This window comes from Pseudomonas sp. ZL2 (genome assembly GCF_054788455.1).
The window spans coordinates 1-81,261 of record NZ_JBGOGX010000058.1 but is presented as its reverse complement, the minus strand read 5'-3'; the positions used below and the strand labels follow the sequence as shown (position 1 = coordinate 81,261).

Below are 81,261 nucleotides of genomic sequence, written 5' to 3'. Positions count from 1 at the left end.
ACAATACCCCTTGGCGAGAGCAAACAGCCTGATCAAGACAGTTGCTCCCACAAGGTCCAGCGTATGCAGCACCTGTGGGAGCTGGCCTTGCCAGCGATGGGCTGCAAAGCAGCCCCTGGAATCGTCAGACACAAAAAAGCCCCGCCAGCGTGAGCCAGCGGGGCAAAGGGCCGGTCAGAAACCAACCAAAGGAGCCGTTGAATCAGTTCGCCGCGGCCACGCTCTCGGCCTGCCAGCCGCCACCGAGGGCCTTGTAGATGGCGACAATGCCGCGGTACAGGTCGACTTCACCCTGGGCCTGGGCGTCTTCGGCGCTCAGGCGTTCGCGTTCGGCGTCGAGCAGCACCAGGTAATCGACGGTGCCTTCGCGGTAGCGAATCGAGGCCAGGTCCGCCGCCTTGCGGCTGGCTTCGCTCTGGCGCAGCAGGGCCAGCAGGCGTTCCTGGCGTTTGCTGTAGTCGCTGAAGGCGTTTTCCGACTCTTCCAGGGCCAGCAGCACCTGCTGTTCATAGTTGGCCAGCGCACCCTCGGCATCGGCATTGGCACCGCGCAGGCGGGCGCGCACGCTGCCCAGGTCGAAGGCCGCCCAGGTGATGCTCGGGCCCAGGGCCCAGGCCTTGGCGGCCGAGGAGCCCAGTTGCGAGCCGCGCCCGGCGGTAAAGCCAAGGAAGCCGCTGAGGCTGACCCGTGGGAACAGGTCGGCCGTGGCCACGCCGATGTTGGCCGTGGCGGCTGCCAACTGGCGCTCGGCGCTGCGGATATCCGGGCGGCGCTTGAGCAGCTCGCCGGGGTCACCCACCGGCAAGGCCTTGGCGATGGCCGGCAACTGCGCCGGCGAGAGGTCGATGGCCAAGGCGTCCGGGCGCTGGCCAAGCAGGGTGGCGATGCGATTACGCGCCCGCACCTGTTCGGCCTGCAGTTGCGGCACGCTGGCCTCGACCGCCGCCAGGCGGGCATCGGCACGCACCACGTCAAGGTCGTTGCCGACCCCGGCGTCACGCAGGGTTACGGTGATGCCACGCGAATCCTGCTGGGTCTTGAGGTTGGCCAGGGCGATCTTCTCGCGCAACTGTGCACCGCGCAGCTGGCCATAGGCATCGACCAGTTCGGCGATCAGGCTGACCTGCAGCTGCTGCAGGTCAGCCTGCGCGGCGTCCTGCTCGGCATCGCTAGCTTCCAGTTGGCGCTGGATGCGGCCGAACAGGTCCAGTTCCCAGGCCATGTCCAGGCCCAGGTCATAGCGTTCGCTGTTGACCCGGTCCTCGGTCTGGCCAGGGACTTGGCCCTTGCCCAGGTCGGCGCTGGCACGGCTGGTCACGGTTGGCAGGGCGTCGTTGCTGACGTCGTCACGGATCGCCCGCGCCGCTTTCAGGCGGGCGAAGGCCACGCGCAGTTCACGGTTGCCGTCCAGCGACTGGCTGACCAGCTTGTTGAGTACCGGGTCGTCGAACTGCTTCCACCAGATGCTTTCGAAGCGGCTGCGGTCGAACGACGCCTTGGCGCTCGGTTCATTGGCCGCGCTCAACTGCGCCGCCGCGGTGTCCGGCGCCTGGTAGTCCGGGCCTACCGCACAGGCGGCCAGGGCCAGGACCAACAGGCTCGGCATAAAGAGTTTCAGATTGCGGTTCATGCATGACTCTCCAGCTTCAGCGCACGCGCCGCTTTGCGGGCCTCGCTGCGTTCCACGTAACGGCGGATCAGGACAAAGAACACCGGCGTCAGCAGCAGACCGAAGAAGGTCACCCCGATCATCCCGGAGAACACCGCTACACCCATGGCATGACGCATTTCAGCACCGGCACCGGAAGAGAACACCAGCGGCACCACCCCCATGATGAAGGCGATCGACGTCATCAGGATCGGTCGCAGACGCAGGCGGCAGGCTTCCAGTACCGCAGCCAGCGGGTCGAGGCCTTCGGCCTGTTTATCCTTGGCAAACTCGACGATCAGGATGGCGTTCTTGCATGCCAGCCCCACCAGTACGATCAAGCCGATCTGGGTAAAGATGTTGTTGTCGCCACCGGACAGGATCACCCCGGTAATCGCCGACAGCAGGGTCATCGGTACGATCAGGATCACCGCCAGCGGCAGGCTCCAGCTTTCGTACTGGGCGGCCAGCACCAGGAAGGCCAGCAGTACGCAGAGCGGGAAGACGAACAGCGCGGTGTTGCCGGAAAGGATCTGCTGGTAGGTCAGCTCGGTCCATTCGAAGGTCATGCCGTTGGGCAGTTCATCCTTGAGCAGCTTCTCGATGGCCTTTTCCGCTTGCCCGGAGCTGTAGCCCGGGGCGGCGGCGCCATTGATCTCGGCGGTGATGAAACCGTTGTAGTGCATGACTCGGTCCGGCCCCGAGGTATCGCTGACCTTGATGAAGGTCGCCAGCGGGATCATCTCGCCCTGGTTGTTGCGCACCTTCAACTGGCCGATCTGCTCGGCTTCGAGACGGAACTGCTGCTCGGCCTGGACGTTGACCTGGTAGGTGCGGCCAAAGCGGTTGAAGTCGTTGGCGTACAACGAACCCAGGTAGATCTGCAGGGTGTCGAAGATATCGCTGATGGCGACACCGTGGGTCTTGGCTTTCTCGCGGTCGATGGCGGCATCGACCTGCGGCACGTTGACCTGGTAACTGGTGAACAGCCCAGCCAGTTCCGGCACGTTGTGGCTCTTGGCGATGATGTTCTGGGTTTCCTTGTATAGCGCTTCATAACCCAGGTTGCCACGGTCTTCGATCTGCAGGCGGAAACCACCGATGGTGCCCAGCCCTTGTACCGGCGGCGGTGGGAAGATGGCGATGTAAGCGTCTTCGATACCGGCGAACTGCGCGTTCAGCGCGGCGGCAATCGCCGCGGCCGACTGGCTCGGGTCTTTACGCTCATTGAACGGCTTGAGCGGGGTAAACACGATGCCGCTGTTCGGGCTGTTGGTGAAGCCGTTGATCGACAGGCCCGGGAAGGCCACCGAGTCGGCCACGCCAGGTTGCTTGAGGGCGATCTCGCTCATCTTCTTGATCACCGCTTCCGTGCGGTCGAGGCTGGCGGCATCCGGCAGTTGCGCGAAGGCGACCAGGTACTGCTTGTCTTGCGCCGGCACGAAACCGGTCGGCGTCGAAGAAAAGCCCAGCCAGGTCATGATGATCAGGCCACCGTAGACGAACAGGGCGATGCCGCTGCTGCGGATGACCCGGCCGACCGCGCCGACGTAGCCATGGCTGGCCCGGTCGAAGAAGCGGTTGAACGGGCCGAACAGCCAGCCACCGAGCAGGCGCTCAAGCACTTTCGAGAAGCGGTCTTTCGGGGCGTGGTGCTCTTTGAGCAGTACCGCGGCCAGGGCCGGCGACAGGGTCAGGGAGTTGAACGCCGAGATCACCGTCGAGATGGCAATGGTCAGGGCGAACTGCTTGTAGAACTGCCCGGTAAGGCCGGAAATGAACGCGGCTGGCACGAACACTGCGCACAGTACCAGCGCCGTGGCGATGATCGGCCCGGTCACTTCGCCCATGGCCTTTTGCGTGGCTTCCAGCGGCTTGAGGCCCAGGCCGATATTACGCTCGACGTTCTCCACCACGACGATGGCGTCGTCCACCACGATCCCGATGGCCAGTACCAGGCCGAACAGCGACAGGGCGTTGAGCGAGAAGCCGAACAGGTGCATCACCGCAAAGGTGCCGATCAGCGACACTGGTACGGCCACCAGCGGAATGATCGAGGCGCGCCAGGTCTGCAGGAACAGGATAACGACCAGTACCACCAGGATCAGTGCTTCGAACAGGGTATGTACCACGGCTTCGATCGAACCGCGGACGAACACCGTCGGGTCATAGACGATGCTGTAGTCCATGCCTTCGGGGAAGTCCTTCTTCAGCTCGGCCATTTTCCCACGGACCTCATCGGAGATCTCGATGGCGTTGGAACCTGGGCGCTGGAAGATCGGGATGGCCACGGCCGGCTGGTTGTTGAGCAGCGAACGCAGGGCGTACTGGCTGGAGCCGAGCTCGACCCGGGCAATGTCCTTCAGGCGAGTGATTTCGCCATCGGCGCCTGAGCGGATGATGATGTTCTCGAACTCTTCTTCACTGACCAGGCGGCCCTGGGTGTTCACCGACAACTGGAAGCTGGTGGTCCCCGGTGCGGGTGGGGCACCGAGTTGACCGGCAGCCACCTGACGGTTCTGCTCGCGAATGGCCGCAACCACGTCGCTGGCCGTCAGGTTGCGCGATGCGGTCTTGTTTGGATCAAGCCAGACCCGCAGCGAATAGTCGCCCATGCCGAACAGCTGCACGTCACCGACGCCGCCCAGGCGGGCCAGTTCGTCCTTGATGTTAAGGATGGCGTAGTTGGACAGGTAGAGCATGTCGTAGCGGTTGTCCGGCGAGGTCAGGTGCACGACCATGGTCAGGTCGGGCGAAGCCTTGTCGACGGTGATGCCGATCCGCGTCACTTCCTCGGGCAGCTTGGGCTGGGTCCGGGTCACACGGTTCTGCACCTGCACCTGAGCGTTGTCCAGGTCGGTGCCCAGGGCAAAGGTGATGGTCAGGGTCAGCTTGCCGTCGGCGGTGGACTGGGAGGACATGTAAAGCATGTTCTCCACCCCGGTAATCGCTTGCTCAAGCGGTGCGGCGACGGTTTCGCCGATCACTTTCGGGTTGGCACCGGGGAAGTTGGCGCGCACCACCACGGTGGGCGGTACCACTTCCGGGTATTCGCTGATCGGCAGCTGGAACAGCGAGATGCTGCCGGCGATCAGGATCAACAGCGACAGCACCGCGGCGAAGATCGGCCGGGTAATAAAAAACTTGGAAAAATTCATCGGACTGATCCCTTAACCGCGCGGTGCCGAGGCACTGGCGAGTTTTACGCTGGGGGTGGCCACGGCTTTGCCCTGGACACTGGCCTCGAGCACCTGGCGTTGTTGGGCGAGGGCGGCGATGGTCGCTTCACTGGCCATCGGTGTGTCCTGCGGGTCGACCGGCGAGCCCGGGCGCACCCGTTGCAGGCCCTTGACGACGATGCGGTCATCCTTGCTCAGGCCATTGCGCACGATGCGCAGGCCTTCGAGTTTCGGCCCCAGTTCAACGGCGCGATACGCGGCCTTGTTGTCCTTGTCCATGACCAGCACGAACTTCTTGCCAAGGTCGGTGCCCACCGCTTCGTCGTTGATCAGCACCGCCGAGTAGGTGGCGCTGCCGACCAGTTTCAGGCGTGCATACAGGCCCGGGGTGAACTGGCCGTCGGTGTTGTCGAACACTGCGCGGCCACGGATGGTGCCGGTCTTGGGGTTGACCTGGTTGTCGACGAAGTTCATCTGGCCCAGGTGCGGGTTGCCGCTTTCGTTCGACAGGCCCAGGTACACCGGGGTGCTCTGGCCGCGCTGGCCGTCGCGCGCCAGCTGGGTGTACTTGAGGTACACGCGCTCGTCGGCGTCGAAGTAGGCGTAGACCTTGTCGGTGGAGACCACGCTGGTCAGCGGCGTCACATCGGCGGTGACGATGTTGCCGGCGGTGAACTGGGCGCGGCTGACCCGGCCGCTGATCGGTGCGGTAACGCGGGTGAAGCTCAGGTTCAGGCGTGCCAGATCAAGTTGGGCCTGGATCGCGGCGACACCGGCACGCGCTTCGGCGGCGGCGCTGGTGCGCGATTCGGCCAGCTCGGCGGAAATCGCGTTGCTGCTGCGCAGGCGCTCGCCACGCTGGGCTTCGTTTTCGCTGCGGATGGCGGTGGCGCGGGCTTGTTGCAGCTGGGCTTCGAGGCGGCGGACCTCTGCCTGGAACGGACGTGGGTCGATCTGGAACAGCAGATCGCCTTTTTTCACCTGGGCGCCTTCGGTGAAGGCCACCTGGTCGATCTGCCCGGAGACGCGCGGGCGCACCTCGACGGTTTCCGGTGCCTCCAGGCGGCCGGTGAACTCGTCCCATTCGTTGATCGGTTGTTCCAGTACCTTGGCCACGCTGACCTTGGTCGCCGCCGGCGCCTGCACGGCCTCCGGGGTGCGACCGCAGGCACTCATCACCAATACAGCCAATAGAGCAAGGGGGTAACGCAAAGGTTTGAGTGACTGTTCCATGGGGAGTCCGCCAATTTATTGATAGTGGGCGGATTCTGCGATTTGTAACTATTAACAACGAATCGAATGGGGCGAAGGTTATTATCATCGGGAATGATATGAGGGAATCGGCGGTGGCCTCATCGCTGGCAAGCCAGCTCCCACAGGGTCGGCATACACAGGTCCAATGTGGGAGCTGGCTTGCCAGCGATGGGCTGCACAGCAGCCCCGAAGATCCAGAAATTACAGCGACTGCAAAAACGCCCGCAGCGCCCGGCGATCATCGGCCACCAGTGCCTTGAAGCGCTCGCGCGCCACTTGCGCTTCACCGCCATGCCACAACACCGCCTCCTCAAGCGTACGCGCCCGGCCGTCATGCAGGTACCCGGCGCCGGGGTTGATCCGCTCGATCAGCCCCAGCCCCCACAGCGGCGCGGTACGCCACTCGCGGCCGCTGGCCAGGTAGTCGTCGCGCCCATCGGCCAGGCCCGGCCCCATGTCATGCAGCAACAGGTCGCTGTAAGGTTCGATCTGCCGCGCTGACAATAGCGGGTACAGCGGATGCTGGCCCGTGGTCAGGCGCGGGCGATGGCACTGGGCGCATCCCGCTTCATTGAACAGCCGCTCGCCACGCTGCACCTCGGGATTGTCCAGGCCTCGCCGCGGCGGTGGCGCCAGATGCGCCAGGTAGAAGTGCAGGTCACCCAGTTGCAGGGCATCGAGCTCCGGCGCACCGCCACTGACCGCCTGGCGACAGTCCTGTTGCATCGACGTGCAGTTCTGTTCAGGGTACAGCGGCGAAGTAATCCCCAGGTCGCCGTGCAGGGCGCTGGCAATCTGCTGACGCAGGTCCGGCTGGTTCGATTTGAGGCCGAAGCGCCCGGCCTCAAGGCGCTGGCGCTCGACGCTCCACACCTGGTTGACGCGGCCTTTCACGCCATCAGGTTTAGGCGCGTCGGCCAGCGCTTGCAGGGTGCTGGCCTCGATGGCTTCGAGCAGGCCCAGGCCGAACACCGGTGAGCCAACCCGCATCGAGGTGTGCACGTTATCCAATGGACCATAGTTCAGCTCGCTGAAGCTCAGCCGTGGCGAACGCAGGCCGATGCGCTCACCATCCGTCAGGGTCACAAACTGCTCTTGCCAGCGGACATGCGCCCGGCCTTCACCGGCCACGCCGGGAATGGCCGATTCGTTGAGCTGATCACCATAGGCCGGATGCGGCAGTGGCCCGCCATGGGCATCGCGTCCGGGCCGCGACAGCCGCACCAGCAGCGTGCGCAGGGGCTCGTGGTCGCTGGCCGGGGCCTGGCCACGGCCATTTTTCGGGTGGCAGGCAATGCAACTGATGCGGTTGTACAGCGGCCCCAGGCCATCGACTGCTTCGTCCCGCGAGGGCGCGACCACCCAGGCCTGGCGGAACAGGCTGCGGCCGTGGAAGAAGCGCTCCCGTTGCAGGTCGTCATCCAGCCCCGGCAAGGGCTGGGCGAAGGCTTCACGGTTGACGGCGGCGTGCTCGGCGCTGGCGGGCAGGCTCACCAGCATGCCGAGCAACAGCCAAAGGCCATAGCGCTTCACAGGCCCATGGCCGCAAGCAGGCGCTCGGCTTGCGCCTGTTGCCTGGCGCTATGGAACTGCCAGGCGATCTCCTCGCGGCCCAGGGCGTCCTGGTCGCTGGCCGGCTGACGCTGCATGCCCTGGTCCTGACGTTGAGCAAACAGCGCCAGCAACGGCGCCGACATGGCTTGCTCCTCGTCGATGGGCGGCACGCTGAGGAACTCGCGCACGGCGGTCAGGTCCCGGCCCTGTGCTTCACCGGCATGCACCCGCGCCCACAACGCGCCGAGGCGCTCATGGGGTTGGCCAAGCCATTGCTCGAACAATGAGGTGATCAGCGCCAGGCGCTCGCGCGAACTGTCGTCGGTGTAGGCATAGGCACCCTGGCGGGCGGCGGCAAAGGGGTCGTGATAGCCCGCTGGCAGATCGGCATAAACGCTGGGGCGCACCGGCAGTTTGCGGATGTCCGGATCGGCCAGCAGGCGTTGCCCTGCAGGTGACAGCACGAAGCGCACAAAGGCCCGCGCGCCCTCGACCTGCCTGGCCTGGCGGGGGATGGCAATATGCGCCGGGTTGAGCCCGCCATGGGCGGGATAGATGAACTCGACCGCTTCGCCATTGCTCACCGCCGAGGCAACGAAGAAGTCGATCGATACGCCCACCGCCGAGCGCCCGCTGGCCACCTCGTCACTGACCAGGGTGCCGCCACGGCTGACCAGCCGCGATTGCCCGGCAAGCTCGCTCCACAGGGCCCAGCCCTTGTCCCAGCCGTAGGCCTGCAGGACGATATCCAGCAGTACCGGGGCAAAGCCGACCCGCGCCGGGTCGGGCAGGGCGATGCGCCCGCGCAGGCGGGCATCGAGCAGGTCCGGCCAGTCTCGCGGGGCGGGCATGTTCAGCTTGGCCAGTTCGACCGGATTGATGGCAAAGCCGTAACCGGCAAGCTCGGTGGCCTGATAGCGAGCCGCGCGATCGCGCAGGGCGATGGCGCCAATGCGCGGCGGCAAACCGTCCAGGTCGACACCCAGCGGCTGCCAGCCGGCGTCCCGGGCCAAACGCTTGAAGTTGCCCGGTGACGGCGCCCAGTAGACATCGACCCCGCCCTGATCGGCCTGACGCAAATAGGGCAGGGCATCGAAGCCCTGGCGCCAGAGGATCTGCAGGCGATAGCCGGGGTTGGCGCGCTCGAAGGCTTCTTCGAAGCGCGTCATCATCTCCTCGGGGTAGCTGGTCAACACCACCACCGGCTGCGGCGCTGCCGCCTGGACGCTGGCCGCGCCCAGCAGCAGGGCCAGCAGCCAGGCCTTAGAGCGGCACATTGAACTGTACGAAGTAGCTGCGGCCACTTTCCGGGTACCCCTCGCTGTATGCATAAAGGCGATCGAACAGGTTGCGGATGCCCGCTTCGATGCGTACGTCGTTGCTGAAGCGGTAGCCGCTCTTGAGGTTGTATACCGCGTAGCCGCCGCTCATCTGGCTGCCATCGGACATGTTGTAGCGCCGCGACGCGGCTTCGACGCCGGCGGTGTGGCGCCAGGCATCGAGGTTCAAGCTGGCCGAGGCAAACAGGTTGTGGCGCGGTGTGTCGATCGGGTGCAGCTCGGGGTTGCTGCGGTTTTTCCGCTCTAGGTAGGTGTAGCTGGTGTTGAATTCCCAGTTGCCCAGGTCACCGCGCAGGCCCAGTTCAACGCCCTGGTTACGTGCCTTGGCGATGTTCTGGTACTGGCCGCACGGCGCCGCGCAACCGGCTACCGGGGCGACGGTGACCTGCTGGATGGAGTCTTCGATATTGCTGACGAACAGCGCCGTGTCCAGGGTCCATTGCTGGTTGACCGCGCCGCTGTACCCCAGCTCGTAGTGGGTGGCACGTTCGGATTTCAGGTCGGGGCTGGGGATCACCGTGCCAAAGCGGGTCGAGTAGCGGTCCTTGATGGTCGCAAAGCGGCTCTTGCGTGCCACCGTCAGGCGCATCTGGCCGTTGTGATCGATGTTCAGCAGCGGCCCGGTGTTCATGAACAGGCCCAACTGGCTGTTGAGCGCATCATCGCTGCCGGTGGGCTCGTCATACAGGGTCTTGACCCTCGTCGAGGCGGCGTTGGTGCCGAAGTTCTCGGCCTCAAGGCTCTTGCGGTAGTTGTACGACACGCCGCCGACCACGCTGAAAATCTCGTTCAGGCGCAGGGTGTCTTCCACGGCGATGGACTGGGTCTGATCGCGAAAGTGGGTTTGCGGGTCGCTGCCATCGCGCGAGCGGTGCACGTCTTCCTTGAAATGGTAGGCGATGCCCAGGCGGTTGCCCTCGCTCAGGGCCAGGTCGCCTTCGACCGAGAAACCCGTGGACTCATCATCGTACTTGCTTGGGAAACCAGGCTGCATCGCGCCGGGGATGCCATTGTTGTAGACGAAGCTTTCCAGCGAGTTCTTGAAGGTATCGCGGTACACCCGGGTCTTCAGGCCGTGCTCGCCGAAGCGGGTATTGGTAGCCAGGAACAGGCTGGTCTTGTCCCATTGCGGCCATTGCCACCAGCGCTTGCGCTGGCCGGTGGCGGGCAGGTCGCCGGCGTAGGGCGGCTGGCCCTTGCGGCCTTGCTGCTGGACATAGCCGAGTACGTACTCGTCGGTGTCGTTGGGGGTAAAGCCGAGCTTGAAGCTGAACTTGCCGTCACGCTTGTTGCTGTTTTCCCGGCGACCCTCGCCTTGCTGGTTGTTGGTCGGCTCGAAGTCGTCCGGCAGCATCGTGTAGTCATAGTCGACATAGGACATGCCGCCCTGCATCCACCAATTGCCCTGGTTGGAGCCGAGGTTGGCATAGCTGCGATAAGCGTTGACGTTGCCGTGGTCGGTCAGCTCCAGGCCGCCGCCCACTTCACCTTCGAAAGCCTCGGTGGGCCGTCGGGTGATCAGGTTGATCGCCCCGCCCAGGGTGTTGGGGCCGTACAGCAACGAGGCGAAGCCCTTGGCCACTTCAATGCGCGACAGGTCGTAGGTGGTGAAGCGTCCCAGGTCGATATTGCCGTCGTAGGGTACGTAGGTGGGAATGCCATCGATATAGACCGGCACCTGCAGACGGTCGAAGCCACGCACGTACACCACCTGTTCGGCACGTGCGCCCATGTAGGCGAGATTCACCCCGGGGGCCAGGGCCAGGGCGCGGTCGACGGTCTCGCGGTCGTGCAGGCTCATGTCATCCAGCTCGACGACGCTGCTGCCGGTTGCCAGGGCATCATCCTGCGGTGCGGAAATCTGGATTTCACCCAGGCTGAAGGTTTTTTTCTGCTCGGCCACGGCGGCCTCGGCACTGATCGCAGCCAGGGCGAGCAGCAGGGTACGGGGGGCGAACGGCGTCATGACGCTCCTTTGTTGGTATCGTTATATATTTTATTATATAGCGCGTGACGCAAAACGGCCGACAGCACCCTCCCCAGGGGCTATCAGGTCGAATCGATCAGGCGAACACGCGCACCGGCAGAACGCCGCAGATACTAGAGCCAGGCGCGGAAATTGACAACGCTATATATAAATTTATATAGCGAATGGATTACAGAATGGCTAGCGCTTGCACTCGGCCAGCACCACTTTGCAGGTGTTGGGCAGGCCGCCGGAACGCCCGGCATAGCGGATGCAGTTGTTCATGGATTTTTGCCGGGCGATCTGCAGGGTCGCGCCCCAGGCCAGGCCGCCTTCGCCGGCAGTGGGGACGGCTTTGGCGTGGCAGTTGGAACCGGCGTTGGCCGCCAGGTAACGTGCTTTGGGTTTGCTCGAACAACCGGCTGTCAGCGCCAGGCAGAGGGCGAGCAGGCAGGTGGTTATGGCGGTGCTGTTCATATCAAAGGCTGTCCGGATCGCCGAAGAGGGCTGTACCCGGGTTGGCCCCCGGTCCACCCAATTATAGGCAGTGGGCAACAATCCCTGTCGGCTATTTTGGCCTGGCAGGGATTGTTGCCACGCTCACGCCTGCAAGGCCAACTGCATGCCGGCCAGCTTGATGCAGGTTTCCTCGTATTCGCTGGCAGGCTCCGAGCAGTGCACGATGCCGCAACCGGCGAACAAACGGGCGTGCTTGCCATTCACCAGTGCCGAGCGCAGGCCGACGATGAATTCGCCGTTGCCCCGGGCATCCAGCCAGCCCAGCGGCGCGGCGTACCAGCCACGGTCGAAACCCTCGAAGCGGCGAATATGCTCCATGGCCTGGCGACGTTCGTGGCCGCCGACGGCGGGTGTCGGGTGCAGCGTCGCGACCACTTGCAGCAGGCCTGCTTGCGGGCGCAGGCGGCCTTCAATCAGCGTGCTCAGGTGCTGGACCCGGCTCAGGCGCTGTATAGCGGGCGTCGACGGTACCTGTAACTGGCTTGCCCACGGGGCCAGGCCACTCTGGATGATCTGCACCACCAGCGCATGCTCGTGGCGGTTCTTCTCGCAGTCCATCAGCGCTTGCGCCAGCTGGGCGTCTTGCTGCGGGTCCGGGTCGCGGCGGATGGTACCGGCCAGTGCCTGGGTTTGCAGGCGGCCGTCGTGTAGTTTTACCAGGCGCTCCGGCGAAGCACCGAGGAAGCAGCTCTGCTGCCGGCGAAAGGCGAACAGGTACGCCGAGGGATCGCTGCTGGCCAGGCGTACCAGGGTTCGGCCAGGGCTGATGGCATGGGAGTACTCGCTGATTACTTCACGCGCCAGCACCACCTTTTTCATCGGGCTGTCGCGCAGTACGTCCAGGGCATGGGCGATTTTGCTTTCCCAGCATGCCCGCGGCAGGCACTGGTCACGGGTATGCTGCGGCGGCGCCAAGGTGACCGGCGGCGACAGATAGCGATCCATCAGGCCGTTCCATTCATTGAGCACATGCTCGCAGCGGCTGTCGGCATTGTCCGAGGGGCCGATCCGCTGCTGGCACACCAGCCAGCATTGATCGCCGTCGCGTATCAGCAGCAAGGTCATCAGCAGCATCGATGCATCGCCGAAACCTTGCCAGGCGCTGCTGGCCTCGACCTGATGATCGAATCGAAAGCCGCCGCAGAGCGCCGGAGGCTGTGGGCCATGGATCACCGCGCTGTGCAGCCATTGCTGCCATTGCTGCTCCACCATGGCGAAGCGCTGCCCGCCAGCGCCGCTCAGTTCTGCCGCCACGCCCCAGCCGAACAGGCTCTTGCCGCCATCGGCCGCGCGCCAGAACAGGCTCTCGGCGTCGGGCTGGTCGACGCGGCAAAACAGCTCCAGCAGGTCCAGCTCGACGATCGCCAGGGCGTAGCTGGCCAGCACCGGCGCGCCTTGTACGGCGGCGCGCTGGCGAGCCTGTTCGAACACCTGGGTCAGCCCCGCGGTGTGTTCTTCCAGCCGGGTAAAGGCCCTCATGCCGGGACTCTCATGGTGCGCCAGTGCCGTACTTGCTGGGCGATGTACCAGTGGATGATCTGGGCGAACAGGGTTTCGACAAAATGCGCATCCAGCCCGGCTTCTTCGGCCCACTGGCGCCGTTGCGGGAGCATCTGGGCGACGCGCTCGGGTGCGGCGATGCTGCTTTCGGTCGGCTTGAACCGGGCAGCGGCTTTGACGTAAGCCATGCGTTGGCGCATGAGTTCGATGATCTGGTGGTCCAGTGAATCGATGGCGATCCGGATGTCCGGGAGGCCTTCGCAAGCGTCAGGGGATTTCATCAGAGGGATTCCTCAAGGGCGGGCGATGTGAGCGGGCGACGGCCAAGCAGCGTGGCCGCCAGGGCATCGAGCAACGCCTGGCGCTGCTCGATCAGGTAGAAGTGTTCGCCTTGCCAGCGCTGCAGGTGCAGTGGCTGGAGGCTCGCGGCTTGCCAGGCCAAGGCTTCGTCGAGGTCGATCTCCGGATCCTGCTCGGGGTAGAACACCGCGATCCGGCTGCTCAGCGGTTGCGGCGCAGCGCAGCCGTAGGTTTCGACAATGCGGTAGTCATTGCGCAGGCTGGGCATGAACATCTCGCGCAGGGCCGGGTCTTCCAGCAGCGGGTTGGGCCGGCTGGACAGGCGCTGTACATCGTCCAGCAGCGCTTGGTCCGGCCCGCTGTGCAACTGCCCGCCACGCTGGCGCTGCGGAGCCGGGTGGGCGGAAACGAACAGGTGGCCGACGGCGATTGCCTGTTGCTCCAAGCGCGTCGCCACCTCATACGCCACCACGGCACCGAGGCTATGGCCGAACAGGGCCAGGGGGCGATCGGCGTAACCGCGCAACGCTTGGCTGGCGGCCTCGGCGAGGCTGTGCATGTCGGTCAGGCAGGGCTCGCTGAAGCGGTCTTCGCGCCCCGGGTACTGGATCGCCAACAGGTCGATATCGGCGGGCAGGGTGCAGGCCCAGTCGCGGAAAAAACTCGCACTGCCGCCGGCATGGGCGAAGCACACCAGGCGCCAGCGCGGCATCGGCGACAATCGATAGGGGCGCACCCAGCGCTCGGTTTGGGTCAGCAGGTCAGCGATCACGAGGCGCTGCTCCCGCGGTTGGCGTCGAGCCAGGCCAGGCGCAGGCTTTCGCGCAGGTCCTTGCGGCTGACCTTGCCGACCCCGGTCTGCGGGAACTGCGGCACAAACTCGATGCGGTCCGGCACCTTGAATGCGGCCAGGCCCTGGCTGCGCAGATGCTGCTTGAGAGCAAACGTCGACGGCGCCGGATTGCGGGCGACGATGAAGGCACAGGTGGATTCGCCCAACAGCGCATCGGGCATCGCCACCAGGGCCGCGTCATGCACCTGGGGATGATTGATCAGCAGGTTTTCCACTTCTTCGGCGGCGACTTTCTCGCCGCCGCGGTTGATCTGGTCCTTGTCCCGCCCCTCGACCACCAGGTAACCCTCGGCGGTACGCCGCACCCGGTCGCCGCTGCAATAGAAACCGTCGTCGGTGAAGGCCTTGGCATTGTGTGCCGGCAGGCGGTAATAGCCGCGAATGGTGTAAGGCCCACGCACTTGCAGTTCGCCGACTTCACCGTCGGGCACCGCTTGCCCCTGTTCGTCGACGATGCGCACTTCGTCATCGGCGCTCAGCGGCCGGCCCTGGGTGTGCAGGATCAGCTCCTGGCGGTCATCCAGGCGCGTGTAGCAGAGCAGCCCCTCAGCCATGCCCAGCACTTGTTGCAAGGTGCAGCCGAGTATCGGCGTGACCCGCGCCGCCGCGGTGCTCAGCAGCTTCGCCCCGCCGACCTGGAGCACACGCAGGCTCGACAGATCGGCCTGGCGCTGGGCCTGGGCGTCGAGCCAGAGCATTGCCAGCGGTGGCACCAACGCGGTGACGGTCACCCGCTCTGCGCTGATCAGGGCGAAGCAGGTGTCCGGGTCGGGGCGCCGGCTGCACACCACCCGGCCACCCGCCAGCAAGGTACCGATCACGCCGGGGCAGCACAGGGTGAAGTTGTGCGCCATGGGCAGTGCGGCAAGGTACACGGTGTGCTGGTCCAGGCCGCAGACGGCGCTGCTGGCGCGCACGTTGTAGAGGTATTCAGCGTGCCGGCGCGGAATCAGCTTGGGGGTGCCGGTGGTGCCGCCCGACAGCTGGAAGCAGGCCACTGCCTCGGCCTGACCGGCGTCATGCTCCAGTGCTTCGCTGCGGTACAGCTCGTCTAGGGCGGTGAATTCCTCGGCGACACCCTCGATCACCACGTGTTGCAGGTAGGGGTTGGCGGCGCGCAGCTGGCGCGCCATCTGCCGACAGTCGAAGCCTTCCAGCTGATCGCAGCCGATGTAGGCCGTGGCCTGGGCAAAGCTGCAGAAGCCGCCGATCTCATGCTGGCGGTGGGCGGGCAGGGCGAGGATCGGCCGCGCGCCCAGGCGAAACAGGGCAAAACACACTTCGACAAAGGCGCTGCCGTTGGGCAGGTGCACGACCACATTGTCACCGGCCTGCAGGCCAAGGGCACGCAAGCCACCGGCCAGGCGCCGGCAGCGGTCCGCCAGGCTGGCATAACTCAGGTGCAAGGGGCCGTCGGTAATTGCGATTGCTGCAGGGTTTCGGGCAGCGGCAGCGTCGAGGGCCTGGGCGAACGTCTGCTCTTGCCAGTAGCCGGCCTGGCGGTAGCGTTCGGCAAATGCGGCCGGCCAGTCGGGGGCGTCGTCGGAGGCATCTGGCACAGGGATGGAGGTACTCAATGACATGGAATCTCCTATTTGCAGAAATAATTGGCTACAAATGGCTAAATGAGATCTATTATCATTGTCTTTTGCCGAGGGCATCTCAACGCCAAGGCTTTCGGTACCGCGACTTTTTCATTAGATGAAATGCGCAGTGGCTTCAAACAGGGAGGCTCAAGGCTTACAAGCCTCCCGTTACTTCAGGTCAGGCCCCACGTAATGGCCTCAGGAAAAGGGAAAACCCAATGACTATTACGATCATCGCCCCAACTCACCCAGAGAAGCAGGCCGCCCCCAAGGGCAACCAACCCGGAACGGTCTACCTGGAACCGCACATGACCCTGGTCACCGGCACCCTGTGGTCGGAGAGCGAGGCCTGGGTCGAAGACCCGCTGGAGCGTGGTCTCAAGCTGATCCTGGTGCAGAGTGGCGAGTTGTCCTGCCGGATCCCCGGGCACGCCGAGCAATCGATCCGCGGCCCGAGCCTGTGCACCATCGTCAATGACGGCGAGTTCACCTCTTCGCAGATCTACGGCACCTCGACGCCGCTGCGCTACACCATCGTGCAGCTGGACCTGGAGTCTCTCGACCGGCACCTGGGCATGGCCCCGCGCAAGCTGCTGGCCGCCAGGGGGGGCGATCCCTACATGATGGTGCGCCCGGCGCCCCGGGCGATGCAGGCGCTGGCGACGCAGATTGCCACCTGTCCGATGCAGGGCCCCAGCCGCTCGCTGTACCTGGGCGGCAAGGCCCTGGAATTGACCGCCCTGAGTGCGCAGTTCCTGCTGGACGAACGCGCGCAGCCGGAACAGAAGCTGCGCATCACCTCATCGGATGTCGAGCGCGTGCACGCGGCGCGCGATCGGCTGGTGCGCTCGCTGCTGGAGCCGCCAAGCCTGAATGCCCTGGCCGCCCATGTCGGCATGAGCCCACGCAAACTCACCGCAGGGTTTCGCAAGGTGTTTGGCACCAGCGTGTTTGGCTACCTGCACGAACATCGCCTGAGTGAAGCGCACCGCATGCTCAGCGATGAAGAGAGCAACGTCTCGACCGTCGCCTATGGCGTGGGTTACAGCCCGGCGCATTTTTCCATTGCCTTTCGCAAACGCTACGGCGTATCGCCCAGCGAGATCCGCTGACGGCTCGCTGACTCTGAATCGAATGAAAAGGCCTGTGCATCTAAAGCCTTGAGCGCTTCCTGAAAACCTGCTTGCGATAAAGTCTCATTTGATAATGGCTTGCATCTTTGTGAGCCGCGCAGATTTTATTTTCAAGGGTCACAGGAAGCTTTTCATGAGCGAGCTGACAACAGCAGACACCCCCCCGGCCAACCCGCTGCGCCCCTGGCTGATCGAACACCTCGCCCAGTTGCTGGGTGCCACCGTGGATGAAATCGACAGCCTGGGCGACGAGGAAAACCTGCTCGGCTGCGGGCTGGATTCGATTCGCCTGATGTATCTGCAAGAGCGCCTGCGCAGCCACGGGCTACAGGTCGATTTTGCCCAGTTGAGTGCCGAGCCGAGCGTGGCTGCCTGGCTGGCGCTGTTGCGCGGGCAAACCTTGCAACCTACGCTGGCGCCTGCCGTTGCACCTGCATCAGCAGGCGAGGAGAGCTTCGAACTCAGTGCCGTGCAACAGGCCTACTGGCTGGGCCGTGGCGCCGCTGAAGTGCTGGGCAATATCAGTTGTCACGCTTGGCTCGAGTTCGACTGCCAGGGCATCGAACCGCGACGCCTTGAAGCCGCTGTGAGCCTGGTGCAGGCCCGGCACCCGATGCTGCGGGCCAGTTTCAACGAGGGCCGCCAACGCATCCTGGCGTCGCCGACACAGCCAGTGTTTGACCATCAGGACTGGCGCCAACATTCACCACAAGCGGCGCAACCAGCCTGGGCCGAACTGCGCCGCTGGCGCTCGCACCAATGCCTGGCGGTGGAGGCTGGGCAAGTGATGCTGGTGGGCCTGGTGCAGATGCCCGACGGCCGTGACCGGGTCTGGCTGAGTGTCGACCTGCTGGCGGTCGACGTGGAAAGCCTGCGCCTGTTGATGGCGGACCTGGGCCAGGCCTACCTGGCGCCAGCGTTGTTGCCGGCGCCGCCGGCCCTGCACTTTGCCGACTATCTGAAGCGCCGTCAGCTACGCCGCGCCGAAGCTTATGCCCGTGACCGCGAGTACTGGTGCCAACGCCTGGCGCAGTTGCCCGATGGCCCGGCGCTGCCGCTGGCCTGCGCGCCCGAGTCGATCCGCGAACCGCGCTTCAGCCGCCAGGCGTTTGTCCTCAGCGGCGCGGAAGCCGAGCGCTTGCAGCGCCAGGCTACCGGCCACGGCCTGACCTTGTCCTGCGTGTTCGCCACCGCCTTCAATGCGGTGTTGGCGCGCTGGAGCGGGCAGTCGAACTTCCTGCTCAACGTGCCGTTGTTCGACCGTCACGATGATCAGCCCGGCATCGATCAGGTAATAGCCGACTTCACCACTTTGCTGCTGGTGGAGTGTCAGGACGCACCGCAATTGCCCTTCGCCGAAGCGGTGCGGCAGTTCCAGCGCAGCCTCCATGGCACCATCGACCGCTCGGCGTTTCCCGCACTGGAAGTGCTGCGCGAAGGCCGGCGCCAGGGCCATCCGCGTTCGGCGCCGGTGGTGTTTTCCAGCAACCTGAGCGAGTCGGGGTTTGTCCCGGCGAGCTTTCGCGAAGTGTTTGGCGACCTGCACGATATGCTCTCGCAAACCCCGCAGGTGTGGCTCGACCACCAGCTGTACCGGGTCGAAGACGGCCTGTTGCTGGCCTGGGACAGCATCAGTGAACTGTTCGCCGACGGCGTGCTCGAGGCGATGTTCCAGGCCAACATCGAGCTGCTGCAGCGCCTTGCCGACAGCGACTGGAGCCTGCCGCAACCGGTACTCCTGCCGCTGGCGCAACAGGCCCGGCGCGCGCGCCAGAACAGCGTCCCGGCGCTCGCCCCGGGGCGTGGCTTGCTGGAAGATTTCTTCCGCCACAGCGGGCAGCGGCCGGAAGATCTGGCGCTGATCTGTGGCGCCCAACGCTGCACCTACGGTGAACTGGCCACGCGTTCGCTACGGGTGGCCGCCGGCTTGCTGGAAGCCGGCATGCGCCAGGGCGAGGCGGTGGAAGTCTGCCTGCCGCGCGGGCTCGGGCAGATCGTCGCGGTGTTCGGCGTGCTGGCGGCCGGTGGCTGCTACGTCCCCGTCGATACTGCGCAACCGCCAGCGCGCCGTAGCCTGATCGAGTCGGCAGCGGGCATAAGCCTGGTGATTGCCGAGGCGCCGCCGACGCTTACGCCTGATAGCCCGTCGTTGCGCTGGCTGGACCTGGCGCGCCTGGAGCAGTCCGCGCCCCTGGCTGCGCCACGCGTGCAGGCGCCGCAGGCCAGCGCCTATGTGATCTACACCTCCGGCTCCACCGGCGTGCCCAAGGGGGTCGAGGTGAGTCATGGCGCGGCAATGAATACCATCGACGCATTGCAGGCCGAGCTCGGGATCGACCGCGATGACTGCTTGCTGGCGGTGTCGGCGCTGGATTTCGACCTGTCGGTGTTCGACCTGTTCGGCGTGCTGGGGCAGGGCGCCCGCCTGGTGCTGCTGCAACCCGAGGAAACCCGCGACGCGGCGCGCTGGGCGCAATTGATTGCCGAGCACCGGGTGAGCCTGTGGAACTCGGCGCCGGCGCTGCTGGAAATGGCCCTGGGCATTGCCGCGGGCGACTGTCACTACCAGAGCCTGCGGGCGGTGTTGCTGTCGGGCGACTGGATTGCCCTGGACCTCGCCGCACGCTTGCGCCGACAGGCCACGGCGCAGTGCCGGGTGTATGGCCTGGGCGGCGCCACCGAGGCCGGGATCTGGTCGAACCTGCACTGCATCGACGAAGTGCCGGGCCACTGGACCTCGATCCCCTATGGCAAGCCCCTGGCCGGCCAGGCCTATCGGGTGGTCGATGACAGCGGTCGGGATGTGCCCGACCAGGTGGTGGGACAATTGCTGATTGGCGGTGGCAGCCTGGCGCGAGGCTACCGCAACGATCCGCAACTGACCGCGCAACGTTTTCGCAGCGACGAGCGCGGGCGCTGGTACCACACCGGGGATCGCGGGCGCTTCTGGGGCGACGGCACTATCGAGTTTCTCGGCCGTATCGACCAGCAGGTGAAGGTTCGCGGGCAACGTATCGAACTGGGCGAAATCGAGGCAGCGCTGAGCGCCCATCCGCTGATCGACAGCGCCTGCGCGGCGGTATTGCCGGGGACGGTGGCCAGCCTCGGCGCGGTGCTGGTGCTGAACGCAGCGCCGGTCAAGGTCGCCGCGGATGCATGGCAAGGCCGGTCATTGCTGGACGACACGCCGCAAGCTGAAGCCCGGGTTACCGCTGAACTGCTGCAACGTCTGCTGCACGGGCAAGCGTTGCCGGCGCTGCCACTGCTGGACACCTGGCGCCAGTGGTTGCGCGGGCAACCCGCCGAGTCGCTGAGCCTCGGTGATGCATTGGCACAACTGGGCTGGCGGGAGGCCGACCTGCAGGCCATGGTCGGCGCGCTGCAGTCGCTGTTGTGCAGCGAAGGCGGCGCCACGCAGGTGCTGTTCGATCCGTTGTTGGCCCCCCAGGCCATGACCCTCAACCTGCCGGCCGGGCGCCAGTTGCTGGATGCCATGAGCCAGGCTGTGCAGCAGCAGTGCAGTGCCCAGGCCGGGCCGCTGAGGGTCGCGGTGCTGGATGTGCGCGGCGGGCAGTTGCTCGAGCAATGGCTCGATCACCTGAGCCACTGCGACCTGCAAGTGACCCTGTTCGAAACCAGCCCCGGCCTGCTGGCTGCCACCGCCGGCAAGCGCCAGGGTGCTGCCAGCCAACTGCTGCTGGACAGCCTGTTGCCCGTTGAGCATTGCTGCCAATACGACCTGGTGATCAGCTTCGCCGCCTTGCACGGCTATGCCCAGCCCGCCGACTGCCTGAACCTGGCCCAGGCGCTGCTCAAGCCAGGCGGCCGTCTGCTGCTGGCCGAGCTGTTGCGCGATTCGCCGCTGCGCCTGGTCAGCGCGGCACTGCTCGACAGCCGCACACCGGTGTTGGCCGACGCCGTGCAGATCGCGCGCATGCTCGGGCACAGCGGCTTTGCCGACCTGCACTGCCTGTGGCAGAACCCGGCGATGCTGCTGGTCAGCGCCACGGCCGCGGCCGACGCCTTGACCGGCGACAGCCTGCAGCACTGGCTGCAACAGCGCTTGCCGCAAGCGATGCGCCCCGAACACCTCTGGTGCCTGCCGCGTCTGGCGCTCAATGCCAACGCCAAGATCGACCGCAGCCGCCTGCAGGCCTGCATGACTCAGGCGTTGCAACGCCGCCAGCCGGCCAGCAGCGAAGAGGGCGAGCTGAGCCCGGCATTGCAACCTTTGGCCGTGTGCTGGGAGGCGGTGCTGGGACGCCCGGTGCGCAATGCCCAAGGCAGCTTTTTCAGCCTGGGTGGCGACAGCCTGCTGGCTACCCGTCTGTTGGCCAGCGTGCGCGAGCAGATGGGTGTCAGCCTGCGCATGAGTGATTTCTACCTGCAGCCGACATTGGCGGGCATGGCCGCGCTGCTGGCGAGCAGTGCTGCCATTGAGGAGGGCGTGCTATGAGCCTGGATGACCTGTTGCACATCTGTCGTGAACGCCAGATCGAACTCTGGGCCACTGAAGGCCAGCTGCGTTTTCGCGCGCCGCAAGGGGCGCTGGACCCGGCCCTGGCCGAGCGCATCCGCGCCCAGCGTGAAGCACTGATGGTCCATCTGTCGCCACGCGCGCAGTGGCGCTCGCAACCCGGGCAGGCGCTGCAACCTTTTGCCCTGAGCGCGGTGCAGGGCGCCTATGTGCTGGGGCGCAACCCGGCGTTCGACTATGGCGGCAACGCCTGCCACCTGTACGTCGAGTACCCCTGGCCGGCCAATGTCGACATCGAGCAACTGAACCAGGCCTGGAACGCCCTGGTACAGCGCCACCCGATGTTGCGCGCGGTGGTGCACGACAACAGCCGCCAGTGCGTGCAGGCCCAGGTGCCCTGGCAACGCTTGCCGCTGCATGACCTGCGCCAGGCCTCGCCGCTGGCGTTCGAAGCGCATCTGCAGCAGGTGCGCGAGCGCCTGGATCATGCCTGCCATGCCCTCGACCAATGGCCGATCCTGTTGCCGGAAGTGAGCCTGGGCGCGGAACGGGCGATCCTGCATTGTTCGGTGGATTTCACCTTGCTCGATTACGCCAGCCTGCAACTGTTGCTGGTGGAACTGACCCAGCGCTACCTGGAGCCGACGCGGCATTGGCCGGTGCTGGAGGCGACCTATCGCGACTACCTGCAGCATGAACATGAGGTGCGTGAAAGCGCCGCCTGGCAACGGGACAAGGCCTGGTGGCTGGCGCGCCTCGATAGCCTACCCGGGCGTCCGGACCTGCCCCTGAGCGATGACGCCGGGATCGCCTCGCGCCGCTTCGAGCACCACCATGGCGCATTGAGCGCGGCCCAGTGGAACGCCCTCTGTGCCCTGGCCAGCGCCCAGGGCTTAAGCGCTGCGGGCGTCACCCTGGCGGCGTTCGCCGAGGTAATCGGGCGCTGGAGCCAGAGCGCCGATTTCTGCCTGAACCTCACCGTACTCAACCGGCCGGACCTGCACCCGCAACTGGGCCAGGTGCTGGGCGACTTCACCGCCCTGAGCCTGCTGGCGGTGCACGGCGCCAGCGGCGCGAACTTTGTCCAGCGGGCGCGGCGTATCGGCGCGCAGTTGTTCGATGACCTGGATCACAGCCGCTTTACAGGGGTCGAGGTATTGCGCGAGCTGGCACGGGTCCAGGGGCGTGGCGCCGACCTGATGCCGGTGGTGTTCACCAGCGGCATTGGCAGCGTCGAGCGCCTGCTGGGGGATTGCGGACGCTTGTTGCAGCCGCCGAGCTACATGATCAGCCAGACGCCCCAGGTGTGGATCGATTGCCAGGTAAGCGACCAGTACGGTGGTTTGCAGATCGGCTGGGACGTGCGCGTCGGCGTGCTGCCGCAAGGCATGGCCGCGCAGATGTTCGACGCTTATGTCGACCTGCTGCAGCGCCTGTCCGCAGATGCGCAGCTGTGGCAAGTGCGCGGCAACATCGTGTTGACCCAACAACGGCCGCCGCGGCTCTCGGCGCACAAGGCCCTGGACCGCAACATCGCCAGCGGCTTTGCCCGCCAGGCGCTGCGCACCCCGGACGCGCCGGTGATCAGCGACCGCGCCGGGCGCTACAGCTACCGTCAGGTTGCCCAGCACGCCGACGCCGTACGCGCGGCGCTGGAGGCGCTTGAGGTAGCGCCCGGCGCGCGGGTGGCGGTGATGCTGCCCAAGAGCGCCTGGCAACTGATGGCGGTGCTGGGTATCAACCAGATGGGCGCCGCCTATGTGCCCATTGATATCCGGCAACCGGCCCTGCGCCGCGAAGCCATTTTGCGTGACGCCGGGATTGCCGCCGTCATCAGCCTGGAGGCCGAGGCCTTGCCGGCGGGCCTTGAGCTGCCGCGTATCGCCATCGACAGCCTCGCCGCCGCCAGCCACTGGCCGCCGCGCGAACCGCTGGCGGTGCAAGCCGGTGACCTGGCCTACATCATCTACACCTCCGGCTCCACCGGTACGCCCAAGGGCGTGATGCTCAGCCATGGCGCGGTGGTCAACACCCTCGACGACATCAACCAGCGCTACGGCGTCAACGCCCAGGACCGGGTGCTGGGGCTGGCGGAGCTGAGTTTCGACCTGTCGGTGTATGACTTCTTCGGGGCTACGGCGGTCGGCGCGCAGGTGGTGCTGCCAGACCCCGAACGCGGCGCCGATCCCTCCCACTGGGCGCAACTGATGCGTGAGCACGGCGTGACCTTGTGGAACTCGGTGCCGGCCCAGGGCCAGATGCTGATCGATTACCTGGAGACCGAGCCGGCTGTGATTCCCGGGCCGCGTTGCGTGATGTGGTCCGGCGACTGGATCCCCACCACCTTGCCGACCCGCTGGTGGCAGCGCTGGCCCGACAGCCAGCTGTTCAGCCTGGGTGGCGCGACCGAGGCGGCCATCTGGTCGGTAGAGCATCCCATCCGTCCCGCCGACACGGCCTTGCCGAGCATCCCTTATGGCCGCGCCCTCAACGGCCAGACCCTGGAAGTGCTCGACAGCCTCGGCAGGCAATGCCCGCCGGGGGTACGCGGCGAGATTCATATCGGTGGCCTTGGCCTGGCCCTCGGCTACGCCGAAGACCCGCAGCGTACCGCCGAACGCTTCATCATCCATGCCAGCGGACGGCGCCTGTATCGTACCGGGGACCTGGGACGTTACCTGGATGAGGACGGCCTGATCGAGTTTCTCGGACGCCAGGACGATCAGGTGAAGATCCGTGGCCATCGCATCGAACTGGCGGAAATCGACGCCGGCTGGCTGGCCCATCCACAGATTGCAGCCAGCACCACGGTACTGCTGGGCGAGCGCCACGAGCGTTCGTTGTGCAGCTTTGTCACCTTGCAGGCTTCGGCCAGCGATACCCAGCGGGTGGGCGAGGAACTGGCCCGGGTTGTGGCCAAGGCGCGCGACACCCTGGAGCAGGCCGATTTCGGCCCCCGTGAGGAAATTCAGGCCGCCCTGGCGGCGCTGGACCGGGCGGCAGATGTATCGCTGCTGCACTGGCTGGCCGGCAGTGGTTTGCTGGCGTTGGCGCAGGACGTAGAGTTTGCCCCGCTGTGTCAGGCCCTGAAACTGGAGCCAGGCCAGCAACGCCTGTTGCGCCATTGGCTGACCCTGTTGACCGACAGCGGCTTTCTGCAACGCCAGGGCACGGGCTGGCGCTGCGCCGTGGACCCGGGCGAGGTCGACCAAGCAGCAGCCTGGGCGCACTTCGCTGAACGGGCGCCGGCGGGGCTTTGGCCGGTGGAACTGGTGGATTACCTGCGGGGCAGCGCCATGCGCCTGGCCGAGCAACTGGACGGCCGGCTGAGCCCGGCGAGCCTGATGTTCCCGCAAGGTTCGGCGCATATTGCCGAAGCCATGTACAGCCGCGGCCTGCATGCACAGGTGCTGCACCAGGCCATGGCCGAGGCGGTGAGCGCGATTGTTGCCCGTGAAGGGCAGCGTAGCTGGCGCATTCTTGAAGTCGGTGCTGGCACTGGCGCGGCCAGTGCCTCGGTCATTCCGGCGCTGGCACCGTTGGTGGCAGCCGGTGTGCAGATCGACTACCTGTTCTCCGATGTTTCCAGCTACTTCCTCAATGCAGCACGGGAACGCTTTGCCGAGTACCCATGGGTGCGCTTCATGCACTTTGACATGAACAAGCCCGCCTGCGAGCAGGGCCTGCATGCAGGCTCGCTGGATCTTGTGCTCAGTTCCGGGGCCTTGAACAATGCCCTCGATACCCCACGCCTGCTGGCCGGCCTGCGCCAGTTGTTGCAAGCCGATGCCTGGCTGGTGATCCAGGAGCTGACCCGCGAGCACCGGGAAATCAGTATCAGCCAAAGCCTGATGATGGAGACGCCCGAGGACTTGCGCGTGGCCAACGGGCAGTTGTTCGTGCACCGGCAACAGTGGCTGGATTGGCTCAACGGTGAAGCAGGGGACCATGCCCAGGCCCTGGCTTCACCGGCCAGTGTGCTGGCGGTGCTGGGCTATGACCTGTTGGTGGCGCGGATGAAAACCGACCGGCCACTGTTGCCTGCCCAGACCTTGCTGACGTTTATTGCCGAGCGGGTGCCGCGTTACATGGTGCCGGCCCAGGTGCGAGTGCTGGACCGCCTGCCGGTGACCGCCAACGGCAAGATCGACCGCCGCGCCCTGACCACGCAGGCGCAGCAGCGCCAATTGGAACCGGTGCGCCAGGTACGGGCCGAGGTGGGTGATGAGCTGGTGCAGCGCCTGATCGGTCACTGGCAGCGAGTGCTCGACTGCAGCGACCTGTCGGCCGAGCAGGATTTCTTCGCCGCCGGAGGTGACTCGCTGCTGATCGCCCAATTGATCGCCGGCGTGCGCGAACAGGAACCCCTGGCCCGTGCGCACCCCTTCGACCGCCTGCTGCGCTGGGCCCTCAGCCAGCCGACCCCGGCCGGCCTGGCGCAGCGCCTGCGCAGCGAATCGTGCACTGAGGCGCCGGCCCCGGAACAACCGGCAACGCCCGCCCTGGATACGACCCGAGCGCCGTTGACCGGGCGCGTGCGGCTGGATGCCCTGCGCGAACTGGCCGCTGGCGAGGGCGTTGCCCGGGTGCTGGTGCATGAGGGCCTCGGCACGTTGCTGCCTTATCGCGGGTTGATCGCGGAACTGGCGGGCAGCGGCCCGCTGCTGGGGCTCGCGGTGCACGACAGCGAGGGCTACCTGCGCCTGCCTGCGCAACACGTGAATGCGACCCTCGGCAAACGCTATGCCCAGGCCTTGTGGGACAGCGGCCGGCGCAGCTTCGACCTGCTGGGCTACTGCTCCGGCGGGCTGGTGACCCTGGAACTGGCCAAGGCATTGCTGCAACTGGGGGCCGAGGTGCGCCAGGTGGACATTGTCTCCAGCTACCGCATTCCCTATCGGGTGGACGATGAGCTGCTGATTCTCTACAGCTTCGCCGCCACCCTTGGCCTGGATGCGCAGGCGCTGGGCTTGCCGTCTGCCGAACAACTGCACGCCGCACTGGCCCAGGGGCTTAAGGATTCGCCGCAGCACCTGGCCGCGGGCAGCCTGAGTGGAGTCTTGCCACATTTCGACGCAGCGCAGCTCAAGTCCCGGGTGCTGGCCGCCGCCCGTGGCATCGCCGATGAGCAGCTGTACCGGGTGTTCGCCCATTCGGTGCGGGCCAGTCACTACAGCGACAGCGCGCCTTATGTCGGCGCCGTGCGCCTGTTCGTGCCGAGCGTCAGCAACCCCTTGATCGCCAATCACCAGGCCAGCCTGCAGGCCTGGTGGCAGGCGGCATCGCTGGCGCCGCTCACCGTGCAGACCCTGCGCGGCAATCACTTCGATTGCCTGAGCGCCGGGCTCAGTCGTCACTTGCTGGAGGAACACCGTCCATGAACAACCCCGTCAAAACCCTGGTGGTGGGCTCGCGCTTCGGCCAGTTCTATGCCGCCGGTGTCGCTGCCGCCGACAACCTCGAACTGATGGGGGTGCTGGGGCAGGGCAGTCGCCGCTCACAGGCCCTGGCCCGGCACCTGCAGGTGCCGTGTTTCGACGCCCTCGAACAGGTGCCCGACGACACCCGCCTGGCCTGCGTGGCGGTGGGCGGCGCGGCACGCGGCGAGCAGGGCCCGGCCCTGGCGCAAGCGTTGATGGCGCGTGGCATGGATGTGCTGATCGAACACCCGCTGTTGCCCCAGGAGTTGCACGAGCTGTTGCGTACTGCGGCGCGCTTGCAGCGGCGTTGCCTGCTCAACAGCTTCTATCCGCAATTGCCGTGGGTGGCGCGCTTTATCGAGCTCGGCCGGCAGTTGCATCGCCAGCAGGGGATTCGCCACATCGAGGCCAACTGCGCGGTGCAGGTCAGCTACGCGACCCTGGATTTGCTGGCGGCGCTACTGGAGTCGGTGGGGCCGTGGTCGCTGGACAATCTGGCGCCGGCGCTGTCGCCGTGGCGCGATATCAGCCTGGTCATGGCTGAGGTGCCGGTGTCGTTACGCGTGCTCAACGAACTGGCGGCGGCCGATGACGGGCGCATGCAGATGCTCCAGCGCATCAGCCTCGCCACCGACAGCGGCACTCTGCTGCTGGCCTCGCCCCATGGGCCGCTGCTGTGGATGCCGGCGGTACGTGCGCCGAGCGAGGATGTGCACGGGTTGTTCGATCTGACTGGCGCCGCCTTGCCGTGTGTCGAAGTGCTGCAGGACGCCGCCACCGATTGGGGGCAGGTCTATCGCCAGGTCTGGCCACAGGCGGCGGCCAGTGCCCTGCAACCGTTGCTCGACGGCGTCGGCCTGGTGCGTCGGCAACAGCGCAGCCTGGAAGTGGTCGGGCTCTGGCAGCAGGTGACAGCGGCCATCGGCTTTCCCGAAACGCCACCCCAGGCGCTGCCGGCGGCAAGCCTGGCGCAGGCCCTGGAGGGTTGCCGATGAACTTTCTGGGGCCCGAATTGCGGGCATTGTTGCAGCCTTTTCGCGCGCGCTTGTGGCTAGCGGTGGCAGTGCAGGCCATCGCCGGGATCAGTTCGCTGGTGCCGTTGATAGCCCTGGTGCATCTGACCGACGGCCTGCACCAGGCGCCGCCGTTGGCGCCTGGGGTGATGGGCTGGGTGCTGCTGGCGGTGTTCGGCTCGGCCCTGTGGCTGTGTGGTCAGACCCTGGCACTGCACCTCACCCACAGCGTGGATGCCGACCTGTGCAACCGCTTGCGGGTGCGCCTGGCCGAGCATCTGCAACGCTTGCCCCTGGGCTGGTTCGCGCGGCTGGGGGCCGACGGCGTCACCCGTTATGCCGAACAGGATGTGCGGGCGCTGCACCAACTGGTCGGCCATGCCCCGACCGATCTGGTCAACCTGCTGCTGATTCCTCTGGCCACCCTGAGCTACCTGCTGTGGAGCGACAGCGGTTTGGCGCTCTGGTGCCTGCTACCACTGGGGTTGGGAGTGCTGGGTTACTGGCGGCTGGGCTCGGCGCATTACCGCGAAGATGTCGAACGGCGTAATGCTGCGATCCAGCAGTTGTTCAGCGCCTACAGCCAGTTTGCCGCGAACCTGGGACTGGTGCGCCAGTTTCCGGGCGCTGGCATCCACCGCAGCCTGCAACAGGCGGTGCACCAATTCGACCAACGCTTCAGCCACTGGGTGAGCCGCGCCGGTCATCTCGCTGCGCTGATCCAGGTGCTGCTCGGCGCACCCTGGCTGCTGGCCTGGGTGGTGCTCGGGGCTTTGCTGGCGGGACTGGCCGAGGTGGGCGCGGCGCAGTTGTGCGCCTTCCTGTTGCTGGTACGGGCCATGGCCGCGCCAGTGTTGGCGATGGGGCATGGCCTCGATGCCCTCAACAGTGCGCGGGTTAGCGCGCAGCGACTGCAGGCGGTGTTGAGTACGCCGCCGTTGGCCGAACCCGACGCGCCGCAAGTGCCCAGGGACGCCAGCGTGGAAATGCGTGAGGTGTACTTCGCCCATGGCTCGGTCCCGGTGCTGGCGGCGATCAACCTGCGCCTGGAACCGGGCACCACCACGGCGCTGGTGGGGCCGTCGGGCGCGGGCAAAAGCACCCTGGCCGGGTTGATTGCACGGTTCATGGACGTCGACAGCGGGCAGGTGCTGGTGGGCGGGGTGGATGTTCGCCAGGTCGCCAGCCAGCAACTGCAACGTCATCTGGCCCTGGTGTTCCAGCACGCCGGCGCGCTGCGTTTGTCCCTGGCGCAGAACATCGCCCTGTACCAGCCCGACGCGAGCCTGGCGCAGATTCGCCAGGCCGCGCGGGCGGCGTGCCTGGACAGCCGGATCATGGCCTTGCCCAAGGGCTACGCGAGCATCGCTGGTGACGACGTAAGGCTCTCTGGCGGCGAGCTGCAACGCCTGGCCATCGCCCGCGCGCTGCTCTCGAGCGCGCCGATCATGCTCTTGGACGAGCCGACCTCGGCGACCGATCCGCAAACCGAGCGGGCCTTGCGCACTGCCTTGCATGAGGGGGCGGCCGGGCGTACCCGGCTGATCGTTGCCCACCGGTTGCAGAGCATCTGCCATGCCGAGCAGATCCTGGTGCTGAACGAAGGCCGGATTGTGCAGCGCGGCTGTCACCAGCAGTTGCTGGCCACGGACGGCCTTTACCGTCAGTTGTGGCGTGAACAAATGTCGAGCGCCGATCAAATGGAGCCTGTGTCATGAGCGTTTTTTCGTCCCTGCGCCAACTGCCACTGCGCACCTGGCAAACCCTGCGCGGGGCCTTGATCTGGATGGTGCTGGCCGCCGTGCTCGATGGCCTGGCCGGGCTGGCACTGGTGCCGCTGATGCTGGCCTGGTTCGACCCTGCGGCTCCTGATGTGCTGCAGCCTGTGTGGCTATTGCTCGGCCTGACGCTGCTGCACGCCCTGGTCAGCTACATCGCCCAGCGTCGCGGTTACCTGGCCGGGGCGGGGCTGGCGGCGGGGCTGGTGTCGCGTCTGCTGGCGCATTTGCCACGGCTGCCGCTGGGCCGGCAACGTCATCTTGAGGACCTGGTTCGCGGGCCGGTGTTCAATAGCATGAGTATCCCGGCGCACCTGTTGGCGCCCTTGATAACCGCGTTGGTCACGCCGACGGTGGTGGTCCTCGGCCTGTTCGCCATCGCGCCTCGGCTGGCGCTGCTGCTGGCGCTGGCCTACCTGCCGTTGTTCGGCCTGCTGCGCTGGGCCGGGCGGCGCAGCCTGGAGCTGGAGCAACAGCGCCAGGCGGTGGATCGTCACGCCGGGCAACTGCTGCAAGCCTTCGCCGAGCAGCAGCCGCTGATGCGCAGCAGTGCTGATGCCAGTCAGGGCCAGGTAGCCCTGCGCGAGTCCCTGCAGCAACAACATCAGGCGACCCGTTCGCTCAATCGCCGGGCACTGCCCGCCAGCCTGGGCTTTGCCAGCGCAGTGCAACTGGTGTTTTCGGCGGTGCTCGCCGGCGGGGTGCTGGCGGTGGCTGCCGGGCACTTGCCGGGGGCGCTGCTGGTGGCAGTGCTGGTCTTGCTGGTGCGCTTTGTCGAGCCGCTGTCGCAGCTGGCGCAACTGGACCAGGCCTTGCGCATGGCCTGGCAGGCCTTGGCGCAGGTGCTGGGGGTGCTGGGCGAACCAACACTGTTCAGCCCGCAACCCGGCCTGCAACCACGGGATGCCAGCCTTCAGGGCCAGGGTCTGAACAGCTACGGCGAACACGGCGAGCACCTGCTCAAGGACCTCGACCTGCACTGCGCGCCCGGCACTTTCACGGCTATTGTCGGGCCTTCGGGGGCCGGTAAAAGCACGCTGCTGGCCTTGCTTGGCCGCGGGATGGATGCCCAGGCCGGCGAAGTGCGCCTGGGCCAGGTGGACATCCGCCAGTTGAGCGAGCAGACCCTCGCCGCGCAGCTGACCCAGGTGTTCCAGGACAGCGGCCTGTTCGCCGGCAGCCTGCTGTGGAATGTCAGCATGGCGCGGCCACAGGCGACACCGGCGCAACTGCAGCAGGCCGCCGAAGCGGCTGCGCTGGATGAGGTGCTCGCCAGCCTGGCGGATGGCTGGCACAGCGAAGTCGGCCCGGGCGGTGCCTTGCTGTCGGGTGGTCAGCGCCAGCGAGTGGGCCTGGCGCGGGCGCTGCTGTCCGAAGCGCCGATCGTGTTGCTCGACGAACCCACCGCCAGCCTCGATGCGCGCAGCGAGGCGCGGGTCAATCGCAGCCTGCGGGCGTTGCGTGGCCGGCGCACACTGGTGCTGGTGTCGCACAACCCGGCGCTGGTGCGTGACGCCGATCAGATCCTGGTGCTTGAGGCCGGACGCTTGAGCGGCTGCGGCAGCCACGAACAGTTGCTCGCCACCCACCCTTGGTATGCGCAGTTCGTCGAGCAGCAGCGTGTCGACGGCTAAGGGCATTGGTGCCGGGCATCAATTGAAAAAGTCACTAAATCGAAAAGTTCGCCCACTCGTTTGAAGGATACTAATGAGAATTATTATCGAAATGGGGCGGGGCAATGTTACATCTGGGAGTCGCAAAGGCAGGACGGGGTGGCCAGCATCGCCGGGCGCATCTGGGGATGGTGCTGGTGCTGGGCTTGAATCCCCTGGCGCTGGCCATTGCTGCAGAGAGTGGCAGCGGGGCGCTGCAGCTGGGCAACATCGAGATCACCGGCAAGGACAGCGCAAGTAGCGTGACCGCACCCGGCGTCACCACCATTGGCAAGATGCCGCTCAAGTTGCGCGAGACCCCGCAATCGGTGAGCGTGATCGACCACGAGCGTATCGAGCAACAGAACCTGTTCAGCCTCGATGAAGTGATGCAGCAGGCCACCGGGGTCACTGTGCAGCCGTTCCAGTTGCTGACCACCGCCTATTACGTGCGCGGCTTCAAGATCAACTCCTTCGAGCTCGATGGGGTGCCGGCCTTGCTCGGCGACACCGCCAGTTCACCGCAAGACATGGCGGTGTATGAACGGGTCGAGATCCTGCGCGGCTCCAACGGCCTGCTGCATGGCAGTGGCAACCCGGCAGCCACCGTCAACCTGGTGCGCAAGCGCCCGCAAAAGGACTTTGCCGCCAGCACTACCTTGAGTGGCGGTAGCTGGGACCGTTACCGCGGCGAGATCGACGTCGGCGGGCCGTTGACCGACTCCGGCAATGTGCGTGGGCGGATGGTTGCGGCCTACGAGGACCGTGACTACTTCTACGATATCGGCAAGCAGGACACCCAGCTGCTCTACGGCATCAGCGAATTCGACCTGAGCCCGGACACCCTGCTGACCCTGGGCGCGCAGTACCAGACCATCGATTCGGTGACCAACATGGCCGGCGTGCCGATGGCCAAGGATGGGTCGAGCCTGAACCTGCCGCGCTCCACTTACCTGGATGTCGACTGGGATCGCTTCAAGTGGACCACGCGCCGGGTGTTCGGCTCGCTGGAACAGCAACTGGACCACGACTGGAAAGCCAAAATCGCTGCCGAGTACCAGGACGCTGATTCCAGCCTGCGCTATGCCGGGGCCTTTGGTGCAATCGATCCGCTTACCGGCGACGGCGGGCATCTGATGGGCGCCGCATACAAGTTCGAGAGTACCCAGAAGAGCGTTGATGCATCGCTCAACGGGCCGTTTACGTTGTTCGGCCGCAGCCATGAGTTGCTGCTGGGCAGCAACTACAGCCAGGGTGAAACCGAACAGCGCATGGCGAACTTCACCACGCCGCTGAACGTGCCGGTGAACGTCTATCGCTGGGACCCGCACAGCGTGCCCAAGCCGGGTATCGGCGGCTATACCTCGCCGGGCTCGACCACGACCACGTCCAAGGGCGTCTACGCGCTGACCCGTTTCAAGCTGCTCGATCCGCTGACCCTGGTGGTCGGCGCCCGGGCCAGCTGGTGGGACCAGGACGCGCCGGGCGATCACTTCAAACCCGGGCGCGAGATCACCCCCTACGGCGGGCTGATCTGGGACTTCGCCCAGGACTGGTCGTGGTACGCCAGCTATGCCGAAGTCTTCCAGCCGCAGACCGGGCAGACCTGGAGCGGTGAACTGCTCAAGCCGGTGGAAGGCAAGACCTATGAGACCGGGATCAAGGGCGAGTTGCTGGAGGGGCGCCTGAACGTTTCCCTGGCAGCGTTTCGCATCGACCTGGAAAACAATCCGCAGGTTGACCCCGAACACCCAGGTGCCGGGCCAAACACCTATTACATCAGCGGCGGCAAGGTGCGCAGCCAGGGCTTCGAGCTGGAAAGTACCGGCTACATCACCCCGGACTGGAGCCTGTTCGCCGGCTATACCTACACCACCACCGAGTACCTTAAAGACACCCGCAGCACTTCGGGCGACCGCTATGCCGAGTTCACTCCCCGGCACATGCTGCGACTCTGGAGCCAGTACGAGCTGCCGTGGCAGGACCGGCGCTGGAGTGTTGGTGCCGGGGTGCAGGCGCAAAGTGATTTCTCTGCGCAATCGGGCGCCGTGTCGATGGAGCAGGGCGGTTATGCGTTGCTCAACGCGCGGGTTGCCTATCGCATCGACGAGCACTGGACGGCCTCGCTCAATGGCAACAACCTGGCCGACCGCAAGTACTACCAGAGCCTGTCCACCCCCAACTGGAACAACCGCTACGGTGAGCCGCGCAGCCTCAACATGACCCTGCGAGGCACGTTCTGATGGCAACCCCCGGCCTCGGGCCATGGCCACTGCGCATCTGTCTTGCACTGGCCGGCAGTGTGCTGAGCAGCCTGCAACTGGCGGTGCTGCTGGCCCGGCACTATCCCTGGGGCGGCGGGCTTGAGCGGCTCTACGCCGGGATTTTTCTCGGCTTGGGCTTTCTCGTGACGGTGCTGCTGTGGGCGCTACTGGCGCCAGATCGCCAGCGTGTGGTCTATCGCTCCGGCGTCTGGCTGTTGCTGTTCACCCCATGGCTGTTGTGGGAAGGGACCCGGACATGATGGGGGCACCGCGGGCGCTGGTGCAGCGCGTGCATTCCGGCGCTGGAGGCGTGTTTGGCCTGCTGCTGTTCGTGATTCTGCTCAGCGGGGCCTGGAGCATGGCCCATGAAGACTTGCGCACCTGGTTTCGCGGCCCGGCAGCCTTGGCACCAGGGCCAACACTGCCCCTGACGCAGTGGCTGGAGGTGGCGAGCCGGCATGGCCTGGCGCCGGAGGCGTTGCACATCCGCTTGCCCGATGGTCAGCGTGCGGTGGTTGAACTATGCGCTTCAGCCAACCAGTGCACTCTGGAACTGGACCCGGCCACTGGCCGGGAGTTGGCGCCGGTAAATGCAGCCGACATCCTCTTCAAGCTGCACAAGAGCCTGTTTAGCGGGTTCCCCGGGCGGATCCTGATCAGCCTGCTGGGCGTGGTGTTGTTGCTGATGATCTGGGCGGGCAGCGCGCTGCACAGCGGGCGTTTGCAGGACCTCAAGCGCTTGCGCCGCGACCGCGGCCTGCGGGTGCTGGCCCATGACCTGCACAGCCTGATCGGCCGCTGGGCCGGGCCGTGGCTGCTGTTGTTCGGGGTCACCGGGGCGCTGTCCGGCCTCGGCGCCCTCGGCACGGTGGCCCTGGCTGGGCAGGCGTTTCCCGGGGCCCCGCAGCAAGCGTTCATGCAGTTGCTCGGCGCCCCGCCGCAGGTCGAGCCGCAGGCCGCCACGACCCAGGCGCTCGATCTCGATCAACTGCTGCACAACGACGCGGCGGCGCACCCAGGCTTTGCCGCCCAGAGCGTCACGCTGCATCGCTGGGGTGAACCCGGGGCCTGGGTGGAAGTGGCCGGCATCGAGCAGGGGCTGCCCAGTACCGCCGTGTTCGAGCGGCATGCCTACCGCGGCGATGACGGCCAGCCCCTGGGCACCAGCAGCGCGAGTGGGCGTGGGTTCTGGTTGCAGGCGTTCATTGCGGTGCAGCCGCTGCACTTTGCCGACTATCGCTGGCTGCCCCACGCGGGGCCGCTGTTGCGCGCGGTGCATTTCGGCATGGCATTGGCGGCGGCGGTGCTGGTCCTCAGCGGCCTGTACCTGTGGCTGGAGCGCCGGCGGCTCAAGGCAGGCGCGGGTTGGCAAGTGCTGCTGCGAATGGTCGTCGGTGGCGGCGGCGGGCTGCTGGCTGCCAGCGCTGTACTGCTGTGCGCCGGAGCGCTGGCCAATCTGGGGCTGTTGCCGCCCAGCGTGCTGCCGGGGTGCTTCTGGGGCAGCTGGACCGCCAGCCTGCTGCTGGCGGCGCTCATGCCGCCCCAGCGGCAACCGTTGCGCCTGCTGTTGAGCGTGGCCGGCCTGGCTTACCTGAGCGCCGGCGCCTTGCACCTGGCTGGCAGCCTGGTGCACGCCAACCTGGTCGTCTGGCCGATCGACCTGGTGCTGCTGCTCGGTGGCGCCAGTGCCCTGTGGGCGGTGCGCCGCCTGACTCTTTTTACGCGTACGGCACGGGCTGCCGACGCCAACGCTGTTTGATTGGAGACTCAAATGCTGGATCTGTTGAAACATTGGCGCATGGTGCTGACGTTCGCCCTGTTGTACCTCTCCCAGGGCATTTGCTTCGGCATCGCCATGGATGCCTTGCCCACGCTGTTGCGCCACGACGGTGCTGCACTTGATGCCCTGGCCTTCCTGCCGCTGGTGGGCCTGCCGTGGGTGGTGAAATTCATCTGGGCACCGCAAGTGGACAACCTCTGGAGCCCGCGCCTGGGGCGGCGGCGCAGCTGGATCATGCCGATGCAGATCCTGGTGCTGCTGTGCCTGGTGACCCTGGCGAGCATTGGCCTGAGTGTCGACACCGCAGGCTGGGCCGTGGGCCTGCTGATCCTTGCCTCGTTCGCCAGCGCCACCCAGGACATCGCCACCGACGGCATGGCCGCCGAGTATTTCAGTGAGAACATGCTGGCGCGGATCAACGCGATCCAGGTCGGCGGTACCATGTTCGGCTTCTTCGTCGGTGGTGCCGGGGCGCTGTTGCTCAGTGGCCACTTCGGGCAAACCACGGCCTTTGGCCTGTTGGCGCTGGTGCCGTTGGCGAGCCTGTGCTGCGTAGGCTGGCTGCACGTAGCACCCGCGAAGAAAAAACAGCCGGACGTAGCGCACGCGAGCCTGCTGCGCTTTATCAAACGGCCCAAGGCCGTGTCGCTGGTGGTGCTGGCGTTGCTCTCGGCCATGACTGCGGTCTCCGGGTTCGGCTTGTCGAAACTGTTCCTCAACGATGCCGGCTGGTCCTTGCAGGCCATCGGCCAACTGGGCATGAGCGGCGGGGTGGTGACCATCGTCCTGGGTTGCGGCGGTGGTGCCTGGCTGATCCGCGTGCTGGGCTTGTGGCCGGCGTTCATGCTGGCGGTGGCCATGGCCGGGGTGGCCGCACTGGTCTGGCTGCTGCAGGCCAGCGGGGTAGTGGCGACCCAGGTCGGGTTGATCTGGCTGGCGGTAGGGCTGGGCTCGTTTGCCACCGGCGCTAGCTCGGTGGCGATCATGACCGCATCGATGGCGTTTGCCGGGCAAAGCGACCAGGCCGGCACCGACATGACCGCCGTGCAAAGCACCCGCGACCTGGGCGAGATGCTGTCGTCCTCGCTGTTGCTGGGGTTGACCGCGCAGGCCGGTTACAGCGGCGGGTTTCTGGCAGGGGCGCTGATGGCGATGGTGGCGTTGCTGGTTGCGCTGAACCTGGCGCGGTATCGGGTTATCGCTGAGTAGGGGGATCGTCCGCTCGAACGGCGATTAGACGGTGGGAGCGGGCTTGTCCCGCGATAGGGTCATGGCCGCGTGATAGACAATGCCCATGGCCCGGATCGCGGGGCAAGCCCGCTCCCACCTGGATGCCATACACCGGCAGCTCTGGGTCGAAAGCAGTCACCCACGACCGGCAGCTAACGACCCAAAGCAGCCTTTCATCAACAGCTAGAATCGGCGACCAGGCTCCTAGATAGGCAGTCAAATCACGAAACGGTTTTTGCCATCTCAGATGTATTCGCCCAGCCCAGTCCTTCATACACCGGCTTGCCGGCCTTGGTCGCGTGTAGCACGGCAAAACTCATTCCGCGTTGCGCAAATTCGGCTTCAGCCAACTTCATCAGGGTTGAAGCCAGGCCCCGGCGCCGGTAAGCAGGTTCGACGAAAACATTTAGCACATAGCCGCGCTGGTCTAAGGCCGGATGGGACGGATGAGGTGGCCAGTCGATATTCATCAGACCTATCGCCGCCACAGGCTGCCCCGTGTCCATCAGCGCAAAACCGTAGTAGCGGCCATCGAATAGGCGCTGGTGCAACCAGGGCCGGAAGTGCTCAGTCATCACCCGCAACTCCGATGGGTCTCCTCCCGCCTCAAGGAACATCGTTTCACGGTGCACACAAATGATCTCACGGTCATTTGGCCCTAGCCGACGGGCCGTCAAGCCTGAAAAATCGATGTTGCCGGGAATATCTTTCATCGTATGCACCTGGACGGAGCGGCCGATGGTAGGGCGGTCAATAGGAGAATGTTAGACACAGATTGAATAAAAACGCGCCATACAGCGATCGCGGCGCACGCATCCGCTCTTCAACGGATACGCTACGACTTCAACGCTGGTCATGGCATATACGCCCTAGAGCGTAGCTAAGCACTCCGAAGCTGTTGACCGGGACGACATTGTTGGATGATTGTTTTTGACCGCTTTTGGCCGTTAGCTGACCTACATGAATGACCGCTCTGGATTGTGGATTCAACCGGTCGATGCAACAGATTGGCTAAATCGTTCAGTGGGCGTTTCGTAGTTTAGTGTTTTCCGGGGGCGGCTGTTCAGCTGCCTTGCCACTTCATTGAGCGTGGCTTGCGAGTGCTCCGCAAGGTCGGTCCCTTTCGGGAAGTACTGCCTTAACAACCCGTTGGTGTTCTCATTCGATCCCCGTTGCCAGGGGCGATGAGGGTCGCAGAAGTAGACCTTGATGTCGGTAGCCACCGTAAAGCGCTTATGGTCAGCCATCTCTTTGCCGCGATCCCACGTCAGCGATTGGTAGAGTCCCTCGGGAAGTTCGCGGGCGTTTTCGATCAGGGCGCTGATGACCGTCTCGGTATCCTTACCAGCCAACTTCACCAGCATTACGTAACGTGTATGACGCTCCACAAGAGTGGCAATTTGGATGTTCCTGCTACCGCACAGCAGGTCACCTTCCCATTGACCTGGTACCGCCCGATCCTGAGCCGCGGCCGGGCGTTCGCGGATCGATACCGCGTCTGTGATTCGACCGTGATTTTCTTTCTTCTGCGTGTGATGGCGCGAGCGACGCATGGCTCGCGTTCGCCGTAAATGCTCAAGCAACTCCTTCTTCAGAGCCCCGCGAGCCTGTATGAAGAGGGTGCGATAGATCGTCTCGTGTGACACCTGATAGCTCGTATCGTCCGGGTAGGTGCGTTTCAGCCAGCCGGCAATTTGTTCCGGTGACCACTGCAGTTGAAGCTTGTCTGCAACAATTTGCGTCACCGCTCGGTTCTCAACAAGCTTGCAGACCTTGGGTCGATGGGCGCGATCCCAGGCAGACTGATCAGCTCGATTAGCCCGATAGCTGCCTTGGCCACCGTTGCGTCTGATCTCACGACTGATCGTAGAGGCTGCTCGCCCTAGAAGCGCGGCTATGGAACGGATCGAGTTACCTGCCACCACTGCACGCGAAATATCTTCGCGTTCAGCCAACGTCAGGGCCAATCTGGACCTGCGCCGTACAGCGGGTCTGATGCCCCCGGTCTCCGCCAAGATGCGCTGTATCGATGAGTGGTTTCGATCAAATAGTTGGGCGATGTGCTGAAGAGAGTCGCCTTTTTGCCAGTGATCCCACATCAGTTTTTTCTGGCTTTCGGTGTAATAGATCCGAGGTCTCTGCTTCATCTGCAACACTCCTTCTGCTTACACAGAATTTAGTTGTGTTGCATCGACCGGTTGAATTCACAGTCGATTGCTGCCGTTTGCGATGAGCTGCTCTCGACGAGAAGCACGGAAGATGACTAAACGCATGAACCGGCTATCGACCCTGCACGTAATGATGGCAATATGACTCCTCTTGGAGAAAGTAGCATTCGGCGCGAGGCGAAGCCGGATGTCATGTGCATAGGGATAAGGAATATGGTTTCGGTTCAGGTGGATGGTGAGGACAAGACCGCAAAAATCAGCGACTGGGCGATTCGCTGGAGCGACAAGTACGAAACCCTGGAACTGACCTGTCACTTCCCCTCCAAGAAAAAATACATCCGCCCGCTCAGTAACTGCCAAGTTTCGCCCACCCGCGAGTTGACCAATGTATTGCTGCACAAGCCCGGCAGCACGATCGCCACGCCCATTGCCAAAGCTACGATTTACGGCGAGCGATATGCCGTCGTGCACTACCCGGGCGCCGAAAAGCCCTATGTCTACAAGATGGACGGCATCGGCTTTACCGCCCCGACATCGATCAAGGACACGCCGGTCTTCCGCTATTTCACTACCGTGGCGAATGCCCGACAGGATCACGCTGAGTCGAAGACTGATCGTGAAATTGCCGACAATGTGGTGCGCCAGCTCGGAAAACTGCCCGCCATTGCTGGCACTGCCTTGCAAGCCTATTGTACGGGGCGCAACGGCACGCTGGCGCTGGGTCAGGGGCTCATCTATCCGTTCGGGCTTAACGAGAGTCAGCTTCAGGCGGTGGAGCGGGCGTTCAGCGCGCAAATCAGCGTGATCGAAGGCCCGCCAGGGACCGGCAAAACCCAGACGATCCTCAACATCCTCGCCAATATTCTGTTACGTGGGCAGACGGTAGCGGTGCTGTCCAACAACAATGCTGCCGTGGAAAACGTCTACGAAAAGCTGGAGAAATATGGCTTGGGCCACTTGGTCGCCAAGCTTGGCAACCAGGACAAACGTAAGGCCTTCTTCGCCGACCTGCCTGCGTGGCCATCAAGCGCGCCCGAGCCGGCACCCTCCCTGGATGAGATCCAGGCCTTGCTGACCCGTTTGAAGCAGCACCTGCAAGACCACAACAGGGCGGCACAACTGCAAATCGAGCTGGACGAGCTGGTCATCGAGCGGCGCTACCTGCAGCAGTGGCAGGCAGAAAGCGATGTGCAGGCCACAGGCTCGCTCGATAAGTACGGGCTGACACCGCACAAGACTGCGGATCTCATGGCCTATCTGGCTTACCTCGGCGAGCAGCGCATTCATCTCAAAGACCGCATCGAGCTACTGTTCAAATTCAGAATCTTTCGCACCAAGCCATTCGCCGAGGGCGAGGCGCGCATGGCCGTTTTCCATGCACTGCAGATGCATTACTACGACAAGTCGCTACGGGACAAGGAAGCGGAGCTGCGGGCGTGCCGTGAATCGTTGGCGCGCGCGAATTTCACGGCTCTGCTGAAAGAACTGACAACAGCGTCGATGCACCATCTGAAGCAGCATCTGCATCTTCAGGTACCGCCGTCGGACAGCTTTGATGTCAAAACTTACTGCAGGCATTTCGATGCCTTCGTGCAGCGCTTCCCTATCCTGGGCAGCGGCACGCACTCCATCGTCAATTCGATCGCGCCGGGGGCGATCCTCGACTACGTGATCATCGACGAAGCCTCTTTGCAGGACATCGTGCCGGGCATCCTGCCACTGGGCTGCGCAAAGAACCTGATCGTTGTTGGAGACAACCGCCAGTTACCGCACATCCCCGTGACACTGGGACTTCAGGCGCCTGCCGAGGCCTACGATTGCGAGCATTACAGCCTACTGGATTCGTGCATCGCCGTTTTCCAGGACGCGCTGCCCAGGACCCTGCTGAAAGAGCATTACCGTTGCCACCCCAGGATCATCCAGTTCTGCAACCAGCAGTTCTACGACAACACACTGGTGCCGATGACCGAGGACAAGGGCGAAGCTCCCCTGCGTCTGGTGGTGACGGCCAAGGGCAACCACGCACGGCAGAACACCAACCTTCGGGAGTTGGACTCCCTGCTCAAGGTGCTTGAGGACGAGGGGCAGCCCTTCGGAATGGACGGCGAAGGCCGCGGTTACATCGCCCCGTTCCGGGCACAGGTCAACCTCTCCGGCACGCGCCTACCGGCGGATTTCGTCAAGGACACCGTGCACAAGTTTCAGGGGCGGGAGTGCGACGAGATCGTCTTCTCCACCGTGCTGGACAAGAAGCGCTACAACCAAGCGCGAAGACGTCTGGATTTCGTCGACGATCCACGCATGATCAATGTGGCAGTGTCGCGGGCCAAACATCGCTTCACCCTGGTGACCGGCGATGAGGTGTTCACCGACAACAATGGCCACATCGCCGCCCTGATCCGCTACATCAGCTATTACACGCAGGACGAGCAGATCGTACGCGCGCCGGTAGTGTCGGCATTCGATTTGCTGTACCGCGAGTACGACCAGTCCCTGGCGCGCTTGAATGCCCGCCTGCGGCCCGAGGATTCGCGCTACAAGTCCGAGCAGATCGTGGCGCAACTGCTGCGCGAGGCACTGTCCGCCCCGGCGTTCCTGGCATTGAAGTACCACGCTCAGATCAAGCTGGGTCAGCTCGCATCGCCAGGTAACCCCGAATGGACGGAGCGCCAGCGGGCTTTCATGAGGCGCGCCAGTTGCGATTTCGTGATCTATTTCAAAGTGGGCAAGACCCCGCTAGGGGTGATTGAGGTCGATGGCGGGTACCACGACCGACCTGAGCAGGCGGCTCGGGACGCCTTGAAGAATGATATTTTGGCTAGAAGTGGCATTCCCATCCTGCGGCTGCGGACAGTCGAGAGTGACATTGTTCAGAGAGTCGGCGACTTTATCCACCAGTGGGCTAGCCCTACCCCTGGCACATAAGCAGCAACGGGTCAGAAGCCGACAGTCGCTAATGGCAGCAATCGACCCAAAGCGGAAGTAGCTGTATCCCGAGAGCAGACGTTGAGAAAGCCTGTCGACGCGGCGGCTAACGCGTCCGTGCGGGTACCGGATCCCAGTTTTCGCTAGACACTCAAGTCGGTGATTCCGCCTCTTTCAGGCGAGCTGTTTAGAGGGGCCAGTGTGTTCGTAGTCTGGCTAGCTCTCGCCCTAATGCACACAACTCTTTGTTGAACGCGGCCAACTCCGCAAGGCTGTATTCAAAGCATTGCTGCGAACCGGAGGGAAGTCCAATGACATTGACGATCTTGTGACGGTGGGCCTCGACACCCCATCGGCCGTGGACCATCTGATTGCGCTGCAGCCGAGCTGCATGCACACGCTCAATCCAGCGTTCATAGGCTGCACGATGTTCGGAGCCGGCCGGTAACCTCTCTGTGACTCGCTTCGAAAGCGTTTCGAGTTTCGTATGGATACTCTGTCCTTCGATCGAATTCGATCTTATTTCCAATTTGTTGCCGTTGTCCAACCACACTAAACAGAGCCCTAAATTCATATCCATGGAAGAGAATGCGAAGAGCATCTGTCCGAGTAACGATGCCGCCTCAGCTTGCATCGCCTCTTGACGGGACATCAGTTGTCCAGCTGTTTCGACCGGGTCAGGCGTTGAAATAGGGTCCAAAGCATTTCTCGCATTCGTAGTCTGGGTGGTGCAGAGTTCAGCACATTATTCCAAAGGCCGCTTTTGGCTGTGGATTCAACCGGTGGATTCAACCCCAGAGCCCTTCGAAACCTGGGGCGATTCTCCGTGCCGAGAGGCCTTGGTTCCGAGCGCTGCCTAAGCATTGCAAGCCTTAGGGCGCTTGCATGCTATTTACCCTGATTTTTGCGAGATTCCGAAACTGGCACCGAGGATTCACCCGCGATTCGCTTGACCAGCGCTGCATGACCGCTGGCTTCGTCGCTGCGGGAAATGACCTGGATGACGGCCATGCGATCGCCGGAGCCTGCGATAAAGGTGCTGTTCAACGTTTTGCCGCCGCCCAGGGTCGCCGTACTGTCGATTTGTCGCACACCCAGGCCGTTGCGGTTAAGGCGCGATTCGCCGGTTTGTCGAAAGTCCGGCAGCCCGGCGCTCTGGCGGTCGACGAAACCACTGACGGCGCCGTCGAGGAAGGCATCGTCGTTGTCGCCAGTGCGAGACGCTTCGGGGAGGGGTTTCTCGATCACCATGACCACTCGCTTTTCCTGCGCATTGGCATACAGGGTACCCACGGCGCCGGCGCCTTCGCTGTTCTGTTCATCGGCGCTCAGGGGGCTGGCGATGAAGCCTGCCGGCAGGTTGAAGCTGAACTTGCCGCCGAGCACCGCGACCTTTACTTCAGGTTTCGGCTGGGTGCTGGGTTTGCTGGCGGCATGCAGATTCGACAGGCCCAACAGGCCGACGACGGCCAGGGTCAGCGTCAGGGTTGTTTTGTTGAAAATCGACATACAGCCTCTCGTGGGGCATGGGGCAGGGCGGGGTGGATATGCTCACATAAACCTGCCTGCTCGGTAAGCCCCGGGGTCTCCGTCGGCCAGACGGTCATGGCGGATCGCCTTGAGGGGGCTATCGTTGCTTGTCTGGGCAACAACTACCGACCGAGGGCGGTGCCATGAACACCAGTGATTTACTCGAACAGTTACTTCGGGCCGGGCAGGGCTCGCAAGCGCAACAAGGGCGCGGCGGCATGTCAGCGCAAGACGGCCTGGGCGGTTTGGGCGGCTTGCTGGGCGGTCTGCTTGGCGGCGGCAGTGCAACGGGTGGCGGTAATGGCCTGGGTGGTTTACTGGGCGGCCTGTTGGGTGGCAACGCGGGTGGCTCCACCCAGGGGCGCTCCGCTGGTGGCACCAATTACGCGGCCCTGGCGTCGTTGGGCAAGATGGCGTTCCAGGCTTATCAAAGCTGGCAGCGCAGCCAGGCGGCAGCCCCGCAACAGGCGCTGCGTACTGTCGATCAATTGTCCGGCCCCGAGGCCGAGGATCACAGCCATGCAATCTTGCGCGCGCTGATTGCGGCAGCCAAGGCTGACGGTCGCATCGACAAGCAAGAAGAAGTTTTGATTTACGCTGAAATCAAACGTCACACCAGCGACCCGCAACTGCAGCAATGGCTGGATGAGGAAGTCAGCAAGCCACTCGATGCTGCCCAGGTGGCTCAGTCGGCCCAGGACCCGGCCGTGGCTGCGGAAATGTACCTGGCCAGCGTGATGCTGGTGGATGACCAGCAGGACGCAGAGCGGGCCTACCTTGATGAACTGGCCGGCGCACTGCAAATCGATCCGACATTGCAGGTGCACCTGGAACAGCAGGCCAAGGGCGTCGCCTGACCGGGCTGAGATGCCTGCGCTCTTCATCAATCAGGTGGGAGCGGGCTTGCCCCGCGATTCTGACCATGAAAATTGTCTGTCATGCTGCCATGACCCTATCGCGGGACAAGCCCGTTCCCACCGACTCACGAAGAACGTTGCAATGACAACAATCGATGTGAAATCCCGATTCGAAGCCAAGCTTCTTCGTCCGGCAAAGCCTGGTAATGATACGTCGTGGGCGTTCGTAGTACTGCCAAGAGACGCGAGTGAACAGCTTCCGAGGCGAGGAAGGACGACAGTTGAAGGCACAATCAATGGACACCACTTTCAGGCAACCCTTGAACCGGATGGTCAGCTGAGCCATTGGTTGCAGGTAAGTACAGAGTTACTCGAAGCCGCAGGTGCGGCCGTTGGGGATATCGTTACACTAGCGCTGACCCCAGTGAAGAGTGAACCCGAGCCTGACATCCCGGCAGATTTTCAGGAGGCACTGGTAGCCACTCCTGAGGCTCGTATAGCCTGGAACAATACGACGACCCTCGCACGAGTAGACTGGATACACTGGATTACTTCAGCCAAGCAACTGAAGACGCGCGCAAAACGAATTGGCAGTGCCTGCGATATGCTTGCATCCGGCAAGAAGCAGGTTTGCTGTTTCGACCCGTCCGGCTACTACAGTAAGGCCTTCTGTGCGCCCGAGGCAGAAAATTAGTAAATGGAGCATTCCGTTGAATATGCCTGACAACTATCGACCCGAGGCGGCCTCTCGCTTGGCGCAAAGTCAACCTAGGCAGACTTCGAAAGTTCGCCCTCGATTTCCCTTTTGCAGAACCGGATAGTTGCCTCGACTCGGTCCGGGAGCATTGCCAGTCCGTCTTCCTGACCGCTGAGGTAAGCGTCGGCCGCGATCATCATGAGGGCGGCGTGTTCAGGCGGTAGACGTTCGCTGACCCAGGCAGCGGCTGTATCTTTCGTGGCAATTTTGCCGGTGGCTGCACTGAACCAGATGCGCGCCAAAGCCAATAGGACGTTTTTCTCGTCCCCATTCCAGTCTGACTGCGCTTTCCACTGAGCGATGGTGTCGGTCAATGCCGATACGAAGTCGGCCGCTGGCACGGCCTCGAAAAGGCACACGGCTTCGGGGCCGTGCAAGGGCGTGCTGTGAAGCCGTAACTTGGTCATCAGGATAGCGAGGTCGGGGTCGACCATGGCCGATTCAAAGCGGCCGGCCTCTATGTCGTTGCGCAGCCATTCCCCAAACTGCATTTCGCGCTTCGGGGGGTAGCGCCAAGGCCTGAGTTCGCTGAGGGCGACCACTGTAAGCTCCAGTGCTCTGAGTACAGCGCTGCTACCGGGCCAAGCCGAATGCACCAGAAGCTCTTGCATCAACGCACGCCGAGAGGTTTCGCATAGCGGTACATCAATGGTGGCCATGAGGTCGATATCGCTCAGCGGCTTCAAGCCACCCTCTAATGCCGAGCCGTACAGGTGAATCGCCCGGAGGTTATCGCCCAGATGGCGCTCAAGAACAACGCAGACCTCTGCAAGTTGAGGCGTGATTTGCGCGGGAGGCGTGGCGGTCATGGATAAGCTCCAGGCATGGGAGTGAGGACTCCCTAAATGGAATAGTCCGCACTCTATCACAGGCACTGGTAGGCGCTTTTGACCGACAGCTGTCCTAGCGGACCGACTCCACTCGCCATGTCCAGCGCCCCAACGGGCTGTTCTGCGCCGCCTGCACAAACACCCCGTAGTCTTCGAGATAGTGGTAGCCCTCGGTCCATTCAGAAGTAGCCGTTTTGTGCTTGGAGCAGCTCAGCGGCTTGGCCATGCCTTGCAAGGCGGGGTTTATCTGACTGGCTGGCAGCGCGGCGCCGACCTTGCAGGTGACGGTAGTGGTGAAAGGCCCCGTGGTGGTGGCCTGGACCAGGTCATAGGCCACTTCGCCGTGTTCCGGCAGGCGTTGCCAGTCGCCTGTGAAGCTCAAGCCGATGACGTGCAAGGAGTCTTCTACCTGGTTGCCGTTGTTGCGGTCGAACGAGCGGTTGGCCAGCTCGATCAGGCCGCGGAAAGTCAGCAGCAGCTTGGTGCCCAGCACCGAATCCACTGGCTGCAGCAGCAGCTGGCCGCTCTGCGGGTCACGGCTGAAGATGTCCTTGCGCTGCACGCCGGTGATCTTCATGCCGTTGAGCACCAAGGCGTCGTAGCGATAGTGCAAAGCCTGTAGCGTCAAGCGCGGTTCGGGCAGTTGCAGGGTATTGATCGCCGCCAGCACGGCTGGCGCCGTCTTGGGTGTATCCAGCTGTGGCGGCAGTGGCGTGCGCACAGGGGGCGTCGCCATCCGGGCCCAGGTGGCAGCGGGCTGGCAGGCAGATTCGATCAGGCGTTGCTGCCGGCTGTCTGCCTGGGCCAGCGGCGTCATTGGGTTGTTCAAATCGATCTTGCCGTTGTACATCCGGCCATTGTCGTCCACCTTGAAGTCGCTCAATGGCTTGAAAGTGCGCTGCTTGCAGTCGATGGCCAGGCGCTCATGCAGTTGTGCAATCTGGCCGTACCCTTTGACTGCTTGATAGTTGGCAAGTTGAATGCTCGTCCAGATCTTGAGTACGCCATCCTCGTGAATGGCGCTGTTGCGGTCCAACACCAGCCAGTCTTGACCTGGCGCGGTGTCCAGCGCTCGCCAGTCAGGCACGGCGCGGTAGGCGCAGGCATTTTTGAGTTGTTCGCTGCGCTGCAGCACCTGCAACTGTGGTTGCGGAAGGCTGCTGGATTCGTCGTTGTCAGAAAACGCCTGCATGCCTCGATTGGTTGGATAGAACATGCTGCCGCTGGGTTGGTTGCAGGAGGCGTCAAAGCGGGCGACCCAAGGGTTGCTCGCGGAGGGCCTGATTATGTAGGTGATCTGGTCGCCTTGACGGATGATCGAGTCGGGTGCGGCCGGTTCGTCGATCACTTTCTCGAACACTTCAAGGCCAGGGTGCTTGGCCGGTGGTTGCGGCTTGGGCGGGGTGCTGCAGGCGGCGAGGGCGAGCGGCAGGGCTAATGAAAGCGAGAAACGGGCATCCATGCAAAAAAGCTCTTGGTCAAAAAAAGCGCGATTTTACCTGACCTGCACTGGTGCTCAACTGATGAAGATAATTTTCGACACCAGCTCTGCGCTGTTCTTGGCCTGAAGCTTCTTCATCAGGCGGGCGCGGTGGACCTCCACGGTGCGGTGGGAAATGCCCAGCTTGCGCGCCACTTCCTTGCAGGTCAGGCCATTGACGATATGCAGCGAAATCTCCCGTTCGCGCGGAGTCAGCTGGATGGTCGGCGCCGGCTGGCGATCCAGGCGCTCGAAATGCCAGACCATCAGTTTGAACGGGTCTTCCACCGTCAGGGAAAACCCGTGCGCCCGGGCCCAGAACACCTCGCCGTTGCGATGCTGCATGAAGCGCTCGTCGGAGTAGAAGGCGCCGGGGCCGTTGCGCAGCCAGTGCTCGCTGCGCTCGCCGATGCTCTGGTAGTCGGCCTGGGAGGGATACAGCAGCAGGGTCAGGTGGCCCTGCAAATGCTCGCGCTCGTAGCCGAACAGGCGGACGAACGCCTGGTTGCAGTCGAGCATCCGCCGATGGCCGGTGATCATCTGCGGCGCGGGGGAAACCTGGAAGGCCAGGCGCTCGAGGTCCTGGAAGTGCTGGGCATCTACGGTCATCAGGCATCCTGCCTCGGATTTATCGGCGCGCCCCCTGGGTACTACTTACTGGCGTAAGTAGTTGCCCCAACTAGCGTGTGATTCGGGCGCTGAATCATTGTATGGAATACGCGCTTCAAGGACAGAAGAAAATCACCATGACTCACGACTCCGTATCCATCGTCGCTGCCGCCCACAGCCCTTTCGGTCGCCTGGACGGCCTGAACCTCGAGGACCTGATCGTCAAGGTTACCCGCGAGGTCCTGGCGGACGCTGAGATCGACGCCGCACAAATCGACGCGCTGTTTCTCGGTCACTTCAACTCCGGCCTGGTGGCCGATGGTTTCCCCGCCTCGCTGATGCTCCAGGCCGACCCGCAACTGCGCTTCAAGCCTGCCACGCGCTGCGAGAATGCCTGCGCCTCGGGATCTGCGGCGATCCAGGCCGGGATCAACGCGATCCGCAGCGGTGCCGCCGAGCTGGTACTGGTGGTCGGCGCGGAGAAAATGACCGGCAACAGCACCGTCGAAGTCACCCGCGCCCTGGCCGGCGCCGGCTACCAGAACGCCATGCAGGAGGCCGGCCTGAGCTTCGCCCAGCTGTTCGGCCAGGTGGCGCAACAGTACGCCGAGCGCTACCACAGCCCCTTGGCCTCGATGGCCGCGATCGCGGTGAAGAACCACGCCAACGCCATGGCCAACCCCCTGGCGCAGATGCACCGGGTGATGGACTTCGAGCACTGCAACAACGTGTCCCAGGGCAACCCGCTGATCGCACCGCCACTGCGCCTGACCGACTGCTCGCTGATCAGTGACGGGGCGGCGGCGATCATTCTGGCCTCGCCGCAGCGCGCCCGTTCGATGCGGCGCCAGGTGGCGATCCGCGCCATGACCCAGGTGAACGACTTCCTGCCCTTGTCGCGCCGCGACGTGCTGGCCTTCGAGGGACCGCAACGGGCCATCCAGGGCGCCCTGCGCGAGGCCGGCGTGACCCTGGGCGACCTGAGTTTTGCCGAGGTCCACGACTGCTTCACCATCGCCGAACTGCTGATCTACGAAGCCATGGGCCTGGCGCCCAGGGGCGAGGGGCACCGGGCCCTGGACGAGGGCATCGTGCGCCAGGGCGGGCGCCTGCCGGTGAACCTGTCCGGCGGGCTCAAGGCCAAGGGGCATCCGGTGGGGGCCACCGGGGTCTCGATGCATGCCCTGGGCTTTGCCCAACTGGTCGGTGAACCCATTGGCCTGGGCGTGCCCGGTGCCGAGTTCGGCTTGCTGTTCAACATGGGCGGCATGGCCGTGGCCAACTACGCCAGCGTCCTGCAAGCGGTCAAGGCCTGAGGATGAACATCGCCCATTGGCTGCACGATGCGGCCCAGCGCTGGCCGCGGCGGCCGGCGCTGTTCGAGGGGTGCCGCCAGGTCGCCGACTACCAGGCGTTCGCCGCGCAGGCGCGGGCACGCGCCCTGCAACTGCGCGACGAATACGGCATCGTGCCGGGCGACCGGGTGGCGCTGCTGATGAAGAACAGCTGCGCTTATCTCGAATTGTTGTACGCCATCTGGTGGAGCGGGGCGGTGGCGGTGCCGATCAACAGCAAGCTGCACGCACTGGAAGCCGCCTGGATTGCTGACAACGCCGGGGCCCGGCTGGTCTATACCGATGAGGGCCGGGTGTTCGACGGCGCGTCGCTGCCGGTCGGCTGCCGCGAACTGACCGCCCCCGGGGCGGCCGATCAAGGCCCGGTGCCGGGCGATGAACTGCTGGAGCCGCATCCGCGGCAAGACAGCGACCTGGCCTGGTTGTTCTACACCTCCGGTACCACCGGGCGTTCGAAGGGCGTGATGCTGTCCCATGGCAACCTGATCGCCATGTCCTTGTGCTATCCGCTGGACGTGGACCCGGTGACCGCTGAAGACGCGGTGGTTTATGCCGCGCCGATGTCTCACGGTGCCGGCCTGTACAATTTCATCCATGTGCGCTGTGGCGCCCGCCACGTGGTGCCGGCGTCGCGGGGCTTCCAGGCGGCGGAGCTGTTCGAGCTGGCGCAGGCGCTGGGCCAGGTCAGCCTGTTTGCCGCGCCGACCATGGTCAAGCGCATGGTCGACCAGGCCCGGCAGCAGGGCTATGGCGGCGAAGGGATCAAGACCATCGTCTACGGCGGGGCGCCGATGTACCTGGCCGACCTTACCCAGGCCCTGGACACCTTCGGCCCGCGCCTGGTGCAAATCTACGGCCAGGGCGAATGCCCGATGACCATCAGCGCGCTGTCGCGGGAGGCCATCGCCGACCGTGGGCATCCCGACTGGCCGCTGATCGCCGCGTCGGTCGGGCGTGCCCACGCCTGCGTCGAGGTGCGCGTGGTGGATGCGCAAGGCCAGCCCCTGACCCCTGGCGAACCTGGGCAGATCGCCGTGCGCGGGGCGGCGGTGATGCAGGGCTACTGGGACAACCCGCAAGCCACCCGGGAGGCCCTGGTGGACGGCTGGCTGCTTACCGGCGACATCGGTTTCCTCAACGAGCGGGGCTACCTGACCCTTACCGATCGCAGCAAGGATGTGATCATCTCCGGCGGCAGCAATATCTACCCGCGCGAAGTCGAGGAAGTGCTGATGCAGCACCCCGAGGTATTCGAAGTGTGCGTGGTGGGGGAGGCTGACGCTGAGTGGGGCGAGTCGGTGGTGGCCTTCGTGGTCTTGCGCACGCCCCACAGCCTCGATGCGCAGGCGCTCAACCACTGGTTCCTGGCGCGCATGGCCTCGTTCAAGAAACCGAAAAAATACCTGTTTTGCGCCGAGCTGCCGAAGAACAGCTATGGCAAGATTCTCAAGACCCGGCTGCGCCAGTGGTTGCAGGATCCCACCGGGCCCTTGAACAACCTCTGAAGCGCTGCATTACATGGATAGCACCACGACAGGAGTCCCCACTATGGGCGTGTCACCTTCCAACTCCCAGCGCCAGCGGCGCCGGGCCTTCATCGGCGCCACTTCCGGCCACTTGATCGAGTGGTACGACTATGGCGTCTACGGCTTTTTGGCCGTGTACATCGGCAAGGCCTTTTTCGTCTCTGACGACCCCACCAGCAGCCTGCTGGCGAGCTTCGCGGCCTTTGCCCTGAGCTTCTTCATCCGGCCCCTGGGCGGCCTGTTCTTCGGCCCCCTGGCCGACAAGATCGGCCGGCGCAAAACCCTGATCACCGTGCTGGTGATGATGGCCGGCTCCACCTTCCTGCTGGGGCTGCTGCCAACCTACGCCAGCATCGGCATCGCCGCGCCGGTGATCCTGGTGCTGATCCGCTGTGTGCAGGGCTTCTCCGCCGGCGGCGAGATCGGCACCATCACCAGCTTCATTTCTGAATACGCCGGGCCCGGGCGTCGGGGCTTTGCTACCTGTTGGCTGATGGTTACCGCCGTGCTCGGCCTGCTGCTGGGCGGCGCCGTGGCCAACGGCATGACCTGGGCCCTGGGCGCCGAGCTGATGCAGGAGTGGGGCTGGCGCATTCCGTTCCTGATCGCCGGGCCCCTGGGCTTCATCTCGATGTACATCCGCCTGAAGCTTGAAGACAGCCCGGAGTTCCTCGCCCTGGTCGAGGCCGGGCAGACCTCCAAGGCGCCGCTGCGCGAGGTCTGGCAGTGGAAGCGCTCGATCGCCCTGGTGTTCTTCATCATTACCCTGCACAGCTCGATCTTCTACCTGGTGCTGACCTTCGCCTCGACCTACATGTCCAACACCCTCAAGTTCGACAGCGGCACCACCTTGCTCTACGTATTCGTCGCCAGCCTCTCGGCGGCGCTGGTCATGCCCCTGGGCGGCGCCTTCACCGATCGTTACGGGCGCAAGCCGTTCCTGATGGTCATCGGCACCCTGGCGACCCTGGCCATGTACTGGTTCTTCAAGACCGCGCCCGGCGCCACCCCGGCCACCTTGTTCTGGCCGCTGATGGCCGTGGCGATCCTGTTCGGGCTGTACGCATCCTCGACCTACGCGCTGATGAGCGAGCTGCTGCCGACCCGCATCCGCTCCACCGGCATCGCCGTGGCCTACAACATCCCGGTGGCGGTGTTTGGCGGCAGCGCGCCGCTGATCTCCACCTGGCTGATCAAGGTGACCGGGGACATTACTGCGCCCTGGTATTTCTATGTGGCGACCGGGGTTGCGTCGCTGGTGGCGTTGGTGGTGTTGCGCAAGGAGGATTTTGTTGCCTGTGGGCATGAGGTCAGGCGGGAGGAGAGTGCGCCTGGGCTGCGGTTGGTTGATCCGCGGTCTTGAGTCTGCCAGGCGAGGTCGGCCCAGGCCGCCTTGCCCAAGCAAGGCGGCCTTTTCATTGCGTTGTTGGGCTTCAACCAGGAATCTGGATGTAGTTGAGGATCAACGCGATAACCTCGGTCGACGCGTGCAGTAGTACCGGCACGATCAACCCGCCACTGAGTACGCGGCTGATACCAAACACCAGGCTGGCGGTCAGCAGGGTAAACCCCGTCACGTAGTTGTCGTACTGGATATGCGAGGCCGTGAACAGCAGCGTGCTGACCACGATCGCCGCCCATTGCCAGCCTGGCCCGCGGTCGAGTGGGAACAGGCGCATCAGGTAGTGGCGGAACAGCAGTTCTTCGGCAACCGGCGGGAACAGGATCAAGGTGGCGCACAACAGGGCGATCTGGCCGGGGGCGAGGTCGTCGAAGAAGTGCACCAAGAAGCTTTCGCGGGGGACGTTGAGCAGGTACATCCATGCGGCGCAAAGGCCGTAGATGATCACGATGGCGCCAAGGCCATACAGGTACGGGCGCAGGAACTGTTGGCCCATGATCACTTCGCGCAGGCCTTGTTTGCGATGTTGCAGGTACAGTAGGGCGATCAGGCCTATACCGGCCAGGCCCAGGGAGTTGATGTTCTGTTGGTTGGTGGGCATGTTGGGAAAGGACTGGAGCACGATGACCATGATACCCAGGCTGACGATGAGCAGGGCCAGGAGCAGCATGCCGACGCGCTTGAAGATATTGTAGGGCGCAGCGGTGGGCGTGGAGGGTGTTGGGTAGGTGGGCGCGGAGGAATGCACGGGACGGTCCTTGTGTAGGCAATTCGGCGCGCATAATGCTCGGCCTGCAATTGGGTATCAATGGCCTGACCCAGAAATAAAGTATTTGCGCAGCGCGTGGCGACGCCCTTGAACAGCTCCACAACATTCTCCGATCCGTTGATCGCTACAATGTCGCGACAGCCGCACTTCTGCGAGACGCATGGGTGGTAAGGGAATTGAGGACGCTATGACTGACCGCGAACAACTCCATCGAGAGGGCTATGTGCTGCTCCGTCGAGCTATCCCGGCCGAGTGGCTGGGTGACCTTCGTGCCGTGTTCGATGCGGGGGTGAAACCATCGGGCCAATGGCCAGTGCCGCGTGGCATGGGCTGGCACTATTCGCTGTTGGACTCTGATTCGAGGGTTCAGGCTGTGTGTCGTCTGCCGGAGGTGCTGGCGGCGGTTGGTGAGCTGATCGGAGAACGGTTCTTTCTCTCGCAGGTGGAGGGGCGCGAACCCCTTGCAGGTGGCGGTCATCAGCAGCTGCACCGCGACTTGTCGGCCCAACGGCCGGGCGACATGGTGAGCGCTCTGGCTTATTTCGACGATTATGGTCCCGAGAACGGCGCGACACGTATCGTCCCCGGCAGCCATCGCCCTGAGCAGGGACAGCCGCCATTCGACTTCAGTGACGAGTCCCGGTCTGTGCAGCTTTCGGGCTCCGCTGGCGACATCTTGGTGTTTGATGTCGATTTAGTGCATGCGGGCAGTCTGAACTCAATCGGCGCACGCCGTCGCTCCCTTCTGATTAGCTACTTTTCTGAGTCTCTATACGCGTCACACCTGGAAACAGTGGGCCTGCGAAGTGTTCGGATGGACACGACCGATCGGTTCGATCCCTCGGATTTTGCCTTTGGGGCTCTATAACCCGACCTACCTGACGCAAAAGCCGGTTATCCCTGGCAACACAGCCGGCCCGATGCGCTTGGCTATTGCTCCAGCCAACCTGGCGTCGAAGCATCAGGAGCGGCTGAAGTCGACCTCAACCGCTCTAGCGCATCAAAAGCGGGTTCGTCAGCCAAGCACAAGGCCTGCGAGGGACATTCGATTATCAGTGAGCAGTGCCATTTTCCAGGTTGATGTCCAAGGCTCGCACCTGAGTAAGCTCAGACTGGATATTCTGTGAGCGACAAAGCCACAGATACACCAGGGCCGAGACGGCAAGACCTATTGGCATACTGATATCAGCGCCTCCCAACTGCTCTGCGAAATAACCGGTGTACAACCCCGTATTCGAGAATGGCAGCATCACTGCGAAACCAACGATGTACGAGCCAATCCCTCTCCAGTTCCATCGCCCATAAATACCGTTTGGGTTGAATATTTCGCTGATCGAATATTTACCGTGCCGAACAGCGTAGAAATCAACCAGGTTAATCGCCGTCCAGGGCGTGAAGAGATAAAGCAGTACCGCAAGGAAGTCGCCAAACTCCTTAACGAAATTTTCATCGGCCACGTAGGCCAGCAGCATAGCCGAGCTACCGACCACAACCATTGCCAGAATTCTTTTAAGCAGCGTAGAGGTTTGCGTTTTGATCGTATCGATGATGCTTAAAAGCGTGATTGAAGCACCGTAGAAATTCTGAGCCGCACTGGTAATCAAAATGAGCACGGAAATCACCACGAGCGTTTTGCCGAAGCCAGAAAACACCATGTCCCCAACCATGATTAAGCCAGCTGCAAGGTTTTGACCAGGGCTCAGTGCCGCAGCGGCTGCACCAATTAGCATCATCCAAACACCCCCGATCATCGCGCCGAGATACGTCCACCAGAACGAGGCGCGAACACTGACATCCGCTGGTAAATAACGGGAATAATCAGAGACGTAGATTGCCCAGCTCAGTTGATAAGCGGCGGCCACGAAGAATTGGGCAAGGAACGCATTCAAGTTGAAGTCACTTAATGCCAGTTGCCCGCCGGGCACGTCCATAAAAATGACAAGCCCGATCGTCAATGCCAGCATCATCGCGACCATTACGAAAGCTAGCCCGCGCTGAATTTTATGGAAAGAGTTGTAGCCAACGATAGCCATGAAAATTGCCAGCAACGAAAAAACCATTGCCGAACCAGTTTCAGATACCCCTATTAACTCATGCAGCGTTTGTCCCACCAATAACTGGTTGAATGCGTTATATCCAATGTATGTAACGATCGCGACCAAGTACACTAACAAAGCGCCCAGATAGCCGAACTGGGGGCGGGACTGAATGAGCTGCGGCAATCCCATCTGGGGTCCTTGAGTGGAATGGCCCGCCATGAAGAGCGTACCGAAGGCGCATCCGAGCACGATGGCGATGGCAGACCAGATGAGGTTTGCCCCCATCCCGATACCAATGATCCCGACAGCGAGCGTAGTCAGCTGTGCGCCACCACAAAACCAAATGGGCCACAGATGCCATGCTTTACCGTGTCGCTCCGAGAGTGGAACATGATCGATGGAGCGTACTTCAAAACTGAGTCGTCCAGCTGATGGGGCGTTTTCTTTGGCTAACATGATTACAGTACCTGTTTTTTTTGTGTAGTACAGTTGTTAGGCAGAAAAGTAAATTAGTGGATCTCATCTCAGGCTGCAGGCATTAGCTTCACTGCCACACTGTGAATTCCATTAGTAATATTCTATGCGTTGTGCTGCCAGCGCCCACTAGTTTACTTGTATGCAGAGTTACACACGGATAGAGCGACGACTATCTACGGGCTGAATCTGTGCGGATCACCTTTGGAAAGATCTGATTTATAGCGTTAAAGGTCTCCTATGAAATGGCTTCTCGCAAACCGCACCCTAAAGCGTTGATCCAAAGCTTTTTTCGATTTCGGCCGCAAGCCTCAAGATGGTTTCCTCATCCCCGTACTGGCCAATGATTTGCAACCCGATGGGAATGCCATCGCGCATCACTCCAACCGGAATGCTGATTGCCGGTTGTCCCGTGAGGTTGAAAATCTCGGTGAAGGGCGAAAATGCGTACGCATTGTCGTACCAAACTTGTAATTCCTGCTCTTTTGCCGCAGTGAAACCACCGATAAGAGGGGGCGCTAGAGCAACAGTTGGCGTGATGAGGACATCAATGTCGCTGAACAACCCCGCCATGTTTCGGGACATGCGGTTTTGGACAGCTCTCGCGTTGTGGACATCGAGTGCCGAGCGCGCCTTCGATTGCTCGTACATGGCGTAGGTAACCCATTCAACGTCATTTTTCTCCAAGGGTCGCCCGAGATCCAAAGAGCGCTGGGTCATGAGCGCTTCAATCTCAAGCTGCCAGAACACAGCTGCTGCATCGCCAGCGCCGGTGATATCTGGCCATTTGAAGTCCTGGAGTCGATGACCATCCGCCCCCAGAAAATCGATCACTGCCAAGACAGCACTGTGGATGGAGTCATCAATTTCCGATCCATCAGGTCTTGTGGTAGTGAAGGCGATCTTGAGTGGCGCCGATTTCGCTTGAAGGCTCTCAAGCCAGGAGGTTGGGCCGCCGGGGGCAGCATATGGGGCACCGGCTTCATAGCCCGCCAGCACGTCTAACATGAGCGCAGTGTCACGAACCGTCCGGGTGAGCACATGCTCACAATCCAACCCCCCGACAAATTCTCCGACATGAGGTCCTACTGGGTTGCGGCCACGAGAGGGCTTCAATCCCACCACTCCGCAGACTGAAGCCGGTACTCGGATCGATCCACCACAATCAGTGCCATGTGCAATCGGCACCATCCCGGCGGCAACCGCACAGGCCGACCCGCCACTTGACCCACCTGAAGCGTACTGTGGATTTCGCGGATTTCGGCAGGGGCCGAAATATTCCGGTTCGGTTACGAAATCTCCAGCGAATTCGGGGGTTTTCGTTTTCCCAAGAATGACGGCGCCGGCCTGGCGCAAGCGTCTAACAAATTCGCTATCGATTGTTGCAGGAGGAGCGTCTTTGTACAGACGCGACCCATGCTGGGTGGGAAAACCGCAGACATCGATATTGGTGTCTTTAATCAAGACAGGAAGACCGGCCAACGCACCGACTTTGCGCTGCTGTGCCGATTTGCGAGCGCCCTCGGCATCGACTGAAACCAACGCTCCGAGTTCTGGATCCTGCGATTCAATTTCAGAGATCGCCAAATCCACAAGTTCTGAGGAGGTGACCTGGCCCGAGCCAATTAATTGAACAAGGCTAACCGCATCATTGTTTTTGTATTCATCGCGAGTCATTACTGCACCTTCAGATTGTACCCAAGCAAATTGTTGAGAAACTCGTATGAAAGCTGCCGAGATTCGTTGAGGGTTACCTCGGTTGGATCAACAGCGGCCCGTAGCCAGATGCCATCGATAAAAACCGCGATCATCCTTGCCTTGGATCGAGCCGCAGCAGGGGCCATCGTCTTGGCCAGGGCATGGAACAAAAGCGAGTGGCTTCGCCGAGCCACGATATTTTGAATGCGTTGAAATTGGGCGTGTTGTGGCACCTGAGCCCAGAACGCCAGCCAGGCTGCGACGTTTTCGCGGGTGAGATTCAGCGCACTGACGTTACCGAGTACAAAGGCCTGGACGCGCTCATCGGGCGTGCGAGCTTCGCGTAAGTGATTGAATATCTCGGCGTTAATTCGCTTGTTCAGTTCGCGCAAGGTGGCTTCAAGTAGTGCATTTTTGTCAGAAAAGTAGTGGTGCACTATCCCGTTCGACATCCCGGAGCGGGCACTGACCTGAGCCATACTCGTTCCTGCGAGCCCCTGTTCACCGATCAAGCTCAGCGTTGCTTCAACCAGCTGCTTTTTTCGGATTTCCTGCATTCCTACCTTTGGCATGGCCTGGTCCTTTTTTTCATTGGTCACTCAATGAAAAAAATTAGCATCACCTTTCCGGGTGGATCAAGAAAAAAAAGGCCCACCAGACCAAACAGCATGGTGATGACGGTTACGCCATTGTGAATGTCGTTTTTACGAATCCGTTGGGGATGGGTGGGAAGATCACCCCATGCAGCAGAGAGCAGCAGGCCTTCGCCAGGCCTTGCTTGCGCAGCTTCGGTGATTGATCCAAGTGGTTTACTGTTGAGCTATCGCTGGCTTTCCAGGGAACTCTGCGCAATCCATCGGACAAATGTTGTCAAAGGCTTAATAACGCTCATCGCGTTCAGGAACGCTGGCGCTAGCCGTTAGGTTGCCCGACTCATGTGTCGGAGCTGGTTGCCTTTGTCAGAGCGTCCCAAGCAGCGGAACGCGCAAGAAGGGAGAGCGCTCGAAGGACAGCCTGCGCGACGACGCCTAGAGACTTTCAGGGTCGCCAAAAAACATCTGAATCCGCGACCGCAACCAGCGCTCCCCGGGATCATTATCCTGCGACCCGCGCCAGGCCATGTGCAGCTCGAAGGTCTGCACCTCCAGCGGCGGATCCTCGGCGCGCAGGCCGCCGGCGGCGGTCAGGACTTCGGCGGTGTAGTCGGGCACGGTGGCGATGATGTCGGTGCCGGTCAGCAGGCTGCCCAGGCCGTTGAATTGCGGCACGGCCAGGACCACATGGCGCTTGCGCCCGACCTTTTCCAGGATCTCGTCCATGAACCCGCCCAGGTCGCCGGCAAACGATACCAGCGCGTGGGGGCGGGCGCAGAAGTCGTCCAGGCTCAGGCTCCCCGGCATGCTGTCGGCACGCAGCACCTTGGGTTTGCTACGCCGCAGCACCTTGCGCTTGGCGTTGGCCGGCAGGTCGTTGGTCCAGCTCACGCCGACGGAGATTTCCCCCGAGGCCAGCAGCGCCGGCATCAGCAGGTAGTTGACCCGGCGCACCACCAGGACGATGCCCGGGGCTTCGGCGCGCACGCGCTTGAGCAATTGCGGCAGCAGGGCGAATTCGGCGTCGTCCGACAGGCCGATGCGAAACACCGCGGTGCTGGTGGCTGGATCGAAGTCGGCAGCGCGGCTGACCGCGGTGGAGATCGAATCCAGCGCTGGCGAGAGCAGGGCGAAGATCTCCACCGCCCGCGCCGACGGTTCCATGCTGCGCCCGGTACGCACGAACAACGGGTCGTCGAACAGGTTGCGCAGGCGCGACAGGGCGGCGCTGATGGCCGGCTGGCCAAGAAACAGTTTCTCCGCCGCACGGGTCACGCTACGCTCGTGCATCAGGGTCTCGAAGACGATCAGCAGGTTCAGGTCGACGCGACGCAAGTCGTTACGGTTCATCGGCTCGGCTTCACAAGGCGGTTGGGGCAGGGGTGAATCTTACGGGTAAAGGCTGGTACCCTGCACCGCATAAATTGATGGAGGCTTCATTACCATCAATCAATGACAGGCATGTTGACTATTAATGGCCACTGATGGTCTAACCATCAAAGCCCGGATAGAGTTCAGGGCATTAGAGGTTCAATTGGCGAGGTTTGCGATGTCCCGCATGATCCGTTTCCACAAGTTCGGCCCGGCCGAGGTGCTCAAGATCGAAGAGCAGGCCCAGGCGCAACCGGCGGCTGGCGAGGTGCAGATTCGCGTTGAAGCGATCGGCATCAGCTGGTACGACGTGCTCTGGCGGCAGAACCTGGCACCGTCACAGGCACGCCTGCCTGCCGGTATCGGACACGAGATGGCGGGCGTGGTCACGGCCGTGGGCGAGGGTGTCGACGATCTTGCAGTCGGTGACAAGGTCGCCAGCTTCCCGGCCAGCAGTGCCAATGAGCACCCGGTCTACGGTGAAGTCATCGTCATGCCGCGCAACGCCCTGACCCGTTACCCGGAGATTCTTTCGCCGGTCGAGGCCAGCGTGCACTACACGCCGCTGCTGATCGCCTATTTCGCCTTCGTCGACCTGGCGCGGGCCAAGGCCGGGCAAACAGCGCTGATCACCGACGCCAGCCATTGCGCCGGCCCCGCCTTCGTGCAGCTGGGTAAAGCCCTGGGCCTGAAGGTCATTGCCGCGACCAAAGAGGCCGATCAGCGCGACTACCTGATCAAGCTCGGCGCCGACCGGGTGATCGTCACCGAAGAGCAGGACCTGCTCATGCAGATCAACAAGTACACCGACAACCGTGGTGTCGACATGGTCCTCGACGGCCTCGGCGGCCCGCAAATGGCCCTGCTCGGTGATGCCCTGGCGCCGCGTGGCAGCCTGGTGCTGTATGGCCTGCAAGGCGGCAACCAAACGCCGTTCCCGGCCTGCGCGGCGTTCCAGAAGAACATCCAGTTCTTCGTCCATTGCATCGGCAACTTCACCGGCAAGCCGGAGCTGGGTATCAGCCAGGACCAGGTGGCGCTGCAGCGTGCCTTGCGTGATATCAACCAGTTCACCGCCGACAAGCTGCTGACCCCGCTGATCATCAAGACCTATCCGTTCGAGAAGGTGGTCGAGGCGCACCGCTACATGGACGAATGCCCTTGCGGCGGCAGGCTGGTACTGGACCTGTCGCTGCCGGCGTAACGCCCGGCCAAATAAGCCACAGCCGCCAAGCCCGAGCATTGACTCGGGCTTTTTTGTGGGTATTTCCCAGGCCTGTTTAGGATGTTTCCGGGGTAACTTTTCCCGATGCGTCCGGCATGCTTGCGCTATGTTTGTGCAATAGGAAAAACAAGAACTGCCTGTCTGATTGGCGACTTTATGTTGGTCGAACCTGAATGGTTTTTTTACCCTGATCTGTATCTTTTATTCGCTGGGCAACGCCCGATAATAGTTCGTCAACTGTCGTCTCACGGAGCGAGGCAAGATGGGTCGTAAGCCAGGGGTTAAAGGTGTCGTGCTGCCAGGCTGGAGGAGGGAAGGACGATGATCAGCAAAAGCTTCTGAAGTGGTTTTTCGTAGGAAGTTGTAGGAAGTTTCTTAGGATTAACTCTGTTTGTCCTTACTTTGCTGATTGAAAGTTCTTCAAAGGAATATTTTTCTTTCAGGTGGCCGTTTCTGAATATCGGGTACGCGTTATGAGCAGCATTCACGACCAAGCCATGCAATACATTTATCAGCAAGTCCTGCAACGCTTGCTGGATCACTTGTCACAAGCCCAAAAGGCGTCCTTGCAGTTGCTGATACAGCGCTTGATAGTCGCCGCCGGCGGTATCGAACGCATCAACGGTTTCAAGCTGATGTTCGCCCATGATGGTAGCCAGAACGCCAGCCATGCACTGGCTTGCTTGCGGGCGGCACAACTGAGCATCGCCGCCCGTACACCGGGCACTTTTCAGCTGCGTGTCGCAGTGGTGCGCCAGCCCGGCATGAGCACCACGGCGCTGAGCAACCTCGAATACGGGTTTTCCGCGTTGTTCCTGCACGATGATCCGCGGGTTGAACTGCTGATGCTCGATGACCAGCAGTTGCTGCCTTTCGACAGCCGTCACAGCCCTTCGCCGAACCAGCAACAAGCCGAGCGTCACGAGCTGCTGTTGTTCGGTCACTTGCTGGCCGGATTGCCGCGCGCCGGCTTTGGCAGCCATGGCTACCTGCGCCTGGCCGATCTGTGCCGCCAGGCGCTGGGCTGGCGCGGCGGCGTCGATGCGATCATCAGTGCCCAGCCGCTGCCTGAGCGCAGGCGTTACCTGGCCTGGAGCCGCAGGGCCCTGCGTGAGGAGGACCTGTTCAGCATCCGGCCTATTCACAGCTGCGCCGCCTCGCTGTGCGAAGGGCTGAGCGAACTGCGCCGGCGCTACCTTGAGCAGTTGTACGGGCAGGTGCAAGGCGTCAGCTCAACGCCGATCGGCGATTACTGCGCGCCGGCGATGCGTTTCATCACCATCGATGACCTGGTACACGACCCCGAGGTCCCCCATGACGAGCGCCTGAACCGCTTTCTGGGTTGTCGCTTTGACGAGCAGTACTTCGCCTGCGACCGCTCGGGCACGGCAAACCCGCTGTTGCTGGCACATTTGCGCGGGCTGCACGCGCAGTTCATCGAAAACAGTGACTACCGTGAGGGCGTTGATGCCCACCTGCGTCAGGCGCGCCAGCAGATGCAGCGCAAGGGGCTGCCACGGGCCCTGCAAAATCGCGTGCTGGGGCGCTGGCAGAATGCCGAGCAGTTGCAGCAGCGGCGCACCCAGGCGGATGAATTTGCCTTGCAGGCCTATGGCCTGAGCGAAGCGCAGCTGGTGTGCCAGCTGTTTGCGCCGTTCGTCTCCCGCGGCATGCGCCTGGAAATCTTTCTGCGCCGCTGTCATCCGGGCATGCTGGTGGCCTTGCCCTATCTGCACAAGGCATTGCAGCAATTGCCGGCCCCCGAGCCTGTGGTGCAGTGGATGGTCGATATCAGTGGCCTGAGCCTGCCGCTGCTGCAGATGCTGTACCAGCGAGAGCCGCAAATCTGTGCCCGGCCACGCTCGTTGCTGGCGCGAATCCAGGGCCGCGGGGCGGATCTGCGGCACCTGCGCCTGCCGCCCACGGCGTGGTCGTGGCTCATGGCCGAGCAGCCTGGCTGGCGCTGATGAAAACCTCGGATAATGGCGAGTTCGCCTATCGGGCGGTGTATCGCTACCTGGTCGAATTGATTGAGCAGATGGCACCAGGTAGCTACAGCAGGTTGCCGTCGTTGCGCGACCTGGCCCAGCGCCTGGATGTGTCGATTTCCACGGTGCAGTACGCCTATTCGTTGCTAGAGCACGAGGGACGGGTGCAGCCGGTGCCCAAGTCGGGCTATTTCGCCAAAGTGCCCAATTCGGACATTCAGCCACGCAGTGGCGGTGATTTGCTTCAGGACCTGCAGCAGCATGGCAACTCACCGCGGATGCTGGTGCTCAGTGGCAGCCAGGCGCAAGCCTTGCAATCGCTTGAATCCGCTCTGTTGGGCATCGAGCGTCAATTGCTGCGTCAGTATCCGCGCCTGGCCGGTGCGCCGCAGCCCTGTGGCGAGCTGGAGCTGCGCACCGCGCTGGCAGCACGTTACACCCGTTCGGCGCAGTTGTACTGGAGTGCCGAGGACGTCTACCTGGCGCTGGATGTGCGCTCGCTGCTGGAAACCACCCTGGCGGCCCTGGAGCTGCACAACAGCGCGGTACTGGTGACCACGCCCTGTTCCTGGCGGTTGTTGCGAGTGTTCCAGGCCGCGCGCATACGGGTCATCGAGCTGCCCCTGGGGCCTGAGGGCGGGCTGGACCTGGAGCGTTTCGCCCGGCTGTTGCGCGACGAGCCGGTGCGTCTGGCCATGCTGGCTTCACGCTTGAGCGTGCCGCACGGCAGCCTGATGCCCGAAGCCGATCGGCAGGCCGTGGCACGGCTGCTTGATCAGCATGGGGTGTGGCTGCTGGAGAACGACCTGGATGCCGAGCTGTGCTATCGGCCAGCCGCTGCAGGCTACCTGCGCGAGCTGGTCGACCCGCAGCGGTTGCTGGTGTTTTCATCGCTGGAGCGCAGTGTCGGTGCCGAGGCGCCGTATGCCTATCTGCTGTCCCGGCAATGGCAGGGCTCCCTGCACCGGCACTTCCTGCTGCGCGGTTTTCGCCTGCCGCCATTGCGCCAGCAAGCGGTGGCACGTTTGTTCAACAAGGGGCGCATCGATCTGCACCTGGAGCAACTGCGCCAGCGTCTGCACGAGCGTTTGAGCCACCTGTACCGGCAAATGCAACTGCACCTGGGCAGCCAGCTCGATTTCCGGATGCCGGCCGGGGGCGCCTGTATCTGGGCGCGGGTGCGGGCACCGGTGGATACCCGGCCATTGTTCCACCGCTTGTTGCAACAAGGCCTGGTGATCGCTCCGGGGGAACTGTTCAGTTTGTCTGGCGACTTCCGCCAGCACCTGCGCCTGGGCTGTCCGGCAGGGCCCCAGGGTGACCTGCAATATGGCCTGAGTGTGCTCAGCGACGAACTGCAGCGCATGCAGAGCGCCTCCTAAACGATCAGCGGTCGCGAGCAGGCTTGCCAAGCAAAGCGATCTGTATGTATAACCAGTATTTCAGCCCTCTGCCCGTAGCCTGCTGTGATCGCCCATTCCGTCGACGACCCGTTCTATTACCTGCACAACTTCCAGCAAGTGCTCGACTGGATCGAGCTGCGCTATGCCGACCTGCTCGACGATCAGGAGCAGGCCTTCATCAGCCGGTTCCGTCAGCAGCCGCAGGCCGCCCGGGCCTTGCTGGTGCGCATGGTGATGCGCAAGGGCCTGCTGTTTCGCCCAAGCAAGCTCGACTACGCCGAAATCGGCTCGACGCCGGCCGCCCTGGCGCCATTGCTGGCCGAGGGCTGGGTGGTCGATGACAGCCCGCTGAGCCTTGAGCAACTGTTCCAGCTGTTGCGCAAGGACGAGCTGGCCAGCGGCTTTGCCGACCAGCTCGAGCGGCCACGGGCGGCCAAGGGTGAACTGCTGGCCCAGTTGCAGTCGCTTGAGCTGCAACCGCGGCCGTTGCAGGAATGGCTGCCGGGCTTCGCCGAACCGATCATCGAACTGCGCCTGCAGGCCTTGTGCGACCGCCTGCGCCTGCTGTTTTTCGGCAACCTGTACCAGGACTGGTCGGAGTTCGTGCTGGCCGACCTTGGTTTGCTGCGCTACGAACAAGTGGCCTTCAGCGACGACTCGCGGGCCTTGCGCAAGCGCAGCGATATCGATGTGGCGCTGGCCTTGCACCAGTGCGCCGAGCTGCTGGAGCAGGGCGTGGCCCTTGAGCAGGTGGTCGAACACATCGAGTGCCTGGACAGCGACAACCCCTGGTTGCTGCGCCGACGCTCACGGCTGCTGTATCAGCTCGGCCAGCACAGCGAGCGCCTGGCCGACTGGCAACTGGCCTTGCGCATCTACCCGCGTAGCCAGCATCCGCAGGCGCGCATCCGTCATGTGCGGGTGCTGGAGCGTAGCGAGCAGTGGTCGGCGGCGTTCGAGCTGGCCTCACAGATTGCCCGGCAACCGGCCAATGGCCTTGAGGTCCAGGCCCTGGCGCGGATGTTGCCGCGTTTGCAGCGCAAGCTGGGCGGGCCGCCGCAGCCACGGCGAGCCAAGCCGCAGGTCTGCCTGGTCGAGCTGCAGTTGCCGGCCGAACTGGCGGCCCTGGGTGTCGAGCAGGCCGTGCAGTTGCACCTGGGGCAGGGCGGCGGGCAGGTGCATTATGTCGAGAACAGCCTGTTCAACAGCTTGTTCGGCCTGTTGTGCTGGGAGGCGATATTCGCGCCGTTGCCCGGCGCGTTTTTCCACCCGTTCCAGAGCGCACCGCAGGATCTGCATGACGCCGAGTTTCATGGCCGGCGCAGCGCGCTGTTCGCCCGGTGCCTGGGGCAACTGGACGACGGCAGCTACCGGCAGACCATCCGCCGCCATTTCATCAGCAAGCAGGGGCTGCAGTCGCCTTTCGTTTATTGGCAGGTGCTCAGCGAAGAGCTGCTTGAACAAGCCCTGGCCTGCCTGCCAGCAGCGCACCTGAAAAGCTGCTTCGAGCGCCTGCTCGAAGACATCCAGGCCAACCGTTCGGGCATGCCCGACCTGATCCAGTTCTGGCCCGAGCAGCAGCGCTACCGCATGATCGAGGTCAAGGGCCCGGGCGACCGCCTGCAGGACAGCCAGCTGCGCTGGATCGAGTTCTGCGCCGGGCACGGCCTGCCGGTGGAAGTCTGCCACGTGCAATGGGCGCCATGAGCTACAGTGTGGCGGTGCGGGCGCTGTGCGAATTCAGCGCCAAGGTCGGCGATCTCGACCTGCGTTTCACCCCGTCGCCCACGGCCCAGGAGGGCATCAGCGGGCACCGTCGGGTGGTGGCCGGGCGTGGCCAGGGCTATGAGGCCGAAGTCAGTCTCGAAGGCCAGTATGCGGCATTGCAGGTGCGCGGCCGCGCCGACGGTTACGACCCGCGGCTCAACCGTCTCGAAGAAATCAAGACCTACCGTGGCGACCTGGCGCGCCAGCCCGACAACCACCGCCAGTTGCACTGGGCCCAGGCCCGGGTTTACGGCTGGTTGCTGTGCCAGCAGCGCCAGTTGCCGGCGCTGCACCTGGCGCTGGTCTACCTGAATGTCGACAGCGATGAACAGACCCTGGTCGAGGAGCAGCGCAGCGCCCAGGAGCTCGAGCAGTTTTTCAATGCCCAATGCGCGATCTTCCTGCACTGGGCCGAGCAGCAGTTGCAGCGCCAGGCCTTGCGCAATGAGGGCTTGCAGGCCCTGGCATTCCCCCACGGGCAGTTTCGCCACGGACAGCGCGAACTGGCCGAAACCGTGTACAAGGCGGTCAGCACCGGCCGTTGCCTGATGGCCCAGGCCACCACCGGCATCGGCAAGACCCTCGGCACCTTGTTCCCGCTGCTCAAGGCCATGGTCCCGCAGCAACTGGACAAGATTCTCTTCCTCACCGCCAAGACCCCCGGCCGCGCCCTGGGACTTGAGGCGCTGCAGCAGGTGATGGCCAGCGGCACCCAGCCCGCGCTGCGCAGCCTGGAACTGGTGGCGCGCGACAAAGCCTGTGAATACCCCGGTACCGCCTGTCATGGCGATGCCTGTCCGCTGGCCAAGGGCTTTTACGACCGCCTGCCAGCGGCGCGCCAGGCGGCGCACGCCGTGGCGGTGCTGGACAAAGCGGCCCTGCGCGAGGTGGCCCTGGCCCATCAGGTCTGCCCGTATTACCTGGGCCAGGAGATGGCTCGTTGGGTCGACGTGCTGGTGGCCGACTACAACTACTACTTCGACCAGAGCGCCTTGCTGTTCGGCCTGGCGCAGGTCAACCAGTGGCGCCTGGCGCTGTTGGTGGACGAGGCGCACAACCTGGTCGAGCGGGCCCGACAGATGTACAGCGCCAGCCTCGACCAAGGCCAGCTGCTGGCCCTGCGCAAACTGAAACCCGCGGGGCTGAGCAACGCCCTGGACCGCCTCAACCGTCAATGGAATGCCCTGCACAAGGAACAGCTGGCGCCTTACCGAGTGGTCGACGGCCTGCCTGAAGCCTTGCTCAAAGCCTTGCAGCAGTGCGTCGGGGTGATCCAGGAGCAACTCAACCAGACGCCGAGCGGTATTGATCCGGCGGTGTTGCAGTTCTTCTTTCAGGCGCTGCAGTTCACCCGCGTCAGCGAGTTGTTCGACGAACACTTTCTGTTCGATATCAGCAAGCGCCCGGGCCCGGGCAAACGCGCCTTGTCGACCCTGTGCCTGCGCAATGTGGTGCCCGCAGCGCTGATCGGCCCGCGACTGGCGGCGGCGCGCAGTGCCACGCTGTTTTCCGCCACCCTCAGTCCGCGCCACTACTACGCCGACCTGCTCGGCATGCCGCCCGACTGCGCCTGGCTCGAGGTCGCCTCACCCTTTGCCGCCGAGCAATTGCAGGTGCAGGTGATTAGCAGCGTCTCGACCCGTTACCAGCACCGGGAAGCGTCGCTGGCGCCGATCGTCGAGCTGATTGCCGGGCAGTATGGCCGCGCACCGGGCAATTACCTGGCGTTTTTCAGCAGTTTTGAATACCTGCAGCAGGTCTCGACCCTGTTGGCCGCGCGTTATCCGGCCATCCGCCAATGGAGCCAGGCACCGGGCATGGATGAGTTGCAGCGCCAGGGCTTTCTCGAACGTTTTGCTCCCGAGGGCCAGGGCGTCGGTTTCGCTGTGCTGGGCGGCGCCTTTGCCGAAGGCGTCGACTTGCCGGGTACGCGCCTGATCGGCGCCTTTGTCGCCACCCTCGGGCTGCCCCAGGTCAACCCGGTCAATGAACAGATCAAGCAGCGCATGGCCCGGCTGTTCAGCGCCGGGTTCGACTACACCTACCTGTATCCCGGGGTGCAGAAGGTCATCCAGGCGGCGGGCCGGGTGATCCGTGGCACCGAAGACCGCGGCACAGTGCTGCTGATCGATGACCGCTTCGCCGAAGCCCGGGTACAGCGCATGTTTCCGGCCTGGTGGGCGCCGCAGCAGAAATAATCGCGGCCTTGGGGATAGCCACGGTCGCTTGCTGGTCAAAGTGCCAGTAAACTGCGTGTTTTTATCACCCTGAACATCCTTTCTTGAGGTTTTGCATGAAGCTCAGTCCTTTGGCGGGCAAACCGGCCCCAGCCTCCGTGCTGGTGGATATCCCGCAACTGTTGACCGCCTATTACACCGGCCAGCCCGATGCCAGCGTCGCAACCCAGCGCGTTGCGTTCGGCACCTCCGGGCACCGTGGCAGCTCCCTGGACCTGAGCTTCAACGAAAACCACGTGCTGGCGATCAGTCAGGCGATCTGCCTGTACCGTCAGGCCAAGGGTATCGACGGCCCGTTGTTCATCGGCGCCGACACCCATGCGCTGTCGACCCCGGCAGCGGCCAGCGCCCTGCAGGTGCTGGCCGCCAATGGCGTCGAGGTAATGCTGTCCAAGGATGACGAGTACACCCCGACCCCGGCGGTGTCCCACGCCATCATCTGTTACAACCGCGGCCGCAGCAGCGGCCTGGCCGACGGTATCGTCATCACCCCGTCGCACAACCCGCCGCAAAGCGGTGGCTTCAAGTACAACCCGCCCAATGGCGGCCCGGCCGACAGCGATGTCACCAAGTGGATCGAGGCCAAGGCCAACGACCTTCTGGCCGCGGGGCTGGAAGGCGTCAAGCGCATCTCCCATGAACAGGCGCTGGCAGCCAGCACCACCCATCGTCATGACTATGTCGCCAGCTATGTCGCCGATCTGGAAAACGTCATCGATTTCGACGTGATCCGCAGCGCCAACCTGCGCCTGGGCGTCGACCCGCTGGGTGGGGCAGGGGTGCGCTACTGGTCGGCGATTGCCGAGCACTACAAGCTGAACCTGGAAGTGGTCAACACCGAGGTCGATCCGACCTTCCGCTTCATGTGCGTCGACTGGGACGGACAGATCCGCATGGACCCGTCTTCGCCGTATGCCATGCAGGGCCTGATCGGCCTGCGCGAGCGCTTCGACGTGGCCTTCGCCTGCGACCCGGACCACGACCGCCACGGCATCGTTACCCAGAACGGCCTGCTGGCCCCGAACAACTACCTGGCGGTGGCCATCGACTACCTGTTCCAGCACCGTCCGCAGTGGCGCAACGACGCCGCAGTGGGCAAGACTGTGGTCAGCAGCGGCCTGATTGACCGCGTCACCGCGCGTCTGGGGCGTCGCCTGTTTGAGGTGCCGGTGGGCTTCAAGTTCTTCGCCGACGGCCTGTTCGATGGCTCCCTCGGCTTTGGTGGCGAGGAGAGTGCCGGTGCCTCGTTCCTGCGCAAGGACGGCAGCGTCTGGACCACCGACAAGGACGGCCTGATCCCGGCGCTGCTGGCGGCAGAAATCACCGCCCGTACCGGCCGCGACCCGAGCCAGGCCTACGCCGAGCTCACCGCCAAGCTGGGTGAGCCGTTCGCCACCCGCGTCGAGGCCAAGGCCAACCCACAGCAAAAGGCCCTGCTGAGCAAGCTGGCGCCCGAGCAGGTCAAGTCGACGATGCTGGCCGGCGAGCCGATCGAGCAGATTCTCAGCCATGCACCGGGCAACAACCAGGCCATTGGCGGCCTCAAGGTGATGACTGCCAACGGCTGGTTCGCCGCGCGGCCGTCGGGTACCGAGGATATCTACAAGATCTACGCCGAGAGCTTCATCGATGAAGCGCATTTGCAGCGCCTGGTGGCTGAAGCCCAGGAACTGGTGGATGCGGCGATTGCCTGACCGCTAACAGCATCGCTGGCAAGCCAGCTCCCACAGGTGTTGCAAATATCTGAGAGATATCGCCTGACCTGTGGGAGCTGGTCTTGCCAGCGATGGGCCGCATAGCGGCCCTAGGCTACATCGACCAGCACAATCTCACTGTCCTGCACCGCCATCACCCTGAGCACCTGCTCATCCTCGATCGCCACGCCGTCACGGGCTTCGGCGCGCACACCGTTGACTTCAACCAGGCCCTTGGCCGGCACCAGATAGCCACGGCGCCCCGCCTCGAAGCGGTATTCGGCGGTCTCCCCGGCCTGCAAGGTCGCCGCCAGCAGACGAGCATCGGCGCGGATCTGCAAGGCCTGCTCATCGCCCTCACGGCCACTGGCCAGGGTCACGAAGCCTTCGCCGCGCTCGCCCTTGGGGAACGGCCGGGTACCCCAGGACGGCGGCTGGCCAACGCGCTCAGGGATGATCCAGATCTGGAAAATCCGCGTATCGACCTTCTCCAGGTTGTACTCGCTGTGGGTGATGCCGGTACCGGCACTCATCACTTGCACGTCACCGGCCTCGGTACGGCCCTTGTTGCCAAGGTTGTCCTGGTGGCTGATGGCGCCTTCACGCACATAGGTGATGATTTCCATGTCGCGGTGCGGGTGCGGCGGGAAGCCACTGCCGGCGGCGATCAGGTCGTCGTTCCAGACCCGCAGGTTGCCCCAGTGCATGCGCGCCGGGTTGTGGTATTCGGCGAACGAGAAGTGGTGATGGGCGTCGAGCCAACCATGGTTGGCATGGCCAAGGCTCTTGAACGGGCGCAGTTGCAGCATGTTGGCTGTCCTCGAAAGGGAGTGGATGGGGCAGATGATCCATCAAACAATGATCGAAAATAAGCGTAAATTTCGGCTGATTATCATCAGATCTGTCGATATATAGAGCTACGGTGATTTGTGCGCTTCATCGCCTAATTCACTGATCTGCAAGCAATCGGCTGGTGATTTTTGCCCGATGGAGCGAACATGGCCGCTGGTTTTTATTCTGTTGGAGTCGGTGTGTCTGAAGAGCGTCCCAAGCTACCCCTGGAGTTGATTGCGCCTGCGCAGTTGCCGTGGCTGCGTCGCCTCACCGCGCGCCTGCTCGGGCGCAGCCTGAGCCGCTTGCAGGCGCAGCATCGCGATTCCTGGTTCCAGGGCCATGCCAGCGGTCAGCGCACCGGTCACGCCGATGGCCTGCGCGAAGGCTACGAAGAAGGACGGATCGACGGCTACGAGGCCGGGCGCCAGGTCCTGGTGATCCGCGACACTCGCCCCGACGGCCATGGCGTTCCCGGGCTGGACGACGCCCTGTTCGACGACTGGCGCCTGCCGCTGAGCGCCGAGCTCAAAAAGCGCTTCAAGGCCGACGTCGCCCAGCGCCTGCCGGCCCATGCCCAGCCAAGCGCGGCGCAGTGGAAGATGATCTTCAGCGACACGCCGTCGACCTGCGTGATCGCCGGTGCCGGTGCCGGCAAGTCCACCTCGCTGGTGCTGCGCATCCTGTTGCTGCGCCATTACCTGGGCTACGAGCTGGACGCCATGACCGTGGTGACCTTCACCCGCGAATCGCGCAAGGACTTCATCAGCCGCCTGCTGCAGGTGTTTGCCTTGTGGCAGCTCGACCTCAGCCAGGTTCAGGCCCGCGAACTGGTGCGCACCTTCCATTCACGCATCCTGCCGCTGGTGCGCAGCCTGCCGGGCTTCAGCCAGGTGCGCGCGTTCGAGACCCTGGGCAGCGAAATGCCCGGCGGCAGTGAAGCCAACGCCGAGAGCAACCCGTTCGACCTGCGCATCAACGACGCCCAGCGCCAGCAGCTCAACCTCTGCTACCGCGACCTGCTGGGCAGCAGCCCGCGCTTTGCCGAGCTGATTGCCAGCCTGCGCCGCGAAGCCCTGCAGCTCAAGGCGCTGGACCGCGATCACCCCGACGTGCAAAAACGCGTGGCGGTGACCCAGCTGTCTGCCAGCCGCGACGAAGAGCTCTGCGACACGATCGAAGACCTGTGGTTTGCCGCCGGCGCCTGGCCGATCAAGGGCATCGAGCCGAGCCGCGAAACGGTCGAGATCAACGGCAGCCGTTTTCACTTCCACGGCCATATCGCCGAGCTGGACGCGTACGTGGTGCTCGGCTTCGACCCCAAGGAAAACCAGCAATACAAGCGCCCAGGGGCCAAGCTGCCGGTGTGGGCGGAGTGGGTGATAAAGCGCACCCTGTTTCAAGCTTTCTGCGATAAGCCTGTGATTTGGCTGGAAAATTACTCCGCTGCCAAGCGCCTGACTTCCTCCCTGGCGGGTGATGCCGTGGCCGGCCCCGGCTTCGATTACAAGGTCAAGGGCGAGCTGGCCGCCGCGCCGCTGCTGGATGCCTTTGTCGGCGCCGCCGGCTTTATCGAGAACCTCGGGCTTGAGGTCAACAAGGCGGTCGGCGCCATGAGCTTCCCGGCGGGGGACAGCGATGCGCTGTTCTTCGAAGCCCTGGGCCTGTACTGGAAAGCCCTGGAAGCGCACCTGCTGGGCCAGTCGCCGCCGATCATGAGCTACAACCGCATGTTCGCCCTGTTCGGCGAAAACAATCCGGAGAACCTGCAGCTGTTGCCCGACCCGCTGCTGCGCCCGCTCGCGCATCTGATGATCGACGAGTTTCAGGATGTATCACCGCAGATCGTTTCCTGGCTGCGCGCCTGCCTGCGCGAGATCCGCCGCCGTGGCCCGGCCATGCAGGTCGGGCGGGTGGCGCAGCATTCATCGTTGCTGTGCGTGGGCGACGACTGGCAGTCGATCTACGGCTGGCGCGGCAGTTCGCCCAAGTACTTCATGGAGTTCGCCAAGGAGTTCCCGGCGCCGAGCAGCACCCGGGTGATGCTCGCCGACAACTACCGCAGCCACCAGCACATCATCGATGCCGCCGAGCACATCGTGAAGTCGGCGCCGGCCATCAGCGGCAAGAAGGCCAGGGCCTGTGGCCCGGCGGCCGAGACACCGCTGCCGGTCAAGGTGCTCGAGCGCGATGAGGCCAGTCTCGCCGAGACCCTGCTTGAGCACTACCGCAACGGCGAGTCGGTGATGCTGCTGTACCGCAAGAGCAGCGACAAGGCGGCGATTGCCGACCATTTGCAGGCATTGGTCAACCACGAGGCCGGGTTGCCGGCGGCACAACGGCGCCTGCGCCAGCTGACTTATCACAGCGCCAAGGGGCTACAGGCCGATGCGGTGTTCATGCTCGGCGATTGTCAGCACCTGACCAACTCACCCTACAAGAACCAGGTGTATCGCCAGGCAGGTCTAGGCCGCAACGGCGATGCCCAGGCGTTCGACAACGCGCAGAAGGATGAAGTGTTGCGTCTGGCTTACGTCGCCATTACCCGGGCGGCGAAGCATTGTTACTGGTATGTCGAGAAGCCGACGGCAGAGGCGGCCAACCTGCCACGGGCGTCGAGCCAGGTGGATGGGCGCAAGGTGTTCTTCGAGGATGGGCGGGAAATGGCCAGCAGCTGATTCCGGCGCTGCCTGGATTACGACCGCTGCGCGCTCGATCGCTGGCAAGGCCAGCTCCCACAGGTTGTGCAGACACAGATCCAATGTGGGAGCTGGCTTGCCAGCGATGAGGCGTGAATCAGGCCTTCAGTGCCGCATCCGGCGCCACCGCCGGCACCGGCTTGCCGGTGGCGGCCTCGACGCGACGCGCTACTGCCGGGTCGTCGGCGAAGGGGATCAGGCTGGCCTGATCGTCCACTTCGCCGGTGTGCCGCTGCAGGCAGGCGCTGGTGACCAGGTAGAAGAACAGTACGCCGCTCAGGCAGTAAAGCGCATACAACCAGTCATCCATGTCCGTGCCTCCTAGGCCAGGCTGGCGTTGTTCAGCGCCAGTCTTTCATCGGCCACCCGCACGGTGCGCCAGGTGTTATAGGCCATCAGCAGCATGCCGCTCAAGAAGCACACGCCACCGACAAAGCGCACGATAAAGCCCGGATGGCTGGCCACCAGTGCTTCGACGAACGAGTAGGTGAGGGTGCCGTCGTCGTTGGTGGCGCGCCACATCAGGCCCTGGGCGATGCCGTTGACCCACATCGAGGCGATGTACAGCACAGTGCCGATGGTCGCCAGCCAGAAGTGCAGGTTGATCAGGCCGACGCTGTACATCTGCTCGCGGCCAAACACTTTCGGGATCATGTGGTACAGCGAGCCGAAGGTGATCATCGCCACCCAGCCCAGGGCGCCGGCATGCACGTGGCCGATGGTCCAGTCGGTGTAGTGCGACAGGGCGTTGACGGTCTTGATCGCCATCATCGGCCCTTCGAAGGTCGACATGCCGTAGAACGCCAGCGATACCACCAGGAAGCGCAGGATCGGGTCGCTGCGCAGCTTATGCCAGGCGCCCGAGAGGGTCATCATGCCGTTGATCATGCCGCCCCAGCTTGGCGCCAGGAGGATCAGCGACATGGCCATGCCCAGCGATTGTGCCCAGTCGGGCAGGGCGGTGTAGTGCAGGTGGTGCGGGCCGGCCCAGATGTACAGGGTGATCAGCGCCCAGAAGTGCACGATCGACAGGCGATAGCTGTACACCGGCCGGCCCACTTGCTTGGGCACGAAGTAGTACATCATCCCCAGGAAACCCGTGGTCAGGAAGAAGCCCACGGCGTTGTGGCCGTACCACCATTGCACCATGGCGTCAGTGGCACCGGAGTACACCGGGTACGACTTGAACCAGCTCACCGGAATAGACAGGTGGTTGACCACGTGAAGCATGGCGATCACCACGATGAAGGCACCGAAGAACCAGTTGCCGACGTAGATATGCTTGGCCTTGCGGCGCATCAGGGTGGCGAAGAAGACGATCCCATAGGCGACCCAGACGATGGCCATCCACACCGCGCCGGTAAATTCGATCTCGGCGTATTCCTTGGTGGTGGTCAAGCCCAGGGGCAGGCTCACCAGCATGATCACGATGGTCGCCTGCCAGCCCCAGAAGGTGAAGGCGGCGAGCTTGTCGCTGAACAGCCGCACCTGGCAGGTACGCTGCACGGCGTAATAGCTGGCGGCAAATTGCGCGCTACCGGCAAAGCCGAAGATCACCAGGCTGGTGTGCAAGGGGCGCAGGCGACCGAACGAGGTCCACGGCAGGTCGAGGTTAAGCTCGGGCCAGACCAGTTGCGAGGCGATCCAGACGCCCATGGCCATGCCGACGATACCCCAGACCACCGTCATGATGACGAATTGCCGGACCACCTTGTAGTTATAGGCCTGCGCCTGTTGATGTGTGCTCATGGCTAGTTTCCACAGTTCCTGTATGGCTCGCCCTGCCGTGGGGCAGGGGCACAGGCGCAGACTCTAGGAAGCTGCCGGCATACAAAACAGACTCAGAAACCAGCGTTAACACCGGATCAGATTAAACCCCCGTATTCATTGGCTGATACAGCACCTGTTATGGGCATGGTGTGGCGATTTACCTCTGTTCTGCATTGATCGTGCCGGCAAAAGCGTGTCGCTGTGTCGCACACAAAACCCCGTGGAATTATCTTGACATCACCTTAAATGCGGCCGCAGAATTTCACAAACTTTGCGCGCAAAGTTTTGTGCCGGGCGACAGCACGAGCCCGGCAGTGGTGCGCAACCAACCTTGACGCCATCCCGCTATACGCCCCCCGTGACGGTGCTCTCAAGCCGGGACGGGGTACGCGCGCAGCGGCGGCACACTATAAGAACGAAGGGAGCAACAGATGAAGCTTTCCAAGGAACTGGTCCTCCAGGCAAAAGCGACGTTCGGGACACCGACCTACCTCTACGATGAAGCCGTGCTGCGCAGCAGTTTCAACGAGTTGCGCGATGCATTGCCGGACTGCGTGGACATCTTCTATGCACTGAAGGTCAACCCGAACCTGTCCCTGGTGAAACTGATCCGCTCTTATGGCGGTAACACCGAAGTGTGTTCGCTGGGCGAACTGGAAATTGCCCTCAAGGCCGGCGTCGATCCCCAGGACATCATTTTCCTCGGCCCTTACAAGAAGCCCGAAGAACATCGGCGAGCCCTGGAAGTCGGGGTGTTTGCCATCGTCGTCGAGTCCGAGACCGAACTGCGTAAACTCTCGGCCCTGGCGGGCGAACTGAACTGCGTGGCGCCGGTGGCAATCCGCATCAACCCGAACTTCTCCGCCTCCGGCTCGCCGTGGAAGATGGGCGGGCGGCCGACCCACTTCGGTATCGAAGAAGACACCGCAGTGGCCAACTTCGGCGACTACGCCGCCCTGGCGAACCTGAAGATCAAGGGCATCCACGTCTATAACGGCACCAAGATCCTCGACGCCCAGTCGGTATACGACAACGCCAAGTACATCCTTGGGCTGTACCGCAGCCTGACCCGGCGCTACAACCTGGACATGACCATGGTCGATGTCGGTGGCGGCCTGGGCATCAAGTACTACGAGAACGAGAACGAGCTCGACACCCGCCAGCTCAAGCAACTGCTGGCGCCGCTGTTCGAAGCCTTCAACCAGCAGTTCCCGCAGACCCGCATCATTGTCGAATCCGGGCGCTTCGTCGCCGGCAAGTGCGGCGCCATGCTGGTGACGGTCGACAACATCAAGGAAAACCACGGCAAGACCTTTGCCGTCACCGATGGCGGCACCAACTGCCATGGTGCCGCCGCAGGCAGTGGCCAGGTGCTCAAGCGCAACTTCCGCATTGTGCATGCCACCGGCAGCACCGGCGCACCGCTGCGCGAGTACCATATCTCCGGGCCGCTCTGTAGTCCCGACGACCTGCTGGCCCGTGACCTGCAGATCGAAACCCTGCACGAAGGCGACATCCTCGCCGTCACCGCCTCCGGCGCCTACGGCCCGTCTGCCTCGCCAACCCTGTTCCACAGCCATGGCCACCCGGCCGAGGTGATCGTCAGCAACGGTCAGTTGTTCCTCGCCCGCGCCAGGCAAACCGCCCTGGACATCCGCGACAGCCATGCCGACGTGCCGCTGGCGGCCATGCTCGCTGGCGCACCGGCGGTTGCCGAACCAACGCCGATCGCCCAGGCCGCCACCCAGCGCCAGCTCGGCGAGATCCTGCGGGTGGTGCTCAAGCTGCCGGAGAACACCGTGATCAGTGCCGATTCGCACCTGCGCGATGACCTGGGCCTGGACTCGCTGACCTCCATGGAGCTGCTGGTCAACCTCGAAGACGACATCGAAGGCTTCTTCGTCAACCCCGACACCATCGCTCCGGGCCACTTCAATACCGTGGCGACCCTGGCCGGTTATATCGATGCCCATCGTCAACCGGCGGCTGTGCGTCGGGCACGTCTCGAGGTGCAGCATGAAGGCGTCTGACGTCCTTTTGCAGCACGTGCTGGACGGCCCCAACGGCTTGCACCCGGACAAGGCGGCGGTCATCTACGCCGATGAAACCTATACCTATGCGCAGCTTGACGAAGCCAGTGGGCGCCTGGCCGCCGGCCTGCAGGTCAATGGCCTGCAACGCCAGGAGCGGGTGGTGGTGTGCCTGGGCAACCGGGTAGAAACCGTCTGTGCCTTCTGGGGTGTGCTCAGGGCTGGCGGGGTGATGGTCAACGTCGGCCTGGAAACGCCGGCCGACAGCCTCGATTACATCATTCGCGATGCCGAAGCCTCGGTGCTGATCACCACCTCGGAGAAATTCGCCAGCCTGCCCGCCAGCACCGCCGAGCTGAGTTACCTCAAAGCCATCGTGCTGCTCGACGGCGAAGCCGACTCACCCGATACCCTCACGGTCGAAAGCCTGCTAGGGCAGGGCGCCGGTGTGCCGCTGCCGTGTGGCAACCTCGACCTGGACCTGGCGGCGATCATCTATACCTCCGGCTCCACCGGCGCGCCCAAGGGCGTGATGCTCACCCACCGCAACATGCTCGCGGCGCTCAATTCGCTGCACACCTACCTGGGTTACCAGGCCAGCGACAATGTGCTGTGCTCGCTGCCGCTGTCGTTCGACTACGGCCTTTACCAGATGATCATGGCCCTGAGCACCGGTGCCACCCTGGTGCTGGAGAAGGAGTTCACCTGGCCAATCTTCCTGATCAAGAAGATTCGCCAGTACCAGATCACCGTGATCCCGTTCGTGCCGACCATGCTCATGCTCCTGCACGAGTATGCGCACAAGCGCGAGGCGACCTTCCCCCAGGTGCGCATGGTGACCAACACCGGCGCGGCATTGAAGCCGACCCACATCGCGCAGATGAAGGGCCTGTTCCCCCAGGCGCTGATCTTCTCGATGTACGGCCTGACCGAGTGCAAGCGCTGCACCTACCTGCCACCGGAAGACATCGACGACAAGCCCGGCAGTGTCGGCATCGCCATCCCCAACACCGAACTGTGGCTGGTGGACGACGAGGGCAGGCGCATCAATCAGCCCCACCAGGTCGGCCAGCTGGTGATTCGCGGCGCCACGGTCATGGCCGGTTACTGGCGCAACCCCCAGGCCACGGCGCAGAAGCTCAAGCCAGGCCCGTACCCGGGGGAAAGCGTGCTCTACACCGGCGACTATTGCAGCCTCGATCAGGATGGCTACCTGTACTTCCAGGGGCGCATGGACCATGTGATCAAGTCGCGCGGGATGAAGGTCAGCCCCAGCGAGGTCGAGAGCTTCCTCTACGCCATCGATGGCGTCGAAGCGGCGGCTGTGGTCGGTATCGAACATGCATCGGTCGGCGAGGGGCTATGGGCATTCGTGACCTTGGGCCAAGGTGTGACCCTGAGCGTGGAACAGTTGCTCGAACGTTGCCGACAGGGCCTTGAGGCACACAAGGTACCCCTGTCGATCAGCGTTGAAGGCAACTTGCCGCGCACCGCCAACGGCAAGTTCGACCTGCGGCAACTGCAGCAGACGGCGCGTGCTGCGCAACTGGCCCTGGCCGGTTGAGCGGCGCCTTTCATGGGTGATTCAGTCATACAGGATGTACGGATATGAGTCTGGGCAACAGAGGTCGCGATCAATCGTTGGACGTCAACGGCAACCATTTCGCCTTGCGCATCTGGGGCAATGAAAGCGGCCACCCGGTGCTCGCCGTGCATGGCTGGCTGGACAACGCGGCATCGTTCGAGCGGATCGCGCCGCTGCTCGAGGAATGCTTCGTGGTGGCCCCGGACCTGGCCGGCCATGGGCGTTCCGAGCATCGCCGCGGTGACAGCGGCTACTACCTGTGGGAGCACGCCGACGACATGAACGCCCTGGTCGAAAGCCTGGGCTGGAAGCGCTTTTCGGTGTTGGGCCACTCCATGGGTACCGGCGTGGCGTCGATTCTGGCGGCGATGAACAAGTCGATCGATTGCATGGTGTTCATCGATGGAATGGGCGCGCCTTTTACCATCGCCGAGGAAGACACCGTCGAGCACCTGAAAAAGTCCCAGCGCCTGCTGCGCCTGGCCTTGCGCACCCGCCTGCATGGCTTTTCGGCGCCGCAGACGGCGCAGTTCGCAAGCCTTGAAGCGGCAATCAGCGAGCGGCGCAACAGCATCGACGGCGCCCTCTGCGCCGAGGGCGCGCGACTGTTGGCCATGCGCGATCTGCTCAGCGTCGGCGACGGTTACCGCTGGCGCCATGACCCGCGCCTGGTGCTGCCCGAAGCCATGCCACTGACCGAGCGCCAGGCCTGCGATTTCCTGCGCCAGATCACATGCCCGCTGCACCTGCTGCTCGGGCGCCAGGGGCTGTTTGCCGGTACCCCGTTCGATAAACGAAAAAACGCCTTGCCCTGGGCCACCCAGGTGCACTGGCACGATGGCGGTCATCATTTTCACCTGGAGGAGCCCACCACGGCCTTGATCGAGCAGATCAACGCCGCGCTGCTTCAACGTGAAGCGGGGCCGCGGCAACGATTAGTCAATGAGTAATGGAGTACACCCGTGAAAGAGTTCTGGATTGCACCGTCGATTCTGGCAGCCGATTTTGCCCGCCTTGGCGCTGAAGCCGAGCAGGTACTGGCCGCCGGTGCCGATGTCATCCATATCGATGTGATGGATAACCACTATGTGCCCAACCTGACCATGGGGCCGCAGTTCTGCAAGGCACTGCGCAGCCACGGGATTACCGCGCCGATCGATGTGCACCTGATGGTCACCCCGGTGGACGCGATGATCCAGGCCTTCGCCGAGGCCGGCGCCGACTATATCTCGATCCATCCCGAGGCCACCCTGCACCTGGACCGCTCGCTGCAGCTGATCAAGGACCTGGGGTGCAAGGCGGGCCTGGTGTTCAACCCGGCCAGTACCCTGGACGCCGCGAAATACGTGCTCGACAAGCTCGACCTGATCCTGCTGATGTCGGTCAACCCGGGCTTTGGCGGGCAGAAGTTCATCCCTTCGGTATTGCCCAAGATTGCCGCAGCGCGCAAGCTGATCGACGACAGTGGCCGGGCGATCCGTCTGGAGGTGGACGGCGGCGTCAACCTAGAAACCATCGGCCAGGTGGCTGCCGCCGGGGCCGACATGTTCGTCGCCGGAACAGCGATTTTTGCCCAGAGCGATTATCGCGCTACCATCGAGGCCTTGCGCCGCGAGATTGCCCACGCTTTGCCCAACCGCCACTGATAGGCGGTCTTTCCAACGATTCTCGCGAATCCAGTACGAGTTACCTGTCCTTGCACACTACAACCTTAATCAAGGCCTTGCTGCGTCAGCCGACAGCGCATACGCCGGTCTGGCTGATGCGCCAGGCCGGGCGCTACCTGCCCGAGTACCGTGAGCTGCGGGCCCGCGCCGGGTCATTCCTGAGCCTGGCGAAAACCCCGGACTTCGCTACCGAAGCCACCCTGCAACCGTTGCGCCGCTTCAACCTGGACGCGGCAATCGTGTTCTCCGACATCCTCACCGTGCCCGATGCCATGGGCCTGGGCCTGTACTTCGGCGCGGGCGAAGGCCCGCGTTTTCGTCATCCATTGCGTGACGAGCAGGCCATCAAGCGCCTGCGCGTGCCCGAGCCCGAAGCACTGGACTACCTGTACCAGACTGTCGCCCAGGCCCGCCGGGCGCTGGACCCCAAGGTGGCGCTGATCGGCTTTGCCGGCAGCCCCTGGACCCTGGCCTGTTACATGGTCGAAGGCGGTCCGCCGGGTGATTTCCAATTGATCAAGAAGATGCTCTACCGCCGCCCGGAACTGCTCCAGCGCATACTCCAGGTCACCAGCCAGGCAGTGGCGAGCAGCCTCAATGCGCAGATCGAGTCCGGCGCACAGGCAGTGATGATCTTCGACACCTGGGGCGGGGCCCTGGCCGATGGCGCCTACCAGCGTTTTTCGCTGTTCTATCTGCGCGAGGTGCTGGCGCGCCTGCACAAGACCCACCACGGCCAGCGGGTGCCGTCGATCCTCTACACCAAGGGCGGCAGCCCGTGGCTGGCCGAGATGGCCGACAGCGGCGCCGACGCCCTGAGCCTGGACTGGACCTGCGACCTGGGCATGGCCCGGCAGCTGGTGGGCAACAGCGTGGCTTTGCAGGGTAATCTCGACCCCAGCGTCTTGCTGGGCGATGAAGCCTGTATCCGCCGTGAAGTGCAGCGTACCTTGCAGGCCTTCGGGCCGCCGGCCGCGGGCTTTGGCCATGTGTTCAACCTGGGCCACGGGATCTCGCCGGCCACCTCGCCAGAGGCGGTGGCAACGCTGGTGAATGCCGTGCATGAATTCAGCCGTGTGCGCGGAGGTGCCTATGCTTGACCCGACCTTCGACTTCGACCGGATGTTGTGCTTCTCGTTGTACTCGACGGCCAACGCCATGGTCCGTGACTACGCCGAGCCGCTGAAGAAGCGCGGCGTGACCTACCCGCAACTGCTGGTGATGGCCGGGTTATGGGGCCAGGACGATGTCTCGATCAGCGCCCTGAGCGAGCTGACGCTGTTCGACCTCGGCACCCTGACGCCGATCGTCAAGCGCCTGGCCGACAACGGCTTTCTCACCGTCTACCTCGACCCCAATGACCGCCGCCGGCGCAACCTGCTGCTGACCGACAAGGGCCGCGAGCTCAAGGCCGAGGCCGCACAGGTGTTCAGCAACATGGCCTGCAAGATCGACCTGGGCGAGGGGGAGGTGGAACAGGTGCTGGATGTGTGCCACCGGATCCGGTCGCGGTTGCGCTGAAGCTGGCCTCATCGC

General features: G+C 63.6%; 55 protein-coding genes and 1 pseudogene. 30 read left to right on the top strand and 26 right to left on the bottom strand.

Translation table 11 applies throughout. The features are described from left to right. Positions 1-202: 202 nt before the first annotated feature. The 11 genes from ABM562_RS26480 to ABM562_RS26430 form a co-directional block, all read right to left on the bottom strand. Entirely contained in the window at positions 203-1,630 is a 1,428-nt protein-coding gene (locus ABM562_RS26480; protein WP_115086429.1) for an efflux transporter outer membrane subunit, read from the bottom strand. After that, entirely contained in the window at positions 1,627-4,806 is a 3,180-nt protein-coding gene (locus ABM562_RS26475; protein WP_115086430.1) for an efflux RND transporter permease subunit, read from the bottom strand. The genes ABM562_RS26480 and ABM562_RS26475 overlap by 4 nt, the downstream gene beginning before the upstream one ends. Before the next feature lie 12 nt (positions 4,807-4,818). After that, positions 4,819-6,060: a multidrug efflux RND transporter periplasmic adaptor subunit MexE gene (gene mexE, locus ABM562_RS26470; protein WP_115086431.1), complete on the bottom strand. Its 1,242-nt coding sequence runs from the start codon at positions 6,058-6,060 to the stop codon at positions 4,819-4,821. A 222-nt stretch (positions 6,061-6,282) separates the two neighbouring features. Next, positions 6,283-7,614 (bottom strand): di-heme oxidoreductase family protein, encoded by a 1,332-nt coding sequence (locus ABM562_RS26465; protein ID WP_460423885.1) that lies wholly within the window; start codon positions 7,612-7,614, stop codon positions 6,283-6,285. Next, on the bottom strand, positions 7,611-8,912 hold the full coding sequence (locus ABM562_RS26460; protein ID WP_460423884.1) for an ABC transporter substrate-binding protein: 1,302 nt from the start codon (positions 8,910-8,912) through the stop codon (positions 7,611-7,613). The genes ABM562_RS26465 and ABM562_RS26460 overlap by 4 nt, the downstream gene beginning before the upstream one ends. Beyond that, the gene (locus tag ABM562_RS26455; RefSeq protein ID WP_460423883.1) at positions 8,899-10,941 is read right to left on the bottom strand and encodes a TonB-dependent receptor plug domain-containing protein; all 2,043 of its coding nucleotides are present in this window, start codon (positions 10,939-10,941) and stop codon (positions 8,899-8,901) included. Before ABM562_RS26455 ends, ABM562_RS26460 begins: the two co-directional genes overlap by 14 nt. A gap of 201 nt (positions 10,942-11,142) precedes the next feature. Then, entirely contained in the window at positions 11,143-11,418 is a 276-nt protein-coding gene (locus ABM562_RS26450) for a hypothetical protein (protein ID WP_115086434.1), read from the bottom strand. 123 nt (positions 11,419-11,541) lie between these two features. Continuing rightward, positions 11,542-12,939, bottom strand: coding sequence for an isochorismate synthase (locus tag ABM562_RS26445; protein WP_460423882.1), 1,398 nt, complete (start codon positions 12,937-12,939; stop codon positions 11,542-11,544). Next, positions 12,936-13,241, bottom strand: a complete 306-nt coding sequence (locus tag ABM562_RS26440; protein ID WP_115086436.1) for an isochorismate lyase — start codon at positions 13,239-13,241, stop codon at positions 12,936-12,938. The genes ABM562_RS26445 and ABM562_RS26440 overlap by 4 nt, the downstream gene beginning before the upstream one ends. Continuing rightward, positions 13,241-14,032, bottom strand: a complete 792-nt coding sequence (locus ABM562_RS26435) for a thioesterase II family protein (RefSeq protein WP_275670882.1) — start codon at positions 14,030-14,032, stop codon at positions 13,241-13,243. The genes ABM562_RS26440 and ABM562_RS26435 overlap by 1 nt, the downstream gene beginning before the upstream one ends. Then, complete coding sequence (locus tag ABM562_RS26430; protein ID WP_460423886.1) at positions 14,029-15,690, bottom strand: (2,3-dihydroxybenzoyl)adenylate synthase; 1,662 nt, start codon at positions 15,688-15,690, stop codon at positions 14,029-14,031. The genes ABM562_RS26435 and ABM562_RS26430 overlap by 4 nt, the downstream gene beginning before the upstream one ends. Positions 15,691-15,917: 227 nt before the next feature. On the opposite strand from ABM562_RS26430, the gene ABM562_RS26425 reads away from it, so the two are divergent. The 10 genes and pseudogenes from ABM562_RS26425 (at position 15,918) to ABM562_RS26380 (ending at position 36,425) form a co-directional block, all read left to right on the top strand. After that, positions 15,918-16,811 carry a helix-turn-helix transcriptional regulator gene (locus ABM562_RS26425; RefSeq protein WP_115086438.1) on the top strand — a complete coding sequence of 298 codons (894 nt, stop codon included), beginning with the start codon at positions 15,918-15,920 and terminating at the stop codon, positions 16,809-16,811. A 154-nt stretch (positions 16,812-16,965) separates the two neighbouring features. Then, a complete protein-coding gene (locus tag ABM562_RS26420) occupies positions 16,966-21,288 on the top strand; it encodes a non-ribosomal peptide synthetase (protein WP_460423881.1) in 4,323 nt (1,440 codons plus the stop codon). Next, positions 21,285-26,690: a non-ribosomal peptide synthetase gene (locus ABM562_RS26415; RefSeq protein WP_460423880.1), complete on the top strand. Its 5,406-nt coding sequence runs from the start codon at positions 21,285-21,287 to the stop codon at positions 26,688-26,690. The genes ABM562_RS26420 and ABM562_RS26415 overlap by 4 nt, the downstream gene beginning before the upstream one ends. Then, on the top strand, positions 26,687-27,724 hold the full coding sequence (locus ABM562_RS26410; protein ID WP_460423879.1) for a Gfo/Idh/MocA family oxidoreductase: 1,038 nt from the start codon (positions 26,687-26,689) through the stop codon (positions 27,722-27,724). Before ABM562_RS26415 ends, ABM562_RS26410 begins: the two co-directional genes overlap by 4 nt. Further along, positions 27,721-29,460: an ABC transporter ATP-binding protein gene (locus tag ABM562_RS26405; RefSeq protein ID WP_460423878.1), complete on the top strand. Its 1,740-nt coding sequence runs from the start codon at positions 27,721-27,723 to the stop codon at positions 29,458-29,460. The genes ABM562_RS26410 and ABM562_RS26405 overlap by 4 nt, the downstream gene beginning before the upstream one ends. Further along, positions 29,457-31,154 carry an ABC transporter ATP-binding protein gene (locus ABM562_RS26400; RefSeq protein WP_460423877.1) on the top strand — a complete coding sequence of 566 codons (1,698 nt, stop codon included), beginning with the start codon at positions 29,457-29,459 and terminating at the stop codon, positions 31,152-31,154. The genes ABM562_RS26405 and ABM562_RS26400 overlap by 4 nt, the downstream gene beginning before the upstream one ends. 284 nt (positions 31,155-31,438) lie before the next feature. Continuing rightward, positions 31,439-33,415, top strand: a pseudogene (locus tag ABM562_RS26395) (TonB-dependent siderophore receptor); the annotation flags it as partial. After that, positions 33,415-33,696, top strand: a complete 282-nt coding sequence (locus ABM562_RS26390; protein ID WP_258579200.1) for a hypothetical protein — start codon at positions 33,415-33,417, stop codon at positions 33,694-33,696. The pseudogene ABM562_RS26395 and the gene ABM562_RS26390, both read left to right, overlap by 1 nt. Beyond that, positions 33,693-35,195 (top strand): PepSY-associated TM helix domain-containing protein, encoded by a 1,503-nt coding sequence (locus tag ABM562_RS26385; RefSeq protein WP_460423876.1) that lies wholly within the window; start codon positions 33,693-33,695, stop codon positions 35,193-35,195. Before ABM562_RS26390 ends, ABM562_RS26385 begins: the two co-directional genes overlap by 4 nt. A gap of 12 nt (positions 35,196-35,207) precedes the next feature. Continuing rightward, on the top strand, positions 35,208-36,425 hold the full coding sequence (locus ABM562_RS26380; RefSeq protein WP_460423875.1) for a RhtX/FptX family siderophore transporter: 1,218 nt from the start codon (positions 35,208-35,210) through the stop codon (positions 36,423-36,425). A gap of 242 nt (positions 36,426-36,667) precedes the next feature. On the opposite strand, the gene ABM562_RS26375 is transcribed toward ABM562_RS26380, so the two are convergent. Further along, positions 36,668-37,159 carry a GNAT family N-acetyltransferase gene (locus ABM562_RS26375; RefSeq protein WP_010225377.1) on the bottom strand — a complete coding sequence of 164 codons (492 nt, stop codon included), beginning with the start codon at positions 37,157-37,159 and terminating at the stop codon, positions 36,668-36,670. Between the two features lie 273 nt (positions 37,160-37,432). Next, positions 37,433-38,593 carry an IS30 family transposase gene (locus ABM562_RS26370; protein WP_460423874.1) on the bottom strand — a complete coding sequence of 387 codons (1,161 nt, stop codon included), beginning with the start codon at positions 38,591-38,593 and terminating at the stop codon, positions 37,433-37,435. Between the two features lie 234 nt (positions 38,594-38,827). On the opposite strand from ABM562_RS26370, the gene ABM562_RS26365 reads away from it, so the two are divergent. Beyond that, positions 38,828-41,539 carry an AAA domain-containing protein gene (locus tag ABM562_RS26365; protein WP_460423873.1) on the top strand — a complete coding sequence of 904 codons (2,712 nt, stop codon included), beginning with the start codon at positions 38,828-38,830 and terminating at the stop codon, positions 41,537-41,539. Positions 41,540-41,726: 187 nt separating this feature from the next. Here ABM562_RS26365 and ABM562_RS26360 read toward each other — a convergent pair whose 3' ends face one another. Together ABM562_RS26360 and ABM562_RS26355 are read right to left on the bottom strand one after the other, a co-directional pair. Continuing rightward, complete coding sequence (locus tag ABM562_RS26360; RefSeq protein WP_460423872.1) at positions 41,727-42,191, bottom strand: hypothetical protein; 465 nt, start codon at positions 42,189-42,191, stop codon at positions 41,727-41,729. A 236-nt stretch (positions 42,192-42,427) separates the two neighbouring features. Next, positions 42,428-43,048 (bottom strand): DcrB/PsbP domain-containing protein, encoded by a 621-nt coding sequence (locus ABM562_RS26355; RefSeq protein ID WP_460423871.1) that lies wholly within the window; start codon positions 43,046-43,048, stop codon positions 42,428-42,430. A 164-nt stretch (positions 43,049-43,212) separates the two neighbouring features. Between ABM562_RS26355 and ABM562_RS26350 the strand changes: the two genes are divergently transcribed. Continuing rightward, on the top strand, positions 43,213-43,926 hold the full coding sequence (locus tag ABM562_RS26350) for a tellurite resistance TerB family protein (RefSeq protein ID WP_460423870.1): 714 nt from the start codon (positions 43,213-43,215) through the stop codon (positions 43,924-43,926). 142 nt (positions 43,927-44,068) lie between these two features. Then, the gene (locus ABM562_RS26345) at positions 44,069-44,620 is read left to right on the top strand and encodes a YdeI/OmpD-associated family protein (RefSeq protein WP_460423869.1); all 552 of its coding nucleotides are present in this window, start codon (positions 44,069-44,071) and stop codon (positions 44,618-44,620) included. Positions 44,621-44,694: 74 nt separating this feature from the next. Here the strand turns inward: ABM562_RS26345 and ABM562_RS26340 are convergent, their stop codons facing one another. The 3 genes from ABM562_RS26340 to ABM562_RS26330 all read right to left on the bottom strand — a co-directional run bounded on the left by ABM562_RS26340 (position 44,695) and on the right by ABM562_RS26330 (position 47,602). Then, positions 44,695-45,492: an aminoglycoside adenylyltransferase family protein gene (locus ABM562_RS26340; protein WP_134062460.1), complete on the bottom strand. Its 798-nt coding sequence runs from the start codon at positions 45,490-45,492 to the stop codon at positions 44,695-44,697. 94 nt (positions 45,493-45,586) lie between these two features. Beyond that, complete coding sequence (locus tag ABM562_RS26335) at positions 45,587-46,975, bottom strand: hypothetical protein (RefSeq protein ID WP_460423868.1); 1,389 nt, start codon at positions 46,973-46,975, stop codon at positions 45,587-45,589. A gap of 54 nt (positions 46,976-47,029) precedes the next feature. Continuing rightward, positions 47,030-47,602: a LuxR C-terminal-related transcriptional regulator gene (locus ABM562_RS26330; protein WP_010223563.1), complete on the bottom strand. Its 573-nt coding sequence runs from the start codon at positions 47,600-47,602 to the stop codon at positions 47,030-47,032. Positions 47,603-47,739: 137 nt separating this feature from the next. Between ABM562_RS26330 and ABM562_RS26325 the strand changes: the two genes are divergently transcribed. Genes ABM562_RS26325 through ABM562_RS26315 form a run of 3 tightly spaced genes read left to right on the top strand, consistent with a single transcriptional unit; the run spans position 47,740 to position 51,846 of the window. Continuing rightward, entirely contained in the window at positions 47,740-48,918 is a 1,179-nt protein-coding gene (locus tag ABM562_RS26325; RefSeq protein ID WP_115086455.1) for an acetyl-CoA acetyltransferase, read from the top strand. A 2-nt stretch (positions 48,919-48,920) separates the two neighbouring features. Continuing rightward, complete coding sequence (locus ABM562_RS26320) at positions 48,921-50,462, top strand: class I adenylate-forming enzyme family protein (protein WP_460423867.1); 1,542 nt, start codon at positions 48,921-48,923, stop codon at positions 50,460-50,462. A gap of 43 nt (positions 50,463-50,505) precedes the next feature. Beyond that, positions 50,506-51,846: an MFS transporter gene (locus tag ABM562_RS26315; RefSeq protein WP_115086457.1), complete on the top strand. Its 1,341-nt coding sequence runs from the start codon at positions 50,506-50,508 to the stop codon at positions 51,844-51,846. 70 nt (positions 51,847-51,916) lie between these two features. Here the strand turns inward: ABM562_RS26315 and ABM562_RS26310 are convergent, their stop codons facing one another. After that, a complete protein-coding gene (locus ABM562_RS26310) occupies positions 51,917-52,633 on the bottom strand; it encodes a CPBP family intramembrane glutamic endopeptidase (protein WP_134062466.1) in 717 nt (238 codons plus the stop codon). A 208-nt stretch (positions 52,634-52,841) separates the two neighbouring features. On the opposite strand from ABM562_RS26310, the gene ABM562_RS26305 reads away from it, so the two are divergent. Further along, entirely contained in the window at positions 52,842-53,522 is a 681-nt protein-coding gene (locus ABM562_RS26305; protein ID WP_346617207.1) for a phytanoyl-CoA dioxygenase family protein, read from the top strand. A gap of 184 nt (positions 53,523-53,706) precedes the next feature. On the opposite strand, the gene ABM562_RS26300 is transcribed toward ABM562_RS26305, so the two are convergent. The 4 genes from ABM562_RS26300 to ABM562_RS26285 form a co-directional block, all read right to left on the bottom strand. After that, on the bottom strand, positions 53,707-55,149 hold the full coding sequence (locus ABM562_RS26300; protein ID WP_346617208.1) for a purine-cytosine permease family protein: 1,443 nt from the start codon (positions 55,147-55,149) through the stop codon (positions 53,707-53,709). A 285-nt stretch (positions 55,150-55,434) separates the two neighbouring features. Continuing rightward, positions 55,435-56,844 carry an amidase gene (locus ABM562_RS26295; protein ID WP_460423864.1) on the bottom strand — a complete coding sequence of 470 codons (1,410 nt, stop codon included), beginning with the start codon at positions 56,842-56,844 and terminating at the stop codon, positions 55,435-55,437. After that, on the bottom strand, positions 56,844-57,437 hold the full coding sequence (gene betI, locus ABM562_RS26290) for a transcriptional regulator BetI (RefSeq protein WP_134062514.1): 594 nt from the start codon (positions 57,435-57,437) through the stop codon (positions 56,844-56,846). The genes ABM562_RS26295 and betI overlap by 1 nt, the downstream gene beginning before the upstream one ends. Positions 57,438-57,893: 456 nt before the next feature. Then, a complete protein-coding gene (locus ABM562_RS26285) occupies positions 57,894-58,808 on the bottom strand; it encodes a LysR family transcriptional regulator (RefSeq protein WP_115086461.1) in 915 nt (304 codons plus the stop codon). Between the two features lie 199 nt (positions 58,809-59,007). On the opposite strand from ABM562_RS26285, the gene ABM562_RS26280 reads away from it, so the two are divergent. The 6 genes from ABM562_RS26280 to pgm all read left to right on the top strand — a co-directional run bounded on the left by ABM562_RS26280 (position 59,008) and on the right by pgm (position 69,143). After that, positions 59,008-60,033, top strand: coding sequence for a zinc-dependent alcohol dehydrogenase family protein (locus ABM562_RS26280; RefSeq protein ID WP_115086462.1), 1,026 nt, complete (start codon positions 59,008-59,010; stop codon positions 60,031-60,033). A 518-nt stretch (positions 60,034-60,551) separates the two neighbouring features. Next, complete coding sequence (locus ABM562_RS26275) at positions 60,552-62,021, top strand: hypothetical protein (RefSeq protein WP_233673452.1); 1,470 nt, start codon at positions 60,552-60,554, stop codon at positions 62,019-62,021. Further along, on the top strand, positions 62,021-63,424 hold the full coding sequence (locus ABM562_RS26270) for an aminotransferase-like domain-containing protein (RefSeq protein WP_115086465.1): 1,404 nt from the start codon (positions 62,021-62,023) through the stop codon (positions 63,422-63,424). Before ABM562_RS26275 ends, ABM562_RS26270 begins: the two co-directional genes overlap by 1 nt. A gap of 84 nt (positions 63,425-63,508) precedes the next feature. After that, positions 63,509-65,152 (top strand): VRR-NUC domain-containing protein, encoded by a 1,644-nt coding sequence (locus tag ABM562_RS26265; RefSeq protein WP_346617211.1) that lies wholly within the window; start codon positions 63,509-63,511, stop codon positions 65,150-65,152. Then, positions 65,149-67,410: an ATP-dependent DNA helicase gene (locus ABM562_RS26260; RefSeq protein ID WP_460423861.1), complete on the top strand. Its 2,262-nt coding sequence runs from the start codon at positions 65,149-65,151 to the stop codon at positions 67,408-67,410. Before ABM562_RS26265 ends, ABM562_RS26260 begins: the two co-directional genes overlap by 4 nt. 95 nt (positions 67,411-67,505) lie before the next feature. Further along, positions 67,506-69,143 carry a phosphoglucomutase (alpha-D-glucose-1,6-bisphosphate-dependent) gene (pgm, locus tag ABM562_RS26255; protein ID WP_115086467.1) on the top strand — a complete coding sequence of 546 codons (1,638 nt, stop codon included), beginning with the start codon at positions 67,506-67,508 and terminating at the stop codon, positions 69,141-69,143. A gap of 110 nt (positions 69,144-69,253) precedes the next feature. On the opposite strand, the gene ABM562_RS26250 is transcribed toward pgm, so the two are convergent. Then, positions 69,254-69,952 carry a pirin family protein gene (locus ABM562_RS26250; protein WP_115086468.1) on the bottom strand — a complete coding sequence of 233 codons (699 nt, stop codon included), beginning with the start codon at positions 69,950-69,952 and terminating at the stop codon, positions 69,254-69,256. A gap of 189 nt (positions 69,953-70,141) precedes the next feature. Here ABM562_RS26250 and ABM562_RS26245 point away from each other — a divergent pair, with 189 nt between their 5' ends. Then, a complete protein-coding gene (locus tag ABM562_RS26245; protein WP_134062482.1) occupies positions 70,142-72,652 on the top strand; it encodes a UvrD-helicase domain-containing protein in 2,511 nt (836 codons plus the stop codon). 118 nt (positions 72,653-72,770) lie between these two features. On the opposite strand, the gene ABM562_RS26240 is transcribed toward ABM562_RS26245, so the two are convergent. Beyond that, positions 72,771-72,983 carry a cbb3-type cytochrome c oxidase subunit 3 gene (locus ABM562_RS26240; RefSeq protein WP_233673448.1) on the bottom strand — a complete coding sequence of 71 codons (213 nt, stop codon included), beginning with the start codon at positions 72,981-72,983 and terminating at the stop codon, positions 72,771-72,773. A gap of 11 nt (positions 72,984-72,994) precedes the next feature. Further along, a complete protein-coding gene (gene ccoN, locus ABM562_RS26235) occupies positions 72,995-74,422 on the bottom strand; it encodes a cytochrome-c oxidase, cbb3-type subunit I (protein ID WP_460423858.1) in 1,428 nt (475 codons plus the stop codon). A 452-nt stretch (positions 74,423-74,874) separates the two neighbouring features. On the opposite strand from ccoN, the gene ABM562_RS26230 reads away from it, so the two are divergent. Genes ABM562_RS26230 through ABM562_RS26205 form a run of 6 tightly spaced genes read left to right on the top strand, consistent with a single transcriptional unit; the run spans position 74,875 to position 81,246 of the window. Continuing rightward, on the top strand, positions 74,875-76,473 hold the full coding sequence (locus tag ABM562_RS26230; RefSeq protein WP_460423856.1) for a phosphopantetheine-binding protein: 1,599 nt from the start codon (positions 74,875-74,877) through the stop codon (positions 76,471-76,473). Next, on the top strand, positions 76,460-78,037 hold the full coding sequence (locus ABM562_RS26225; RefSeq protein WP_134062486.1) for a class I adenylate-forming enzyme family protein: 1,578 nt from the start codon (positions 76,460-76,462) through the stop codon (positions 78,035-78,037). The genes ABM562_RS26230 and ABM562_RS26225 overlap by 14 nt, the downstream gene beginning before the upstream one ends. A 44-nt stretch (positions 78,038-78,081) precedes the next feature. Then, the gene (locus tag ABM562_RS26220; RefSeq protein ID WP_115086473.1) at positions 78,082-79,008 is read left to right on the top strand and encodes an alpha/beta fold hydrolase; all 927 of its coding nucleotides are present in this window, start codon (positions 78,082-78,084) and stop codon (positions 79,006-79,008) included. Positions 79,009-79,020: 12 nt separating this feature from the next. Next, positions 79,021-79,704: a ribulose-phosphate 3-epimerase gene (gene rpe / locus ABM562_RS26215; protein WP_115086474.1), complete on the top strand. Its 684-nt coding sequence runs from the start codon at positions 79,021-79,023 to the stop codon at positions 79,702-79,704. A 44-nt stretch (positions 79,705-79,748) separates the two neighbouring features. Further along, positions 79,749-80,825: a uroporphyrinogen decarboxylase gene (gene hemE / locus ABM562_RS26210; RefSeq protein WP_115087102.1), complete on the top strand. Its 1,077-nt coding sequence runs from the start codon at positions 79,749-79,751 to the stop codon at positions 80,823-80,825. Next, positions 80,818-81,246, top strand: a complete 429-nt coding sequence (locus ABM562_RS26205) for a MarR family winged helix-turn-helix transcriptional regulator (RefSeq protein WP_115086475.1) — start codon at positions 80,818-80,820, stop codon at positions 81,244-81,246. Before hemE ends, ABM562_RS26205 begins: the two co-directional genes overlap by 8 nt. Positions 81,247-81,261 lie beyond the last annotated feature (15 nt).

Bases quoted from the DNA above. Each gene is read 5' to 3' on its own strand.
- ccoN (WP_460423858.1), bottom strand. From the start codon at position 74,422: ATGAGCACACATCAACAGGCGCAGGCCTATAACTACAAGGTGGTCCGG.
- ABM562_RS26305 (WP_346617207.1), top strand. From the start codon at position 52,842: ATGACTGACCGCGAACAACTCCATCGAGAGGGCTATGTGCTGCTCCGT.
- mexE (WP_115086431.1), bottom strand. From the start codon at position 6,060: ATGGAACAGTCACTCAAACCTTTGCGTTACCCCCTTGCTCTATTGGCT.
- pgm (WP_115086467.1), top strand. From the start codon at position 67,506: ATGAAGCTCAGTCCTTTGGCGGGCAAACCGGCCCCAGCCTCCGTGCTG.
- ABM562_RS26240 (WP_233673448.1), bottom strand. From the start codon at position 72,983: ATGGATGACTGGTTGTATGCGCTTTACTGCCTGAGCGGCGTACTGTTC.
- betI (WP_134062514.1), bottom strand. From the start codon at position 57,437: ATGCCAAAGGTAGGAATGCAGGAAATCCGAAAAAAGCAGCTGGTTGAA.
- ABM562_RS26420 (WP_460423881.1), top strand. From the start codon at position 16,966: ATGAGCGAGCTGACAACAGCAGACACCCCCCCGGCCAACCCGCTGCGC.
- ABM562_RS26285 (WP_115086461.1), bottom strand. From the start codon at position 58,808: ATGAACCGTAACGACTTGCGTCGCGTCGACCTGAACCTGCTGATCGTC.
- ABM562_RS26295 (WP_460423864.1), bottom strand. From the start codon at position 56,844: ATGACTCGCGATGAATACAAAAACAATGATGCGGTTAGCCTTGTTCAA.
- ABM562_RS26300 (WP_346617208.1), bottom strand. From the start codon at position 55,149: ATGTTAGCCAAAGAAAACGCCCCATCAGCTGGACGACTCAGTTTTGAA.
- ABM562_RS26380 (WP_460423875.1), top strand. From the start codon at position 35,208: ATGCTGGATCTGTTGAAACATTGGCGCATGGTGCTGACGTTCGCCCTG.
- ABM562_RS26410 (WP_460423879.1), top strand. From the start codon at position 26,687: ATGAACAACCCCGTCAAAACCCTGGTGGTGGGCTCGCGCTTCGGCCAG.
- ABM562_RS26275 (WP_233673452.1), top strand. From the start codon at position 60,552: ATGCAATACATTTATCAGCAAGTCCTGCAACGCTTGCTGGATCACTTG.
- ABM562_RS26475 (WP_115086430.1), bottom strand. From the start codon at position 4,806: ATGAATTTTTCCAAGTTTTTTATTACCCGGCCGATCTTCGCCGCGGTG.
- ABM562_RS26340 (WP_134062460.1), bottom strand. From the start codon at position 45,492: ATGACCGCCACGCCTCCCGCGCAAATCACGCCTCAACTTGCAGAGGTC.
- ABM562_RS26335 (WP_460423868.1), bottom strand. From the start codon at position 46,975: ATGGATGCCCGTTTCTCGCTTTCATTAGCCCTGCCGCTCGCCCTCGCC.
- ABM562_RS26345 (WP_460423869.1), top strand. From the start codon at position 44,069: ATGACAACAATCGATGTGAAATCCCGATTCGAAGCCAAGCTTCTTCGT.
- ABM562_RS26315 (WP_115086457.1), top strand. From the start codon at position 50,506: ATGGGCGTGTCACCTTCCAACTCCCAGCGCCAGCGGCGCCGGGCCTTC.
- ABM562_RS26425 (WP_115086438.1), top strand. From the start codon at position 15,918: ATGACTATTACGATCATCGCCCCAACTCACCCAGAGAAGCAGGCCGCC.
- ABM562_RS26220 (WP_115086473.1), top strand. From the start codon at position 78,082: ATGAGTCTGGGCAACAGAGGTCGCGATCAATCGTTGGACGTCAACGGC.
- ABM562_RS26320 (WP_460423867.1), top strand. From the start codon at position 48,921: ATGAACATCGCCCATTGGCTGCACGATGCGGCCCAGCGCTGGCCGCGG.
- ABM562_RS26225 (WP_134062486.1), top strand. From the start codon at position 76,460: ATGAAGGCGTCTGACGTCCTTTTGCAGCACGTGCTGGACGGCCCCAAC.
- ABM562_RS26245 (WP_134062482.1), top strand. From the start codon at position 70,142: ATGGCCGCTGGTTTTTATTCTGTTGGAGTCGGTGTGTCTGAAGAGCGT.
- ABM562_RS26360 (WP_460423872.1), bottom strand. From the start codon at position 42,191: ATGTCCCGTCAAGAGGCGATGCAAGCTGAGGCGGCATCGTTACTCGGA.
- ABM562_RS26455 (WP_460423883.1), bottom strand. From the start codon at position 10,941: ATGACGCCGTTCGCCCCCCGTACCCTGCTGCTCGCCCTGGCTGCGATC.
- ABM562_RS26250 (WP_115086468.1), bottom strand. From the start codon at position 69,952: ATGCTGCAACTGCGCCCGTTCAAGAGCCTTGGCCATGCCAACCATGGT.
- ABM562_RS26270 (WP_115086465.1), top strand. From the start codon at position 62,021: ATGAAAACCTCGGATAATGGCGAGTTCGCCTATCGGGCGGTGTATCGC.
- ABM562_RS26440 (WP_115086436.1), bottom strand. From the start codon at position 13,241: ATGAAATCCCCTGACGCTTGCGAAGGCCTCCCGGACATCCGGATCGCC.
- ABM562_RS26325 (WP_115086455.1), top strand. From the start codon at position 47,740: ATGACTCACGACTCCGTATCCATCGTCGCTGCCGCCCACAGCCCTTTC.
- ABM562_RS26365 (WP_460423873.1), top strand. From the start codon at position 38,828: ATGGTTTCGGTTCAGGTGGATGGTGAGGACAAGACCGCAAAAATCAGC.
- ABM562_RS26205 (WP_115086475.1), top strand. From the start codon at position 80,818: ATGCTTGACCCGACCTTCGACTTCGACCGGATGTTGTGCTTCTCGTTG.
- ABM562_RS26260 (WP_460423861.1), top strand. From the start codon at position 65,149: ATGAGCTACAGTGTGGCGGTGCGGGCGCTGTGCGAATTCAGCGCCAAG.
- ABM562_RS26390 (WP_258579200.1), top strand. From the start codon at position 33,415: ATGGCAACCCCCGGCCTCGGGCCATGGCCACTGCGCATCTGTCTTGCA.
- ABM562_RS26445 (WP_460423882.1), bottom strand. From the start codon at position 12,939: ATGAGGGCCTTTACCCGGCTGGAAGAACACACCGCGGGGCTGACCCAG.
- ABM562_RS26415 (WP_460423880.1), top strand. From the start codon at position 21,285: ATGAGCCTGGATGACCTGTTGCACATCTGTCGTGAACGCCAGATCGAA.
- ABM562_RS26350 (WP_460423870.1), top strand. From the start codon at position 43,213: ATGAACACCAGTGATTTACTCGAACAGTTACTTCGGGCCGGGCAGGGC.
- ABM562_RS26330 (WP_010223563.1), bottom strand. From the start codon at position 47,602: ATGACCGTAGATGCCCAGCACTTCCAGGACCTCGAGCGCCTGGCCTTC.
- ABM562_RS26480 (WP_115086429.1), bottom strand. From the start codon at position 1,630: ATGAACCGCAATCTGAAACTCTTTATGCCGAGCCTGTTGGTCCTGGCC.
- ABM562_RS26230 (WP_460423856.1), top strand. From the start codon at position 74,875: ATGAAGCTTTCCAAGGAACTGGTCCTCCAGGCAAAAGCGACGTTCGGG.
- ABM562_RS26355 (WP_460423871.1), bottom strand. From the start codon at position 43,048: ATGTCGATTTTCAACAAAACAACCCTGACGCTGACCCTGGCCGTCGTC.
- ABM562_RS26385 (WP_460423876.1), top strand. From the start codon at position 33,693: ATGATGGGGGCACCGCGGGCGCTGGTGCAGCGCGTGCATTCCGGCGCT.
- ABM562_RS26460 (WP_460423884.1), bottom strand. From the start codon at position 8,912: ATGTGCCGCTCTAAGGCCTGGCTGCTGGCCCTGCTGCTGGGCGCGGCC.
- ABM562_RS26375 (WP_010225377.1), bottom strand. From the start codon at position 37,159: ATGAAAGATATTCCCGGCAACATCGATTTTTCAGGCTTGACGGCCCGT.
- ABM562_RS26280 (WP_115086462.1), top strand. From the start codon at position 59,008: ATGTCCCGCATGATCCGTTTCCACAAGTTCGGCCCGGCCGAGGTGCTC.
- ABM562_RS26450 (WP_115086434.1), bottom strand. From the start codon at position 11,418: ATGAACAGCACCGCCATAACCACCTGCCTGCTCGCCCTCTGCCTGGCG.
- ABM562_RS26370 (WP_460423874.1), bottom strand. From the start codon at position 38,593: ATGAAGCAGAGACCTCGGATCTATTACACCGAAAGCCAGAAAAAACTG.
- ABM562_RS26400 (WP_460423877.1), top strand. From the start codon at position 29,457: ATGAGCGTTTTTTCGTCCCTGCGCCAACTGCCACTGCGCACCTGGCAA.
- ABM562_RS26405 (WP_460423878.1), top strand. From the start codon at position 27,721: ATGAACTTTCTGGGGCCCGAATTGCGGGCATTGTTGCAGCCTTTTCGC.